Genomic DNA, 114,398 nt, shown 5'->3' on the forward strand with positions numbered 1-114,398 from the left:
CGGGAGGGGTCTCGTGGCTGTTGTTCCCTGGAGGACGCCCATGACGCCAGGCGCGCCGCCGACCTGCTGGACATCCCGTTCTACGTGTGGGACTTCTCGGAGCAGTTCCAGGAGGAGGTCATCGATGACTTCGTCGCTGAGTACCGCGCTGGCCGCACCCCGAACCCCTGCCTGAGATGCAACGAGCGGATCAAGTTCGCGGCTGTACTCGAGCGAGGAGTCGCGCTCGGTTTTGACGCTGTCGCGACGGGCCACTATGCCAGGGTGGTGGACAACGGGGCGGAACTGGAACTGCATCGTGCCGCCGACCCCGACAAGGATCAGTCCTACGTGCTCGGCGTGCTGAACCAGGAACAGCTGCGCCGTTCGCTGTTCCCACTGGCCGACACCCCCAAGCCCGAGGTGCGTGCGGAGGCCGAGGCCCTCGGGCTCAAGGTTGCCAGCAAGCCCGACTCCTACGACATCTGCTTTATTCCCGACGGCAACACCCAGGGCTATCTGCGGGCACAGCTCGGGGAGACGGCAGGTCCCATCGTCGACGACACCGGGACTGAACTCGGACGGCACCGTGGCCATCATGGTTTCACGGTGGGGCAGCGCAAGGGACTCGATCTGCGCGTGCCGGCTCCCGATGGCAAGCCTCGGTACGTGCTGCGGATCGAGCCGGCTGGCAACCGTGTCGTGGTCGGGCCGCGAGAGTCACTGCAGGTCTCTCGGCTCGGCGGGATCCGTCCCACCTGGACTCAGACCAGGGTGGCTGGTACGTGGCGGGGACAGGTGCAGTACCGGGCTCACGGATCGGCATTGCCCGCGACGATCACCACGGAGACTGGGCAGGTGGTCGTGAACCTTGACGAACCGGCGCGGGGAGTGGCGCCCGGGCAGTCGATGGTGTTCTTCGACGACACCCGGGTGGTCGGCTCTGCGACGATCAGCGAGGCCGCCTGATGTACGTCACTGCCGCAGGGTCGCTCCCCGGAGAGGACTTCCGTGGGGCCCTGAGCGCGATGGCTGATGTGCTTGGCGAGGTGCTGCCACTGCCCGAGCTGCCGGACCGGGGCCTTGCGTCCGGGATGGTCGGACGGGCGGTGGGGATCATCGATGGCCTGGGTTTCGATGTGCAGCCAGCCGGATGGCGTCTCACCAGCGCACCTGGGGCCGACCAGCTGTGCGCTCGGGCGCAGTGGCGCCGTGACCTGGATGATGCGGAGGAGCTGCTCCAGGACTTTGATGGCGTCCTGAAGGTGGGGATTGCCGGCCCATGGACTCTGGCGGCGGCCGTCGAGCGTCCCCGGGGAGACCGGCTGTTGGCGGATCATGGGGCGCGCAGGGAGGTGGCCCAGGCGCTGGCCGAGGGTTGGGCCCAGCTCCGGGCAGACCTACAACGCCGTATTCCCGGCGCAGAGGTGCTGCTGCAGGTGGATGAGCCCGCGCTGGTGGCAGTGGCAGACGGTGCCATCCCGACAGCCTCCGGTTTCGGGAAGCACCGGCGGGCCGGTGTCCCTGAGCTGGTGGAGGCGCTGAGGCCCCTGGCGGGAGGCGCCTGGCTTCACTGCTGTGCCCCGGGAGACTGGCTGCCGGTTGCCGAGCGTGCTGGATTCAGTACGGCCGCCCTCGACACCCGCCTGTTCCGTGGCGCGGGGGAAGTGGACGCTGTCGCCGACTGGGTGCACGCGGGCCGGCACCTGGCGCCGGGGATTGTCGACACATCAGCCGCGCGGTCTCAGAGCGTCGACGAGCTGGTCTCGGAGGCGCTCCGAATACTGCGGCCTCTCGAAATTCCAGCCCACGAGGCCGCCGCCCGGGTGACGCTGACCACGGCCTGCGGCTTGGCCTCCTGGCCACAGGGCATGATCTCAAGCCAGCTGGACTCGCTGCGAAGGGCGGCGGGCCTCGTCGCCGAGGCTTTGTGACTGGGGCTACCTCTTCCTCGCGGGTCTGAGATCCCGGTACCGGTTGACCGCTGCCTGGATCTCGTAGCGGCGTGGCCGGGCGAGTTGCCCCGGATGCCCACGATGCGGTGAAAGCCAGTCAAGTCCCTCCGCATCTATCCGCTGTTCCAGGGCTGTCACCGCTTCGGGAAGGCTCATCTGGTCGTCGAGGAGATCAGCCAGACGGTCCATCGCGTGTGCTATCGCCTGGGTTTGCGCTAGGTCGACGAGCTGCGGTACCGAGGCCAGGTCGATCGTGGCCTCACCGTAACGGATGCCCGCACGGCCCTGCGCCTTGGCCGGTTTCCTCTTCCCCGGCGGATGAAGGGAGCTGCGCGCCAGGATGCGAGATGACGACGCGCTGAACACGGCGCCGGGAGAGGTTTTCCTTCGTCCTGTCGCAAGATCATGGGCCTGGGCTGTTACATCGCGCGGCCTGTAGTGGTCGAGGGCGATCACGTGGTCGGCCACGTCAAAGAACGCGCCGGAGCCGCCCGCGACCAGGATGGTCGAGGCTCCCCGCTCGGCGAACAACGGGCGGATCCGGTCCACGAACGGGGTGATGGGTTCCTTGTCCGCTGGGATCAGGGCCCGCATCCGTGCGTCGCGGATCATGAAGTTCGTCGCCGAGGTGTCCTCGTCGATCAGCAGCGTGGAGGCGCCCGCCTCGAGTGCCTCCACGAGGTTTGCCGCCTGAGAGGTGGAGCCGCTGGCGTTCGTGGTGGTGAAGGACCGGGTGTCGCTGCCGGAGGGCAGGTTTGTGATGAACGGGGAGATGTCCACATCGGTTACAGCGCGGCCATCCTCGGCGCGCACGGTCACCGCCTCAGGACGAGTGATGACCCACTCGCGCCCATCACCCCCGATGTGTGGGTACACACCGCGTTCGATCGCATGCAGCAGCGTTGATTTGCCGTGATAGCCGCCGCCGACGATCACGGTTATTCCCTCTGCTATGCCCATGCCGCTGACCCTCCTGCCGCTGGGCAGGTCAAACCGGACCCGTAGCGTCTCCGGGGCCGTGAATGGCACCGCATCGCCGGTTTTCAGGGGAAGGTCTGAGTCGCCAGAGAGACGGGGCAGAATCGCCCCATCGCCGACGAAAGCCACCAGGCCACGCCCGGGCAGGGACCGCCGAAGGTGCTCTTGGTCACGCAGCAGCACCACGTGTTCGTCAAGTGCACGCTGGTCGAGGTTGGCGTGGATCAGGGACGCCTCTGCGATGCGTGGCAGCAGCTCGGTCAGGAGCCGGGCTGCCTCCCGGCCACGGATCTGGCGTCCCCGGGCGGGTAGGCCGACCTCGATCCGCGCCTCGACCCGGTCTGGGGCGATGAGCACGCTGGTGCGCTCCAGCACCTCCTGTCCCGGGTGGCCGATGCTGACCACACCGCTGTTTCCTGTGCCGCTTTGTTGGGGCACGATCCGGCGGGCGGCCTGGTGGAAGCGGCGGGTCATGAAGTCACTGACCGCGATCCGTCCCGCATCGTCGCAGGTGAGCTCCCCGGGGAAGCCAGCGGTCTCGCGGTCAAGGATGACCCGCATCCGTGAGGGTGGCGCGTAAGGATCGATCTGGATGTGGTCGATGGCAAGCCGGAATGCACCGATCCGGTGGGTGCCGGCCAGCTGCCTGTAGGAAGCGTACCCTCGTCCATCGATCTGGGCGAGGATGTGCTCCAGGTTACGATCACGCATTCGTGTCCTTCCGGGGATGATCGGCGTGGTGGGTTGAGTCAGCAGAACGAAGGAGCAGGCCAGGAAGTCCCATGCCGGTGAAGAGGGCCCGCCGCCGTGTGGTCCGGAGTCGCGCGGGCAGAGCACGAGATGGTGTTCATGCTCATGGGGATTGATTCCTTGAGATGTTGAGCATTCCCTTGACCAGACCGGCCAGGGCAGCGTCCTGCGCATCGGGTTGCGGAAGATCTTCTGGGTGGGTCACCGCGGTGATGGTGAACCCTTGCAGCAGCACCAGCACCAGGCCTGCCGTCGTGACGGGCGATGCGCAGGTGCCGGTGTGTTCCAGAACAGCGGCGATACGGTCGCGCCAGTGCCTCAGCGCGGTGTGCTTGGGAGTGCTGTCGTCTCCGGAGAGCGGGGCGACCAGCACCGTTGTGGTCGCTAGCGCACGGAACTGTCTGTCATCGCGGAGCAGGCTCACGAAATCCGCGAGCATGGCATACAGCCAGGATCCGGCGCTGGCCGGTTTTTCGCCGTGTTCGAACAGCCGGTTTCCGTACTCATTCCAGCCCCACTCCAGGGCTGCGGAAAGCAGCGCGGTCTTGGAGCTGAAGTGATGGTGGAGAGCACCGCGGGTGACGCCGGCACATTCAGCGACGTACTCGAATGTTGCTCCCCGCCACCCCTTCTCCTCGAAGGCCATCAGTGCTGCCTTCAACAGCGCCAGACGCGTCCTCGCCGCATCCTCGGCAGTCCGTCTCATGCATACATGCTAACGCGTATGAAAGTTACGTGGGTGTCTCTTATGATCAGGGTCCGCGAAGCTGAGGCGCCTGGGTGATGCCCCCATACCCCTAGAATGGGTCTCGTGCGCGTCTTCTCCGACCTCAACCTGAACGGCTCCACCCCGCTTCGTGCGCAGCCGCGCGTTGGGGAGTGGGGACCGGAACTGGTTCCCTCCACCCGCTGGAAGAAGTGGGTCCGGGTGCTCGTGCCAGTGATCACCGTCGGGCTGGCTGTCGCGGTGTTCTTTTTGGCCCGGACGTTCTACTTGATACTCACCGGTTCGCTCTGAGATCGTCTCTGACGGTTGTGCCGCATTCTTGACGAGCGGTCCGGGCGGTACGCCGTTAGGATTGGCAGGGCCCGCGTCAGCGGGAACCCAAGACCAAATAGGAGAAACCGTGGCCCTGACCCCTCAGGACGTGGCACGGCTGGCGGCACTGGCCCGGCTGGAACTGGCCGAGCCGGAATGCGCCGAACTGGCCCCCGAACTGGACGTTATCCTCAACTCCGTGGCCCGGGTGGGTGAGGTAGCGGGGGATGATGTTCCCCTCATGACGCATGCCCTTCCCATGACCAACGTGATGCGTCCTGATCAGGTGCGTGACTCCCTGCCCCAGGAGGCGGTGCTGGCCAGCGCCCCGGACGTCGAGGACGAGCGTTTCCGCGTCCCCCGGATCCTGAACGAGGACTGAGCTGATGACCGAGATAATCACCCGGCCCGCCCACGAGCAGGCAGCACTACTCGCCGCTGGTGAGATCAGCGCCGTCGAGCTGGCGCAGGCCCACCTCGACCAGATCGAGGCCATCAACCCTGCATTGAACGCGTTCCTCCACGTTGATGCCGATGGCGCCCTGGCCACGGCAGCCGAGGTCGATGCCAGGCGTGCGGCGGGGGAGCGACTCAGCCAGCTCGCCGGGGTACCCATCGCGGTGAAGGACAACTTCTGCACCTCGGGACTGCCCACCACCTGCGGTTCCCGCATGCTTGAGGGATGGATCCCGCCCTACGACGCGACAGTCGTGACGCGGCTCAAAGAGGCTGGGCTCGTCATCCTCGGCAAGACGAATATGGACGAGTTCGCGATGGGATCCTCAACCGAGACCTCCGCATTCGGACCGTCACGCAATCCGTGGGACCTGGAGCGGATTCCCGGTGGGTCCGGAGGTGGCTCATCCGCTGCCATCGCGGGCTGTCTCGCTCCACTTGCTCTGGGCTCCGACACGGGAGGCTCCATCCGCCAGCCGGGGGCGGTGACGGGCACCGTCGGTGTGAAACCCACCTACGGTGCAGTGTCGCGCTACGGGGTGGTTGCCATGGCCTCGAGCCTGGATCAGCCGGGACCCGTCACCCGAGGGGTTCTGGACGCGGCCCTGCTGCAAGAGATCATCGGTGGGCACGATCCCATGGACTCCACCTCCATCCCCCAGACTCTGCTGCCGCTGGCCGAGGCCGCCAGGCGGCAGGAGGTCGCAGGCCTGAGGATCGGCGTGGTCAGGGAGTTCGGTGGTGAGGGGTATGACGCCGGCGTGGAGGCCCGGTTCGCGGAGGCCGTGCAGTGGCTGCGTGACGGCGGGGCAGAGGTAGTCGAGGTCTCCTGCCCGCACTTCGAGTACGCGCTGGCCGCCTACTACCTGATCATGCCGGCGGAACTGTCCAGCAACCTTGCCCGCTTCGATGCAGTCCGCTATGGGCTACGGCTTGGCGATGACGGGTCGCGTGACATGGAAGCCGTCACCTCGCTGACCCGGGCGCAGGGGTTCGGTCGTGAGGCCAAACGCCGGCTCATCATCGGCACCTACGCTCTATCTAGCGGATACCACGACCAGTACTACGGCTCAGCCCAGAAGGTCCGCACCCTCGTAGCCCGCGACTTCGAGGCGGCTTTCGCCACCTGTGACGTCCTGGTCTCGCCGACCACCCCCACCGTGGCGTTCAGGCTGGGGGAGCGCACCAGCGACCCAATGGCCATGTACAAGGCCGACCTGTGCACCATCCCGTCGAACCTCGCGGGAAACGCGTCAGCGAGTTTCCCCGTCGGCCTGAGCAGTGAGGGACTGCCCGTCGGCCTGCAGGTGATCGCCCCTCCGCTCGCCGATGACCGCCTCTACCGGGTCGGTGGCTTCCTCGAAGGCATTGTGGAGGAGAAGCTGGGAGGCCCGCTGCTGAGACAGGCGAAACCTCTCGAAGGAACAAGGGCGGTGTGGTGATGACAGACCTGATGGATTTCGACTCGGTCATCGAGAACTTCGACCCTGCGCTCGGGCTGGAGGTTCACGTCGAGCTGAACACGGCATCAAAGATGTTCTGTGGCTGTTCCACCCGTTTCGGAGCGGAGCCGAACACCCAGACTTGTCCCGTGTGCCTCGGCTTGCCGGGAGCCCTGCCCGTGGTCAACGCCAAAGCGGTGGAGTCTGCCATCCGCATCGGCCTGGCACTCGGCTGCCGGATCGCACCATGGGGCAGGTTCGCCCGGAAGAACTACTTCTACCCGGATATGACCAAGAATTTCCAGACCTCGCAGTATGACGAGCCGATCGCCTTCGACGGCCGGGTCGAGGTGGAGGTCGACGGTGAGACCTTCGGGATCGACATCGAGCGAGCCCACATGGAGGAGGACGCGGGCAAGCTGACCCATGTCGGGGCGACGGGACGCATCCACGGCGCCGACCATTCTGTCATCGACTACAACCGGGCGGGCATGCCGCTGATCGAGATCGTCACCCGGCCTATCCTCGGGACCGGTGCGAAGGCGCCCCAGGTGGCTCGCGCCTACGTTGCCCATCTGCGTGACTTGATGCGGGCTCTGGGCGTCTCGGACGTGCGCATGGAACAAGGATCGCTGCGCTGTGACGCGAACGTCTCATTGGCCCCCAGGGGCGTGGTGGAACTGGGGATCCGCACCGAGACGAAGAACGTGAACTCGCTGCGCTCCATCGAACGGGCCGTCACCTTTGAGATGCGCCGCCAGGCTGCGATCCTCGCAGCAGGTGGCAGGGTGAAACAGGAAACCCGGCATTTCCACGAGGGTGATGGCTCCACCAGCCCAGGACGTTCCAAAGAGGAGGCGCAGGACTATCGATACTTCGCTGAGCCGGACCTGGTCCCTGTCGCGCCCGGCCCCGAATGGATCGAGGAGCTGCGAGCCACGCTGCCGGAACCTCCGGCGGAGCGTCGCCGACGGCTGGCCTCAGAATGGGAAATCGACGCCACGACCATGAACGCCATCGTCGCGGCCGGTGCCCTCGATCTGATCGAGGCCACCGTGGCGGCGGGGGCCTCGCCGCAGGCCGCCAGGAAATGGTGGCTGAGCGAACTGGCCCGGCGGGCCAACGAGGCCGGCTGTGAGCTGGAGTCGCTCGGAGTGACTCCGCGGGCCGTGGTCCAGGTTCAGGCGATGGTGGATGCTGGGGAGCTGACTGACAAACTGGCGCGCGCCGTGTTCGACGGCGTGATCGCCGGTGAGGGAGAGCCCACTGAGGTCGTGGCTGGGCGTGGCCTCAGGATCGTCTCCGACGACGGAGTCCTGAGCACGGTAGTTGATGACGTGATCGCCGCCAACCCAGATGTGGCCCAGAAGATTCACAATGGTCGACACCAGGCGATCGGGACCCTGATAGGCCAGGTCATGAAGGCCATGAAGGGGCAGGTGGATGCTGCCAGGGTCCGAAAATTATTGATGGATAAACTTACCTGATCATCTTCCAGGGGGCTCCAGGCGAGGTAGCATATCGGCATGCGTCAAAATATTGCCCGAAGTAGGTTTGATGCCATCTCGGATGGTGTTTTTGCTATCGCCATGACAATCATGGTACTAGAGATCAAGACGCCGAAGCTTGGAGATTCTTCGGCTGATGCTATTGAGCACTATTTGAAAACAACTCTACCCACGCTAGTGACCTTCGCGGTTAGTTTTATTTTGCTAGCTGCTATGTGGGTTAGTCATAGCAGCCTGCCATCAGGTAGAGAGCATGTTTCACGCAAAGTGGCGATGGCAAACTTTCATTTCTTGTTCTTTATCTGTATTGTCCCATTTTCTACAGCTTTGCTGAATGATGTTAATTTCCATATAATCAGCGTTCTGGTGTTTGAGGGTGCCCTGATTGCTGCGATGCTACTGCTTTCTCGTCTGCGTTACCAGATGCTTGTGCACGAGCAAGTCCCAGAAGAATACCTGCGGACTCAGCGGCGGCAGGTTGCTCTTTGGGCCGGGATCGTCTTCGTTGGAGTGCTGGTTTCTTTGGTAGGGGTTTTCTGGAATCCTGCTGTTTACAGTGGGTATGCCATCGTTAGTTTGTCGGCTATTGTTTTCCGTTCAGGCCGGGGAAACAAACTCGGGGATGTGCCCGGTCCACCAGGGCGACATGCCTGAGCTCAGAGACCGCCGATTGCCTCTCGTAGCTCTTCTACGGTGCTCGGCTCGCCCGTGATCTCGGCACCTGATTCCCTGCCGGTCAGGAAGAGGAGCAGTTCTGACGGCAGACCCGCCAGCCGCACCGGGCGGTTGCCCCGGCCATAGCGGATCACGTCGGATCCGGCCGGGGCCAGGACAAGCTGCCCACCCCAGGTGCGCTGTGCCCGGAAGGCCAACACCCGGACGGTGCGGAGCAGCTGTGCCTGGTCCCGCTCGCTGATCTGCTGGGACCGGCCGTTCGCACGCAGCACGTCCTCGTGGTGGACGAAGAACTCCACCGCGTTGACGACGCGATCGAGCGGCCGCATCACCCAGCCGGGGCTGCGCAGCTCCTTCACGAGGGCCTCGAAACCCTTCAGGTGCAGGGCCTCGATCTGGATGCGCTCGGTGCGGTCGGCGAACCGCTGCGATCCGATTCCCGGCAGCGCAGCCGGCCTGTGCTCCCGGACCCACATGTGCGCTGCCAGGTCGCCCACGTTCCAGCCCTCGCACTTGGTGGGGGCAAGGGGCCCGAGCTCGGACATCAGGTCACACAACAGCGCACGCTGGCGGGAGGCAAAACTCATGTCTTCAGCCTACGGGGTGCCGGCATGAGTCAGCCCTTGACGCACAGCAGGGTCTGAAGCCTTGCGATGACCTCAATCAGGTCGGACTGCGCCCGGATCACCTGGTCGATGTCCTTGTAGGCCGCCGGGATCTCGTCAACCACCCCGGAGTCCTTGCGGCACTCGATGCCCTCGGTCTGTGCGGCGAGGTCGTCGGTGGTGAACTGCCTGCGTGCCTGGGTCCGCGACATCCGCCGGCCTGCCCCATGTGAGGCCGACTCATACGATGCTGGGTTCCCAAGCCCCCGGACGATGTACGAGCCGGTTCCCATGGAGCCGGGGATGACACCGAGGTCGTCCCTGCCAGCCCTGATCGCACCTTTGCGGGTGACGATCAGTTCCAGGCCGTCATGGTTCTCCACTGCCACGTAGTTGTGGTGGCAGCGGACCGGCTCCTCGAAGGTGATCCCGGGGATGTTCCTGGAGAGTTCCGCGCAGATGCTGGTGAGCATCACGTCGCGGTTGAGCAGCGCATAGGACTGCGCCCACCACAGGTCATGAAGATAGGCATCCATCTGCGGGGTGTGGCTCAGGAACACTGCCAGGTCGCGGTCCGTCAGCCCCTGATTGTGGGTGAGGGATTGCGCGACCTCCATATGTTCCTGCGCCAGCCGGTTGCCGACACCCCGTGATCCCGAGTGCAGGGTCACCCAGACCCGGTCGTCATCTCCAGCACACAGCTCAATGAAATGGTTGCCGCCGCCGAGGGTCCCGACTTGCCTGATGGTCTTGGCCTCCAGCCTGTGGAAGGGGCGTGAGAGCTGGTGGACGTGCAGTGTGCCGAAATCGTCGCATATCTGGTTGAACCTGCGCCTCAGCTCGCCGTTCCGGTCGATGACCGGCGCATGGTCCGTGTGCGCACCGTTGCCGACCGGGACGCCCCGCTCGATGCCGTGCCGGAGCCTGGCGAGATCATCGGGGAGCTGGCTGGGCTTGAGGCTGGTGCGTACCGCGGTCATGCCGCAGCCTATGTCGACACCGACCGCGGCGGGAGCTACCGCCTGGTGCATCGCGATGACGGATCCGACGGTCGCCCCCTTCCCGTAGTGGACGTCGGGCATGACGCGCAGCCCGTGAGTCCACGGCAGGGTGGAGGTGTTGCGGAGCTGCTTGATGGCCGCCTCCTCGATGCCGGCCTCGTCGGCCCACATCAGGGTGTTCACGGTGCCGGTCAGTGGCACCGGGTAAATGGACATGATGGTCTCCTGTTCGGTGTGATGACAGGGGTTACCAGACACCTCTCGGCAAGGAGGCAAGCGAAGGAAGGCCGGGCGAGAGGGCCGGTACCCAGGAATTCAGCGGGAGTGCGTGAACTCTGAGCGGCGGGCTGGTGCAGGAAGGCGGAATGGCCTCGCCGCGCTGCTGCGACGCGTCCGTTTTCCTGCCATGACCCAACCTCTCGCTCGCCCGGTGGCCCGGGCGCGGCGCCGGTCTTGGCGCCGCGGACCAGCATGGCAAATCAACTGCGGAACCGCAAGCCAAGAAATAAGGACTGTTTACGGCCTTTCGGGTTGGTCAGGCCCAGATCTTGCAGGAACAATGGCTCCATGAGGTTGCAGGAGGACGTGGCCGCCAAGGTGCGGTTCAACGCCGACGGTCTCGTTCCGGCAGTCGCTCAGGACGCCGCCTCGGGGCAGGTGCTGATGCTCGCCTGGATGGACGACGAGGCGCTCGCACGCACGCTGAGCAGCGGGCGTGCCACCTACTGGTCCCGGAGCCGTCAGATCTACTGGGTCAAGGGGGAGACCTCGGGGCATGTGCAGCGCGTGGTCTCCGTGCACCTGGACTGCGATGGTGATGCCCTGCTGCTGCGTGTTGAGCAGACTGGTGCAGCCTGTCACACCGGCAACCGCACATGTTTTTTCACGGACCTCACCGGAAGCGACGTCGAATGCTGAATATCTCGCCAACCCTTGCAAAGTTCACGGAGCTGGCGAGAACCCGGCGCGTCATCAGCGTTCACACCCGCCTGCTGGCAGACCACCTGACAGCGATCGGCCTGTACGCCACCTTGTGCGGAACCCGGGAGGGGACTTTCCTCCTGGAGTCGGCATCGGAGGGGGTGTGGTCGCGGTATTCCTTCGTCGGTGTGCATTCTGCCGCCACCCTCACCGAGTGCGGTGGGAAAGCGGTCTGGCTGGGCCGGGAACTGACGGGCATCGGCGACGGTGACCCCGTCAGCGTCCTGCAGCAGACGCTGACGGAACTGGCCACGCCCGCTGCTGAAGGCCTGCCCCCATTCCATGCCGGAATGGTCGGCTACCTGGGGTACGACGTCGCGCGGCGGCTGGAGGCGCTGCCAGACACCTGCGCTGACGATCTCAGGCTTCCTGAACTGGTGATGATGCTTGCGTCCCAGGTGGCGGTCCTGGATCACAAGACGCAGGAGGTGTACCTGATCTTCAACGCCATCAACTACGACGGCACCGATGCGGGAGTCGAGCGGGCATACCACGAGGCCGTGGCCGGCATCGAGGAGATGGCCCGGCAGCTGCGCGAGCCGGTGCCCTCGCTGGTGGAGCCGGCGCAGGAGGGACTCGCCGACCTGGCGGTCAGACGCCAGCGGACCTCCGCTGACTACGGGGAAGTGGTCCAGGCCACTATCGCCGAGATCGAGGCGGGGGAGGCCTTCCAGATAGTTGTCTCGCAACGTTTCGACGTCGCCACGTCATCCGACGCGCTGCAGGTCTACCGGGCCCTGCGCCTGACCAATCCCAGCCCTTATCTGTACCTGCTGCGGCTTCCCGGATTCGCTGTCGTGGGTTCCAGCCCCGAGGCGCTCGTCACCGTTCAGGACGGGGTTGCCACCACGCGCCCCATCGCTGGGTCGCGGCCGAGGGGACGCACCGAGAGGGAGGACAGGAAACTTGCGGCCGAGCTGTTGGCCGACCCGAAAGAACGGGCTGAGCATCTGATGCTCGTGGATCTCGGGAGAAACGACCTCGGCCGTATCTGTGAGGCGGGCAGCGTCACCGTTCATGAGTTCATGAAGATCCACCGCTATAGCCACATCATGCATTTGGAGGCTGCGGTCAGCGGCCGTCTCGCAGAGGGCCGCACCGCTTTGGATGCGACGCTTTCCTGTTTCCCGGCCGGTACGTTGTCGGGAGCCCCTAAGGTGCGCGCCATGGAGATCATTGATCAGCTTGAGGTCAGCCGCCGCGGCCTCTACGGCGGTGTGGTCGGGTATTTCGATTTCGCCGGCAACTCGGACGCCGCCATCGCGATTCGCACCGCTGTACTCAAGGATGGCGTCGCCCACGTCCAGGCCGGCGCGGGCATTGTCGCCGACTCCGTTCCAGAGAGAGAGGACGCCGAGTGTTCACACAAGGCGGCCGCCGTCATCACCGCGCTTCGCCGCGCCGCAAAGTTGGGAGAAACCACATGACCGTGCTCGACGAGATCATCACCGGGGTCAGGGAGGACCTGGCTGCCCGCCAAGCCGTCCAGCCGTTCGAGGAACTGCTGGAGCTGGCCCGGGAGGCGGCTCCGGCTCGGGCTGTCGTCCCCGCGCTGCGGGCCCCCGGGCTTTCTGTGATCGCTGAGGTGAAACGCCGGTCACCATCGAAGGGTGACCTGGCCGAGATCACTGATCCCGCCGCGCTCGCCAGCGAATATGCGCAGGGCGGTGCAACGGCGGTGTCCGTGCTGACGGAGCGGCAACGATTCAACGGATCGCTGGAGGACCTCGACGCGGTTCGCGCGGCGGTGGAAACCCCGTTGCTCCGCAAGGACTTCATGGTGCATCCATATCAGTTCTACGAGGCCCGCGCGCATGGGACCGACATGGTTCTGCTCATCGCAGCTGCGCTGAGTGACGTGGAGCTACAGGCTTTCCTGGACCTGACCGACGCGCTCGGCATGACCGCGCTGGTGGAGACACACACCGAGGAGGAGGTGGACAGGGCCGTCAAAGCCGGGGTTGAGGTGATCGGCATTAACAACCGCGATCTCACAACGCTCGAGGTCGACCTGAACCAGTTCGGGAAACTCGCCTCCCTGATCCCGGATGACCGGGTCAAGGTCGCCGAGTCGGGCATCCTCAGCCTGGAGGATGCCCGTAGGCTGCGTGGCGAGGGAGCAGACGCCATCCTCATCGGTGAGGCTTTGGTCCGTCACGACGCACCCCAGGCTGCGGTCGCGGAGTTCTCAGCTGTCTCCTGAATCCGCGGCAGAGCAGATATGCCGGGAGCGGTACCCAGTAGGGTTACGCCCATGACCGCTTTTCCCGACGCCAAGGGCCACTTCGGTCGTTTTGGCGGAACATTCGTGCCGGAGGCTTTGCGTGCTGCACTGACCCAGCTGGACACCGAATTCCGTGCCGCCCAGGCAGATCCCGCATTCCTGGCGGAGCTGGCAGGGCTGCAGCGCAACTACGCCGGCCGGCCGACGCCGGTGACAGTCGCTGAGAATTTCTCCAGGCACTGCGGGAATGCGACCATCTACCTCAAGCGCGAGGATCTCAACCACACTGGCGCCCACAAGATCAACAACGTGCTCGGGCAGGCGCTGCTGACCAGGCGGATGGGCAAACGGCGGGTGATCGCGGAGACCGGTGCCGGTCAGCATGGGGTTGCGACCGCCACGGCCGCCGCCCTGCTGGGGCTTGAATGCCGCATCTATATGGGAGAGATCGACACGAGACGGCAGGCCCTCAATGTCGCCCGGATGCAGCTGCTGGGCGCTGAGGTCTACGCCGTCGCGGCCGGCTCCCGCACTTTGAAGGATGCCATGAACGAGGCCATGCGCGACTGGGTGACCACCGTGGACACCACCCACTACCTGATAGGCACCGTCGGCGGCCCCCACCCCTTCCCGCTGCTGGTGAGGGAGCTGCAGCGGGTCATCTCCACCGAGGCCCGCCAGCAGATGTTGCAGGAGCATGGTGGCCTGCCCGGCTATGTCACGGCCTGCGTCGGAGGGGGATCCAACGCCATCGGTGTCTTCTATGACTTCATCGGCGACGACTCTGTCCAGCTGTACGGCTTCGAGGCCGGTGGCGACGGGGTGGAGACGGGACGCCACGCCGCAACCATCAGCGCCGGTAGCGTCGGTGTGCTGCATGGTGCGCGCACCCAGGTGTTGCAGGACGAGGACGGGCAGACCATCGAGTCACACTCGATTTCCGCGGGCCTCGACTACCCGGGGGTGGGGCCGGAGCATGCCTGGCTGGCTGACACCGGCCGGGCTCACTACGAGCCAGTGACCGATCGGGAGGCGATGGACGCTTTCCGCCTGCTGACGCGCACCGAGGGGATCATCCCGGCGATTGAGTCTGCCCATGCCGTCGCCGGGGCGCGCCGCCTCGGACTTCGGCTGGCGGAACAGGATCCCGGGGCCCGGCCGAAGATCCTGGTGTGTCTCAGCGGCCGCGGAGACAAGGACGTCGCCACTGCCTTCGAGTACTTCGGCCTCGAGGGGCAGCCCGATCAGACTGTTGGAGGATTGTCGTGAGCACGTTTAACGACCCCAGCCGGCTCGGCATCTCCGGTAGCCGTGTCGCTGACTGCACCGGCCAGGGACGTCCCGCCCTCGTCGGGTATCTGCCCGTCGGGTACCCGACGGTAGACGGCTCCCTGGCAGCCATGAGGGCCTTGACGGAGGGAACGACGGGGCGCGGCGTCGACATCGTCGAGATCGGCATCCCGTACTCCGATCCGCTGATGGACGGGCTGGTGATCCAGCATGCAGCCCTGAGGGCCCGGGAACGCGGGGTCCGGACCCGGGACGCTTTCCGGGCCGTCGAGGCTGTTGCGGCCGCCGGCGCAACGCCAATGGTCATGACCTACTGGAACCTCATCGAGGCATACGGCCCCGACCGCTTCGCCCGCGATCTCGCGGCCGCTGGGGGAGCGGGGACGATCACTCCTGACCTGCCCCCGGATGACTGCCCGGAGTGGTTCGAGGCCACCGATCGTCACGGCTTGGACCGGGTTTTCCTCATTGCCCCATCATCGTCGCAGGAGCGCATCGGCTTGACGATGCGCTCCTGCCGCGGCTGGGTGTATGCCACCAGCGTGATGGGGGTGACGGGTGCGCGTGCCTCCACCTCCGATGCGGCTCCCGTGATCGTGGAACGGGCCCGTGGCGTCGATCCAAGCCTGCCGGTCGGTGTCGGTCTCGGGGTCTCCAATGGCGCGCAGGCCGCGGAGATCGGCGCCTTCGCGGATCTGGTGATCGTCGGCTCTGCCCTGCTGAAGTGTCTCGGCTCCGACGGCAGGGATCTTGACGGTGACTTGCGGCGGCTGCGGCTCCTGGTGGACGATCTGGCGTCGGGAGTGGACTGCGCCAGAACCTGACCAGGGAGGAAGACCACCCTTGGCGGGGTGTGTTCACCTGGTATTCGCTTGCCGGCTACCCCAGCAGCGTCAGCACAGCCTTGACCCGTCGGTGGACGCTTGGGTCTGCGTGAAGGCCCAGTTTCCCGAAGATCCGCTGCGTGTGCTTCTCGATCGCACCCTCAGTCACGAACAGGCGCTGCGCGATGCCGGTATTCGTGTGTCCCTCCGCCATCAGCTCCAGGACCTCGCGTTCCCGTGCGGTGAGCTGCTGCAGCGGGTCATTGTTCCTGCCGCGCCCGAACACCTGGCTAACCACCTCCGGGTCCAGCACGAGGCCGCCGCCAGCCACCCGGTCGGCGGCGTCAAGGAAGGTGTCGATGTCGGCCACGCGGTCCTTCAGGAGATAACCCAGGCGACTGCCACCGTCGGCGAGCAGCTCCTGGACATAGGCGGCGACCACGTACTGGCTCAGCAACAGGATCGGGGCGTCGGCCCACTTCTTCCGGATCTCGACGGCGGCCCGCAGGCCCTCGTCCGTGTTGGACGGGGGCATGCGGATGTCGGTGATGATCAGCTCGGGCCGTAACTCCAGGGCCCGTGGAACCAGCTCCGTGCCGCTCCCGACGGCGGCGATCACCTCGTGTCCGCCGTCGTCCAGGATGAAGGTCAGGCCCTCCCGCAGCAGGACGGAGTCATCGGCTATCAGGACTCGCAAGGGATCACCGCCTCGATCGTGGTTGGGCCTCCCACAGGCGAGGTCACCTTCAGTTCGCCGTCGACGCTGTGGAGGCGTTCCTCAAGTCCGGCCAGGCCGTGTCCCTTCGCGGTCGAGGCGCCGCCGGTCCCGTCGTCGGTGATGGTGACGTACAGCCAGCCGTCCTGGACGGCGGTGACCAGGTCAATCAGGGTTGCCCCGGAGTGTTTGTTGGCGTTGACCAGGGATTCCGAGATCACGAAGTAGGCGGCCTGCTCGACGTGGGACGGCAGCTGGCCGGGGAGACTGGAGTAGACCGTCACGGGGATGGAGGAACGGGCAGCGGTCTCATCGATAGCGGCCTCGAGCCCGCGGTCGACCAGCACCGGCGGCGCGATGCCCCGGGAAAGCTGCCGCAGCTCCGCGAGAGTCTCCTGCGTCTGGTCCATGGCAGCCCCAAGGATGGCGTCGGCGCGCTGCGGGTTCTGGCCCATCTGTTTGCGGGCCCGTGCCAGGTCCATGTTCAGCCGCACCAGGCGCTGCTGCGGGCCGTCATGGATGTCGCGTTCCAGGCGCCGCAGCGCCCCTGACTCGGCGCGCTGGGCCGCGGCGCGGGACTCCTGCAGCTGGCTCACCTGGAAATTGCTGCGGGCACGCTGGTTCAGCAGTAGCTCGCCTACGCTGGCCTGGAAGTTCGCCAGGCTTTGCATGACAGCCGGGGCCTTGAGGGCAGCGGGAATGCCGATCGCGATGTAGATGATGGTGTTGATGATGTCTGGGAAGGGGAGTCCCAGCAGGTGGGCGAGCCCTCCGTTATGAATTCCTAAGCGGCTCAGCACCCAGATGTTGAGGGGGCCGAGCACGGCAACCGTGGAGAGCACAAGCCAGACCAGGGACAGCGCCCAGGTCAGGATGGAGGCGAAGAAGGAAACCGCCACCCAGAGCACGTCGTACCAGGACTGCGGATCCTTCAGGATGTGCTTGACCCGGCTCACTAGGCCGGCGTCCTGGGGGGCAGGAAGATATGCGGAGGGAACAGGTTCGCGTCCCAGTAGCGTTTCCTGGGTGCGGCGTTCCAGCTGGGCGGCGGACCGGGCCATGAGCAGGCCGCCGGTCAGGATGAGTAGCCCGAAGCCCAGGATCGCTGTGCCTGCTCCCAGCGCGGTGCTGACAACGACCAGGATGAAGGTGATCAGCCGCAGTGGCCAGCCGAACAGCAGGTAGCCTACGTTGGCCCCGAAACGGGAACGGGGGGAGGTGGTTTCTGTCATGTCCTACAGCTTTCCGTCTGAGAGCCTGGCTGAGTATCCCGCTGCCTGTACAAGGTGGGGTGGGGCTGGCCCGACATTTCTCAGCCTTCTATCAGCCTTTTAGGAGAGCTCCTTGCGGAATTTCTTGAAGAACGATGTGTGTTCTGGGCCGTAGACTTTGACATCTCCCAGGATGCAGAAGCCGGTCAGGACCAGCTCCGGGCCCTCCCCGGGAACCAGGCCCTTGACCTTGGTGTCGCCGAGCACTTTGTTGATTTCGTTGCGGACTCTGACCCCTGCTGGCACGCGCAGCTTCACATCCCCCATGAGCACCATGATGCTGAGCCTGCACGACTGGGCCTCGAAGACGGCCGAGGTCATGTCGATCAGGACATCACCCAAGACACTGGTGATCTCGTCCTCGGCCCGCACCAGCACATCGGAGTCGCGCTTTATGCTGCTGAAGATGGCCGTGATGCCGTCGCTCTCCCTGCCGGCGCCGCTAGGATCGACCACCGCCCGGGAAAAGCCATCACTGGTCCGCGCCGTCCTGGGGGTCGGCTCGGGCGCGGCAGGGACCAGGTCGGTTGTCACGGTCCTCAACTCCCCGAAGGTCTTGGCCGACCAGACCTGGCTGAGACGATGGTCGTGTTCTTCCCGGGTCAGGCGCCCGTCGCTATAGGCGTCGGTCAACAGCTGCTCCACCGCGGAACGGTCCGCGTCTGAGCAGCGCAAGTGGTCTGGCTGCGGCATGGGGATCAGCATACGCGGACTCCGCCGTCATCCGGGAGTAGGGTTGGTGCCCGTTCAGGTCGGATGGAAGGAGCAGTCGTGGGGGATTCATTCGTGCACCTGCACTGCCACACGGAGTTCTCGATGCTCGATGGCGCCGCGCGCATCCATGACCTGTTCAAGGGGGCGGAGCGCATGGGCATGCCTGCGCTCGCGATCACGGACCACGGGAATCTTTTCGGCGCCTACGAGTTCTACAAGGCTTCCAAGAACTACGACGTCAAACCCATCATCGGGCTTGAGACGTACCTGACCCCGCGCACCCACCGTTCTGAACGTAAACGCGTGCAGTTCGGCGATGGCACGGGCGAGGACGTCGCGTCGAAGGGCGCCTACACCCACATGACGATGTGGGCCTCCGACAAACAGGCCATGCACAACCTGTTCAAGCTCAGCTCCCGGAGCTCCCTCGAGGGTTTCTTCTACAAGCCGCGTGCCGACCGGGAACTTCTGAGTGAATACGGCAGGGGCTTGATCGCGACCACAGGCTGCCCCTCAGGTGAGGTCCAGACCTTCCTGCGCCTCGGCCAGTACGAGAACGCCCGGGCCGCTGCCGCCGAGTTCCGCGACATCTTCGGGGAGGGCAATTTCTACGTCGAGCTTATGGACCATGGCCTGTCGATCGAGAACAAGGTCCGCCGCGACCTGCTCCGCATCGCCAAGGATCTGAACTTGCCTCTGGTGGCCACCAACGACCTCCACTACGTCCATGCCGAGGACGCCGACGCCCACGACACCTTGCTGTGTGTCTCGGCAGGCTCGCGCAAGGCCCAGGCCGATCGCTTCAAGTTCGATGGCTCCGGCTACTACCTGAAAAGCCCCGAGGAGATGCGGGCTCTGTTCACAGAGCTCCCCGAGGCATGCGACAACACCCTCGCCATCGCGGAACGCATCGAGACGGTGTTCGACGAGGGCATCGGCACCTACATGCCCCGGTTCGACTGTCCCGAGGGGGAGACCGAGGATTCCTGGTTTCACAAGGAGGTCGACAAGGGCCTGCACTACCGCTATCCCGACGGGATCCCCGACGAGGTGATCGAGCGGGCCGCGTTCGAGTCCCAGATCATCTCCACGATGGGATTCACCGGCTACTTCCTGGTGGTCGCCGACTTCATCAACTGGGCAAAGAACAACGGCATCCGCGTCGGGCCCGGCCGGGGCTCGGGCGCGGGGTCCATGTGCGCCTACGCCATGCGCATCACCGACCTGGACCCGCTCAAACACGGTCTGTTGTTCGAGCGCTTCCTCAATCCCGAACGTATCTCCATGCCGGACTTCGATATCGACTTCGATGATCGCCGCCGCGGCGAGGTGATCCAGTACGTCACCCACAAATATGGATCCGACAAGGTGGCCCAGATCATCACCTACGGCTCCATCAAGGCGAAGGCCGCGGTCAAGGACGCCTCCCGGGTCCTGGACATGCCCTTTGCCGTCGGCGAGAAAATCACCAAGGCCATGCCTGCCGACGTGATGGGCAAGGGTGTGCCGCTGCCGGACCTGTTCAACCCGGAGCACAAACGCTACGCCGAGGGCCAGGAGTTCCGTGACCTGTACGACTCGGATACGGATGTCAAGACCGTGGTCGAGGCAGCCAAGGGCATCGAGGGCCTGAAACGCCAGTGGGGCGTGCATGCCGCGGGTGTGATCATGTCGAATGCCCCGCTGCAGGACGTCATCCCCGTGATGAAACGCGAGTCCGACGGCGCCATCATCACCCAGTTCGACTACCCGGGATGCGAGTCCCTCGGGCTGATCAAGATGGACTTCCTGGGGCTGCGGAATCTCACCGTGATCGCGGACGCGGTGAACAACATCAAGATCAACCGCGACATCGACATCGATCTGGAGGAGCTGCCGCTGACGGACCCGGCCACCTACGACCTGCTGCAGCGTGGAGACACTCTCGGCGTCTTCCAGCTCGACGGCGGCCCCATGCGCCAGCTGCTCCGGTCGATGCAGCCCGACTGCTTCGACGACATCTCCGCGGTGGGCGCCCTGTACCGGCCCGGTCCGATGGGCGCGGACTCCCACAACAAGTACGCGCGGCGCAAGACCGGGCGCGAGAAGGTGGAGCCGATCCATCCGGAACTCGCCGAGGCGCTGGAGCCGATCCTCGGCGAGACCTACGGCCTGATTGTCTACCAAGAGCAGGTCATGGCCATCGCCCAGCAGCTCGCCGGGTACACGCTGGGTGCCGCCGACATGCTCCGCCGTGCCATGGGCAAGAAGAAGAAGGCAGAGCTGGACGCCCACTACGAGCGCTTCAGTAAAGGTATGAAGGAGCGCGGCTTCCACCAGGAGCCCATCGACGTGCTCTGGAACATCCTGCTGCCGTTCTCCGACTACGCCTTCAACAAGGCACACTCCGCCGCCTACGGTGTCGTGTCTTATTGGACGGCCTACCTGAAGGCCAACTATCCGACCGAGTACATGGCGGCGCTGCTGCAGTCGGTGCGCGACGACAAGGACAAGTCCGCCGGGTACCTGGCGGAGTGCCGCCGGATGGGGATCCAGGTCCTGCCGCCGGACGTCAACTCCTCCGAGTCGGCTTTCACCCCGGTGGGCAAAGACATCCGCTTCGGGCTGGGGGCTATCCGTAACGTCGGTGACAAGGTGGTCTCCGCCTGGGCGAAGGAAAGGGCGCAAGTTGGCAAGGCCCGGGACTTCCACGACTTCCTGGACAAGGCGCCGCTGCTGATGTGCAACAAGCGGGTGATCGAGTCGCTCATCAAGGCGGGCGGGTTTGATGAACTCGGCCACACCCGCCGGTCGCTGATGACCGTCTACGAGGAGGCCGTGGACTCGGTGATCGAGCTCAAAAAGAACGAGGAGCACGGCCAGTTCGACCTGTTCGGGGACTTCGGCAACACCAGCGACGGCGGTGGCCTGGAGAGACATCCCATCCCGGAACTGGACGAGTGGGACAAGCGGACCAAACTGGCCTTCGAACGGGAGATGCTTGGCCTGTACGTCTCCGACCATCCGCTCAACGGTCTCGAACACGTGCTCCTCCAGCACGGAAAGCATTCGGTCTCAAGCGTCGCAGCGGAGGGTGGTTTCCGGGGCGAGACTACCGTGTGCGGGCTCATCACGGCGGTGACGCGAAGGGTGAACAAGAAAGGGGCTTTCTACGCGGTCATCATGCTGGAGGACTTGGAGGCCAGCATCGAAGTGACGGTTTTCCCGAAGGTCTACGACGTCGTTGCCCAATACCTGGCCCCAGACACGATCGTCTCGGTCAAGGGAGTGGTCGAGGAGGCGGAAGACCGGGCACGCATGCGCGCCCAAGATGTGCACGCGCCGCAGGTCAGCTCTGATGGCGGGGTGGGACCGGTCGTGCTCACCCTGCCGACGGTGCGCTGTACCCCAGGAGTGGTCGGCAACCTCAAACAAGTGCTCTCAGGGCATCCAGGGGGAGCGGAGGTCCATCTTCAGCTCCGTAACGGCGAGAAACTCACCACCTTCCGGCTCGGGAATGACTTTCACGTGGCCCCGAGCTCGCCTCTGTTCGCAGACCTGAAGGCCCTGCTCGGTCCAAGTGCAGTCTCATTCGGGAAGGGAACGGCGCATGGCTGAGCTTCGTCCCACACGGGCCAGGCCCCGGCTGCTGTGGCGAGTCCTACGGTTCTGTGCGGTCCTGCTCGGCCTCGGGACTGTGTGCGCATTCGCCTGGGCGCACCTGTCGCATCGTCCCGGTTACATCGTGTCTCAGGAACTGGGGGCGAGCCTGTCGGAGCGAGGCCTGGCAGACGTCTTTTCAACGGATGCGCTGTTCGTGCTGCTGTCAGCCCTCAGCGGTCTCGTCATCGGCTTGGTGGCGTGGTGGTGGTTCAAGGACCGTGGCTGGTGGGTCTGCGTGGCTGCTGTCGGCGGGGCCCTGGTCGCCTCGCTGATCACCTGGCTCGGTGGGATGTGGATCCTTCCCCCAAGCTTCGACGCTCGCCTGGCGGCAGCCTCAGCCGGGGATGTCGTGCTCATTGATCTCACCCTGCATGCTTTGTCGGCGCTGATGGTCGGACCGTTTTGCGCCATCACGCCCGTGATGCTGTTCGCTGTCTTCTGGCCCGAGCAGCCGCCTGTCCAGGGACCTCCGACCGAGCCGCGCCGCATCGCGGCTGTAGACTGACCGACCGTGCTTAGAACGGTTGACCTGACCGCCATCAAGGGTGAATACCGGGCCCATATCCCCAGAGCCGCGCTGGATGTGGCCGGCGCCATGGATGCGGTGAAGGGAATGTGCGACGAGGTCCGTGACCGGGGCGCCGAGGCTCTTGCCGAGTATTCCGGGCGTTTCGACGGCGTGGTCCCCGCTTCCTTCCGGGTGCCGGAGGAGAGACTGGCCGACGCGCAGCGGCGGCTTGACCCCTTGCTCCGGAAGGCCTTCGAGGAAGCCATCAGGCGCCGGCGTCTCGTCGCCGAGACCCTGGAACACGACCCCGACCCCAGCCCCGCCATCCTGGCCGAGGGTGCCCGGGTGGGGCTGCGGAACATCCCGGTCGAGCGAGTCGGGCTCTATGTCCCAGGAGGGCTGGCGCCCCTGGCCTCGAGTGTGATCATGAACGTGGTTCCCGCCCAGGTCGCGGGGGTGAGGGAGATCGCCGTCGCCTCACCGCCCCAGGCCGAATCCGGCGGGTGGCCACACCCGAACATTCTTGCGCTCTGCCATCTGCTGGGGGTCACCGAGGTCTATGCCGTCGGTGGTGCCCAAGCCATTGCGATGTTCGCCCATGGGGTCGAGGGCCTCTGTACCCCAGTGTCGATGGTCACGGGCCCGGGAAACATCTACGTGGTGGCGGCGAAGCGCCTGTTGCGGGGAATCGTCGGCATCGACTCCGAGGCAGGCCCAACCGAAATCGCCATCATCGCAGACTCCTCCGCGAACCCCGCTTATGTCGCGGCCGACCTGATCTCTCAGGCGGAGCACGACCCGATGGCTGCCTCCGTCCTGATCACGGACTCTGTCTCCCTCGCTGAGGCTGTGGAAGGTGAACTGGAGAGCCAGGTGGCGCAGACAAGGCACCGGGAGCGTATCCGCACTGCGCTGGCAGGACAGCAGTCGGCCGTATTGTTGGTGCGTGATCTCGACCAGGCGGTGCAGGTGGCGGATGCCTACGCGGCGGAGCACCTGGAGATCCAGACACGCGACCCCGGACAGGTGGCGGCCCGGATCCGCAACGCCGGTGCCATCTTCGTCGGCGAACACTCGCCCGTCAGCCTCGGCGACTATTCAGCAGGTTCCACCCATGTCCTGCCGACCGCGGGCTGCGCATGCCACGGCTCCGGGCTGAGCGTGCGCTCCTTCATGCGGACCGTGCACGTCATCGGCTACTCCCGGGATGCCCTGGCTGAGATCGCGGACGGGATCGAGCGGTTCGCCCTGGCCGAGGATCTGCCTGGTCATGCTGCGGCAATCACGGTCAGGGCAGAACGATGAGCAGTAGCTGCAGAACGATGAGCAGTAGCTATGGTGACCTGCCGCTGCGCGCAGACCTGGTGGGGCAGGAGCCTTATGGTGCCCCGCAGCTCGACGTCCCGGTCGTGCTCAACGTCAACGAGAATCCCTACCCGCCCTCACCCGCACTGAGGCAGGCGATGGGGGCGGCCATCCAGGAGGCGGCAGGGTCGATGAACCGTTACCCGGATCGTGACGCCCTCACGCTCCGTGAGGCTCTGGCCTCCTACCTCGGGAACGGGCTCACGGCAGGCAATATCTGGGCGGCCAACGGCTCCAACGAGATCATGAGCCAGCTGCTGACCGCCTTCGGCGGCCCGGGCCGCACGATGCTCACCTTCACTCCCACCTACTCGATGTATCCCGAGTACGCCCGCAACACCTGCACCTCCTACGTGACCGAGCCACGCCGCCAGGACTTCACAGTGGATGCCGGCCTCGTGCTCTCCGCTATCGCCAGGCACAGCCCCACGGTGGTCGTGATCACCACCCCGAACAACCCCACCGGCACCTGCACCAGCCTGGAGGTGATTGACGCGGTCTGCTCGGCGACCGATGCCGTGGTGGTGGTCGACGAGGCATACCAGGAGTTCTCCCAGACCCCAGCTGCCTTGTCCCTGCTGGCCAGGCACCCACGGCTGGTTGTCACCCGGACCATGTCCAAGGCCTTCGCCATGGCGGGAGGCAGGGTTGGTTACCTGGCCGCGTCCCCAGCCGTCGTGGACGCCTGCCGGCTCGTCCGGCTGCCCTACCACCTGAGCGCACAGACCCAGGCTTTGGCGCTGGTCGCCCTCACCCATCAGGATGAGCTGCTGTCCAGGGTGAGACAGCTGGCTCAAGAGTGCCGGTCCTTCCAGGACTGGCTGCGGGACAATGGCTATGAGGTGGTTCCCTCCGAGGCGAACTTCGTGCTGTTCGGGCGTTTCACGGATCGCCATGCGGTGTGGCAGGGCCTGCTGAACCGTGGTGTGCTGATCCGTGAGACCGGCCCCCAGGGCTTCCTCAGGGCCTCTGCGGGAAAACCTGAGGAGATGGCCGCCCTCAAAGAGGCACTCGCAAAGATCAATCCGGAAGGACGCCATTGATGAGCCGTACCGCCACCAGGTCACGCTCCACCAGCGAGTCCGAAATCACCGTCAGCCTCGACCTCGATGGGACCGGGCGCAGCCGGATCTCCACAGGGGTCGGCTTCTACGACCACATGCTCACCGCCCTGTCCCGGCACTCCCTGATCGACATGGAGATCCAGGCAGCCGGTGACGTGCACATCGACGGGCATCACGTCGTCGAGGACACCGCCATCGTGCTCGGGCAGGCGCTCGGCGAGGCTCTCGGAGACAAACGCGGCATCCGGCGGTATGCCGACGCCACGGTGCCCCTGGATGAGGCTCTCGCGCACTGCGTGGTCGATGTGGCCGGGCGGCCCTACGTGGTGTGCTCCGGTGAACCCGAGGGCCAGGCCTACGCCCGGATCGGGGGATCGGGCGTGGTCTACGCGGGCTCGATGACCTATCACGTGTTCGAGTCGCTGGGGCTGAACGCCGGACTCTGCCTCCATCTGCGGCTTCTCGCGGGCCGCGACCCGCATCACATCGTCGAGGCCGAGTTCAAGGCCCTGGCGCGGGCGCTGCGGGACGCCGTGACCCTTGACCCGCGTGTGCCCGGTGTCCCTTCCACCAAGGGGTCGCTCTGAGCCGCCGGGTCGGGTTGTTCGACTACGGATCGGGCAACCTGCACTCTGCAGCCCGGGCCCTGGAGGCCGCAGGAGGGCGGGTGGCACTCACCAGGAGCACCCGCGAACTGGCCGCGTGCGACGCGCTGGTGGTGCCGGGGGTCGGGGCCTACGCCGCCTGCATGACTGGGTTGCGCGCGTCGGGGGGAACCGAGCTGCTGGCTGATTGGCTGCCTACCGGCAAGCCGCTTCTCGGGATCTGTGTCGGGCACCAGATCTTCTTCGAATCGGGGTCGGAGCACGGCGTCCAAGCCACGGGGCTGGGGATCTGGCCGGGGAGGGTCCAGCTTCTGGCAGCTCGCAGGCTGCCGCATATGGGCTGGAATCGCGTCGAGGTGCCGGACGGCAGCAGGATTTTCGCGAGTGTCGAGACAGAACGCTTCTATTTTGTCCACAGCTATGCGGCGCCAGTGCTTCCGGTGCCACCGCAACCCGGGACGCTGGTCACCACCGCCACCCACGAGACGACTTTCATCGCGGCGGTGGAGAGCGCAGGCATCTGCTCTACGCAGTTCCACCCGGAGAAGTCCGGGGCCGCCGGAGTGCGGCTGCTGCGCAACTGGCTGGAGCAGTGAGCAGTGTAGGTCTGACGGGCCCGTGATTAATGACGATTAATTACGCTGACCTGCCGGTGTCTGCCGTCAACTGGTCCACCAGCTGCGGCAGCCCGACGGCCGCGGTCGTGCGCCAGTGCAGGTTGCACGCCAGATCGGTGGGCTCTGGATTGACCTCCACGACGAAGGAGCCGGCCTGTAGCGCCAGCCCGGGGAGGGCCGCGGCCGGGTAGACGATGGAGGAGGTGCCGACCACCAGGGTCAGGTCGGCCTGCTGCGCGGCCTCGACGGAGGCGTCGATGTCGGCGGCGTTCAGCGGCTCACCGAAGAACACGATGCTCGGTCGCAGATCCCCGCCGCAGGCTGCGCACGCCGATGGTGTGACGCGCAGATCCGGTTCTCGTGAGGCAGCCGAAAGATCCGGGTCGCCCGGGCGGCCACAGTCGATGCAGTGGAAACGGTCCAGCCTTCCATGTAGATGGGCGAGAACCTCGGATCCGGCACGCTCGTGCAGGTCATCGATGTTCTGGGTGACGACATCGAGGCGCTGCAGCGGAAGTGCGCCACCGGCCAGGGCCGCCCAGCGTGCCAGGGCCGAATGTCCCGCATTTGGGGAGGTAGACCTGACGATGCCGATGCGCCACAGGTACCAGGCCCAGACCAAGCTGGGGTCGGTCCGCCAGCCCTCCTCGGTGGCCATCGCCTCGGGTGAGTAATGGGCCCATAAACCTGCCGACTCGTCACGGAAGGTCGGCACCCCGGATTCCGCCGACATGCCCGCCCCCGTGAGGATCAGGACCGTGCGGGCGGATCTTGCCTGCGTCAGGAGTTCGGGGGGCGGTGGTTCCAGTCTCCGGTGGTTCATGGCTCCACTCTTGCACAGGTCATGCACGAGGCCTTTTGGTGGTGGGGCCGGATGCGCGTGACCGTTATCCTGAGCCGGTGCATATCCTGGTAACCGGGTTCGAGCCGTTCGGCGGCGACGACGTCAACCCTTCCGCCGAGTTGGTCGCCCGCCTGCGTGGTGAGGTCGCCACCGCGGTCCTTCCGGTGGAGTTCGAAGCTCTGCGGGAGCTGGTCCCCGCACTGCTGGCCGAGCACCATCCCTCGCACGTGGTGTGCCTTGGATTGTCAGGCCGCGCTACCGGGCTGACCCTTGAGCGCGTGGCCCTCAACCTGGCCGACGCCCGCATCCCGGACAACGCAGGGCATCAGCCCATCGACCAGAGCATCGTCCCGGACGGCCCTGCGGCCCGGTTCGTCACCCTGCCTGTCAAGGCGATGTTCAAGTCCCTCCTGGAAACCAGCATTCCCGCAGAACTCTCGCTCAGCGCCGGAAGCTATGTCTGCAACGCCCTGCTCTACCTCATGCTGCACGAGGCGGATCGGATACCGGCGCAGCGGAGCCCCAGGTGTGGGTTCATTCATGTCCCGCCTGCCGGCGTCCTGGGTCTTGACTCTCAGGAGAGGGGCCTGAGAGCTGCTCTGAGGCAGGTCGGTGCACCCGAGATGCACGTCGCTGAGGGAGCCCTTGACTGATCTTTAACCCCGGCTGATGGCTGCTATCCCGCAGCCCGCCTTAGCGGTAGGGTTGCGCGTCGTGGAAGCATTGCAGTTGTTGCCCGCGGTGGATGTTCAGGGTGGTCAGGCCGTCCAGCTCGTCCAAGGAATTGCGGGAACCCAGAAGGAGTTCGGGGATCCGCTTTCCGCGGCACTCAGGTGGCAGGAGGAGGGTGCAGCCTGGATCCATCTGGTCGACCTCGATGCGGCTTTCGGGCGTGGCTCCAACGCGGACCTGCTGGCCGGCATCATCAGCAGGCTCGACGTCAATGTGGAACTCTCCGGCGGAATCAGGGATGACGAGTCCCTGAACAGGGCTCTTGCAACCCGATGCCGCCGGGTCAACATCGGGACCGCTGCTCTCGAGCGGCCAGAGTGGTGCGAGCAGATCATCGAACGCCACGGTGACCGGGTGGCCATCGGCCTGGACGTCCGCGGGGAGCGCATCGCCGCCCGCGGCTGGACAACGGAGGGCGGGCCATGGGCTGAAACCCTCGACCGCCTGGCTGCGGCAGGCTGCCAGCGTTTCGTCGTCACCGATGTCAACTCCGACGGTATGCTCACCGGCCCCAACCTGGAGCTGCTGGACGAGGTCTGCGCCCGCACCAGCGCCGCCGTGATCGCCTCAGGTGGTGTTTCCTCGCTCGACGACCTGCGCGCGCTGCGAGCTCTCGTCCGTGACGGCGTGGAGGGCGCGATCGTGGGGACCGCACTCTATCTGGGCCGGTTCACCCTCGCCGAGGCCCTGGAGGCCGCTGGGCCACAGCTGGCTGGGGGCGTGGCATGAGCCTCGTCCCCCGCACCAGCTTCGGTGCCTCCGAGTCGACACGCCTCCACACCCCCCCCGCTCCTGACCGGCCGGATTGCCGAGCTCCTCGCCGGCAAGAAAATCGCAATGACAGGTGTCACCGGTTTCATCGGTGAGCAGATGCTCTGGAAATTTCTCACCGAGTGCCCCGACACGACCACCGCGGTGCTAGTGCGGCGCAAGGGCTCCCTGTCCGCGGCAGACCGCGTGGCCTCGCTGCTGAAGAAGAAGATTTTCAAGGACATCGTCGCCAAGGCCGGATCCGTCGAGGGGCTGCTGGCCAGCCGGATAGAGGTGATCGAGGCAGACCTGCCCGACGCGCCAGAACTGCCGCGTGACATCGACGTGCTGGTGCACTGCGCCGGGGATGTCTCCTTCGACCCGCCCATCGACTCAGCCTTCAAAACCAATGTGCTCGGCACCAAGGCGTTGCTGACGCGGTTCCGTGAATCCTGCTCCGATGCCGACGGGAACCTGGTACGCATCCCGCACTACGTCCACATCTCGACCGCCTACACCGCGGGCCGGCGCAGGGGACCGATTCCCGAGACGGCGCATCCCCACGAGGTGGACTACGAGGCCGAGACCCGAGCCGCGCTCGCGATGGCCGAGAGCGTCGAGGCACGTTCCCGGACCTCCGAGCAGCTGGCTGTGCTGCGCAAGGAAGCAGAGAAACTACACCGCCGGGCCGGGTACCTGACCACCAGTGAGGACACCGAGCGGCGGCGCCTGGCATGGGTCAAGAAGGAGCTGATCGCCGCTGGCACGGAGCGGGCCCGTTCGCTCGGCTGGACTGACGTCTACACCTTCGCGAAGGCGATGGGGGAGGCCGTCGTGGTGGACCTGTGCCGTGACATGCGGGTCTCGATCGTCCGCCCGGCCATCGTGGAGTCCTCCCTGAGGGATCCGTACCCCGGCTGGATCGAGGGTTTCAAGATGGCCGACCCGATCATCCTGGCGTATGGCCGGGGCCAGTTGCCCGAGTTTCCGGCCTCCCCGGACTCCGTCATCGACATCATCCCCTGCGACTATGTCGTCAACACCATCGCCGCGGTCTGCGCGACCCAGCCGGAGGTGGGAGAGGCTGAGTTCTATCACTGCTCCTCAGGGGCCAGGAATCCCCTGACCTTTCGTGGTATCTACGAGCACATCCGCTCCTACTTCTCGGCGCACCCCTACATCGAGGGGCAAGGGTCCCACCAGCTGGCGAGCTGGGATTTTCCCGGCCCCGAGCCGGTGGAGCGGAAGCTGTGGCTCGCCGGTAAGGGCGTCGCGATCGGCAACCGGCTGCTGAGCTTCGCTCCCCGGGGCAAGAGGACCCTCGCCGCGGCCCGGGCACTCGATAAGACGGCCAAGCAACTGGAGTTCCTGAACAAATACCTGAGCCTCTATGGCGAGTACCTGCAGTCCGAGCTCCACTTCGTCGACGACTGCACCCTGGCGCTGCACAACAGCCTTCACGAGGACGACCGTGCGGCGTTCGGCTTCGACTCGGCGGACCTGGACTGGCATCACTACATAGAGGAGGTGCACGTCCCCGCCATCACCGGTCCTGTGCGACGCCTCGAGGCCGCCCGCCGTCGTCGCAAGGCTCGTTCTACGACCTATAAAGGCCTGAAGCCTACAGAGCCCGGGACCGTGCTGGCAGCCTTCGACCTCGATGGCACCGTGATGACCACGAACGTGATCGAGACCTACCTGTGGTTGCGGCTTCCAGAGCTGTCGCTGGTGCAGCGGGCAGGGGAACTGATGAGGGTGGCGGCCCAGCTGCCCAACTACCTGGGAGCCGAGCGCAAGGACCGTGGGGTGTTCCTCCGGCAGGTCTATCGCCGCTACGAGGGCGCCCGGCTGGCCGAGCTGGAACGTGTCGTCGACGAACAGCTCACGCCGTTCGTGCTGGACCGGACCTCTCCCGAAGCGGTGCGGCGCATCCGGGAGCACCGGGAGGCGGGGCACACGACGATCCTGATCACCGGTGTCATCCGTCCTCTGACCAGGCCCTTCGAGGGGCTGTTCGATCACATCATCGCGGCCGACCTGGCAACAGGCCCTGACGGGGTGTGTACGGGTTTCCTGACTGGGCCGCCCATGGTCGGTGACTCACGGGCGGCCTGGCTCACCCACTACGCGGGCCTGCACGGGATAGACCTCAAGGCGTCTTTCGCCTATGCCGACAGCCACGTCGACCTGCCCATGCTCCGCACCGTGGGGAATCCTGTGGCAGTCAGTCCCGACATCGGCCTGATGCGGGCCGCCAGGGAATCCGGCTGGTCCATCATCGACTGGCCCTCCCATGCCCTACAGCCCAGATGGAAGATGCCGTCATGACCCGTCCTGGTTTCGTCCTGAAGGTTGATGACCGCACGCCGCCGCTGCTGACTCTCTCAGGGGGCAGCTACGAGTTGCAGCGTTTCCCTATGGGAACCCAGGTGGTCTATGCGCCACAGCCCGTTCCCTCGCTGGACCCGGTGGGACTGATCGAAGGCGCCTTGGCCAATCCGGTCGGCTGCGAGCCGCTCGTCGGGTTGCTGCGCCCGGGTATGAAACTGACCATCGTCGTGGGCAATGTCGACCCGGTGCTGCCGAGAATGCGCTTCGACATCAGGCGCAGCATTCTTGAACGCCTTCTCGAGCACGCTGCCCGGACGCGGGTGGACGATGTCGCCATCGTGGTGGCCGGGGGCCTTGGTCCGCGTTGGAGCGGCCAGGACATCGTCGAGGTCCTCGGAGACCGGGTGGCCTCCTCGTTCCTACCCGACGCGATGATCACCAGCCACGATGTGATGTCGAAAGATCTGGTCACGGTGGCCACGGTGGGTGGTGAGCCGGTGCGCCTGAACGCCCGGGCCGCGGAGTCGGACCTGGTGATAGCCGTCGATGTCTGCCACGGCCCGCACGAGCAGATGCTGCTCGCCACCGGGGCGACGGACGTGGCCACCATCAATCGCATAAGTGGGTTCTCCGGCAGCGAGCCGGCGCGCCGCGAGGTGGCCGCCGCGATCCATCAGGCAGTACCCGTATTCGCGATCACCGCGGTGGCCGGTCAGCCTTATCTCGGCCGCAGCCTCCGTTTCCTGAACCACCGTGAATGGGAGTGGCGGCTTCCGGAGCAGGTGGCTTACGCCACCGCCCGCCAGCTCACCGCAGCCCTGCCGCGGCAAGTCACCCAAAAGCTCTACGCGTCGCCCCGCGCCGATTATGAGCTCTGCGACGTGGTCGGCGGCACCCCCGGGCAGGTGTCGCCACGTGCCGCGGAGGTGTGGCGTGCAGCAAATGCTGTGCCGACGCCACGAACGGACATCCTGATCACCTCGGTGTGGGGCAGCAGCTTCGATGTGGGAGACGCCATCGGCTCACCCATCAACGCCTCTCATCAGGCTCTGCTCGCCGGTTCCGGAATCGGCGAGCAGCAGCCGCTGCTTCGTGATGGCGGCATGCTGATCGCGTTCCATCCCCTGAGCCAGGTGTTCCCGAACCGCCTTCTGGCCCCTGCCGCTGACTTCTTCGCCAAGGTGCTGCCGGCGACGAGGGAGCCTGCAGAGATCCGAGAGCGATTCGAGCGGCAGGCGCTGTTCGACGACTGGTATCTCAAGCTCTATCGGGACCACAACGCCTGGCATCCGCTTGCGGTCTTCCACACCTGGTATGCGATCTGCCGGGCCATCGGGCGGCTGAGCGGGGTCATCTGGGTCGGAGCCGACCGGCAGACCGCCCATGTCCTCGGGCAGCGGGCAGCCACCACCTTGGACGATGCCCTGGAACTGGCCCGCGAGGTGGTCGGAGAGCAGGCGGAGAGCACCTATCTGCATGGGCCTGGGCGGATCTCTGGGGAGCCGCGGTGATCACCTGGTTCTCGGACATGCTGGGGTTCGCGCGCATGGGTTTCGGGCTCAGGCAGCGGCGTCCAGCCGATGCTCCCGAACCTGTCGGGCGGCGGCGCAACCGCCTGGCGCGTTCGGATCTCAGTGAGACCCCCAGCCTGCTGAATCCGCTGACCTGGCGGCTGGAGTACCAGGTGGCCGGGCTTGATTCGCTTCCCGGGCTAGAGGGGCCGGTCGTTTTTGCCGTGAATGAGCAGGGCCCCCTGGACTGGCAGGTCCTGAAGGCCGTCCTGCCCTCCCGGCTGCGCACCACCAATCGCAGTGTCAGCCGTGCCCTGCGGAAGGGGCGCAGCATCGTCGTCTTCTCCGCTCCCTCACGCGTCGACGGTGGGGTGGGGGAGTTCACCGCCCTGCCGGCGGAGCTTGCGAACGAGCACAATGTACCGATCGTACCGGTCGCGGTGGTTGGCACATTCAAACTGAACGAGGTGCTGAAACTCGCCCTGCAACGCCGTCCCCGCGTCTCGGTGCGTTTCGGCTCTCCCATCTATACACGCGGGCAGTCGGTCGCGGAGACGACCGCCATGGTGCAGGGAGCCGTGGGTGCGTTGTTCCACTGCGGAGAACTATCCTGGTGGGCAGTCCAGAGCCGCACCCCTCTGGCCAGTGGTGAGCTGATGCCCCGGTGGCGCAGGCTCTGGCAGCAGACGGCTCCGCGGCCCAGTCGGCGCCGCCGTATCTGGAAGAGCGATGGCTGAGGAGGAGCTGTGGACGTCTATATCGAGAACCATCTTGAGTGGCGCCTCCTCAGCCAGGACGATTGGGAGGAGATGTTTTCCCTGCGCACCCAGCTTGAGGCGCTGGATGACTCAGTGCTGCCGGCTATCGACCGGGTAATCGGCGGAGCCGACCAGGCGATCACGCAGGGCGATGCCGTGGGGGGCTGGGACTCCTATGGCAGCATGTCGGCCTTCGGGTGGAATATCCACGAACCGGGGACCCGTCCCGCGAAGATCTTCCTGCTCGGCGGAGTCCATCCGACCCACCGGTACCAGGGCATCGGACGTGCGCTCCTGGCCTGGCAGGAGGAGCGGGCGCTTGCCTGGCGGGATGAGCATCACCCCAGGGAACCGGTCTGGCTCGGTTCGTACGTGGAGGCGGATCAGACCTGCTTGAGACATCTGCTCGAACAACGTGGTTTCCAGGTGGAACGCTACTTCTTCGACATGCACAGGGAACTGTTCAACCTGCCCCGGCCGCATGACGTGCCCGGCGTGGTGTTCGAGAGTTTTTCCTCTGGGCGCAGCCGCCAGGTGCTGCAGCTGCACAATGCCTGCTTTAGCGCCCGGATCGACGAGACAACCTGGGATGACTCGCTCGCGGAGGAGACGTTCCGGGCCGACTGGTCATGGGTTGCTGTCAGCGACGATCAGGTCATCGGGTACTGCCTGTCGGGAACCGATGACGCGGCAGGACTGGATGGGGTCATGGAGGGCTGGTGTGACAGGCTCGGAGTGGCGAGGGGACACCGTCACAAGGGGATCGCCGAAGCGCTGCTTGCCCGGTCCCTGCACTCCATGGCGGCCTCGGGCTGTCCCGCTGCGGGAATCGGGGTTGACACCCGAAACCGGGCGGTGGCCGACTGGCTCCACCGGGTGCTGGGCTATGAGGAACGTGACGGTGTCACCCTTCTTGGCAAGAGCATCCCTGCGGCTTGAGCTAAGCTCACCCAAGCAGACAAGCAGAAATGACCTCTAACCTAAGGGCGGGATGAATGAGCGGCCACTCTAAATGGGCGACGACCAAACACAAGAAGGCGGTCATCGACGCCAAGCGCGGCAAGCTGTTCGCCAAGTTAATCAAGAACGTGGAGGTGGCTGCACGGATCGGCGGCGGGGATCCCAGCGGTAACCCGACACTCTATGACGCCATCCAGAAGGCTAAGAAGTCCAGCGTCCCCAATGACAACATCGACCGGGCCGTCAAACGTGGCTCCGGGGCGATCTCCGGTGGCGCCGACTACGAGACGATCATGTATGAGGCCTACGGTCCCTCGGGCATCGCCATCCTGATCGAGTGCCTGACCGACAATCGGAACCGTTCTGCCTCGGATGTGCGTGTCTCGGTCACCCGCAATGGCGGCACGATGGCCGATGTCGGCTCGGTGCAGCGCCTGTTCGCCCGCAAGGGGGTCGTCGTGGTCCCCAAACAGCAGGATGGCCGGGAGATCTTAGAGGACGACCTGCTGGAGGCGGCTCTCGAGGCAGGCCTGGAGGAGGTCAGCGACGAGGGCGAGTCCTGGGAGGCCATCTGTGATCCGAGTGACACCGTGGAGGTTCGCAAGGCGGTCGAGTCGGCGGGTTTCGACTATGACTCCTCGGAGGTGCAATTCGTTGCCTCCTTCGACCAGGAGGTCGACACCGTGGAGGTCGCGCAGAAGATATTCCGGATCATCGACGCCCTCGAAGACTCTGACGACGTCCAGAACGTGTTCACCAACCTCGACCTCACACCGGAGGTGGCCGCGGCCCTCGAGTCTGAGGATTGATCGTCTACAATCCGAACTGATGTTCGAGAAGAAGCGCATTCTGGGGATCGACCCTGGTCTCACCCGGTGCGGCATTGGCGTGGTCGAGGGCACGGTGGGACGTCCCCCGCTGTTCGTGGCCGTCGGGGTGGTCCGCACGAGCCCGGACCTGGACCTAGCGCATCGGCTGCTGCAGGTCGAGTCGGGGCTGGAACGGTGGTTCATGGACCATCGTCCCGATGTGGTGGCGATCGAACGTGTGTTCGCCCAGCACAACACGGCCTCTGTGATAGACACCGCCCAGGCCGCCGGTGTCGCGGCTTTGGTGGCTGCCCGGCGGGGACTCCCCGTCACCTTCCACACACCCAGTGAGGTGAAGGCTGCCATCACCGGATCAGGACGGGCTGACAAGTCACAAGTGACCTCCATGGTCACCACGGTCCTGAAACTCAGCGCACCGCCCAGGCCCGCCGACGCAGCTGACGCCTTGGCGCTGGCGGTCTGTCACGCGTGGCGTGGCGGCCATACCAACCGGTACGCGGCCCTGGTCGCGGCGGCGAGAGGAAAACGATGATCTCCCAGTTGACGGGCACCGTTGCAGCAGCGGGGGCGGCCTGGTTCGTGATCGATGTCGGGGGAGTGGGGTTCCGCGGTCATTGCACCCCGGCCACGGCGGCCGCGCTGCGGCCTGGGGAGCCAAGCACCCTCCACACGTCCCTCGTGGTGCGTGAGGATTCCCTGACCTTGTTCGGGTTCGGCAGCGATTCCGAGCGGGAGGCCTTCGAACTGGTGCAGGGGGCCTCTGGTGTGGGGCCCAAGGTGGCGCTTGCCATCTGCTCGGTGTTGTCACCATCCGACCTGAAACGAGCCATCCTGTCGGAGGATCTGCGTGCTCTGTGCCAGGTCCCTGGGATCGGCAACAAGAGCGCCCAGAAACTGGTCCTGGAGCTGAGGGACAAAGCCGGATTGCTCGCTCTGGAGGATACGGGACCGGCCCCGGTGAGCACTGCTGCCGCAGCGGACGAGCTGTGGCGCGAACAGGTCACGGAGGGCCTGCAGGGACTCGGGTGGTCGGCCAAGGAAGCTGCGGCGGCCTGCGAGGCTGTGGCCCCCCTGGCAGCCGAGGGAGCGGGTGTCGCCCAGCTGATGCGAGCGGCTCTCGGCACCCTGGCGAAGCGGTGAGGGGATCATCGTGGAGTCTTCTGAAGTGGATCCCGTCAGCCGCTCCGAGGAGAGGGACTTCGAAGCGGCGCTGCGTCCGAAGCGCCTGGCCGAGTTCGAGGGCCAGCCGCGTGTGCGTGACCAGCTTGGGCTGGTCCTGAACGCGGCCAGGCACCGGGGCGCCAGCCCAGATCACGTGCTGTTGTCCGGTCCTCCCGGGCTGGGGAAGACCACCCTGGCGATGATCATCGCGGCAGAGCTGGGCGTGAACCTGCGTATCTCCTCCGGCCCGGCGATCCAGCATGCCGGGGACCTGGCTGCGATCCTGTCCGGGCTCGACGAGGGGGACGTGCTGTTCCTGGACGAGATCCACCGGCTCGCCCGTCCCGCCGAGGAGATGCTGTATCTCGCCATGGAGGACTTCCGGGTGGATGTCGTGGTCGGCAAGGGGCCAGGTGCTACCGCGATTCCAATTGATCTGCCGCCCTTCACCCTGGTCGGTGCCACCACCCGTGCGGGACTGCTGCCGGGGCCGCTCCGGGACCGTTTCGGCTTCACCGCGCAGCTGGACTTCTACGACGCCGCCGACCTGGCGGGTATCGTCGCCGCTTCCGCCCGGAAACTGGGAGTGCAGCTGCAGGACGCGGCTGCTAGGGAGATCGCCGGGCGTTCCCGCGGCACGCCACGGATCGCCAACCGGCTGCTTCGCCGGGTGCGGGACTATGCGCAGGTGGGCGGGCATGACACAGTGAGACTTCCCCATGCCCGCGCCGCCCTGGAGCTCTACGAGGTCGACGAGCGTGGCCTGGACCGTCTTGACCGGGGAGTGCTTCGCAATCTGTGCACCTTGTTCGCTGGCGGTCCCGTCGGCCTGTCTACCTTGGCACTCAGCGTCGGGGAGGAGACCGAGACCGTCTCGGAGGTCGCCGAGCCCTTCTTGATCCGCGAGGGCCTGATGATGCGCACGCCACGCGGACGGATCGCCACCTCCGCTGGGTGGCGGCATCTTGGGCTGACGCCGCCCGCTGGTGAGCCGGCATTATTCGAGTGAGCTATCCTGACCCACGGCAAACCCGCCAATCTCCTCGTTAGGAATGAATGAACATGACACCTGAGATACAGATGCTCTTGATGTTCGTCCTGGTTGGGGCCTTTGGGTACTTTTTTATGATCCGGCCCCAGAAGAAGCGTCTCAAGGAGCAGCAAGAGATGTTCAACTCGCTGCAGCCGGGCTCCCGGGTTGTTCTCACCTCGGGTGTGTTCGCGACCATCGCGCACGTCGCTGAGACCCAGATGATCGTGGAACTTGCCCCGGGAGTCGAGGTGACCATTCTCAAGCAGGCCATCATCCGGCTCGCGAAACCCGACGAGGAGGAGTTCGAGTTCACCGATGAGACCGGTGAGGCGGAGGATCCCGCCGGCGTCCAGGAAGTCGTGGAGGGTGATGAGGCCCTTGAAGACGCGGACTCCGGCGTGACTGAAGAGAACTCTGTTTCCGAGAAGAACTGAATCGAGACCGTATGGCAACGGCATCCCGTAAACCCCGTCCTGGGCTGACACTGATCATCTTTCTGCTCGCCATTGGAGCGATGTTCGGGATCATGTCGGTTTCCGGAACCTGGTCCCCGAAGCTCGGCCTTGACCTGCAGGGCGGTACGACCGTGACCCTGACAGCGACGAACTCGACGGTCGAGAAGAAGTCACTCGAACTGGCCAAGAGCATCATCCAGAAGCGGGTTGACGGGCTTGGGATCGGTGAGGCCTCGGTGGCCACTTCTGGTGACCGGAACATCGTCGTGTCAGCCCCCAACGTCCAGCGCGATGACTTGGTGAGGCTGATCGGCAGCACCGCACAGCTGACCTTCCGGCCAGTACTGCAGGCCACGCAGGCCGGGCAGCAGACCACGGACGCGAATCTTCCCGGCCTGCCGACCCCCACCCCTGAGCCGGGTGAGACGGGCAGTCTCCTGAGTGTCTCCGATGTCCTTGCTTACCAGGCTTCGCAGCAGGACCTGCAGGCCTTCAGCGAGTTCAAATGCAAGGACAAGGTGGAGGCGCCGCTCGACAAGGCCACCTTCGCCTGCGATGCGTCAGGGCAGATGAAGTATCTGCTCGGGCCGGCGGCGATCATCGGTCAGCGTGTGGTCCGGGCGAACTCCGGGGTGCCTCAGGGGCAGGTCTCTCCCGTCGTGACCTTGGAATTCGACGAGACGGGAACCAGCATCTTCAGCCAGATGACCCAGGCACTGGTCTCCAAGCAGCAGCCGGCGAACCAGTTCGCCGTGGTGCTCGACGGGGTGGTGCAGTCCGCTCCCCGGATCCAGACAGCGATCACCAACGGCCAGGCGCAGATCTCCGGCAACTTCACCAATGAGTCTGCGGCCGAACTCGCCAATATCCTGAAATTCGGTGCCCTGCCGCTGACCTTCGCGTCCTCCCAGGTGGAGACCGTCTCGGCCACCCTGGGCGGCGAGCAGCTGCGAGTCGGCCTGATTGCCGGCGGCATCGGCCTTGGGCTCGTGATCCTGTACTGCATCGCCTACTACCGAGGCCTTGGTCTCGTCGTGATCGGTTCTCTCGGTGTGGCCGCGCTCGCTACCTACTCCTCCATGGTGGTGCTGGGTGAGGCGATGGGCTTCACCCTCAACCTACCGGCGATCGCTGGCGCCATCGTCGCGATTGGCGTGACAGCCGACTCCTTCGTCATCTACTTCGAACGCATCCGCGACGAGATACGCGACGGGCGAAGTCTCAGATCCGCCCTGACAACAGGCTGGGTCAAAGCCAGGCCCACGATCCTGGTCGCCGACATGGTCTCGATCCTGTCCGCTATCGTCTTGTACATCCTCGCTGTCGGTGCTGTGAAAGGCTTCGCCTTCGCACTCGGCCTGACCACACTGATCGACCTGGCGGTGTGTTTCTTCTTCACCAAACCCCTCGTGCAGGTGCTGGGGCGCACGAAGTTCTTCGGCGAAGGCCACAAGCTCTCGGGGCTTGACGCCAGCCACATGGGCGTCACCCGGGACTCACTGCTCGGACGCCGAACCCGCCGCACCCACCACGCCAAGGAGGCCTGATGTCCGCCAAGCATGGGCTCGCCCACCGTTTCTACACGGGCCAGGTCTCCTACGACTTCGTCGGTCACAAGAAGTTCTGGTACTCCTTCTCCGCCGTCATCCTCGCCATCTGCTGCATAGCCGTCGGCCTCAGAGGGCTGTCGCTCGGAACCGAATTCCGGGGCGGGACCGATTTCCAGGTGTCGATGCCGGTGACGGAGAGCACCATCGACGACGTGAGGTCCAAGGTTGCTGGCTTTGAGGCCAAGGACTTGGAAGCCCAGGTCTTCTCCCTGGGGGAGAACGCCGTGCGCATCCAGACCCGTCCCCTTACCGAGGAGGAGACTATCTCGGTGCGCGCCGGTATCGCGGAGCTGGCCAATGTGCAGCCTGGCGATGTCACGTACACGGCTATCGGCGCCTCATGGGGTGAGCAGATCCTCAGCCAGGCGCTGGTAGCCCTCGCTGTGTTCATCACGCTGGTCATGGTGCTGATCGGTTTTTGGTTCCGGAACTGGAAGATGTCTCTGGCGGCCGTCATAGCGCTGGGACACGACCTGGTCGTCACCATCGGCATCTACGCTTTGGCCGGGCTATCGGTCACGCCGGCGACTGTGATCGCTGTGCTCACCATCCTCGGCTATTCCTTGTACGACACCGTGGTGGTCTTCGACCGGGTGACGGAGAACACCAAGAACCTGAAGGACAGTAGGCAGACCTACGGTGAGGCTGCAAACCTGGCGATCAACCAGGTCCTGATCCGGTCCCTCAACACCACGCTGATCGGCATCCTGCCGGTGACGGCGCTGTTAATCGGCGGCTCCATGCTGCCCCACAGCCCTCTCGAGGACCTCGGCCTCGCGCTGTTCATCGGCATGATCGCCGGTGCCTACTCGTCCATCTTCATCGCTACCCCCCTGCTGGTGCAGATGAAGGAACGGGAACCAGCCCAGGTTGCGCACCGGGCCTCGCTGGCCCGCAAGGCCGAGCGGGCAGCGGCCAAGGCCTCGCGTACGTCCGGAGAAGAGGACGAGGTGACAGACTCCATGGCATCTGAAAAGGACGATGAGGCCGTCTCCGCCTCTGCCACCGCCGAGAAACGACGGCAGCGCAGCAACCTCTCCCGTGCGCAACGGAAGCTTCAGAAGCGATGAGCCTGGTCTCCTCCCTGATTGCGGACGTCCCGGACTGGCCCAAACCAGGTGTGATCTTCAAGGACATCACTCCGCTGCTGGCCTCTCCAGAGGGGTTCCGGCAGGCCGTTGACGCGATCGTCACCTCGGCACCCGAGGCCATCGATGTGGTGGTCGGGATGGAGGCCCGTGGATTCATCTTCGCAGCGCCCGTGGCTCTCGCCCTCGGAGCTGGTTTCGTCCCCGTCCGCAAACCCGGGAAGCTGCCCCGGCCTGTGCTGAGCGAGTCCTTCGATCTCGAGTACGGCACGGAGACGCTGACGATGCACGCCGACGCCCTCGTGTCAGGGGCGCGCGTACTCGTCGTGGATGACGTGCTTGCCACGGGCGGCACCATCGCGGCCACGGCGGCACTGCTGAACCGGCTCGGCGCGGAACTGGTGCACGTCAGCGTGCTACTGGAGCTCACCGCTCTCGGGGGCAGGGAACACCTGGCTGCCCAGGGAATCAGCAGTTGTTCGGCGGTTCTGACAAGCTAGGACTGTGGGCAGGCTGAGAAAACGGATTCCCTTGGGGTATGCCACCTCGATGGTGAGCATGCCCCGCCCGCGTGTGAGGCCACTACGTGAACTGGGCAAACGTGCTCTGCTGGCACTCCTGCTGCTGATGGTCAGCACGTTCATCGTGTGGCTGGACCGTGGCTCGTATGTGGACAACATCCGGCATGACGGAGTCAGTTTCATCGACGCCCTGTACTACTCGACGGTGACGATGACCACCACGGGCTACGGCGACATCACCCCGCTCGCCCCGCACGCCCGGCTCCTGAACGCCATCCTCATCACCCCGATGCGTGTCGGCTTCCTGGTCCTTCTGGTCGGCACCACCATCGCTGTGCTGGCAGACGAGGGCAGCCGCACCATCCGTGACCTGCAGTGGAGGCAGAGAATGCGCAATCATGTCGTCGTCATCGGCTACGGCACAAAGGGACGCAGTGCCATCAACACGTTGCGCCGCCATGGGGAACCCGATGACCGGATAGTGGTCATCGACAGCAGCGACGTCGCAGTCAGCGAGGCGAACCTGGATGGCCTGGCCGCGTTCCTGGGAGATGCGACGCGCCGTGACCTGCTGCGGCGGGCCGAGGTGTCCAAGGCCCGCAAGATCATCATCTGCCTGTCCCGTGACGACGCGGCGATCCTGACGACACTGACCGCAAGGCAGCTGAATCCCGGCGCGAGCATCATCGTCAGCGTGCGTGAGAAGGACAATGTCGCCTTGGTACGGCAATCGGGAGCCACATCGGTGGTGACCTCTTCAGACACCGTCGGGCGCCTGCTCGGGCTCTCCGCGGTCGGACCGGAGCTCGGAGCCATCATCCAGGACCTGCTGACTGCCGGGACCGGGCTTGAAGTGCAACAGCGGCAGGCCATGCCCAGTGAGGTTGGACAGTCCCCACATGACATCAAGTCAGAGCAGGTGATCGGCATCATCCGCAACGGCACGCTGCGGCGTTTCTATGACTCCACCGCTTCCAAGATCCAGACCGGCGATCAGCTGATAGTCGTTCGCCGTGCCGAGCAGCCTGTTCCGCAGGACACCGATGACTGAGCTGCGGTTCTCTCACCTGAGCGCATTACACTGCCCACATGGCTGATCAGGTTACGCAACAGGGGGCGTTGCAGCGCCTGACCAGTGGGCCGGAACAGCCGCGGTTGCGGATGCGTCACCGCCTGGCCCGGCTCGGAGCGGTCAGGCCCCGCTCTGCCGTGCTCGACCCGTTGTTCAAGATCGTCAGAGCCAGCCATCCCAAGGCCGATCTCGCGCTCATCGAGCATGCCTACCGTACCGCTGAGAAGCTTCACCGAGGCCAGAAACGTAAATCCGGGGATCCCTACATTACCCATCCGCTGGCAGTCGCGACCATTCTCGCTGAGCTGGGCATGACTGAGCCGGTACTGGTGGCGGCGCTGTTGCACGACACCGTCGAGGACACCGATTACACCCTCGACCAGTTGAGGGACGAGTTCACCGACGAGGTGGCCCGGATGGTCGACGGGGTCACGAAACTCGACAAAGTGACCTACGGGGAGACCGCGAAGGCTGAGACCATCCGGAAGATGATCATGGCCACCTCGGAGGAGGTGCGGGTCCTGGTGATCAAGCTCGCCGACCGCCTCCACAACATGCGCACCATCGGGTTTCTCAGGCCAGACAAGCAGGTCCGGATCGCGACCGAGACCTTGAACATCTTCGCCCCGCTGGCTCACCGGCTGGGAATGAACACGGTCAAATGGGAGCTGGAGGATCTGTCTTTCCAGGCCATCGAACCCAAGGTGTACTCGGAGATCGCGGACTTGGTGGCGCAGCAGGCCCCAGGCAGGGAGCGTTATCTGCGGGATCTGATCGCGCAGATCCGGCAACTGATGGCGGACAACAGGATTAAGGCCACCATCTACGGCCGTCCCAAGCACTTCTATTCGATCTATCAGAAGATGATGGTCCGCGGCCGTGATTTCGCCGACATCTATGACCTCATCGGGTTGCGGGTGCTGGTAGACGATGTGCGTGACTGCTACGGCGCGCTGGGGGTGGCGCACTCCAAATGGAAGCCGATCCCGGGTCGTTTCAAGGACTACATAGCCAACCCCAAGTTCAACATGTACCAGTCGCTTCACACCACGGTGCTTGGCGACCGGGGGGAGCCCGTCGAGCTGCAGATCCGCACCCACGAGATGCACCGGCGCGCCGAATACGGTGTCGCTGCTCACTGGAAATACAAGGAGAGCCTGCGCAACGGTGTGACCCCGGAGGAGGCAGGGCTGCGTGCCATGCACCAGCTTGGGGTGATGAGCAAGGAGACCGAGGATCCCACGGAGTTCCTGGATTCCGTGCTGTTCGAGATCAATTCCGATGAGATCTACGTCTTCACCCCCAAGGGAGAGGTGATCGCCCTTCCGACTGGCGCGACCCCCGTAGATTTCGCCTTCTCCGTGCACACCGAGGTCGGGTACCGGTGTATCGGGGCCCGGGTCAATGGCCGTCTCGTGGCGTTGTCGACGAAACTCGTGCAGGGCGACAAGGTGGAGGTACTCACTTCCAAGTCACCGAACGCCGGGCCGAGTCGCGACTGGCTGGGGTTCGTCGCCACTAGCCGGGCCCGGCAGAAGATCAAGCAGTACTTCTCGCGGGAACGGCGTGATGAGGCCATAGAGGATGGGAAGGAGATGCTGGCCCGGCAGCTCCGGCGGACCGGTTTCCCGATGCAACGGCTTCTCACCCTCGAGAACCTCACCGCCGTGGCCAACGAGTTGCGCCACCCGGATGTCTCCAGCCTCTACATGGCAATCGGGGAAGGGCACGTCGGGCCTCAGTCTGTGGTCACCCACCTGATCGAACTCGTCGGCGGTGAAGACGAGGCCGTCGACGCCATCACCGAGGATGAGGTGGTCCGGAATGAGCGGCAGCGCCCCCGGACAACGGCTGAACCCCGTGTGCTGGTGGACGGGGACCCATCTATGGCCGTCAAACTTGCCCGGTGCTGCCACCCGATCCCCGGAGATGACATCGTGGGTTTCGTCACTAGGACCGACGGGGTCTCGGTGCACAGGAGCGACTGCACGAACCTGCCAGCCCTGCAGGAAACCCCGGAGCGTCTCGTCGATGTGGCCTGGGACACCGCGGGAGGCGGCCAGTTCCCTGTCACGATCCAGGTCGAGGGAATCGACAGAGCTGGACTGCTCGCGGACGTCAGCCGGGTCATCTCGGATCTGCACGTGGACATCCTGGAGGCTGCGCTGACGTCAGGCCGCAACAAGAAGTTCTCGGGGAAGCTGACCTTCGAGTCGCCAGACCCCAGGCACCTGAGCCACGTCTTGAAACAGGTACGCCGGGTTCCCGGTATCTACGATGCCTTCCGGACCAACGCCTGACCATTGGGGTGTCACATCCGCTGCGGTGGAACGTATACGAGATATGAGAGCAGACCCGAAGGCCCGGTTCCAGGCCTTGTACGAGAGCACATCTCGTAACGTCTACGCCTATCTGCGACGGCACTGCGACCAGGACCTGGCTGAGACGGTCACGAGCGAGGTGTATCTGAAGGCATGGCGGCACTTCGACGAGCTTGATGCCGACCCCATCGGCTGGCTGCTTGCAGTGGCACGCACGACCCTGCTGGACCACTACCGCTCCCGCGCCCGGCGCAGCCGCCTCACCGATGACTTCTTCACCGTGACCCGCGGTCGCAGCCAGGCGGGGCCTGAGACCACGGTGCTTGAACGGCAGGCGATGCTAACCGCACTCACCCGGCTCAGTGAGGAAGACCGCGAGGCCCTGCTGCTGGTCGGCTGGGATGGATTGAGTCACAGCTCAGCTGCCAGGGTCCTGGGCTGTTCCAGCCATGCCTTCACGAAACGCCTGTCCCGTGCCTGGCAACGCTTCGAGGAGTCCCTAGATCCCAGGGACGAGATCAGCCGCCGTCCCATCGTCTCCAAGGAATTGTCATGAAAGACCTGCGATCCATCCGTCCGACACCCGCCGATGTTGATGCCGAGTTCACGCCGCCCCGCCGTGCCGCTGTCTTGCACCAGGTCCTGGCCTCAGAGATGGCACCGGTTTCCCACCGCGGATGGTGGCTGGCGGCCGCAGGCGTGGCGGCAGCCGTGACCATCACAGCGGTCCTCGTGGTTTCACCGATGGTGCGCGGTACCAGTGCCCCCATAGCCGATCCTGTCCCGCCCGCTGGCTCCCTGGCGGACTCCGAGCCTGCACCGTCCGCCAGCTCCCCGGCGGCGGAACAGTCCGCCGCATCCCCGACCCCGCAGCCTCCCAAGTCCCTGGTGAAATACGACCTCGGAACGGTGACCTCACCCAAGGTCTTGGAGAAGATCTCCACGGTCACTGGGGATGGCACGACGGCCAAGGGGAAGTATCTGCACACCGTGATCGTCAGCCAGCAGACCAAGGAAGGCACCAGAGTCCTTGACGGCTACACCGATGCGGACGGCTGGCAATGGCGCCATGACACCATGACCGCTGAGAATGGCTCCGGCAACGTGATGGAGAGCTGGAAAATCTTCGGCGGCGACTTCACAAAGGACGATGTCAGCTCCTTGCCAGCCGACCCCGATGCCCTCGATGCCGCGCTGCGGGCAAGGGGCGGTAGCAACTCGACGGACGAGCGGGTTTTCAAGGGAATCGATGAGGCCCTCCACTCGGGCCTGGCCTCGCCGGAGCTGAGGGCCGCGGCCATCAAGGTGCTGCAGAAGATCGCAGAGAACCCGCAGAAACCAGCCCCCGACAAAGAAGGCGTCCTCGCCACACCGAAACTCGAGGTGGCCGAGCTGGCCCTGCCGGATGGCAGCCCCGGGTACCGGGTGATGTTCACGGACCAGGGGAGCCGTCCCGGCGTCACCCAGTCTCTCGTCCTCGACGCGACAGGCCAGCTCCTGGAGACCAGCAGTACCTACGACGGCAGCGACCCGGAATTCCCCGACCCCAAGAACTATGCCAGCCAGGTTCAGGTCCGGGAGTATGTCGACCAGCTGCCGGCCGAGTTCGTCTCCCGGCTCGGCACCGAGCGGGTGGAAAAGGAGGGATAACACCCTGGCCACCAGACGAGGCTGGCCCCTCGCCATCGAATGGTGAGGGGCCAGCCCGGTGCCTGTCCTCAGGCGTCCCGGAACTCCTGGAGGGTCTCCTGCGCCTGGTTCAGCCAGGATGTGTAGGTCTCCAGGGATTTCCTGGCGTCCTTGGCCTTCCGGGCATCGCCCTTAGCCTCAGCGTCCTGGAGGTCCCGGGTGAGTTTATCCACCTGAGACTGGAACAGCGCGACGGTGTCCTCAGCGCGTCTGCGTGCCTCCGGATCGGTGCGGCGCCAGCGTTCAGCCTCCAGCTCACCGACATGGTCGGAGAGTTTCCTGACCCGGGAGTCGAGATCTCGCATGGCTCCCCGCGGCACGTGGCCGATCTCGGAGAACTTGGCGAGGAACTCGCGCAGGGTGGTTTTAGCGAGCTCCACATCCGTGACCCCGTCGAGATCGCGTTCTGCCTGCCCCAGGAGCGCTACCTTCTTGTTCAGGTTCTCAGCCTGCTCCCCATCCAGGGCATGCTGCGCGGCGGAACGGGCATTGAAGAACTGGTCCTGCAGCGCATGGAACTGCGACCACAGGGCCTCGTCATCAGCGCGCCGGGCGGAACCGGCTGCTTTCCAGCGGGTCATCAGCTCGCGGAACGCGCCGGCGGTGGGTCCCCAGTCGGTGGATTCAGCCAGCGGAATGGCTTCCGCGATGATCTGCTCCTTGACACGTTTCGCCTCGTCACGGCGGGCGTTCAGCTCAGCGAAATGTGCCTTGCGCCGACGCGTGTACTGCGTCCGGGCGGAGCTGAAACGGTGCCAGAGCTCGTTGTCAGTGGTGCGGTCGATGCGGGGGAGCGTCTTCCACTCTTCCAAGAGCTCCCGGAACCGGTCAACTCCATGCCGCCAGTCGTTGCCAGCGGCCAGTGTCTCTGCCTCATCCACCATGGTTTGTTTCGCGGCGATGGTGTTGGCGTTCTGCTCAGCGCGAGCGGCTTTGCGGGCCTCGATCTGGGCAGGGAGCAGTTCCTCCAGGGTGTCCAGCCGCGCCGTCAGAGCTGCAAGATCGCCCACGGCATTCGCCTCGGAGACGTTGGTGCGCGCTGTGGCGATGGCCTTCCGGGCCTCTTCGGGGGACATCGCCTGGGTCTCGACACGCGAGACGAGCAACGTCACCTCGGCAGCCAGGTTCTCGTAGCGCCGCGTGTAGAACGCCAGGGCCTCTTCGGGGGTCGAATCGGGGACCTGCCCAACACTTCTCTCTGTGTCACCGATGCGGACGTAGACGGTGCCGTCGGGATCGACGCGACCAAACTCCGCGGGCGCTTGCTGTTCGCTCATGCACACAATCTAGCGGTCAAACCCGTCAGGGGACAGACGGGTGTGAATCATCGCCTGTCCCGGCGTCACAACCGGGTTCCGCAATGACACGGCCATCCTCTGGGATTCCGCGTTCTCTGCATGACCTGGCCTGCGGGATCTCGTTCTCGGCACACCCACCGGCCACCCATGCCAGCACGCCGCCTCGAACCTCTAAGGTAGGCGAGTGCGCATTGAAACCATCCCCGTCTCCCCCTGGACCGCCAACTGCTATCTGATGGCAGCCGATCAGGGCACGGGCTGCCTTGTCGTTGACCCTGGCGTCAAGGGATCTGAAGTGGTCTCTGCCGCCCTGGACCGGCTTGGCTGGATCCCGGAGGCCATCGCGTGCACCCATGGCCATCTCGACCATTCCGGGGACGCAGCGACCCTGGCTGCGGTGTGGGGAACCCCGGTCTACTGCGCGGCCGCTGACCAGGAAATGCTCTCCAAGCCCTCTGCGGGGCTGGGGACGCGCCTGGTGCCGCTCATCAGGCAGCTCATCGGCGAGGACCGCCTGAGCGTACCGGGGGATCTGCGCGACCACGGGCCTTTCCAGATCCCGTGCGGGCTCAGGGTGGAGCCCCACGCCGCTCCTGGGCACACCCCTGGTTCCACGCTCCTCGGCGTGGGCGATGGATCCGACAGCGTGCTCCTGACCGGGGACGTCCTATTCCAGGGAACCATCGGACGGACCGATCTGCCGGGCGGCGACCTGCGACAGATGCGCTCCACCCTGCGCCGGATCATCGAGATCTTCCCGGACAACACTGTGCTCTTGCCCGGGCACGGGGAACCCACCACCATCGGGGCTGAGAAACTCACCAACCCCTACCTGCAATCCGATTTCCTGAAGGACTGAGCCATGGCACGCCCCAAACCAATCTCTGGTTTCCCCGAGTTCCTGCCCGCCGGGCGCCTGGTCGAGAACCAGGTACTCGGTGCCATCACTTCCACCTTCGAGCTTCATGGCTTCGCCCCCATCGAGACCAGGGCAGTTGAGCCTCTCGGGCAGCTGGCCCGCAAAGGAGAGATCGACAAGGAGATATACGTCGTCAGGCGCCTGCATGCTCAAGCCGGGGAGGCCGACGAGCTTGGCCTTCACTTCGATCTGACGGTGCCTTTCGCCCGTTACGTGCTGGAGAACTCCGGACACCTCAACTTTCCGTTCCGCCGCTACCAGGTGCAGAAGGTCTGGCGAGGTGAACGCCCGCAGGAGGGCCGCTACCGCGAGTTCACCCAGGCCGACATCGATATCGTCGGCCAGGATAGGCTGGCAGATCACCACGACGCTGAGATCCCCCTGGTGGCTCTCGACGTCTTCGGCAGGCTGCACCGCGATCTGGGCCTGCCCCCGGTGAGCATCCGGGTCAACAACCGGAAGCTCTCAGAGGGTTTCTACCGGGGACTGGGGATCGATGACACGGCGGCGGTGCTGCAGCGCGTCGACAAATACGACAAGGTCGGTCCTGACGTGGTCGCCGAGCTGCTGACCGAACAGGTGGGGTTGAGCACCGCCCAGGCCCGCTCCTGCGTCGCACTGGCCGGGATCAGCGCCGACGATGAGTCCTTCGCCGACCAGGTGCGCTCCCTCGGCGTCACCCATGAACTGCTCGATGAGGGGCTGGCCGACCTCGCGGCGCTCATCCGCATCGCGCGCGAGGCCGAGCCGGGCCGCGTGGTCGCGGACCTGAAGATCGCCCGCGGCCTCGACTACTACACAGGCACCGTGTACGAGACTCTGCTGCTGGGATCAGAGAAGCTCGGATCAGTGGCCTCGGGCGGCAGGTACGATTCGCTGGCCAGCGACGGAAAGGCGACTTTCCCCGGCGTCGGCTACTCCTTCGGCGTGACCCGGATACTCGCCCCCCTCATCGGGAGGGGAGCGCTGACCGCGACCCGCAGCGTCCCCTCAGCGGTCCTGGTGGCCGTGGACTCGGAGGAGACCCGCCACCGGGCGATATCCGTGGCACGGCGGCTGCGCGAGCGCGGCATCGCCTGCGAGGTGGCACCCAAGGCCGACAGGTTCGGCCGCCAGATCCGGTTTGCCGAGCGGCGAGGGATTCCCTTCGTCTGGTTCGGCGCGGGGGTTGACGACTCGGTGAAGGACATCCGGTCAGGGGAACAGCTGCCTGCGGATCCGGGCAGTTGGCGGCCTGCCGCGCAGGACGCCGTTCCGCGTGTGATCCAAGGTGGTTGAAAACTTCTGGACAGGGGTTGCTTCTGCTCCGAGGCAAAGGTTAGGCTCGCCTTCCGTTTGAAGCGCAGCGCCTAATGCAAGGAATCGGATGTTTCTGGCCTCTTTCCTCATCGGCCTCAGGGAAGGCCTTGAGGCTTCGCTGATCATCGGCATACTGATCGCCTATGTCCGCAAGCAGCAACGCGACGAGGTGGTGGGAAAGATCTGGCTGGGGGTCATCCTCGCCGTGATCATCGCCGCCGGTCTCGGAGCGCTCTTCACCTTCGGACGCTATGGCCTGACCTTCGAGGGCCAGGAGATGATCGGCGGCTTCATGTCACTGCTCGCGGTCGTGATGGTCACCTGGATGGTCTTCTGGATGCTCAAAGCGGGGCGCACCATGAAAGCCGAGCTTGAGTCGAGTGCCGCCGCTGCTCTCGGCGCCGGGTGGGGCATGTTCTGGCTGGCTCTCATCTCCGTGGGACGGGAGGGCATCGAGACCACCCTGATGCTGTGGAGCTCACTGACCAATCCGCTATCGCTGGTGGCCGCCATTGTCGGGATCCTTGCGTCCTGCGTCCTGGGCTACCTCGTCTACCGGGGAATGGTACGGATCAAATTCTCCACCTTCTTCGCCTGGACCGGCCTGTTCCTGGTTATCATGACCGCCGGCATCCTCGCCTACGGCATCCATGACCTCCAGGAGGCCAGAATCCTGCCCGGGCCGTTCTCCGGGGCGCCCATCACACCGACGGACTTCCGCACGGGAGATGTGCTGGTCGGATTCTTCACAGAACGGCCCTACTGGGGTGCGCCGTTCCCGTTCGGCTGGGCATTCGACCTGCAGAAGGTCATCGACCCCGCCAGCACCCTGGGGGCCCTCCTGAAGGGAACGGTGGGATTCACCCCCCTGATGAGCTGGCTTGAAATCGTCGCCTGGGCCATCTACCTGGCGATCGTCCTCCCGATGTTCATCCGTCGGGCTCTTCCACGAAAGGAAACCGGGAAAGATAATGAAGTCTCTGCATCTGCGTAGCCTTGCCGCTCTGGCGGCAGGAGCTCTGCTCCTGGCAGGCTGCACCGAGAACAAACCTGCACAGGAAGGTGCTGCCTCGAGCGGAGCCAGTGGGGCCAGCAACGCCCTGAACGTCACATCGACCAACGACGACTGCCAGGTGTCCGCGGCCTCCGCATCCTCCGGCAACGTCACATTCACCATCAAGAATGATGGTGCCAAGATCACCGAATTCTACCTCCTGGCCTCCGACGGGCTCCGTATCGTCTCAGAGCGTGAGAACATTGCGCCCGGTGCCACGGCGGACCTGACGGTCAGCCTGCAACCGGGTGACTACTTCACTGCCTGCAAACCGGGCATGCGTGGCACCAACGTGGGCAAGACGGCCTTCAAGGTGACGGGCGACCCCGTCGAACTCTCCGGTGACGACCAGGCTCTGTTTGACAAGGCGGTCCAGGACTATGTGGATTTCGTGAAGAACGAGGTCTCCGCACTGGTGCCGAAGACCGACGAGTTCGCGAAGGCCTACATGGCCGGAGATGACGAGAAGGCCAAGCAGATGTTCGCCTCCACCCGGGTGCACTACGAACGGATCGAGCCCATCGCCGAGGCGCTCGGGGTGCTCGACCCGCGGATCGACTACCGCGAGATCAACTATCTCGCCGAAGCCGACCAGTTCAAGGAGGACGACCCGACCTTCACCGAATGGCTGGGATTCCACCGCATTGAGAAAGACCTGTGGGCGCCCGCGGCCGATGCCGTGCAGCCTGACGGCACATCCGCCATGGAGGGCTGGAGCCCCTCAACCCCTGAGGACCGCAAGAGGATCGGTGAGGCCCTGATCGCCGACGTCAACAAACTGCAGGAGACGGTCAGCGACCCCAACTTCATCAAGGATCAGGGAGTGTCGATCTCCACGGTCTCCAATGGTGCATCCGGGTTGCTTGAGGAGATCTCCACCAACAAGGTCACCGGTGAGGAGAACTGGTGGAGCCACTACGACCTGTGGGATTTCCAGGCCAACCTGCAGGGCGCCAAGATCGCCTTCGACCTGGTCGCTCCCATCGCCGAGCGCAAGGGTGAGGAGGGCAAGGCGCTGGTGGCCCAGATCAACACCGAGTTCGGTAAGCTCCAGTCGCTTCTGGACCAGTACGGCTCCCTCGACGCGGGATACGTCCTCTACGACAAGGTCACCTCTGATCAGCAGAAGGAGCTCAGCGACCAGATCAACGCCACGCGTGAACCCCTGTCGAAGCTGACTGCCACGGTCCTCGGGATTCAGTGATGTCAGACGAGCCGGGGGTTGAGCGACCGGTCAGGGGGCTGTCGAGACGGGGCATGCTCGCCTGGGCGGGCACCGCGACCAGCCTCGCCGGCCTAGGCGCGGGAGGATTCTTCGCCTCCCGCGCCGTCGGTCCCCGTAAGGAAAGGTCCTCTGACGGGGCAGGCGAAGGCCTGGAATATCCGTTCTACGGTGAGCACCAGGCGGGAATCATCACCCCTGCCCAGGAGCAGCTTCACTTCGCCGCCTTCGACGTGGGGTCCGACCAGTCCCGGGAGGACCTGATCGAGTTGCTCAGAGACTGGACCTATGCCGCCTCCCGGCTCGTTCAAGGACTGTCTGTCAGTGCGGGCGGGGCCTTCGAGGGAAACCCGCTGGCCCCGCCAGACGACACGGGGGAGGCAGCCGACTTCGGGCCCTGTGGGCTGACGATCACGTTCGGTTTCGGCCGGTCGCTGTTCGTCGACTCCGAGGGCAGGGACCGGTTCGGCATCGCCGACAGAATGCCCAAGGAGTTCACCAAGCTGCCGAAGATGGTCAACGACTTCATCCAGCCCGCCATCTCCGAGGGCGACCTGTGCGTCCAAGCGTGCGCGAATGATCCCCAGGTAGCCGTGCATGCCATCCGCAACCTCACCCGGCTGGCTTTCGGCCGGGCGTCGCTGCGGTGGTCGCAGCTGGGATTCGGCCGGGCGTCGTCGACCTCGAAGGAGCAGCAGACCCCGCGGAATCTGTTCGGCCAGAAGGATGGCACCAACAACCTGAAGGCCGAGGAGCCCGAGAAACTCGCGGAACATGTCTGGATCTCTGAGGGTCCCGAGTGGGCGCACGGTGGCTCCTACCTGATAGCGCGCAAGATCATGATGACCATCGAGGTCTGGGATGGGGTGCGCCTGGAGGAGCAGGACCGCGTGCTCGGACGTGCCAAGGGGTCGGGGGCTCCGCTCTCGGGAGGCGATGAGTTCACCACCCCGGACTTCAAGAAGCTGGGCGACGATGGGAAGCCGCTGATTGACACCCGCTCGCATGTGGCGCGCACCCACCCGGACAACAATGGCGGGATCCACATCCTGAGGCGCGCCTACAACTTCGTGGACGGCAATGACCAGCAGGGGCGGCTTGCGGCCGGGTTGTTCTTCCTGGCGTTCGTGAAGGCCCCGGCCCGGTTCGCGAAAATCCACCGGAACATGTCGCGCGACGACATGTTCGTCGAATATCTGAAAACCCACTCGAGCGGGGTCTATCTGGTGCCTCCCGGGATCAGCGAGGGCGAGTACATCGGGCAGAGGCTGTTCGCCCAGTAAGATTCATCGCTGGTGAGCTGCACCGTCTATGCAGCCAGAACGGAGAGGAAACTTCACATGTTGCGCACACACCATGCGGGTGAGCTGAGAGCCGCAGACGTGGGGGAAGAGGTGGTGCTCACCGGCTGGGTGGCGAAGCGCCGGGACCATGGCGGTGTGGCCTTCATCGATCTGAGGGACGCCTCCGGCATCGCCCAGGTCGTGGTCCGTGATGAGGTGCTGGCTTCCTCTGGCGCGCACGATCTGCGCAATGAGTTCTGCATCAAGGTGGCTGGTGTAGTCGAGCTCCGGCCTGAGGGAAACGCCAACCCTGACTTGCCTACAGGCGAGATCGAGGTGGCGATCTCTGAACTGGAGGTGCTCAACCCCTCCGCTGCGCTGCCCTTCCAGGTCGACGAACGCGTCAGCGTCGGCGAGGAGGCACGCCTGAAGTACCGTTATCTTGACCTGCGGCGACCTGCGCCGGCAGCTGCTCTCCGCCTGCGTTCCAAGGTGAACCAGGCTGCCCGGAAGGTGCTCGGGGAGCGCGATTTCGTCGAGATCGAGACCCCGACCCTGACTCGTTCCACCCCGGAGGGGGCCCGTGACTTCCTGGTACCTGCCCGGCTCAGTCCTGGCTCCTGGTACGCGCTTCCGCAGAGTCCACAACTGTTCAAGCAGCTCCTCATGGCGGCGGGCATGGAACGCTACTACCAGATCGCCCGCTGCTACCGCGACGAGGACTTCCGCGCGGACCGGCAGCCGGAGTTCACCCAGCTCGACATCGAGATGAGCTTCGTCGATCAGGAGGACGTGATCGAACTTGGGGAGGCCATCATCAAGGAGGTGTGGGCGCTCAAAGGGATCGAACTTCACACGCCCTTCCCCCGGCTGACCTTCGCCGAGGCGATGAACCGCTACGGTTCCGATAAACCGGACCTGCGTTTCGACGTGGAGCTGACCGAGCTGACCGAGGTGTTCGCCGCTACCCAGTTCCGGGTGTTCAAAGCCCCCTATGTCGGTGCTGTGGTCATGCCGGGCGGCGCCTCGCAGCCGCGCCGTCAGTTCGATGCCTGGCAGGAGTGGGCGAAGCAGCGTGGTGCCAGGGGCCTGGCGTATGTCACAGTCTCAGACTCCGGGGAGCTGGGTGGGCCCGTCGCCAAGAACCTCTCCGCGATGGAGCTGGCCGCCCTGTCCGAGCGCACCGGTGCGAAGCCGGGGGACTGTATCTTCTTCGCAGCCGGGGAGCGCACCGCCTCTCAGAACCTGCTGGGCGCTGCACGCGCGGAGATCGCCCGCCGCTGCGGCCTGATTGACGAGAATGAGTGGAGCTTCCTGTGGGTGGTTGACGCGCCCCTGTTCAAACCGGCCTCAGAGGCCAAGGCCGAGGGCGATGTCGCTGTCGGTGAGGGTGCCTGGACCGCCGTTCACCATGCCTTCACATCACCCAAGCCAGAGTGGCTTGCTACTTTCGATGAGCATCCGGGGCAGGCGACGGCCTATGCCTACGACATGGTCTGCAACGGCAACGAGCTGGGTGGTGGGTCCATCCGTATCCATCGCCGTGACGTGCAGGAGCGGGTGTTCAAGGTGATGGGGATCACGCAGGAACAGGCGCAGGAGAAGTTCGGATTCCTGTTGGAGGCCTTTGCCTTCGGTGCACCGCCGCACGGCGGTATAGCGTTCGGCTGGGATCGGGTCGTTACCCTGCTCAGCGGCTCCGAGTCGATTCGTGAGGTCATCGCCTTCCCGAAGTCGGGAGGTGGCTATGACCCCTTAACTGCCGCGCCGGCACCGATCACTGCTCAGCAGCGCAAGGAGGCGGGAGTGGACTCGGTCCCGAAGGACAAGCTCCAGGCGTGAATCCTGGGGCTGGGCAGCACCCAGAAACGGCAGTAGAGGAGGCTTCCCAGGGGCCTCTCTACTGTCAGGCCTTGCCTGCTGCTTCCTGCCGCGCTGAGCTGAGGATGGACCCGGCGCTGGCCAGGATGACCAATGCCATGGCGAGTAGCTCCAGGACACCCAGCTGTTCGCCCAGCAGCAGGAAGGCGACGAGTGCCGCCGCCGCCGGCTCAAGGCTCATCAGGATCCCGAAGGTAGCCTGCGACATTCGTTGCAGGGCCCGCATCTCCAAGGTGAATGGGATGGCAGAGCTCAGCAGTCCGAGCACCAGCCCCATGCCCCAGATGCCGGGGTCCAGAGCCCAGGAGTACTCACCGAAAACTATCGTCGTAAAGGCCATGGGCAGCAGCAGGAGGAGGGCGGCTATCCAGAATCCGACCGTCAAGCCGGAGAAACCCTCCCAGCGTGCACCGAGCATGGGTGTGAGCAGAATATAGACACCCCAGCAGGTGCCGGCCAGGAGCGCCAGCAGCACACCGACCGGGTCCAGCGGGGCGGGGCTGAAACCCAGGAGGGCCACGCCCACGCCGGCCAGTACCACCCAGAGCAGGTCGCGCCTGTTCTTGGAAGTGATTGTTGCCACCGCCAACGGTCCCAGGAACTCGAATGTCACCGCCATGCCCACGGGGATGCGCTGGATCGCCAGGTAGAAGATCGCGCTCATGCCTGTGAGCGACAGCCCATAGCCCAAGGCTGAGAGCCAATGCCCGCGGCTGCGGCCACGCAGGCGGGGACGGAAGACGATGCTCAGCAGGATCGCCGCGGACAGGATACGCAGCCAGGCGGCCACGTGGGGCGGCGTTGCGATGAACAGCCCCTTGGCCAGAGATGAACCGATCTGTACTGATGTGCTGGCAGTCAGCACTAGCAGGACAGGGGAGAGAGCCCGTTTCATAGCGCGAACTCTATGTGCTTCGGACGTGCGATTAGCCACAGGCAGAGCGTCGAAGCTGTGGCACAGGCCAGCATCGAGATCGCCATGGGCGCAGCGGAGGCCAGCTCGAACTGGCCGATGACAGGGCCAACCACGGCCGCCAGGGTCATGTTCAGGGCGCCCATCAGGGAGGCGGCGACACCGGAGTCGGTGCGGTGGTTTTGCAACGCCAGCACCTGGCCTGCCGGCATGCACGATCCGAAGGTGAGGGTGTAGGCGAACATGGCTGGGATGAGGGGGATATGACCAACTCGCAAGGCGTCGAGTCCCAGCAGGGCCAGGGATGCGGCGATCATTCCCGCGGTACCTGCTACAAGGACCCATTGCGGCCCGAAGCGGGTGGCCAGGCGGCTTCCGGACTGGACCCCTGCGAAGACCCCCACGGAGCAGATGGCGAACACCAGGCCGAACTCGGTTTCGCGCAGTCCGAAGGTCTCCTGCAGGAGCAGCGACGAGGTGGAGATGTAGGAGAACAGGCCGGCGAAGGCAAAGGAGGAGGTGAGCCAGACACCGACGAACATCCGGTCACCCAGCACACGGCGGTAGGCGGCCAGCAGCGGGGCGAGACCACCTGCGGTGCGCTCGCTGAGTGGGCGGGTCTCGATGATCAGCAGCCAAATCAGCAACAGTAGGACCGTCCCGTATGAGGCGAGCGCCCAGAAGACCCCGCGCCAGTTCATGACCGTCACCATCCAGGAGCCGACCAGCGGGGCGATGATGGGCGCCAGGCCGTTGATGAGTGCCAGCCGGGAGAGCATCACGACCAGTCGTCGCCCTGAGAAGAGGTCCCGGGCCATGGCCATCGATACCACGGCGCCGCCAGCGGCCCCGATGCCCTGTAGCGCGCGCATCACGGTGAGGAAGGTGACGTCGGGTGCGACCGCCACGAGTACCGAAGAGACCACGTGCAGGGTGGCAGCCACGACCAGCGGGATCCGACGTCCCACGCGATCACTCAAGGGGCCGACGACAAGCTGTCCCAGGGCAAAACCGATGGTGGTGGCGGACAGGGTCACCTGCACCTGGGAGTCGGTGATTCCCAGGTCGGATTTGAGGGCCGGGAAGGTGGGCAGGTACAGGTCTATGGTGAAGGGGCCAAGACCGGTCAGCAGGCCGAGCGTGACGATGGTCGCCACTCTTCGGCGCACGCTGAACTGGTCTCCGAGTGGTTGTGGCATGCGAACTCCGCTGAATGCAGGGTGTCAAGAGCAAGCAAATGATACGGCAGGACTCCTGCGTCTGAGGCTAGGCTGAAACAGTGAGTCCTGACCTGTTCGGCAATCCCGACCCCGTCCCTGCCAGAGGGGGCGGTTCGCTGGGGGATGCGCGTGGTGACAGCGCCCCACTGGCGGTGAGGATGCGTCCTGCGAACCTGGACGAACTCGTCGGGCAGCAGCATCTGCTCGGGCCAGGCGCGCCGCTGCGGCGGCTGGTCGCTGGACAGCCCATGAGCGTTTTCCTGTGGGGGCCGCCTGGGGTGGGCAAGACCACCCTTGCATCCATAGTCTCCCGTGCTTCGGGTGCCCGTTTTGTCGAGTTGTCGGCGGTCACCGCGGGGGTCAAGGAACTACGCGGTGAACTCGATGCGGCCCGGCGAGAGCTGGAGCGGGGCAGGTCGACGGTGTTGTTCATCGACGAGGTGCACCGTTTCTCCAAGACCCAGCAGGACGCCCTGCTACCTGCGGTCGAGAACCGGATCGTCACCCTGATAGCTGCGACCACGGAGAATCCCAGCTTCTCCGTCATCTCCCCGCTGCTCTCGCGTTCTCTGCTCCTCAGGCTCCAGCCGCTGACTGACGCCGACATCACAGGCCTGATCTCCCGCGCCCTGGGCGATGAGAGGGGCCTGGCGGGAGCCGTGAGCCTCGATGATGCCGCCCGGGACGACGTGGTGCGTCTCGCCGGCGGTGACGCCCGGCGCGCGCTGACCTACCTGGAGGAGGCGGCAGCCTCCGCCGCCGCCCTCGGCGAGACACGGATAACCACAGAGGTGCTCTCCCACGCGGTGGACCGGGCCACAGTCCGCTATGACCGAGATGGCGACCAGCATTACGACGTGATCTCGGCCTTCATCAAATCCATACGGGGCTCAGATGTCGATGCCGCTCTGCACTACCTGGCTCGGATGCTGGAGGCGGGGGAGGATCCTCGATTCATCGCCCGGCGCCTGATGATCTCGGCCAGCGAGGACGTCGGTATGGCCGCATCGGGGGTTCTGAGCACCTGCGTCGCCGCGGCTCAGGCGGTGCAGCTGCTCGGGATGCCCGAGGCCCGCATCACGCTCGCACACGCGACGGTGGCCGCCGCCTCGGCCCCGAAGTCCAATGCCGCCTACATGGCTTTGGAACGGGCCCTGACAGATGTCCGCAACGGCCGGGGAGGAGCCGTCCCGGCGCACCTGCGTGACTCCCACTACTCGGGCGCCAAGGCGCTCGGGCACGGCGAGGGGTATGTCTACCCCCATGATCTGCCCTCTGGGGTGGCTCCGCAGCAGTATCTTCCCGATGACCTGGCACAGGCCAGCTACTACCAGCCGACCGGCCATGGGGCGGAAGCAGCCATTTCCGAGCGCCTGGCATCGGTGAGGAAGTTGCTGGGTCGCTGAGAGGTCAGGTCGGCTAGAGTTACGGCGATACTTCGATGAAGGAGGCGACCTCAAATGTCCGTCGGTGAGTTGGCAGGTCTGCTTGCAGCCATCGCCCTCTGCGTTCTCGTGGCCCTGGCGGCTGTCCCTTTGATCAAGGCCGGCCGGGCTCTCGACGAGGTGCGCATCGCGGTGCGGGACCTGGGACACCACTCGGTGCCTGTCCTGCTGGAGTTGAAAGGCACTGTCGAGAACACCAACGAAGAGCTGGCGAAGCTTTCGGCCGTGACCGAGGACGTCGCCCGGGTCTCCGGACATGCCACTGTTGTCAGCGAACACGCCGCTAACCTGTCGCAGTTGTTTGCGGCGACGCTGGGCGGCCCCCTGGTGCGTGGCGCCGCGATCGCCCACGGTCTGCGGACAGCTTTGAAAGGGCGTAAGAAGTGAGGCGCTTGTTCTGGATCCTTGTCGGCGCTGGAATAGCCGTCGCACTGGTGCTGCGCGGCCGGGTATGGCTGCACCGCCTCACACCCAAGGGGGTCGCTGAGCAGGTCGAGGCGTCAGGGCAGAAAGCCGCCAACCGTCTCAGCGAGTTCTACGCCACCTTCACCACAGCCATGCGGGAGAAGGAAACCGAGCTGCGTGAGGAACTTGACATGCCCAGGAACGCTTGAATAAGCCTGAGATCAAGGAACACGATTGATGAAAACCTCCGAGATCCGGAGCCGGTTCATAGAGTACTTCGCCCGTCACGGACACACTCCCGTGCCGAGTGCATCGCTCCTCTACAACGACCCCACCCTGCTGTTCGTCAATGCCGGGATGGTGCCATTCAAGCCCTATTTCATGGGAGAGGAGCCCACTCCCTACCGCCGAGCGGCCTCCGTCCAGAAGTGCGTTCGCACCCTGGACATCGAGGATGTCGGCAAGACTACGCGGCACGGCACGTTCTTCCAGATGATGGGGAACTTCTCGTTCGGCGACTATTTCAAAGAAGGGGCCATCAACTACGCCTGGGAGCTGGTAACCGGCGATGTCCACAGCGGTGGCCTTGGCTTCAGCCCTGACCGGGTATGGGTGACTGCCTTGCACGGCGATGAGGAGACCATCGCGTTGTGGCGTAAGACGGGGATCTCCCGTGATCACATCCAGCAGCGCGGCCTCAAGGACAACTACTGGCACATGGGGATTCCCGGGCCGGGGGGGCCTTGTTCCGAGATCTACATCGACCGTGGACCCGAGTTCGGGCCTGATGGCGGTCCAGAGGCCGATGAAGACCGTTTCCTCGAGATCTGGAACCTGGTGTTCCAGCAGGAGGAGATCACCAATGTCACCGCCAAGGACCGGTTCGATGTCGTGAGGCCACTGGCCACCCGGAACATCGACACCGGCAGCGGGCTGGAACGCATCGCCTACCTGCTTCAGGGCGTCGCGAACATGTATGAAACCGACGAGGTTTACCCCGTGATCGCCAAGGTGGCGGAGCTCTCAGGACGCAACTATGGCGCCAGCCCCGATGACGACGTGCGTTTCAGGGTGGTGGCGGATCACATCCGCTCCTCGCTGATGCTGATGACCGACGGTGTCACCCCCGGCAACGAGGCCCGGGGTTATGTTCTGCGCCGCCTACTGAGGCGCTCCATCCGCGCCATGCGGCTGCTGGGGGTCGATGCTCCAGTGCTGGGTGAGCTACTGCCGGTCAGCCGTGATGTGATGAGCGTCTCCTACCCTGAGATCAATGAATCCTGGGCGAGGATCGCCGAGGTCAGCGAACACGAGGAGAGCACGTTCCGGCGCACACTTTCCGCCGGGACGCAGATCTTCGACCTGGCCGTGAGCCGGGCACGGGAATCAGGGGCCAGGGAACTGCCCGGTGACGAGGCATTCCAGCTGCACGACACCTACGGTTTCCCCATCGACCTGACCCTCGAGATGGCCTCCGAGGCTGGGCTGGGGGTGGATCGTGCCCGCTTCACCGAGTTGATGCTGCAGCAGAGGGAACGAGCCCGCGCCGACGCCAGGGCGAAGAAGGGCGGTGCCACGAGTCTCGAGGCCTACAAGGGACTTCGGGAAAAACACGAGACCCCCTTCGTCGGCTACCAGGAGCTTGAGCATGACACGGCGGTCGCCGGCATCATCGCCGATGGCCAGCTGGTCACCTCCGCCACCGATGGTCAGGAGGTGGAGCTGGTGCTGGCCGAGACCCCTTTCTACGCCGAGGCCGGCGGCCAGGACGCTGATCACGGCAGGATCACCGGAGACGGCTGGTCCGCGGAAGTGCTGGACGTCCAGCGTCCCGTGCCGGGCCTGATCGTGCACCGGGTCCAGCTGCTGGGCGAGGTCGGTGACGGAGCCGCTGCCCGGGCTGCTGTGGATCCGGCAGCACGGCATGCCGCCTCGCAGGCGCACACCGCCACTCACATTGTTCACGCCGCGCTGCGTGAGCTCGTGGGACCGACAGCAACTCAGGCTGGCTCGTACAACAAGCCTGGTTACCTGCGGTTCGACTACTCGGCGACTCAGGGCATGAGTGAGGCGCTGCGACTGGAGATCGAGCAGCGGGCGAATCAGGCCATCCGCGACGCATTCGATGTGACCGCAAGCCAGATGCCGCTGGAGGACGCCAAGGCCCTGGGGGCTATGGCCATGTTCGGTGAGAAGTATCCGCCGGTGGTGCGCATGGTGGAGCTCGCGGGGCCCTGGTCGCGGGAGCTGTGTGGTGGCACGCACGTCGCGAACACGGCCCAGATTGGGGTGCTGAACCTTCTCAGTGAGTCCTCCATCGGCTCTGGGGTGCGTCGTGTGGAGGCTCTGGTAGCCCAAGACGCCTTCGAGCGTTTCGCCGCGGAACGGGCGCTCGTAGCGGCATTGAGCGACAGCCTCCGGGTGCAGCCAGAGCAGCTGGCGGAGCGAGTGGACAAGCTGCTGGCCCAGCTGAAGGCGGCGGAGAAACAGATCGCGGCGCTCCAGGCGGAGAAGCTGCTGGCCCGCTCCGATGAGCTGGCCGCCACCGCTCGCCCGGTGGGGGACGTGAGACTGGTTGCCGTCTCCCTACCAGGCATTGCCGGCGGGGATCTCCGCACCCTGGCCCTCGACATCAGGGAACGTCTCGGTACCGGAGCCGCTGTCGTGGCGCTGTTCGGTGGCTCTGGCGGCAAAGCCGCAGGCGTGGTCGCCACCAATGCCGCGGCTCGTGAGCTTGGTGTCAGAGCGGGACAACTGATATCGGTCGCCTGCCAGGCCATGGGTGGCAAGGGTGGCGGCAAAGACGACCTGGCGCAGGGCGGCGGCTCCGACCCGGACGCGGCTCCGAAGGCCATTGCCGCGGTCGAGGAGGCGCTGGCAGGCCGTGGCTGAACTGGGACGTCTTGGGATCGACTGGGGCAAGGCGAGGATAGGTGTCGCGGCAAGCAATCCGGGTACCTGTCTGGCCTATCCCGTCGAGACCGTCGCTGTGAACGGGTCCGAGCTGAGGCGCCTGAAAGAGCTGATAGCTGAGCATGAGCCGGAGCTGGTCTATGTGGGACTGCCCCTGACCCTGTCAGGCGAGCGCTCCTTCGCCACCCAGTTCGTGATCGAGAGGGCATCTGCGCTTGCGGCTGCAGTGCCGGATGTGGCGTTCCGGCTGGTAGATGAGAGAATGAGCACCGCGAGGGCCTCGCGTAGTCTGGGGGGAGCAGGCCGTAATTCCCGGCAGCAGCGGCGGATCATAGATCAGGCAGCTGCCGTCGAAATCCTGCAGCGCGCGCTGGATCTTGAGACAGCATCCGGCCTGGCTGCTGGAGAACAACTGCAACAGGAGGACCTTTGAGCCCCACCTTCGTCGACAACGACGGCCAGCCGGACTGGCGCAAGATCGGCTATCACGCTCGCAGCGGATTCGCTGTTCTGCTGTCGCTGATCGTGCTTGTGGGTGGCGGCTGGTTTGTCGTGGACAAAGCGCATGATGCTTGGATTGAGTGGCGCACCGAGGCTGACTACATGGGCGATGGGAAAGACGAGGTCATCGTTGTTATCCCGCAGGACGCCAGCGTCAAGCAGATCGGTGACCTCCTGGTGCAGAAGGGCGTCATCAAAGCCGCTCGCACCTTCCGCTCGGTTGCGGCACGCCAGCCGGAATCCGCGGCAAAACTCCAGGCGGGACGTTTCCGCCTGCGTGCTGAGTTGCCGGCGGAGACTGCCCTGAGAATGCTGCTGGATCCCGCTAACAAGGTCGCGTTGAAGGTGACGATCCCCGAGGGCCGGGTCAAGACGCAGCAATGGGAGATCCTCACCAAGGAACTGGGACTCACCGAAGAACAGCTCGCCGAGGCGGCGAAATCCTCGGAGCTGGGGTTGCCCAGCTGGGCAAACGGCAATGTCGAGGGCTTCCTGTTCCCGGAGACCTACGAGGTCGCCGAACCGGTGACCGCGCTCGGGGTGCTGAAGCAACAGGTGGAGCAATTCAACAAGGTCGCAGGTGCTGTCAGCCTGGAGGCGCGTGCGAAACAGGCGGGACGCAACCCCTACGATGTGCTGATCGTCGCATCCATCGTGGAGAAGGAGGCCGCGCGCCCGGAGGACCGCCCCATGGTCGCGCAGGTCATCTACAACCGCCTTGCCAAGAAGGACATGAAGCTGGAACTCGACTCCACGGTGCACTATGCGATCAATCAGTTCGACCGCGTCACCACGACGGAGGAGGACCGGGCCGTGGATTCGCCCTACAACACCTACGCCAAGCTGGGGCTGCCACCCACCCCGATCTCGAATCCCGGTCAGTCCGCCATCGAGGCCGCGCTAGCTCCAAGTGCGCACGAATACCTGTACTTCACCGCCGTCGACCTCGACACCGGGGAGACCCGCTACTCAGTGGATTCGGCTGGTCATCTGGAGAATGTGAAACTCTTCCAGGAGTGGTGCCAGTCTCATCAGGGACGCTGCTGAATGATGCGTTGCGCCGTCGTCGGGGATCCCGTGGAGCATTCCCTCTCTCCTGCGATCCACCGTGCGGGCTATCGCGCCCACGGCCTGGAATGGGACTACGAGGCGATCCAGGTGCGGGGCGGGAAACTTCCCGAGTTCATCTCGTCGCTGGGGGAGTCCGGAGAGTGGTCGGGCCTCAGCGTGACGGCCCCTCACAAACAGGACCTCCTCAGGCTTGGAGAACCCGACTCCATCTCCCGTATGGTGCAGGGCGGCAATACCATCGTCTTCGACAGTCCGGCGCGGGTGTACAACACCGATGTGCCAGGCTTCGTCAGGGTGTGGCGCAACCGGGGGCTGGACACGTTGTCCACCGCCGTCATCGTCGGAAACGGGGCCACGGCCAGGTCCCTGCTCGTGGCGCTTTCCGGGCTCTCGGTACGACAGGTGATGGTCCTCGCGCGCGAACCGGCCCGGGCCGTGAAGCTCTGTGAGCTGGGAGTCGCCCTGAGCATAGACGTTACTGCCCAGCCTCTTGATGTGTCTGTCCCGGATGTCGATCTGCTCGCCAGCACGGTGCCGGTCTCTGCCACGACCACCCGGGCTGAGGCTTGGGCTGAGAGAGCCGGGGTCCTGTTCGATGCCGTCTATGACCCATGGCCGACTCCCATCGCGAAAGCCGCCAGTCCAGGACAGCCGGTGATCACCGGGCTGGAGCTGCTCGCAGGACAGGCCGTTGATCAGTTCCGGCTCCTGACGGGATGTGAGCTTGGTTTCCAAGAAGCCCTGTCTGCTGCCGTGGCAGAACTCGAAGCCCGCCGTAACAGCTGACACAATTGCCCTCATGTTGCGTTACCTCACGGCTGGGGAATCCCACGGCCAGGCCCTGACAGCCACAATGGAGGGCATCCCGGCCCACGTGCGGGTGGGAGAGCCCGAGATCTCGGCGGCCCTCGCACGGCGGCGTCTCGGGATCGGGCGTGGGGCGCGCATGAAATTCGAGGCAGACGCGGTGACCCTGCTCGGCGGTTTCCGTCACGGCGAGACCCTGGGCTCGCCAATCGCCATCATGATCGGCAACACCGAGTGGGCCAAGTGGGAGACCGTCATGGCCCCTGGCGAGGTTGATCCCGCCACGCTCGCCCAGCAGGCCCGCAACGCCCCCCTGACCCGGCCGCGGCCTGGCCACGCCGACCTGGCCGGGATGCAGAAGTACGGATTTGCAGAATCCCGCCCCATCCTGGAACGCGCGTCGGCCCGGGAGACAGCGGCGCGCGTCGCACTCGGCACTGTTGCCGCCGCTTTCCTCCACCAGGCCCTCGGCACCAGCATCGTCAGCCACGTGGTTGAGCTTGGTGGGGTGCGGGCGACTCGCGCGGATCTCCCACATGCGCAGGACCTGGCTGCGATCGATGCCGAGCCCACCCGCTGTTTCGACGCGGAGGCGGCGGCTGCCATGGCGGCAGAGGTGGAGGCCTGTCGTAAGGAAGGCGACACCTTGGGTGGAGTCGTGGAGGTTGTCGTGTGGGGGCTGCCGCCAGGCCTGGGATCCCACATCCAGGGAGACCGCCGCCTCGACGGGAGGCTGGCGGGTGCGCTGATGGGTATCCAGGCCATCAAGGGAGTCGAGTTCGGTGCTGGTTTCGAGCTGGCGCGGCGGCGAGGCTCGGCTGCTCACGATGAGATCCTGCCAACCACTGAGGGGATCTCGCGCGCGACCCACAACGCGGGAGGCGTGGAGGGCGGTATGTCGACCGGTGAGGTTCTTCGGGTCCGTGCCGCCATGAAACCGATTTCGACCGTGCCCCGGGCGCTCCGCACCCTGGATGTCTCGACGGGCCAGCCCGCCGCGGCCCATCACCAGCGCTCCGACGTTTGCGCGGTACCGGCTGCCGGGGTGGTTGCTGAGGCCGTGACCGCGCTGGTACTGGCGGAGTTGGCGCTTGAGAAGTTCGGCGGCGACTCCGTCGCAGAGACCCGTCGCAATCGTGACGCCTACCTCGCCGACCTCGTGACACGGGGCTTGGAGGTGCGTCAGTGACCATTGTGCTCATCGGGGCTCCAGGAGCGGGGAAGACCACGGTCGGCGCTGAGCTGGCCAGGCTGCTCGGACGAGCATTTGTCGATGTGGATGCCAGGATTGAGGAAGTGGTGGGGAAATCCGTCAGCGAGATTTTTGCCGACGAGGGAGAGGCTCATTTCCGCTCGCTTGAGGAGTCGACCACCCTCGAGTTGCTTGCGGATGGCGAGGTGGTGAGCCTGGGCGGGGGAGCGGTCATGAACCCCCGCATCCGCCAGGCCCTGGCGGGACATGATGTCATCTGGTTGGAGGTCTCGATCAAGCAGGCCTCTCGCCGTGTCGGGCTCAACACTGCGCGGCCACTCCTGCTGGGCAACGTCCGGGGCAGGCTGGTGGAGCTGCTGAGGGAACGCACACCCGTCTACGAGGCGCTCGCCACCACCCGGATCGACACCGACCGGCGTGAGCCGCGGGAGATCGCGGTAGAGCTTGCCGACGCCAGGAGACAGCCGTGATCATTCCCGTTGACAGTCAGCTCGCCCCCTATGAGGTGCACATCGCTCCTGGCGCTCTGAGCAGGCTGGAGGAGGCACTCGGCGAGGCCACGCGGGTGGCAATCATCGTTCCCGGACCGTTGACGGCACTGGCGGATCGGGTGAGGGAGCGCTGCCCAGGGCGGCAGGTCACGCTAGTCACCGTCGCCGAGGCCGAGAACGCCAAAACACCGGCTGTGCTGGCTGACTGCTGGGACGCGCTGGCAGCCGCCGGTCTCACCCGCAGCGACCTGGTGATCGGGCTGGGCGGCGGCACCACCACCGACCTGGCGGGTTTCGTGGCTGCCAGCTGGCTACGGGGCGTCGGGTTCATCAGCATCCCCACCACAGTCCTCGGCATGGTCGATGCGGCGGTCGGTGGCAAGACCGGCATCAACCTGACGGCAGGCAAGAACCTCGTCGGGGCATTTCACGAGCCCAGGGCCGTCATCTGCGACCTGGAGCTGCTTGGGGGACTGCCCCGCCTGGAGATTGCATCCGGACTGGCGGAAGTCGTCAAATGCGGGTTCATCTCAGATCCTGGGATCCTGGAGTTGATTGACTCCGATCTCGCAGGATCCCAGGACACCACGTCTGAGACCTTTGCGGAACTCGTCGGCCGTGCCGTCACTGTGAAGGCGGCGGTCGTGGCCGCCGATCTGACAGAGCGCACCTCCGAGGGCGAATCCGTTGGCAGGGAGGCCCTGAACTATGGGCACACCCTGGGGCATGCCATTGAGGCCCATGAGGGGTTCCGGCTGCGTCATGGCCAGGCAATTTCCATCGGTATGGCCTGGATAGCAGAGGTGAGCCGGCGTCTCCTCGGCCTGGGTGCGGGAATCGCCGCCGATCACTCCCGGCTGCTCAGGTCCCTCGGCCTGCCCGTCGCCTACGATCCGGCAGCCTGGCCTGCGCTGCGCCAGCTCATGAGCCTGGACAAGAAGACCCGCGGCCTCACCCTGCGCTTGGTGGGGCTTGCGGCCCAGGGACGGCCGGTCATGCTGGAAGGGGCGGCGGAGGACGAACTCGCCGGAGCCTACGCTGCGGTTTCCGGGCAGGCGTAGGGCTCGGGTAAGATTCCGCGACGGCCCTTGCAAGCAGAGTCGGAAAGGCGGCAGGCGTGGTATCCACCAATGACTTGAAGAACGGAATGGTGCTCGACCTGAACGGTGAGCTGTGGCAGGTGCAGTGGTTCCAGCACCACAAACCGGGCAAGGGCAACACCGTTGTACGCTCGAAGCTGAAGAATGTGCTGTCGGGCAAGATCATCGACAAGACATTCAACTCCGACACGAAGGTGGACACCGCCACCATCGACCGCCGGGACATGCAGTACCTCTATCTCGACGGCGAGGACTACGTGTTCATGGACAACGCCACATACGACCAGATCCAGATCCCAGCCGGTGTGGTGGGAGAGGCCCGCTTCTATCTGCTGGACAACCAGACCGCAACCGTCGCCCTGCACGAGGGCACGCCTTTGTTCATCGAGTTGCCCGCCAGCGTGGAGCTCGAGGTCACCTACACCGAGCCCGGTCTGCAGGGAGACCGCTCCACCGGCGGCACCAAGCCTGCCACTGTGCAGACCGGCAAGGAGATCCAGGTTCCCCTGTTCATCACCACTGGTGAGAAGATCAAAGTCGACACCCGCGACGGGTCCTATATCTCCCGGGTGAATGGCTGAGGCTGCCCGCTACGGCACCCAGACGAAGGCTCGGCGAGTTGCCCTCGACATCCTGTACGCAGCCGAGCTGAGGGGCCGGGGCATCGTCGAGACCTTCATCGAGGCCAGGGACTTGGCCTCGATCACCGTGCGCGAGCTGACCACTAGGATTGTTCACGGCATCGCTGAGCACCAAGAGCAGATCGATGCGCGAATCGCAGCCTGCCTCGACAGCTCCTGGACGCTGGAGCGCATGCCGGCCGTCGATCGCAACCTGGCGCGCATCGCGGTTTTCGAACTCGACTACACAGACACACCGGCGCCGGTGATCATCGCGGAGGCGGTGCGACTGGCGGGGGAGCTCTCGACCGATGGCTCACCCGGCTTCCTCAACGGGCTGCTGAGCAAGGCGCTGTCAACTAAAGAATCACACTCCTGACCCCTGAATTTGGAGCGATCATGAATCCCCTTCCCGCACTGCTGGTTCTCGAGGATGGGCGTTCATTCGTTGGAAGATCATTCGGGGCCGAGGGGGAGACCTTCGGGGAGCTAGTCTTCTCCACCGGGATGTCGGGTTACCAGGAGACCCTGACCGATCCGTCCTACCGTGGCCAGGTGGTGCTGGCCACTGCTCCGCACATCGGCAACACGGGATGGAACGATGAGGACGACGAATCGGGGCAGATCCAGGTCGCGGGATATGTCGTCCGGGATCCTGCGCCCCGGCCATCGAACTGGCGCAGCCGCCGCAGCCTGGACGCGGAACTCGCAGCCCAGGGGGTCGTCGGCATCTGTGACATCGACACCCGTGCCCTGACTCGTCACATCCGGTCTCTGGGAGCCATGCGGGCCGGCATCTCCACCCGTGAACTGGACCCGCAGAAGCTGCGAGCGAGGGTCCTGCAACAGCCGGTGATGGTAGGGGCTGCCCTGTTCGGCGACGTCTCCACCCCCCAGGTCCAGGTGATTCCGGCGCGGGGACAGCGGCAATTCAGGGTGGCAGCCGTCGATCTTGGCATCAAGACCATGACCCCAGCCCAGATGGCCAGCCGGGGTATGGAGGTACATGTGCTTCCCGCCGCCACAAGTTTTGAGGAGATCGCCGCGCTGGAACCCGACGGGGTCTTTTTCTCCAACGGACCGGGCGACCCAGGCGCTGCCGATGATCCCGTCGCCTTGCTCAGGCGGGTGCTGCGCGCGGGCATCCCATATTTCGGGATCTGCTTCGGCAACCAGTTGTTCGGGCGCGCCCTCGGGTTCGGCACCTACAAACTGAAGTTCGGTCACCGGGGAATCAACCAGCCCGTGCTGGACCGCACCACCGGAAGGGTCGAGGTCACCGCCCACAACCATGGCTTCGCCGTGGATGCCCCCCTGGATCGGAGCGTCGACACCGAGTTCGGCCAGGCCAGCGTTTCGCATATCGGTCTCAATGACGATGTCGTGGAGGGTCTTGAACTGCGACGAGATGGGGACCTGGTGGCATTCTCCGTTCAATACCATCCGGAGGCCGCCGCCGGCCCGCACGATGCCAGCTATCTCTTCGACCGCTTCGCCGAGCTCATGAGAGCCAGGCAGAGGATCCGCCAGAGCCACCAAGCACCGGGACCTGCTAGTCCCGCCACATCATCCCAGGAGAGTCATGCCTCGTCGAACTGACATCTCATCGATCCTCGTCATCGGTTCCGGTCCCATCGTCATAGGGCAGGCCTGTGAGTTCGACTACTCCGGCACCCAGGCATGCCGTGTCCTCAAAGCCGAGGGGTTCCGGGTGGTCCTGGTCAATTCGAATCCAGCCACGATCATGACCGACCCCGACTTCGCCGACGCCACCTATGTGGAGCCCATCACGCCGGAATTCGTGGAACGTGTCATCGCGCGGGAACGCCCGGACGCGCTGCTGGCCACCCTGGGCGGCCAGACCGCTCTCAACACCGCTGTCGCGTTGCACGAGAACGGTGTCCTGGACAGGTACGGCTGCGAGCTGATCGGCGCATCCTTCGAGGCCATCCAGCGCGGTGAGGACCGGGAACAGTTCAAAGCCATCGTCGAGTCCCTCACAGGCATCCCGGGCGGCGCCCCGGAGGTTGCGAGGTCCCGCATCTGCCACACGATGGACGAGGTGATGGCTGCGGCCGATGAGCTCGGCTTCCCCGTCGTGGTGCGTCCTTCCTTCACCATGGGAGGGGTCGGCTCCGGATTCGCCCACGATATTGACGAACTGAGGCAGATCGCGGGCGCGGGCCTGGCGGCCAGCCCGGTCACCGAGGTGCTGATCGAGGAGTCGATCCTGGGGTGGAAGGAATACGAGCTGGAGGTGATGAGGGACAAGGCCGACAACGTCGTCATCATCTGCTCCATCGAGAACTTCGACCCGATGGGCGTCCACACCGGAGATTCCGTCACGGTGGCTCCGGCGATGACGCTGACGGACCGGGAATATCAGCGGATGCGTGATGTCGGCATCGCCATCATCCGCGCGGTCGGGGTCGACACGGGCGGCTGTAATATTCAGTTCGCCATCAACCCCGAGGATGGCCGCATGATCGTGATCGAGATGAATCCGCGCGTCTCACGAAGCTCGGCGCTCGCATCGAAGGCCACTGGTTTCCCGATTGCGAAGATCGCCGCCAAGGTCGCCATCGGATACACACTCGACGAGATTCCCAACGACATCACCCGCGTCACCCCAGCCTCCTTCGAGCCGGCCCTCGACTATGTGGTGGTCAAGATCCCTCGCTTCGCCTTCGAGAAGTTCCCCTCCGCCGACGCCACACTGACCACACACATGAAGTCGGTGGGGGAGGTGATGTCCATCGGGCGCAACTTCACCGAGGCCTTGGGTAAGGCGATGCGCTCCACCGAGACCGGCACCGGGTTCTGGCTCGGACAGGCCGATGGAAGAGACCTCGCCACCCTGCTGGCCGAGCTGCGCCGCCCCCATGACGGCAGGATCCTCAAGCTGATGCTCGCCCTGGACGCGGGTGCCACCGTCGAGCAGCTCTTCGAGGCCACCCGGATCGATCCCTGGTTCCTGGACCAGATCGCCCTGATTCATGAGGTGGGCACCGAGGTGCGCACCGCCGACCACTTGTCCCCGGAGCTGCTGCGCCGGGCGAAACGCAACGGCCTGTCAGACATCCAGATCAGCCGGCTCAGAGGCCTGGACGAGGGGGTTGTCCGCCAGCTCCGGTGGGCTCTCGACATCCGGCCCGTCTACAAGGCCGTCGACACCTGCGCCGCCGAGTTCGAGGCTCTCACTCCGTACCTTTACTCCACCTATGACGAGGAGTCGGAGGTTCCGCCACGCTCCAAGCAGGCCGTTCTGATCCTGGGATCGGGGCCCAACCGGATCGGGCAGGGTATTGAGTTTGACTACTCCTGTGTGCACGCCACCATGGCATTGCGTGATGCCGGCTACGAGGCGATCATGGTCAACTGCAACCCGGAGACCGTCTCCACCGACTACGACACCTCCGACCGGCTCTACTTCGAGCCGCTCACAGCGGAGGATGTCCTCGAGATCTACCACGCGGAGAGCCTCGCCGGTCCTGTTGCGGGAGTCATCTGCCAGCTCGGAGGCCAGACTCCTCTGAAGCTGGCGCAGATCCTCAAGGACGCTGGGGTACCAATCGTCGGCACCTCGCCGGAGGCCATCAACCTGGCCGAGGATCGGGGAGCGTTCGGAAGGGTGCTGAGCGATGCCGGGCTTCCGGCACCGAAACATGGGATGGCCGCTTCGGCTGCGGAGGCCAAACGGGTCGCCACCGAGATCGGTTATCCGGTGCTGGTGAGGCCCAGTTTCGTGCTGGGTGGGCGTGGCATGGAGATCGTCTATGACGACGCCGCACTGGACCGGTACATAGCGGGGGCCACGGAGGTCAGCGACGGCGCCCCAGTGCTGGTGGACCGTTTCCTTGACGACGCCGTCGAGATCGATGTCGATGCGCTCTACGACGGGGCCGAGCTGTATCTCGGCGGTGTCATGGAACACATCGAGGAGGCAGGGATCCACTCGGGGGACTCCGCCTGTTCATTGCCGCCGATCACGCTGGGCGACGAGATGATCGAACGTATCCGGCACTCCACGCACCTGATTGCGAAGGGTGTCGGTGTGCGTGGTCTGCTGAACATCCAGTACGCCCTCCAATCCGACATTCTCTACGTGCTGGAGGCCAATCCGCGGGCATCACGCACAGTCCCCTTCGTGTCCAAGGCGACCAACACCCCGCTGGCCAAGGCCGCGGCACGGATCATGATGGGGACCCCGATCCGGGAGCTCCGGTCTGAGGGGATGCTGCGCGCGGCCGGTGACGGGACTGAGGTGCTTCCTGGTGCTCCCGTGGCCGTCAAGGAGGCTGTGATGCCGTTCAACCGTTTCCGCACTGTCTCCGGGGGCTTCGTCGACACGCTCCTGGGACCCGAGATGCGTTCAACGGGTGAGGTGATGGGGCTGGACGTCAGCTTCGGCACCGCCTACGCGAAAGCCCAGAATGCCGGCGGCTTCCCGTTGCCCACCGAGGGCACAGTTTTCGTCTCCATCGCGAACCGGGATAAACGTCATGCCATCTGGCCCGTCAAGCGCCTGGCCGACCTGGGGTTCCGGATCCTCGCCACCTCGGGAACCGCGTCAGTCCTGCGCCGCAACGGAGTTGCCGTGCAGGAGGTGGCCAAACTCAGCCAGCGTTCCAGGGACAGTTCCGAGCCCTCCATCGTCGATCTGATCAAGGACGGCGAAATCGACCTGATCTTCAACACACCCCAGGGAGCCGGCATCGACACCAGCCCACGCCAGGACGGCTACCTAATCCGTACCGCCTCGGTGCTAGCTGACATTCCCTGCGTTACCACGGTTCCCACTATGGCCGCGGCTGTGCAGAGCATCGAGTCCCAGCGGGCCGGGCACCTCGAGGTCCGTTCCCTTCAGGACTGGGCGGCCGCCTCGTGACGAGCCTACTGACGCGAGCAGAGCTGGGGGTCTATCAGAGGCTGCTGCGCCCGGTTCTGTTCCGCTGGGGCGGCGGTGACCCCGAGAGAATCCACGAGGCCATGATCTCCTGGCTGGGACATGTGCCCGCCACTCGCTCGGCCGAGGTCGCTGCCCCCGTCACGGTCGCGGGCATCGAGTTCCCGAACCGGGTGGGGGTGGCAGCCGGGCTGGACAAGGACGGGGTGGCTGCTGCTGCCTGGGCGCGTTTCGGTTTCGGCTTCGCCGAGCTGGGGACTGTCACAGGCCAAGCGCAGCCGGGCAATCCTGCGCCGCGGATGTTCAGGGCGAGGGCCTCACGCGGCATCGTCAATCGGATGGGGTTTAACAACCACGGCGCTGAAGCCCTGGCCGACCGGCTCCTGAAGCTCGGTGTGCAGCGGGGGAATCGTAGGCTCGGCATCCCGCTCGGCATCTCGATAGGCAAGACCAAGGCTGTTGCGCTGCTGGATGCCGCATCGGACTATCTGGCATCCGTGGACGCTCTGCGAGACTACGCCGACTACCTGGCCGTCAACATCTCCAGCCCGAACACGCCAGGCTTGAGGACACTGCAACACGCCAGCCAGCTGGAGCAGCTTCTTGCCTGCATCATCGAGTCGGCGTCGCAGGGTCCAGACCCGCTCCCGGTCTTTGTGAAGCTTGCCCCAGACCTGGAGCCGGGGACCTGGGCGGAGACCCTGGCCGTGATCCGCGATTCGGGAGCCGCCGGGATCATCGCCACGAATACGACCTTGAGCCGGGAGGGGCTGGCTGCGGGCGATCAGCACCTTGCTGCCGAGGCAGGGGGGCTGAGCGGTGCTCCCCTGACCGGCAGGGCCCTGGCCTTCGTGGAGCAGACCGCGGCGGCGACTCAGCTACCGGTCATCGGGGTGGGCGGCATCATGTCCCCGCGTGACGGGAGGCGGATGATCGACGCCGGTGCCGCCCTACTCCAGCTCTACACCGGCTTCATCTACGCCGGGCCCGCCCTGGTACGGGGACTGAACGAGATCCTGAGGTGACGATGACCTACGCGAAGAGACTTGCCGGCAACACCGCAGAACGTGGGAACCTCTGCGTGGGCATCGATCCCATGCCCTCCGTGCTGGCGGCCTGGGGACTGGAGCCCGGCGTGAGAGGTCTCGAGAAGTGCTCCCGCGGCATCGTGGAGGAGCTGGGGGAGCGTATCGCGGTGTTCAAACCCCAGTCGGCCTTCTTCGAGGCCCATGGGTCGAGGGGCATCGCTGTGCTGGAGCGGGTGCTCGCCGATATCCGTGACGCCGGGGCGCTCAGCCTGCTGGACGTGAAACGAGGCGATATAGGCTCCTCCATGGCCGGTTACGCGGATGCCTATCTCCACGATGAATCTGCCCTAGCAGCAGACGCGATCACGCTCAGCCCCTACCTTGGTGTCGGCGCCCTGCTGCCTGCCATCGACCAGGCTGTGAACAGCGGGCGGGGAGTCTACGTGCTCGCCCGCACCTCCAATCCGGAGGGAACCGAACTCCAAGAGCACACAGCTCAGCTCGTGATCGACGAGATCATCAGGCTCAACCCGGGCCGGGACCACGCCATCGGTCTTGTCGTGGGTGCCACCCACAGCGACCTCGGCTGCGACCTCTCGGGATTCAACTCCTCGATCCTGGCCCCAGGCATTGGCGCCCAAGGGGGAAGCATCCAGGGACTCTCAGCAACCTTCGGGCGGGCAGCGGAGCACGTCCTGCCGACCGCCAGCCGTGAGGTGATCGGTGCGGGACATGAGGAGCTCGGCCCCAGGGCCACCCGGCTCCTTGAGCAGATGAACGCGGTCTCGGGCTTGTAGGAGACGCCGCCGGTAGCTTCGCCACGCCGGTGGTGGAATCTCTTGGGCCCTTTAAATCTCGATTCCTCTGCATCCGATGCATGGTAAGGGTAGATTGTCAAGCAGGGATATCAAACCCCTGCGAGGCCGGTCGCTTACCACGAAGGAGGACCGATGGCTATTCCGCAACTGAGCACCGAACAGCTCGAATCAGCACGTGCCGCTGCAACGGAGGCAAGGCGCGCCCGAGCCCAGCTCAAGGATCAGGTCAAGTCTGGCGCCCTCACGCTTTCCCAGGCCCTTGACAAAGCGCTGGAGGATGACGTTCTTTCCAGGGTGAAGGTGGTGGACCTACTGCGCGCCCTACCTCGCGTCGGTGTGACGCGTTCCCAAGAGATTATGGAGAGCCTCGAGATCGCCCCGAACCGGCGGATCCGTGGTTTAGGACGACATCAGGTAGACCGTCTGAAGGAGCTCTTCACCTAGTGCGTTCCGTTTCAGGGCCTTTCACGGGAGACTCCTTAGTAGGCAGGGTGACCCGCACAGACCCACTGGTCCAGCACAGATGCGAACCAGCAGGTAACTGAGCCGCTGCCTCCTAGCAAGGAGCCGGCGCTTATGTTTGCTTTGTGCCTGTCCACAAGCCCTTCGAAACCAGTGGGTGAGCGTCCTCACGCTCACCCACTGGTTTTCATAGTCCTGAAAACTCTCGCCGGTAGGGGTGTTTGCTAGGGCCAGCCGGATTCCCAGCGGGATCTGTTACATCGCAGGGGAACACCAACGGGCATCCACGCGCCAGCCCTTGCCGTTGACCCTCTAAAATCATCTGGTGCGCTCAACCAGGCAGCCCTCCGTATGGATCATCTCCGGTCCCAGTGGTGTGGGGAAGGGAACTGTTTGCGCAAGATTGCGCGAGCTGCGTCCTGACATCCACATACCCGTCTCGCTCACCACCCGGCAGCCACGCCAGGGAGAGGCCGACGGAGTCAGCTACCACTTCGTCTCCACGCGGAGATTCCAGGAGATGGTGGATGCCGGTGAGCTCTTGGAGCATGCGGTTGTTCACGGAACCCACAGCTACGGTACGCCCCGGGAAGACGTGGCCTCGGCGATCGCGTCGGGGCAGGACGTGATCCTGGAGATCGATTTGCAGGGTGCCCGTCAGGTGAAAAGCAATCTTCCCGAGGCGAAGCTGGTGTTCCTGGCCCCGCCGTCATGGAGTGAACTGGTTAGGCGCCTTGAGGGCCGGGGAACCGAGGACGCCGCGCAGGTGGAGCGAAGACTGAGGACCGCCCGGCTGGAGTTGGAGGCCCAGGCCGAGGCTGATTTCGTGGTCGTCAATGATCATATCGAGGACACTGTGCAGGCTTTGATAGTCTTGATGGGCTTGTGACCGCAAGCCCATCGTTCAACCCCTTGCAGAGGTAGATCTTGAGCACCAATCCTGAAGGCATCACCAACCCTCCGATCGACGATCTGCTGGAGAAGGTGGACTCCAAATACCGGCTGGTGATTTTCGCAGCCAAGCGGGCACGGCAGATCAACGCCTACTATTCCCAGCTCGGCGAGGGACTCCTGGAGAATGTGGGTCCGCTCGTCGGGGTCGCCCCCCAGGAGAAACCACTGTCCGTTGCCCTGCGCGAGCTGCAGGACGACATGCTGCAGTACACCCAGATCGATCCAGAGGCTGAGGCAGCCGAAAGGGCTGCAGCTGAGGCCGATCCGGCCTTCACCTTCGTGGACCCCTTCGCTGAGCTCGACGCCAACAACTCCCAATCCTGATCCACTCGAACACCTCTCGGGAAGGAGCTCAGCTTTGAGTCGCCTGTTCACATCCGAATCAGTCACCGAAGGGCATCCTGACAAGATCGCCGACTCCATCTCCGACGCCGTGCTGGATGCGCTTCTCACCGAGGACCCGGCAGCACGTGTCGCGGTCGAGACCCTCATAACCACCGGTCTGGTGGTTGTGGCCGGTGAGGTCTCCACCACTGCCTGGGCCGACGTGGCGACCCTGGTGCGGCAGCGCATCCTGGAGATCGGCTACAACAGCTCCCGGGTCGGATTCGATGGGGCGTCATGCGGCGTCACAGTGGCGATCGGCGCCCAGTCGCCTGATATCGCCGGGGGCGTGAATGACTCCCTTGAAGTGCGTAGCCGCGAGGATGGCGAGGTGGCCAGCCGCCAGGGCGCAGGTGATCAGGGACTGATGTTCGGGTATGCCTGCAATGAGACTGAGCAGCTGATGCCCTTGCCGATCCACGTGGCGCACAGGCTCGCTGCCCGCCTGACGGAGGTGAGAAAGCAGGGAGTGCTCGGCTATCTCCGGCCCGACGGCAAGACCCAGGTCACCGTCAGCTATGAGGATGGACGACCCACGGGAATCGACACCGTTGTGGTCTCTACGCAGCATGATGACGGCGTCTCTCTCAGAGACGTGATGCTACCGGAGATCACCCGCGAGGTGATCCGGCCTGTGCTGGCGGAACACGGATACGACAACGCTGATCCCCGGATCTTCGTCAATCCCTCCGGCAAGTTCGTGGTCGGCGGGCCCATGGGGGATGCAGGGGTCACTGGACGCAAAATCATCGTCGACACCTACGGAGGAATGGCTCGTCACGGAGGCGGCGCCTTCTCCGGCAAGGATCCGTCGAAGGTGGACCGCTCGGCTTCCTACGCCACCCGTTGGGTGGCGAAGAATGTCGTGGCGGCGGGCTTGGCGGACCGCTGCGAGGTGCAGGTCGCCTACGCCATCGGCCGGGCTCACCCCGTGGGCTTCTACCTCGACACCTTCGGGACAGCGAAGGTGCCGGAACAGCAGATAACCGATGCGGTGAACAGCACCTTCGACCTGCGTCCGGCCAGCATCATCGCCGATCTCGATCTGCTGCGCCCCATCTACCGGCAGTTCTCCACACTCGGGCATTTCGGGCGCACCGAACCAGATGCCACCTGGGAAACCACCGGCCGTGCACAGGAGCTGGCGAGGGCAGTCAAGGGCTGAGCATGAGTTCGGCCACGCTGTTCGACGCCCCGGCCGCCGAACAGGTGGCCAAGGTGGCGGTCGATATCCCGCTGGCACATCTGGATCGTCTCTTCGACTACCGCATTCCTGAGAAGCTGGCTCAGGAAACACGTCCCGGGATCAGGGTGACGGTCCCCTTCGCCGGCCAGGTTGTGGATGGCTGGGTGGTTGCCATCGGGGAGCCGAAAACCAGCGGGAGGCTGGCTGTGCTGCGTTCAGTGACGTCGCCGGAACCGATCCTGACACCGGAGCTTTTCGAGCTGATCCGGGGAGTCGCTGACCACTATGCCGGAACCTGGTGGGACGTGGCCCGGCTTGCGATCCCGCCGCGTCAGGCCGCTGTAGAGAAGCAGCCCCAGCGTCCATGGCCGTCACCACAGGTGCCGGAGGAGATGGTTATCTTGCCGGGATTTCCTGGCGGTGCCGAGTTGCTCGGGGCGCTTGAGGATGGGGGGGCGCCGCGTGCTTTCTGGCAGGTTCCCTGCGTCGCCAGTACCCCGGGGGATCTCGTCGGTGGCGTCATCGAGGCGGTCGCCGCAACTGTGAGGGCAGGGCGTGGCGCACTGGTGCTGTTCCCGACCAGCCGGGGCATGGAGACAGCGGCCACCCGGTTGGAGCAGTGTCTAGGACAGGGCAGCGTAGCCCGTCTGAATTCGGACCTTAGCCGGGCTGTGCGCTACGAAAACTACCTTGCCTGCTCGCGCGGGCAGGCAAGGGTGGCCGTCGGAACCCAGTCAGCTGCCTTCGCACCCTTGCGGGACCTGGGGCTGATAGTGGTGGCCGACGATGGCAACGAGGGCCACTGTTTTGAGCGCTTCCCGCGGCCCAACGCTCGTTCGGTTGCGATGATCCGGGCAGTTCAGGAGGGCTGTGGGCTGTTGTTCGCCTCCCATGCACGCTCCTGTGAGGCCCAGAGCCTGATCGAGCGCCGCTGGCTGCGGGGGCTTGCCCTGCCGCCACGCGAGATGCGGCTCATCGGCCCAGTGCTCAAGGCGGTACCTGAAGTCCAGGGACGCAATCCCGGCGGAGGACGGCTCCGGTTGCCCCATCAGGCCTTTGACCATGTGCGGGCAGCTCTCGCAACCGGCCCGGTGCTGGTCTCCGTTGCGCGGGCGGGCCACTCCTCGGGCCTTCGCTGCGACCGCTGCCGGGAAAGGGCGATATGCCCTCGCTGTGGTGGCCCACTGGTGCAGCCCCACCGGGACCGGCTTCAATGCCGGCTGTGCGGGCACACCCCGGTGCGTTTCGAATGCCTGCGCTGTCACTCCAACCGGCTGCGTGCCCCGATAGCCGGTTCGGACCGGACCGCGGAGGAGCTGGGCAGGGCTTTCCCCGGGACACGGGTGATCAACTCGTCTGCCGAGCGAATCCGCTCCGGGATCCTATGCGATGGCAGCGCCATAGTCGTTGCCACCCCAGGGGGGGAGCCAGCTGTTCCGGGAGGATACGCGGGAGCCCTGATCCTCGACGTGGAACTGGCTTTGTCCCGTGCCGATCTGCGGGTTGCGGAGGAGTCGCTGCGCCGGTGGTCTCAGGTGACGAGCCTGGTGCGCCCGGCAGCGGACGGGGGAGGGGTCCTGGTCATCGGGTCACCCGAGGAGCCTGCGGTGCAGGCGCTGCTCCGGCAAGACCCTGGGGGATTTGCCGCCAGGGAACTCGCCGACCGCGCCGCCGCTGGCCTACCGCCGGCGGTCAAAGCGGTTCAGGTCGGAGGGGATCCCAGCGCTGTGGCATCCTTCCTAGACAACGACCCATTCGCCGGGGCCGAGATCCTCGGACCGACCCTGGTCCGGGAGGAGCCCGAACCTGAGGCGATGTCGCTGCTGCGCTGCCCTCTGGAGACAGGGCGTGAACTGGCCAGGGCAGTCAAGAGTGCCGCCGCGATCCGGTCAGCCCGCAAGGAGGGTGGCAGGCTGTTTTTGCAGGTCGACCCGATGACACTTGAATGAGGGACACCATGAAACTGGTATTCGCTGGTACTCCAGAGGTCGCGCTGCCGAGCCTTGATGCGCTGGCAGCATCGGAACATGAGGTGATTGCAGTTGTCACCCGGCCGGATGCCCCCGCAGGCCGTGGCCGGCGTCTCACGCCGTCGCCGGTCGCACTCCGGGCAGCAGAACTCGGAATGGAGGTGCTGAAGCCTGCGCACACCCGTGAACCGGACTTCCAGTCCCGGATGACGTCCCTGGCGCCAGACGTCTGCGCGGTAGTCGCCTACGGTGCCCTGCTTCCCTCACCGGTTCTCGCTATACCGCCACACGGTTGGATCAATCTGCATTTCTCCCTACTACCCAGATGGCGTGGTGCAGCCCCGGTGCAGCGGGCTGTGATGGCGGGTGATCCGAAGATCGGCACCTCCTGTTTCCGGATCGTCCGGGAGCTCGACGCCGGTGATCTCTACCGGGTGTCTTCGCGGCCCATGCCGGAGGCGACGGCGGGGGAGCTGCTGATGCTGCTTGCTGAGTCGGGGGCCAGGCAGCTTGCCGAGACCATCGACGCCATCGCCGCCGGGGAGCAGCCCGTGCCGCAGGAGACGGCGGGTGTGACGCTGGCCCCGAAGATCACGGTGGAGGAGGCGCGGGTGGATTTCACCCGGCCGGCGGCCGAGGTCCGCAACCACATCCTCGGATGCTCCCCGGATCCGGGGGCTTGGTGCGAGCTGAACGGAAAACGGCTCAAGCTGTACCGGGCGCGGCTCGCCGATGCCCAGTTCACCCCGGCACCCGGTGAACTGCACGTGACCAAACGCCAGGTCTTCGTCGGAGCGGGTGAGGGTGTTCTCGAGCTGCTGGAGGTCCAGGCCCCGGGCAAACGGCGAATGGCGGCCATCGACTGGGCCCGTTCCGGTGCCGCATCGGGGAGGCTCGTGTGAGTGGGGGCCTGTCTCCCCGGAGGGTCGCGTTCGATGTGCTGAGACGGGTGAGCGGTGAGGATGCCTACGCGAACCTGGCGCTTGCCAAACGGCTGGCCTCGGCGGATCTGGAAACCAGGGACGCGGCCTTCGTGACGGAACTCGTGGCCGGTACCTGCCGCCTGCGGGGCACCTATGACGCGATCATCGAGTCCGCCTCGGGACGAGGCCTGAAAACCATGCAACCTGCGGTGGTGGACCTGCTGCGGCTGCTCGCGCATCAGGCGCTGAGCATGACCGTGCCCGCGCGGGCAGCCGTCGCCGCCACCGTGGGACTGGCCCGCGACACCGTCGGGCAGCGGGTCACCGGCCTGGTCAACGCCGTCGGGCGCCGGATCGCCGCGCACGACTTCCAGGAATGGGTGGAACTGCTGAGCGAGGGCCTCGACGAGACAGACAGGCTGGCGATCAGGACCCACCATCCTCGCTGGATTGTGGAGGCCCTCGAACGGGTGCTGCCGGAAAACGAGGTCTCCTGGGCGTTGGAGGCTGACAACCTGGCACCGAGACCAACCCTCGTGGTACGTCCCGGTCTCGCGGAGGTCAAGGAACTCGCCCCCGCCGTCCCCACCGTGCACTCGCCCTTCGGGGCGGTTCTCGACGGGGCTCCGGGCGATCTGGCGGCGGTCAGGGAAGGCCGGGCCGGTGTGCAGGACGAGGGTTCGCAACTGGTGTGCCTGGCCCTGAACCGAGTCAAGGCCCCGAACGGGCCGTGGCTGGATCTGTGCGCTGGCCCCGGTGGGAAATCCGCTCTCCTGGCGGGACTGGCCAGACAACGGGGGGAGCACCTCGTCGCCAACGAGGTGGCTGCGCATCGCGCGGAACTCGTCGAACAGGCCCTGGCGGTCTACCCGCCTGGAACGGCGAGCGTCATCTGCTCCGACGGGCGTGACCCGGAACCGGTCAGGCAGCACGGCCCCTTCGCCAGGATCATGGTGGACGCTCCCTGCAGCGGCCTGGGGGCGCTGCGTCGCCGCCCCGAGGCCCGGTGGCGCCGCACACCGGCCGACCTGGTAGAACTCGTCTCGCTGCAACGTACTCTGCTGGAAACCGCCACGGGTCTGCTGGCTCCCGGGGGAGTGGTCGCCTACGTGACCTGCTCACCCCACGCGGACGAGACCGTCGCCATCGTCGAGGCGGCCCTGAGGAGCAACCCACATCTGGAACTTCTGGATGCAGCAGCCCTGCTTCCCGAGGTGCCCGGCGCCGCTCGGGGCGGGCACGTGCAGCTGTGGCCCCACCGTCACGGAACCGACGCCATGTTCCTGGCTTTGCTTCGTGACATATCCTGAACATCGCTAGGCTTCGGGCATGCGTATCACCCCGAGCATCCTGAACGCCGACTTCGCCAATCTCCGTCACGAGATCGGACGGATACCGGGGGCGGACGGGGTGCACGTGGATGTCATGGACAACCATTTCGTGCCGAACCTGACGATCGGGCTTCCCGTGGTCGAATGCCTGCGCAAGGTGACCGATCAACTCTTGGACATTCACTTGATGATCGAGGACCCGGATCGTTGGGCCCCGGCCTACGCTGAGGCAGGAGCGGAGTCGGTGACCTTCCACGTCGAGGCGGCCCACGCCCCGATCCGGTTGGCCCGGGAGCTGCGGTCCCGGGGGGCGAGGGCGTCGATGGCTCTCAAACCCGCCACCCCGATCGAGCCCTACGCCGAGATGCTCGACGAACTGGACATGGTTCTGCTCATGACCGTCGAACCCGGTTTCGGCGGACAGAAATTCCTTGACCTCGTGCTTCCGAAGATCCGCCGGACCCGGGAACTGATCGGGGATCGCCCGATCTGGTTGCAGGTCGACGGCGGAGTCTCGGTGGAAACGATCGGGCGCTGCGCCGAGGCGGGTGCCGACACCTTCGTGGCCGGCTCCGCGGTCTACAACGCCCCCGATCCGGACGCCATGGTGCGGGAACTACGTGAACTGGCCGGCTCCGCGTGGCGCTGCTGAATCAGCCCGCTTCGCCGCCCCGGTTGCGGAGGTAGCGTTCGAACTCCGCGGCGATGGAGTCGCCAGTGGCGCCCTCCACGTCGGAGGCATCGCGGGCCTCCTCCAGTTGTTCGATGTACTCAGCCACGTCGGGATCCTCCGCGCTCAGCTCATCCACGGCCTGCACCCACTTGCCGGCCTCACTGAGCAGATCACCGGCTCCGAGGCTGGCGTCCAGGACCTGCTCCATGCGGCTGAGCAGGGCGTGCTGGCCTTTCGGGTTCGGGGGAGTGGCGACGTAGTGGGGAATGGAGACCCACATGGATGCGCTGGGGAATCCCTCAGCGATCAGCATCTGGTTGACCACGCCCGTGATGCCGGTCGGCCCCTCGTAGGTGAGTTCCTCGATGGCGAGGCTGCCCCTCAGCTGCGAGTCGTAGGTGTACATGGCGACGGGAAGGGGACGCGAATGCGGGGTGTCGCTGAGCATGGCTCCCAGCAGCAACACCATCGACGGCTCGTAGCGTTTCAGCCTCTGGACCAGCTCGCGTGAGAAGCTGCGCCACAACTGGTTGGGCTCGGGACCGACCACGATGATCAGATCGCGTTCCGGGAGGCGCACCCGTTGGAGGGTGATGCGGGGCCATTGGATCCAGGGCCCGTCAGGGGAACGGCGCAAGATCGGACGGGTCACTTGGAAGTCGAAGTAGTGTTCGTCGTCGATGGTCTCGAGCTCAGACGAGGGGTAGTGCTCCATCAGGTGTAGCAACGCGTCGCTGGCCGCGTTGGCCGCGTCGTTCCAGCCACTGAAGGCGATCACGACGGCCGGGTTTGTGAGGTCCTCGGGCCGGGGGTGCTGCATCCCTCCAGTCTATTGGCCCTGCCGGTGACCTCAAACCGAGCGGGTCGGCAACGATTGACAGGGGTGTTGACCGGGATTTATGCTCGCCAAGGAGTTTGGGGGGATCAACTCTGTTGCATGGGGTATTCCGTCCATTTCCGAACAATGTTCGACGCCGAGCCGGAAAGGCGCCCATGAAATTGCTGAAACGCATCGTGTTCGGCATGCTCGCCACCCTTGTTGCGGCCGTCGGTGGCATTGTTCTCATCCCGCGGCCGGCGCAGGCCGACTACGCCACAGGCGGCCGGGGTTATTTCGTCAAGTCCGTGGTTTGGGCCGAGTGGGGGAACAAAGGCGACATCATTCCCACCTCAGGGCTCACGAAAACTCAGTACACGCAGGTCGGCAGTACGACAATCGCCCTCGAATGCACTTTGTCACAACCGGATTCCGGCAGTGGGTACGGACACGATCAGAAAACCACGCTGGATGTCTGGACCGCGGGAAGCTGGCGGAAGGACGGTTTGGACGACCTCTACAACCGTGGCGGCACGGGCACCAACAACCGGATGACCAGTGCCATTCACACCAAATATTTCAGGACCACGGTCAGTTTCAAGGTTTCCTGCTCGGCTATCGTTTCCGGCCCGGGTTTCCCAGCGGGAGGGCAGCGTGTTCCGGTGGACGGAATGGTTGTGGCCGATGCCGAGTCCAGCGATCCGAATCCCGACGAATACATCAAGGTGGAAACCAGCAGCAATGCCCAGTGGCGGGTCCTGGACCGGATTCGCGACACCAGTTGCACATCGACGACGCTGGCCCAGCAAAGCACATCGGGAGGATCACGAACCCTGACGCTTCTCCCGGGCGGCGTGACCTGTCCCAACACCGGCCCCACCGTCGCCATGGTTGCCAGCAATGTCTCCGAGGCAACCATCACGATGTTCGGTCAGGGACAAGCGGCAGCAGCTGTGGGCGCCGTCATCAACCTCGACTACGGCGATGCTCCCATCAGCTACGGAGCCGCAGCCGCGCAATACCTGACGGGCTGGAACGGTTCATCACTTTCCGACGGCACCACCGATGCCTTCAGCACCAGACTGGCATGGCCACCCAGGAACCCCGACGTGATGCTGGGCAGACGCATAGACCCCGAACCGGTCAACCCCGTGAACGGTGACGGCACTCAGGACGACAAGAACCCCGCCAGCCCGAATGATGAGGACGCCATATCGGGAACACCGCTCTACCACGTGATACAGGGCGGGGGAACCGCCACCCAGGAGATCATCTGCACGGGCCAAGGCCACAACCGCGGCTGGGTGGACTGGAATCGCAACGGGGTCTTCGACGAGGCGGAGGCATCCGACACGGTGCAATGCTCCGGGGGCAAAGCCACCCTCACCTGGTCCATCCCGGGGGATGCGGTCACCGGGAACAGCTACCTGCGACTGCGTGCTGCCGCCACTGCGGATTCCCTGACGAGCCCCACGGGATTGACCGTCACCGGGGAGGTCGAGGACCACAAGGTTCAGATCAGCACCTACGAACTCGAGATCTCCAAAACCTCTGACGCCCTGGCCGGGAAAAAGTTCGCGGGCGACGAGGTGGCCTATACCGTCACCGCGAAGAACCCGAGCAGAACCCCTTTCACCGACACCAGCCCGGCCTACGTCTTCGACGACCTGAGCGGGGTGGTCGACGACGCCACCGTGATCACGAACTCCCTGCAGGCCACCGTCGGGAGCAGCAGACGCGGTGATGTGGTCTTCGACTCGAACACGAGCAGGATTGCCTGGCAAGGCACGTTGGCCCCCAACGAGACACTCACCCTGACCTATCGGGTGCGTCTCAAGGTCGGGGGAGACCGTGACCTGCGTAACGTCGCCTGGGGACAGGCGGGTGTTGCCACCCCTGCGACGAACGTGACCTGCGAGGACCGCACAGCGGAGGGACGTGACAGGGTGACGAACCACCCCTGCGCCGCCGAACGGTACCAGCTGATGTCGCTGCTGAAGACCTTCCAGAACAGCTACGACCCGGCCCCGAACGCCGCGGACTGGACACTGACCGCTACCGGAAACTTCGGTGGCGAAACCGGCGACACCGAACGTGTCGTCCCGGGGAACACCGCCGTCACCAACACGAACACCTTTGTGGTGCCAGTAGGGGAGTCCTTCCAGTTCGAGGAAAAGGCGGCTCCGGAGGTCATGAAGGGGTACGAGTTCCTGAACTCCGGGCTGACCGCCGTGGGCGGGAGTCAGGTGGAGCTCGTCAACAGGGACAAACCCGCCTCCGCCAAGTGGACCAAGACCGACAGCGAAACCGGCGAGCTGATCGGGGAATCCGAGTGGACACTGAAAGGTCCCACCGCCCCCGGCGGACTGGTGATCACCGACTGCATCGCCGCCGACCGCAGCCTGTGCACGGGACCGGACAAGGATCCCGGGGCGGGTTCCTTCCTGCTGGAGGAACTGAAATGGGGGGAGCACACACTGACCGAGGTCGCGCCACCACCCGGGTACGTGCTGTCGAACTTCTCCGAGCAGATCGTCCGGCTCAGCAGCACCGACACCGGCTCCGAACCTTTCGAGATCGGCGCGATCCCCAACGATCGCCTGCCGGGATCCATCTCCTGGCGGAAGACGGAATCGGGAACGACGAACCCACTGGCCGGTTCCGTCTGGAAACTGACGAACGCCTCTAGGGTGACCATCACCGACATCACGGACTGCGTCGCTCCGGGCAGCTGCTCGGGACCCGACAAGGATCCCGCCCCCGGGTCGTTCCGGGTCGAGAGGTTGCCGTGGGGCACCTGGACACTCACGGAGACCGGTGCGCCGCTGGGCTACCTGCTGACCACACGGGAGGAAACCCTCCAGATCGGCTCGCAGGCCGTGCACCAGACGGTGAAGGAACCGTTCGAGAACACCCGTGCCCCGGTCCCGGTGCTGCCACTGACCGGAGGCACCCCGAGCGATATCTACTACTACTCGGGTGGCGGCCTCCTGGTGGTTGCGGTGGCACTGGTCTTCCTTGGGCGTAATCGGAGAAACAAGCACCCGTGAGCCTGCGGCCTCAGCGGGATCACAGGCGAAACCGTCGATCGACGTCGGCGGAGAAAAGATGGAGGGAATCAGATGACCACTCGAGAGAGACCTGGCAGACGGCTGCTGGCGCTCGCCGCTGCCCTGGCCGTCGGCCTGCTGGGGGTTGCGGCTCCGGCACGGGCCGACTCCGCCAACATCGACCCAGCCCGCAGGGCGAACCTGACGCTGCACAAATGTGTGCAACCCGATACCCCAGGTGAGGCGGCGGACGGCAAGGAGCAGCCTGGCGCCAACTGTACCCCGATCGACGGGGTGGAGTTCACGCTCTACAAGGTCGACGACATCGACCTGACCACCCCTCAGGGGTGGGAGACCGCGAAAAACCTGACGGCTCCAGAATCCGGCACGATGGTCGGCGGCCATACCTCCAGCCAGATCTCTGCAGTCACGACGACCTCTGGGGGAATCGCCGGCTGGCAGGGCCTCGACCTTGGCCTCTACCTGGTAGCCGAGACCAGTACCGGCGCGCCGGATACCAAGGTCGTGCTCGGCAGCCGGCCGTTTCTGGTCACCCTGCCCTACTACACCACCGACAACACCTGGAACTATGACGTGCACGTGTATCCGAAAAATTCGGTCGCAGGCATCGAGAAGACCGTAGACGACACGATCGCCCAGGCGGGGTACGGCGGCAACGACGTGAGATGGACCGTAACCACCGACATCCCGCACAGTGGCCAGGGGACCGAGATCAACAGCTACGTGATCACCGACAGCTTGCCTGCAGGCCTGACCCTCGACAACACCCAGCTCAGGCTTGCCCTAGACACTGGCGAGGGGCTCACCGAGGGTTCTGACTACACATGCAGCGGCGCACTGACTTGCAGTTTCCTCGGGGACGGGATAACGAAACTGAGGGCCAATGGTGGCAGGAAGGTGGTCATGACGCTGATCACTGACGTCTCCGACATCGGCCAGGCGGATCAGGGTGTCTTCACCAACACCGCCACGGTGGAGATCAACGGGACAGCGTCGGCCGAGAAGACCGCCAGCACCACCTGGGGGCAGCTCACTGTCTATAAGTATGACGGCGCGAATGAAGGTTTCCTGGCGGGAGCAAAGTTCAAGCTCTGCACCAGCGAGGATTGCCCTGCGCAGGACGTCGCCCTGGACGAGATGGCCACCGGGGCCGACGGCAAAATCCTCTTCCCTATCGTGCGTCCCGGCACCTATTACCTGGTCGAAACCGAGGCGCCGGCTGGATACATCGCAGCCGCTCCCCAGCAGGTCACGGTCACCGCTGGGCTCACGGAAGTCCCGGCAGCAGTCACCAGCACCGGTAAGAACTACATCCCCGTCGCCAACACCAAGCAGACTGTCCCACAACTGCCGCTGACGGGCGGTACCGGTCAGGTGGCTCTGGCGGCTGGTGGCATCGGCCTGCTAGCGATCGGCGCTGTGGTGATGCTCCTGGGCCGGGCGGCCGCACGCCGCAAGCAGGTCTGACGGGACTGTTTGAGGATGAGGACACATCCCCGCCGGCGTTCACGGCGCTGGAGGCCCAGCCTCGTCACATGGCTGGCTGCGTTGTGTGCCCTGGCGGGGATCGTGCTTCTCACCTACACTCCGGCAGCCTCATGGTTCTCTCAGTACCAGCAGTCACAGCTGGTCGATACCTACAACGAATCGCTGCGCAAAAGGGCACAGACCTTCGGGGAGGACCAGGCTGCTCTCAGTGAGGCCCTGGTAGCGGCCCGTGCCTATAACGACAGACTCAGGTCCGGGGCAGTCGTCGCACCTGACACCAATATCCCCCAGAGCGCCGGAGATGTCTCGGGCAATGAGTACCACCAGCTGTTGCAGGGCCCTGCCGAGATCATGGCTCGCATCAGGATCCCAAGCATCGACGTGGATCTTCCCGTGTACCACGGCACCTCCGACCTCACCCTGCTGCGCGGAGCAGGACATCTCCAGGGAACCTCGCTGCCGGTGGGAGGCGAGTCCACCCACTCTGTGATCACCGCTCATCGCGGCCTTGCCGAGGCCACGATGTTCACCAACCTCGACAAGATGCATGCCGGGGACACATTCACCATAGAGGTGATGGGGGAGGTGCTGGTCTATGTGGTGCGCCAGACCCAGGTGGTGGCCCCCGAGGAGCAGGAGGCCTTATACCCGCAGGAGGGGCGCGACCTGGTAACGCTGGTCACCTGTACCCCGCTTGGGATCAACACCCACCGCATCCTGGTGACAGCTGAGCGCGTGATACCAACCCCGCAAGAGGAGATAGACAAGGCACTCCAGGACTCCGGGCTGCCGCATTTCCCATGGTGGGCGGTCTCCTCCGGAGGCGCCGTGGTGTCCGTAACCCTCTGTCTCTGGCGCGCTGGCTGGCGTGATGCCCGGCTCCGTGAGTCCCAGAACCCCGCTAGGCCAGCTGCCTCTTCAGGAGCCGAGGACCTGCCGGATGCCGCTGGGGACAGCAGCCTCACGGATGAGCTTTGCGGGTGATGTGGATAGTCTCGAAGAGTGAACCACTGGAATGCACCGGCAATCCTGGACCGGCTCGAGGAGGTACGTGGCCGGGCCCGGGAACTCGATGTCCTGGCCCGGGACCTAACTTCTCGGTGCCTACGGCTTGGCCCGGGACTGGAGTTCCCCGTGGAGGATGGGCATCTTGTGACAGAGCCCTTCGACGGCACCATGCTGCCGGGCGACCTGCTCCTCGGACGCATGGACGGCACCATCTGGTGGGCGCGCGACGATGGCGTGGGGGGAGCCGATCTGCGTTCCCTCGACCTCTCCCCGGGGCACACGCAGGTCGCGATGATGGCGACAGCCCTGTTCGAATGGCACCGGAGCAGGCCGGCCTGCCTCACGTGCGGGGGCGCCACCGCACCTGACCGAGCCGGGACGGCACGCCGGTGCCTAGAATGTGGCCACCAGCTCTTCCCCCGGACAGATCCTGCCATCATTCTCGCCATCACGGATCCCCAGGACCGTCTGCTCCTGACGCACTCCCGGCACTGGCCCGGCAACCGTGTCTCCGTGCAGGCCGGGTTCATCGAGGCCGGGGAGTCCGCAGAGCAGGCCTGTCACCGGGAAGTACGCGAGGAGACCGGCCTGTCCATCCGGGACCTGCGTTTTGTCGGAACCCAGCCCTGGCCTTTCCCGCGCTCCCTGATGCTGGGATTCGAGGCCAGGAGCGACGGTACAGAGCCCCAGCTGGATGAGGAGGAACTCGCCTGGGGCTCCTTTCACAGCCGGGACGAGCTGAACCGTGCCCTGGAGAGAAAGGAGGTCACCCTTCCAGGGCACATCTCCCTGGCGCGCCAGCTGATCGAGGACTGGCGTGGACGCGGCAGGTAGTATGACCCGCCGTGACCACTCTTCGTGACCTGCTGAACTCTCGTGTCCTGGTGGCCGACGGGGCCATGGGAACCATGCTGCAGGCTCAGGGCGACCTCGACCTTGAACGTGACTTCCAGGGTCTTGAGGGTTGCAACGAGGTCTTGAACGTGACCCGCCCCGACGTCGTCGCGGCAGTCCACCGCGCCTATCTGGAGGCGGGATCTGACTGCATCGAGACCAATACCTTCGGCACCAACCTGGCTGCGCTGGCCGAGTATGACATCGTGGACCGCCTGGCGGAGCTGGCTGAGGCCGGGGCCCGGATCGCTCGGGCGGCAGCGGACGAGTTCACCGACAAACCGCGTTTCGTACTCGGGTCGGTGGGGCCAGGCACGAAGCTGCCGAGCCTGGGGCACGTCACCTTCGCCAGTATCCGCGATGCCTACCAGAGCCAGGTGGAGGCGATGATCGTGGGCGGAGTCAACGCCGTGCAGATTGAGACCTGCCAGGATCTCCTCCAAGCCAAGGCCGCTGTGATAGCGGCGAAACGTGCCCGGGAAAAACTCGGGGTGGACCTGCCAATCCTCGTCAACGTCACCGTCGAGACCACCGGCACCATGCTGCTCGGCTCCGAGATCGGGGCTGCGCGCTCCACGCTTGAGGCGCTGGGCGTTGATGTGATCGGCCTGAACTGCGCCACGGGACCCGCCGAGATGAGCGAGCACCTGCGGTACCTTTCCCGCCACGCCGGCTGCGGGGTCGGGGCCATGCCCAACGCGGGCCTGCCGGAGCTGACCCCAGAGGGAGCCGTCTATCCGCTGGGTCCCGAGGCCCTGGCCGAGGCTCTGGCGACTTTCCTGGATGAGTACGGGCTGTGCATGATCGGTGGTTGCTGTGGCACCACGCCAGCTCACATCCGGCTGCTCTCGGAGCAATTCAGCGGCCGTCCGGTACGGCCCCGTGACGTAACGGTGGAGCGGACCTGCTCATCGCTGTACGTGGAGGTCCCGTTCCACCAAGACCTCAGTTACCTCAGCATCGGGGAGCGCACCAATGCGAACGGTTCCAAGGCATTCCGTGAGGCGATGCTGGCCGGGAACACCGATGACTGTGTCGAGATCGCCAAGGGCCAGGCCCGGGATGGTGCGCACGTGCTGGACCTGTGCGTCGACTATGTCGGCCGGGACGGCAGCAGCGACATGCAGGAGCTTGCCGGGCGCCTGTCGACCGCGGTCACGCTGCCGGTGGTCCTGGACTCCACCGAGCCGCAGGTTCTTCAGGCGGGCCTCGAGAAACTCGCCGGCCGCTGCATCATCAACTCTGTCAACTACGAGGACGGGGATGGTCCCACGTCCCGGTTCGGGAGAGTGATGCCGCTGGTCGCGGAGCACGGTGCCGCCGTGGTGGCCTTGACTATAGACGAGGAGGGCCAGGCCCGGACCGCCGAGTGGAAACTGCGGGTGGCCTCGCGCCTGATCGATGAGCTGACCGGCGCCTGGGGGATGGACATCGGCGATATCCTCGTCGACTGCCTGACCTTCCCCATCGCCACTGGGCAGGAGGAGACACGGCGTGACGGCATCGAGACCATTGAGGCAATCCGGGAACTGAAGCGCCGCTACCCCGGGGTGCGGACCACCCTGGGTGTTTCGAACGTTTCCTTCGGCCTGAACCCGGCGGCCCGCATGGTGCTGAACTCCGTGTTCCTGCATGAGTGTGTCGCGGCCGGGCTCGATTCAGCAATCGTTCACTCGGCGAAGATCATCCCGATGGACCGGATTCCCGAGGAGCAGCGGGAGGTCGCCCTGGACCTGGTCTGGGACCGCCGCCGTGACGGCTACGACCCGCTGACCCGCTTCCTCGAGCTGTTCGAGGGCGTCACAGCAGCCTCAGTCCGTGCATCCCGGGCTGCTGAGCTGGCTGCCTTACCCTTGGAGGAACGTCTACGACGCCGCATCATCGACGGCGAGGCCAAGGGGCTTGAGCCTGACCTCGACGAGGCCCTGGCGGGGAAGGCGGCTCTCGACATCATCAACGAGGACTTGCTGGCGGGCATGAAGGTGGTCGGCGAGCTCTTCGGCTCCGGCCAGATGCAGCTGCCGTTCGTCCTACAGTCCGCCGAGGTGATGAAGGCCGCGGTGGCACACCTGGAACCTCACATCGACAAGGTGGAGGGCGGCAGCGGCAAGGGCACCCTCGTGCTCGCTACTGTCCGGGGTGATGTCCATGACATCGGTAAGAACCTCGTCGACATCATCGTCAGCAACAATGGTTACACCGTCATCAACATCGGGATCAAGCAGCCGATCCAAGCCATCATCGACGCCGCTGAGACGAACGGGGCTGACGCCATCGGCATGTCTGGGCTGCTGGTGAAGTCCACGCTTGTGATGAAGGACAACCTCGCCGAGCTGAACCGTCTGGGGCTGGCGGAGAAATACCCGGTGATGCTGGGGGGAGCCGCCCTGACCCGGGCCTTCGTGGAGCATGACCTGAACGACATGTTCGAGGGCGAGGTGCGCTACGCCAAGGACGCCTTCGAAGGGCTGGCCCTGATGGATGCAGTCATGGCGGTCAAGCAGGGCATCCCGGGGGCGAAACTCCCCGAACCCAAGAAACGCCGCTACAAGAAGACCGAGGTGGCCGAGAGGCGTGAGATCGACACCCGGCGTTCTGAGAATGTGGAACGCCGCGTTGACGTACCCACGCCACCGTTCTGGGGAACCCGGGTCGTCAAGGGCCTGCCCGTAGCGGACGTCGCACAGTGGCTCGATTATCGCGCCACCTTCCTGGGGCGGTGGGGGCTCAAACCCGTCAAAGGCGGTCCCAGCTATGAAGAGCTCGTCGCCACAGAGGGCCTGCCACGCCTTCGAATGTGGCTGGAACGCATCACGACGGAGAAACTGGCGAATTTCTCCGCGGTCTACGGTTATTTCCCGGTTCACAGTGAGAACAACACCCTGATCGTCGGTGACCCCGCTGATCCGGCCAGGGAGATAACCCGGTTCGACTTCCCCAGACAGCGGCGGGACTCGCGTCTGTGCCTGGCGGATTTCTTCCGCGATGCAGACGAGGTCCGGGAACTCGGCCCTGATGTACTGGAGATGCAGCTTGTCACGATGGGGTCGGAGGTGGTGCAGGGCACCAAAAGACTGTTCGAGGCCAACCGCTACCGCGAATACCTCGAATTGCACGGCCTGTCCGTGCAACTGACCGAGGCGCTTGCTGAGTTCTGGCATCACCGGGTACGCACTGAGCTGGGCTTTGCCGCCGAGGAGTCGACCACCGAGGAGGCTATCCGCGACCAGGCCTACCGGGGATCTCGCTACTCATTTGGCTACCCGGCCTGTCCCAAGATAGAAGACCGGGCGAAACTCGTCGCGTTGCTGCGGCCCGAACGTATCGGGGTGGAGCTCTCGGAGGAGCTACAGCTGCACCCGGAGCAGTCAACCGACGCGATGGTGGTGCATCACCCCCAGGCGAAATACTTCAATGCCAACTGAGCAACGATGAGAGAACGACGACTGCGCGCGGTGCTGTGGGATTTTGACGGCACCCTGGTCAACTCAGAACCGATGTGGATCGAGCATGAGAAACAGCTGCTCGCCCGCTATGGGGTCTCGTGGCCCGAGGAGCAGTTCAAGGACCAGATCGGCGAGCCTGCCGCCACCACCGCACAGCGGATCTCGGAATCCTGCCGGGGACTCATTACCGCAGCCCAGGCCTACGAGGAGCTGCACGCGCGTATCTGCGAGCGGTTCGCTTTCGGTGAGATCCCGTTCCTTCCCGGAGCCCGGGAACTGCTGACCGATATCCGGGCCAACTGGATTCCATGTGGAATGTACACGGCCAGCAACAAACGCATCATGACGGTGGTCGCCACAGCGATGCCCGAGTTCGAGTGCATTGTCGACGGCGATGACGTCCAGCGTCCCAAGCCGGATCCAGAGGGATATCTTCAGGCGATGCGCAGGATGGGCGTCACCGCGGAGGAGGTCATTATCATCGAGGACTCTGTGCCTGGGGCCGATGCTGCCTCCGCCACAGGGGCTGTGGTCCTGGCGGTGCCGCTTCTGGGCAGTCCGCGGCCGGCCCCGCGAAGAGTGCTTCGTGAGGGCGGGCTGACAGGACTGGATTTCGCGGGGCTGGAGAAGATCTGGAGGGGTCAATGGTGAATCTGTCGGGCGTCCGGACGGGCCCGCTTGAGGTGGGGGAGCGGGTGACACTGATCGATCCCAAGGGACGTAGGAAGTCTGTGGTGCTGAGGGAAGGCGCGGTCTGGCACACGACCAAGGGCGCGGTCAGCCACGACGAGCTCATCGGTGGCCCCGAGGGAGTGACGGTGCGCTCTGTGGGTGGCACCGAATACCTGGTGCTGCGTCCCCTCATGAGTGAGTACATGGTCGGCATGCCACGCGAGGCGGCGGTCATCTATCCCAAGGACGCCGCGCAGATCATCATGTGGGCCGACATCTTCCCCGGCGCCCGGGTCCTGGAGGCCGGCGTCGGATCCGGAGCCCTTTCACTAGCGCTGCTACGCGTCATCGGTCCCGAAGGCAGGTTGTACTCCTACGAACGCCGGCAGCAGTTCGCTGACGTCGCCCGCAGGAACGTCGAGAACTTCCTCAGCGGGGAACACCCCGCCTGGGATCTGACGGTGGGTGACCTGGCCGAGGTGATCGCTGACGAGCCGGTCGATCGCGCCATCCTGGACATGCTGGCGCCTTGGGAGTGCATCAACACGGTGGGGGAACAACTCATCCCAGGTGGGGTGATCTGTTGCTATGTCGCCACCACGACACAGCTCGGCCGGGTGATGGACACCTTCCGTGCTCACGGTGGTTTCACCGAACCCACCGCCACCGAGACAACGGTACGTGACTGGCACGCCGAGGGTCTTGCCATTCGCCCTGGACACGGGACCTCCGCGCACACCGGTTTCCTGGTTTTCTCGCGGCGCCTGGCCCCTGGGGTCAGCGCTCCGGTCCGTAAACGACGTCCGGCCCCTGGGGCTTATGGCCCTGACTACCAGGGGCCGAGGCCATTGAACATGCCGGAGTCTCGCTGATGAGAGTGAGGATCGTCGGGGCTGGCCTGGTGGGGTCATCTCTGGGAATGGCACTGGTCCGTGCTGGAGCGGACGTCCTGCTAGAAGACCTGAACCCATCGCATGCCCGAGTGGCGGCTGGGCTGGGAGCAGGACGGGTTGCTTCAGATGATGAACCTGTGGATATCGTGGTGGTGGCCTCACCGCCAGCCACGATCGCAGAAGCCATCATCCGGATGCTGGAACGCCATCCGGAGGCGGTCGTGACGGACGTTGGGTCGGTGAAGTCCTCTGTGATCCAGGCGGTGGTGACCAGCAGCGAGTGTCCTGACCGCTACGTGCCGGGTCACCCGATGGCGGGTTCCCAATTCAGCGGCCCCTTGACCGCTTCTCCTGATCTGTTCATGGACCGGACCTGGGTGGTCACTCCGCAGAGTGGGAATGCCCCCAAGGACGTGGAGTCGGTTCGCGGATTGGCGCGTTCGGTCGGCGCCCGCGTGGTGGAAATGGACGCGGAACTCCACGATGAGGCGGTGGCACAGGTCAGTCATGTGCCGCACCTGATGAGTATTCTCACCGCCTCGCATCTGCGCGGCGTGCCGGGGGAGCACCTGGCATTGGCGGGGCAGGGCATCCGGGACGTGACGCGTATCGCCGGTTCCGACCCAGGCCTGTGGCGGCAGATCATAACGACCAACTCACCAGCCATCCGCAAGGAACTGATCGAGGTGGCGGCCGACCTCGACTACTTGATCGGGGTGCTCGACCGTGACGAACCTCTGGAGGCCTTCCTGGCGCTCGGCCAGCATGGTTCCCTGGCGCTCCTCGGCAAGCACGGGCAAGAGCCGAAGGAGCTGGCGGCAGTGACCGTCGAGATCCCCGACGAGCCGCGCGCACTGACCCGGCTGTTCGCCGATGTCGGGGATTTCGGCTTCAACGTCGAGGACTTCGAATTGAATCATGACGCCGTGCGTGAGGTGGGATACCTGTCCATCTCCGTTGAGCGCCCGCAGGCCGAGCAGCTCCGGAATAACCTGGATTCCCGCGGCTGGCGGGCTTGGCTGGACAGGAGGGCGTCCGATGGATGAACTGGTGATCGCGATAGATGGACCGAGCGGAGTCGGCAAGTCATCGACGGCAAGGCGGGTGGCAACAAAGCTTAGGCTTGGTTATCTCGACACGGGCGCGATGTACCGGGCGGTGGCGTATGAGTGTCTTCGGCAGAGGATTTCCCGCGACGACGAGAACGGGATCCGAGCGCTTGTGAGGAACGCTGATCTCCGGATCACAACAGATCCCAGCGCACCCAGGGTGAGCATCAACGGCAGGGACGTGACCCAGGAGATCCGGCAGCCGGAGATCTCCGCGGTGGTTTCGGCGGTTGCTGCGGTCCAGGAGGTGCGCCGGATACTGACCGCCCACATGCGCCAGATCATCACGGAGCAGGAACGGCGCATCGTCGTCGAGGGCCGGGACATCACCACCGTGGTTGCTCCAGATGCCGAGGTCCGGGTGCTGCTGACCGCTGACGCCAAGGCACGTATCGGCCGCCGCACAGCTGAGCTCGGGGAGCGGGCAGATGAAGCAACGATCACTGACTCCATCATCCGGAGGGATCACGACGACTCCGCCGTCTCCAACTTCACCGAGGCCGCGTCCGGGGTGGTCGTCATCGACTCCACGCATCTGAGTCTCGACGAGGTCGTCGAGGCCGTCATCGCATTGGTGCCTGCTCATGGCTGACCCTCTCGATGTCCTGGTGTTCTACGTTCCCATCCCGCAGACAGAACAGGTGCTGGAGGCCTTGTTCGCCGCCGGGGCGGGACGCATCGGCAACTATGACTCCTGTGCTTTCGTGGCGTCTGGAGTGGGTCAGTTCCGTGCTTTGGTAGGGGCCAACCCCACCATCGGAGAGGTGGGTGAGCTTGAACTGGTGGCGGAGAACCGGGTGGAGCTTACCTTTGCCCGGCCGCTGCAAGGGAAGGTCATTGAGGCATTGAGGAAGGCGCACCCCTACGAGGAGCCCGCGTTCCACGTCGTGGAGAACGCAGCCCACGATCACTGAGCTCCAAAGGTCAGCAGGGAACGCGGCCGGGACACCAGATCGCCCTCCAGCCCATGTGAAAAGGCTCAGGTACGATGAGGCGCTGACTCGCTGATAGGAGGCACGACATGAGTGAGGAGTCCACGATCAAGCCAGTGGTGGCGGTGGTGGGCCGGCCCAATGTCGGCAAGTCAACACTGGTGAACCGCATCATCGGTCGCAGAGAGGCCGTGGTGCAGGATGTCCCCGGCGTGACGCGTGACCGTGTCTCCTACGACGCGAACTGGAATGGTCGCGAGTTCGTGCTGGTGGACACCGGTGGCTGGATCTCGGATGCCCGGGGCATGGCGCAGCAGATCGCAGAACAAGCTGAGCTGGCCATCTCGATGGCCGACGCTGTGGTGTTCGTGGTCGATGCCACGGTGGGCACCCTCGACGAGGATGATGCGGTGGTCAGAGTGCTGCGACGCTCGGGGAAGCCCGTAATTCTGGCGGCCAACAAGGTGGACGACCAGCGCCACGAGGCCATGGCCGCGACCATGTGGAACCTCGGCTTAGGGGAACCCTACCCCGTCTCCGCCATGCACGGCCGCGGGTCCGGCGATCTTCTGGATGCACTGCTGGCCGCTCTCCCGGAGGCACCCCCAGAGCGCTTCGAGGAACTGGGCGGGCCACGGCGGGTGGCGATCGTCGGAAAACCCAATGTCGGCAAGTCGTCGCTGCTCAACAAACTGGCCCAGCAGCAGCGTGCGGTGGTGTCAGATGTCTCCGGGACCACTGTGGATCCGGTCGATGAGATTGTTGAGGTTGGTGGTACAACCTACCGTCTCATCGATACTGCGGGCATCCGTAAGCGGGTCAAGGAGGCATCGGGGCACGAGTTCTATGCCAGCCTACGCACCCAGAGCGCCATCGAAAGGGCGGAGGTCTGCGTGGTGGTGGTTGACGCCTCGGTGCCGGTCACGGATCAAGACCTACGTATCCTCACGAACGTGGAGGAGACGGGCCGGGCTCTGGTGATCGCCTTCAACAAGTGGGACCTCACGGACGACGAGCGCCGCCGCTACCTGAACCGTGAGATCGAGCGTGATCTCGTTGCCTTCCAGTGGGCCCCGGTCGTCAACATCTCGGCGCTGACGGGGCGCAACGTCGACAAACTGAGCAAGGCCATCGAAGCTGCGGCAGAAGGTTGGGAGACACGCGTCTCCACTGGGAAGCTCAACGCCTTCCTGGGACGCCTGGCCGCTGCTCAGCCGCATCCCGTGCGTGGTGGCAAGCAGCCTCGTATTCTTTTCGGTACCCAGGCGCAGAACTGTCCGCCGACGTTCGTGCTCTTCACCAGCGGCCAGTTCGACGCTACCTATGTGCGTTTCATCGAGCGTCGGCTCCGTGAGGAGTTCGGTTTCACCGGCTCACCGGTCCACATCGAGATTCGCTCCAGGGAGAAGCACAAGAACCGATCCTAAACCGGGTTCCAGCATGTCTTCTCGGGGCCTGACTCATCCTCGGTGTAGAAGCTCGGTGAGGCTCAGGGGCGGCCTGCCGGTCAGAGACTGGACGCTGTCGGAGACCACATCCAGTTCTCCCAAGGCGATCGCGGTGTAGGTGGAGACCCAGGCGTCGACCTCCCAGCCAGGAGCGCCGTAGTGGGCGCGTGAAGCATACGCCTCCTCCAAGCTCTCGTCCTGATAGGTGACCGGTTTTCCCCATACCTCGCCGATGATGCGGGCGATGTCGTTCAGGGAGAGAGCCTGCGGCCCTGTCATGTCGTAGGCGCATCCCTCATGCGGGGCGGGGTTGCGCAGGACCGCGGTTGCCGACCGCGCCACGTCTTCCCGGGACACCGCGCCGACCCTACCGTTTCCGGCAGGGCCCCGGATCACGCCGTTCTCGCCCACCACCTCGGGGAAGAAGTCCAGGTAGAAGGAATCACGGAGAAATGTCCAGACGATGCCCGACTCGCGGATGTGCTGCTCGGTGTACCAGTGATCGCGGGCCAGGGTGAATGTCGCATCCGGCTTGGCCCCCAGGAAGGAGGTGTAGACGATGTGCTTGACCCCGGCAGCGGCTGCTGCGTCGACGAAAACCTCGTGTTGCTGTACCCGCTCCGGGCTTTCCCCGGCTGAGACCATGAACAGCACATCGACGCCGGCGAGTGCCTCCCTGGAGGCTGCGGCATCGGAATAGTCCGCCACTGCCAGCTGCCCCTCAAGCCGGGGCGCCCGGCTGGGATTGCGTACCAGCAGCCTCAGCCGGGGGGGTGAGATCCTGCAGCTCGGTGGCCACGGCACCCCCGATTCTTCCCGTTACCCCTGTGACGGCGATCGTTGGCTGGTGCGTCATTGAAGATCTCCTCTCTCGACTACACGATTGTGTCAAATGCCTTCAAGAGACAAGCGGAACATCGCCCGGTGGCCGGTTGCCCTGGAAAGCCTCGACAAGCGGAGCTGGGGGGCGGTGAGCTTGTCCTCAACCAATTACGGTATATTCGCTTACTGTAATTTCCGACGGCGACGTCGAACCGGCGTTGTCGCCAGATGACCTAGCAATCAGCCCCGAGGAATGAGGTCTTCATGGTAAAGCGCCAGTTTCCGAAGCCCAGCGAGATATTCGACCTGCTGCACTTCAAGAAACCAACCCTGAATGCCAAGAAGCGGCGTCTCCAGGACTCCCTGACGATCTGGGATCTGAGGAAGATCGCCAAGCGTCGCACCCCTAAGGCGGCCTTCGACTACACCGATGGTGCAGCGGAAGGCGAGCTGTCCCTGGCCAGAGCCCGCCACGCCTTCGAGGACATCGAGCTACATCCCGACATCCTGCACCCGGCGGAGGATGTCGACACCTCCTGTGAGATCCTCGGTGGGCCGTCGTCCATGCCGTTCGGGATCGCACCCACCGGATTCACGCGCCTCATGCAGACCGAGGGTGAGATTGCGGGTGCAAGCGCCGCAGGTGCCGCAGGTATCCCTTTCACCCTCTCCACCCTCGGAACAACCTCGATTGAGGAGGTCAAAGCCGCCAATCCACTGGGCCGGAACTGGTTCCAGCTTTACGTGATGCGTCGGAGGGAGATCTCCTACGGCCTGGTGGAGCGGGCCAAGCAGGCAGGTTTCGACACCCTGATGTTCACCGTCGATACCCCCGTCGCGGGGGCCCGCCTCCGCGACAAACGCAATGGCTTCTCCATCCCGCCACAGATCTCCCTCGGCACTGTCATCGACGCCCTACCGCGGCCCTGGTGGTGGTTTGACTTCCTCACGACCCCCAAGCTTGAGTTCGCTTCCCTCAACTCGACGGGCGGCACGGTCGGTGAACTCCTCGACGCCGCCATGGACCCCACGATCAGCCACCAAGATCTCGACGTCATCCGCGGCATGTGGGACGGGAAGATCGTCATCAAGGGTGTGCAGACCGTAACGGACGCAAAACGTCTGGCAGACGCTGGGGTCGATGGCATCCTGCTGTCCAACCATGGCGGCCGCCAGCTCGACCGGGCTCCCGTCCCATTCCATCTCCTGCCCCACGTGGTCAAGGAGATCGGCAAGTACACCACGGTCATGTTGGACACGGGAATCATGAACGGTGCCGATATCGTGGCCTCTATTGCGCTGGGCGCGAACTTCACCCTTATTGGGCGCGCCTATCTGTACGGCCTCATGGCTGGCGGGCGCTCGGGTGTCGATCGCACCATCGCCATCCTCCGCGAGGAACTGGTCCGCACCATGAAATTGCTCGGTGTCTCCAGCTTGGCTGAGCTTGAGCCACGGCACATCACTCAGCTGACCCGCTACGTCCCGGTGCCCAAGGTAGCCCAGGACATCGCAGAGGCAATCAGCTGACCTCGGGAATCCTGGTTTCTGGACTGGCCTGAGCCCGGCGTAACCATGTGAAGAAGACTCGCGCATGAGTGTTTTTCATGGCACGCCGGGCCTGGTCGGCATGGTGCCAGGACTGGCCTATTGAGGTTAAGCACAAGCTATGGGTCCTCGAGCTTTTCACCGTAGGCCCGCGCTTGCCCTGTCCTGTGCAGTCTCACAGCGGTCTCTGTCTCCCGCCTGGCCTGAGTGAGAAGATCCCAGTGCCCCCGGGCGAGGGCTAAGACGGCGTTGATCAGGCCAAATGGCATAGAGTGACGGTCACCATGAGCAGTAAGATGGATCGTCCCTCAAACACCAGCCCCGCCACGGGAATCGTGACCACAGGTTTGATGCTCTTCGCCCTCTTCTTCGGGGCGGGCAACCTGATATTTCCTCCCCTTCTCGGCGCCACATCAGGACCTTCGCTTCCCATGGTGATGCTTGGGTTCCTGACTACCGGTGTGCTGCTTCCCCTGGCCACGATTATTGCGGTTTCCACGTCGGGCGAGGGCATCCTTGGCCTGGCCCGACGGGTCGGCTCGAGGTTCGGGCTCTTCATGCCCTTGGCGGTGTACCTGTCGATCGGTCCGCTCTACGCTGTGCCGCGGGTGGTGACGGTCGCCTATGAGCTGGCGACCCGCCCGGTCCTGGAGCTCCTGGGGATCCCCGACTCACACTGGGCGCTGGCAATACACGTGACGATCTTCCTGGCTGTGTCTATCCTCATCTCGCTGCGTCCCAGCCGGTTGGCCGACCGGATCGGCCGGTGGCTTACCCCCGCCCTTCTCATCCTGCTGGTGGTTCTGTGCGGAGCCACCCTCCTGATCGTGCAAGGGATCGACCGTCCCGCTATAGAGCCCTATGCCAGTGCCCCGTTCACCACCGGTCTCACCCAGGGCTATCTCACCATGGATGTTCTGTCTGCGAGCGTCTTCGGGATCGTGGTCATTAGCTCTTTGCGCGAGCGTGGGTTCAGTACACCCGGCAGGCTGGTGCGTGGTACGGCCGTTGCGGGTGGAATCGCCGCGGTGCTTCTGGGCGCGGTGTACATCGGCCTGGCCCTCATAGGGACCCGAACCCCGGGAGCTGTCACCACCGAGACCACGGATGGCACTGAGCTGCTGCGTACAGCTGCGTCGCTGACGTTGGGCAGGGGAGGTGTGATGGTCTTCGCTGGCATCGTGGTGCTGGCCTGCCTGACCACGGCAGTTGGCCTGCTGGCCTCTTGGGCTGGCTATGCCCACACGGCATGGCCAGCCGTCTCCTTCAACCGCCAGCTTGTGGCCGGGACCGTTGTGTCCCTCGTGCTGGCTAACCTGGGGCTGAGCGCAATCCTGACGGTCACGGCCCCGCTCACCCTGCTGCTCTACCCACTGGCGATCTGCTTGGTTGTGGTCACGCTTGTCGATGCCGTGGCACCTGGCCATCTGCGATCTGCTTATCTCTGGCCCGTGACCGTGGCCGGTGCGCTCGGCCTGGTGTCTGCCCTCAACCATGCTGGCTGGACGGCTCCCAGCGACCTGTTGTCGCGCACCGGCCTGTGGGACAACTCCACGGGATGGATCGTCCCCGCGCTGATCGCGCTGGGCATAGGACTGGTTCTGGATGTGAGAGCCGGTAGATGGTCCGCCCCTGCCAAGGATCCCCATGACACCGCGCCTGAAGTGCGGCAGGCAAAGACTGTCTCGAGTATCGACCAGGTGCTCGAACGCTACCGGGAAGAAGACAAAGACAGTGGCACCTGACGTGAGCAATCTGATTCGAGCGGGGGCACCCTGGATGTAACAAAAACCTTGGTGATGGACCGTACCCTCTCACCAAGGTTTTTACGTCGGGCTGACAGGATTTGAACCTGCGACCCCTTGACCCCCAGTCAAGTGCGCTACCAAACTGCGCCACAGCCCGATGTCGCCTCATGCGACAGCGTCGGTAGCTTAGCGGGTCAGTGACCGGATACGCGAATCGGGCCCTCAGGCAGGCACGGGATCTCACTTTGACGGGTCTCAGTCGTAGGCTTATCACCATGAACGTGCGCCTCCGCTCTCTATTCATCACCCTGGTGAGCTCGACGCTCCTGCTGTCCGCCTGTTCTCCCGGCAGCACCACCTCTGGTGAGACGTCCCAGAGCTCGACAGCCGCGGCCACCGGAGCGAATATCCCTGAAGCTGAGCCGTCGCCCACGTCCACGATGAAGGCGGGTGCTCTCAGCATCACGTCCTCGACGGATGCGGCCCTGCCTGGTGATCCGGTGAAGCTCAGCCTTGAGAATGGGACCATCACTGGTGCCACCGTGACGGGGCCGAACGGTTCGGTCGAGGGAACTTTTGACAAGGATGCCTGGATCCCTGCCAAGGCGCTCGAACTAAACACCGAATACAAGATCTCCGTGACGGCCAGCGACGGGACAACCAAGGAGGCAAGCTTCCACACCGCTAATCCCGGATCTGGCGAGACCGGCTTCCAGATGCTCTACCTATTCGAGGGCATGGGGGTGGGGATGCCCGCATACGTGAAGTTCAACCGCCCCATTCCGAAGGAATACCGGGCAGCCATCGAGCAGCACGCCAACGTCACCACCACGCCAGAGCAGGAGGGGGCGTGGGGATGGTTGAGCGACACTGAGCTGCTGTACCGCCCGAAGGAGTATTGGAAACCTGGCACGAAGATCTCCCTCGATCTGAAGTTGACCGGCGTGCAGGCCACCGACAACACCTGGTTCAAGAAGGACGTCACCGGCAGCTTCTCCATCGGGGATGTCTCGCGTGTCATCAAGGTGGACATCGCGAACTACACCACCACAGTCGTCGAGAACGGGCAGGTGGTCAACACCCTGCCGTCCACCACCGGGAAGGCGGGATTCACCACACGTTCTGGCACGAAGCTGGTGTTGGAGAAATTCGACAGCCTGAAGATGAACTCCGAGACCATCGCCATCCCCTCTGGCAGCTCTGAGTCCTACGACCTGAATGTTCGCTATGCCATGAGAGTCACCTGGACGGGCGAGTTCATCCACGCCGCCCCCTGGTCAGTGCAGAATCAGGGTAAATCGAACGTTAGCCATGGCTGTGTCGGCCTGAGTACAGACAACGCAGGATGGCTCTTCTCACGTACGAATATCGGCGATGTCGTCGAGTTCACCGGATCCGATCGCAAGATGGAACCTGGCGAGGGCATGGGAGTCTGGCTCTACTCCTGGGATGAGTGGAAGGCACTCTCGGCAGTCAGCTCATGAGCTTGGCCGAAGGCGCTGCCAAGGCCGGTTGCTAGGATAACCACGCTCATGCCTGTGTTGATTTCACTGATCCTGCTCCTGCTGGCTTTCATAGCCACGCCGGTGTTCACTCGTCTCCTCGGTAGGAACGCCGGCTGGATCCTGGCCGCGTTTTATATCGCCGCTGCTGCTGCCCAGGCCCCAGCGGCCGGAGCAGTGGTGGCGGGGGAGCGGACAGCGTGGTCCCTGGACTGGCTGCCGGCCCTGGGGATACGGCTGGCATTCGCTGCTGACGGACTAGGGCTTGTCTTCAGTTTCCTGACGTTGCTCATTGGCGCTGCCGTCTTCATCTACTCAACGCGTTACCTGCCGATCGGCAGGAACCATGCTTTCTATCAGATGATGACCGCGTTCACCCTATCAATGCAGGCTCTGGTGCTTGCCGACGACCTGGTGGTGCTTTTCATCTGCTGGGAGCTGACCTCGCTAGCCTCCTTCCTGCTGATCGCCTGCGCAGGAAAATCCGGTGAGGGCGCGTCCATGCGCACCTTGCTCATCACATTCGCCGGTGGCGTCCTGCTGCTGCTTGCGGTGGCCGCCATCTGGTGGCGCACGGGCACCACCTCCTTGTCGCTGGTCTTCGGCCACGAGGTCTGGGCCTCAGACCCCGGTTTCACGACGCTGATAGCTGTGCTGATCGCACTGGCTGGATTCACGAAGGCTGCCCAGTTCCCGTTCCACGTGTGGCTGCCGGATGCCATGGCCGCCATCACTCCGGTCAGCGCCTATCTGCATGCTGCGGCAGTGGTCAAGGCAGGCATATTCCTTCTGCTGCGTTTCAGTCCCGTCTTCCACGACACCCCGGCCTGGAACGGCCTGTTGGTGGCGAGCGGCCTGATAACGACCTGCATAGGCGGTTATTTCGCCCTCGAGCAGACCGATGTGAAGAGGCTGATGGCCTATTCCACGGTAAGCCAGCTGGGTTTGCTGACCGCGAGCATCGGATTGGGAACAGAAGCTGGCATCGTAGCGGCGGTGCTTCACACCATCGCGCATGCGCTGTTCAAGTCGGGACTCTTCATGATGGTGGGTGTCGTTGACCACGCCACCGACACTCGTGACCTTCGCCGTTTTCCTCCCAAGCTGTATCGCCGGATGCCCTTCAGTTTCGCCGTGATGGCGCTGGGGTGCGCCTCGATGGCTGGTATCCCTCCCATGCTGGGGTTCGTATCGAAGGAGGCGATCTTCGCCGCACTACTCGGAGGGCCTGAGGCCTCGTGGACCGGCTGGGTTGCTTTCCTGGTTGCCACGGTGGGTTCTGTGCTGACCTTCGCCTACTGCGCACGAGCCTTGCTCGGAATCTTCTTCGACGGGATGGATGAGGAACGCCCCGTTCACATGCACGATCCTCTCCTGGTGGGAAGCGCAGCGCTTCCAATCCTGGTTTCAGTACCTCTGGCCGCATGGCTAGCAGGAGTCGCCGGTTCGGTACGGCTGGCGGCTGAGGCCGCCACAGGCCGGCCAGCCCACATTCATCTGGCCTTGTGGCATGGCCTAGGGCCAGAACTGTATGCGACAGCGGCCATCGTGTTTCTCGGGATCCTGGTGGTGTTGCAGCGTAAGCGCCTCATCGGGTGGATTCTGCAGCACCGTTTCCCGTTGGATGGTGCGAAAGTGATGTGGCACCTCACGGACTGGACACGACGTTTCGGCTCGCTGCAGGCACGTGCTGTTGGCTCAGACACTCCCACCAGGCATGTCATACCGATCCTGGGGGCGCTGGGGGTGCTCGGGGTCTTGGGGAGCTGGGCAGTCAGCGTGGCTGGGCTACCGGAACAGAGACCTGGACTTACCAAGACAATCGACATCGTTGTGTTCGTCCTGATCACTGCGGCCACCATAGGTGTATGCATCTCCCGGGTGCGGATCGCGTCAGTGCTTTCGTTGTCAGCGGTGGGAATCCTGGCGACAGTGCAGATCCTGGCGCTTGGTGCCCCCGATGTGGCCATGACTCAGCTGCTGGTAGAGAGCCTGAACATCATCGTGATCATGCTGGTGCTGCAGCGTCTCCCCAGTAGGTTCCCGATACGCCGCCGTGGCCGCAACATCCTCACATTCGGTGCTTCCGCTGTGGTGGGAGCCGGGGTCGCAGGGCTCACCTGGGCGCTGACAGCCCGGCGGGATAAGTCCGACCTGGCTGACTACTTCCTGCAGAACACAAAAGAGCTGGCCTCGGGCGACAACGTCGTCAATGTCATTCTCGTCGAGTTCCGTGGCTTCGACACCCTGGGCGAGCTGAGCGTTCTGGCAATGACCGCTGTGGCAATTCTTGCGCTTCTGTCGACCGTGAAGGACAGGTACATAGACCCCCCAGGACAGGATCCCGACCTGGTGCCTGTAACAGCCCTGGGGATCAACCAGGACCCGGGGTCACGGGCGCATCGGGCCATCATGGAAGCCTGGCCCAACGCGGTCAGCCTCCAGGTGATGCTGAGGTTCATGGCGCCGTTGCTGATCGCGATATCTGCGGTGCTGTTCTGGCGGGGGCACAACAGTCCTGGTGGCGGTTTCAATGCCGCATTGGTTGCCGCCGCCCTGGTCGGCCTGGTCTATCTCTCAACCTCCAAGGACCGGCAGGTGGGACCACCTCGAGTGCCATTGTTCCTGGTCGGTGGGGGAGTGATGCTGGCTGTTGCCACTGGCCTGTTCGACCTGCTCGCCGCAGGTTCTTTCCTGCAGCCGATCCATTTCCACCTATTTGGAATCCATCTGACGACGTCGATGTTCTTCGACGCTGGGGTCTACCTGGCAGTTCTCGGACTGATGTTCGTCTCGTTCAACGTTCTCGGTGCCACGCGAGGAACCGCAGCTGGCGGTGAGGGAACCCGGGAGCGTATCGACGAACTGCTTGAGGGCGAGCTGCCGGGCCCGCTTGAGACCGTGCGGGGAGAACGTCCCCGCCGTCCAGCGATCCGGACCCAGTTCATCACCAAGGGCACTCACCCTGAAGAGGTCAAGAGATGATCCTCATAGCCACGATCTTTGTTCTGGTGACGGGCGGGGTATACCTGCTGCTACAGCGGTCCATGGTGCGTGCTGTATTCGGTCTCGGGCTTCTCAGCCACGCCGTCAATTTCGTCCTCCTTACCACCGGTGTCCCAGGCTGGCGGGTGGAGCCGATCACCGACGGCACGAGCACCGGGACGGTGGCTGATCCGTTACCACAGGCATTCGTGCTGACCGCGATCGTGATCACGCTCGCAACGAGCATCTTGATGCTTGCCATGGCTGTGATCGGACGCAATGACAACATGCTGCGTCATCCCGAGACAGGGGAGACCCACCGCGTATGAACTCCGCCATCCTGCCCTTATTCGTGGCTGTGCCGCTGTTGTTCGCGGGAGGCACTGCTCTGTTGCGTGGCCCGCTCGTGCAGCGGACCGCCCTGCTGCTGGCGTCGTTTCTGACCCTCGCGGGAGGCGTGGCGCTCTTGGTGTTTCACCAAGGCACACCGGCTTTAGCGCATTCCATCGGGTCCTATCTTCCCGGGGTCGGCATCGTTTTCGTCTCTGACTCCCTGAGCGCGCTCTTGCTGGTAGTCGTCGCCTTCCTCACTATGGTTTCAGGCATCTTCTTGATGCTCACCGGTGAGGATCGCTACCGGTTCGTGGTACCTCTCATCTTGATGCTCAGCACAGGAGTCAATGGGGCTCTTCTAACCGGGGACCTGTTCAACATGTTCGTGTGGGTTGAGGTGATGCTCCTGCCGTCATACGCCCTGGTCGCGGTCACAGGTTCCTGGCGGCGTCTGGGGGTCGGCCGCATGTTCGTAATCGTGAACATCATCACCTCCACCATCCTCGTCATGGGCGTCGGCCTGCTTTACGGCGCATATGGGTCGGTGAACCTGGCTGCTCTGGCCGGGACGGGCAGCAACCCCCAAGTCTCACTGGCGACCTCGCTCATTCTTTTCGCGCTGCTCGTCAAGGGGGGCGTGGTGCCTGTCCACGGCTGGCTGCCACGCGCCTACCCGGCTACCTCGGCGGGAATCATGTCCCTGTTCGCCGGTATCCACACGAAGATCGGCATCTACGCTGCCTACCGTGTCTACACCACCATCTTCGACGGTCCCGCGCCATGGCTCCCGGTGCTGACTGTTGTGGTGATCATCACGATCATTGTCGGCTCCTTCTCCACCTTCGGTGAGTCCCGTATCCGCGGCGCGCTGGCATTCCAGATGGTCGCCGGAGTCGGTCAGATCCTCATCGGTCTGGTGGTCCTGACTGAGTTCTCTCTGGCTGCTGGGCTGTTCTACATGGTCCACCACATGATCACCATGGCTGGCCTGGTACTGGCCTCGGGCGCCATCGAGAACACCTATGGCTCCGGACGTTTTGACCGTCTGTCCGGGCTCATGCGCCGCGATCCCTGGACAGCGGCTATTTTCGCTTTCGGTTTAGCGTCGCTGGTGGGCCTGCCCCCCACCTCAGGCATCTGGGGGAAGATCGGTCTCATGGGCGCTGCTGCCCAGGGCCCCAGCCCGGAGAGCTGGTGGCTGATCGGTTCTGTGGCCCTGGCGTCAATAGTCTCGCTGATGGCGTTGCAGCGGCTGTGGCGAGAGGCTTTCTGGGGTGCCCCCATGAAGCAATACCTGCCGGACGACCCGACCACCACTTCGCGTGGTGTACTCACCCCGATCGCTGATGACGCCAGGGTGTCGTGGCGGTTGCAGTGGCCAGCATTCATGCTGATCGGGATCTCTGTGCTGTTGTTCATCGTCATCGGATGGGTATGGCCGTTGTTCGAGTCAGCCGCTCATGGACTGATTGATGTTTCCGCCTATGTGAAGGCGGTGCTTGGCTGATGCCGGTATTGAGAATGCTGTCATGGTGGTGGTACCTCACCTCCCAGATCGTCATCGGCTCATGGCACGTTGCGGTGGCCGCCTGGCGTCCCAGGCCCATGGCCGCTTCCGCCATCGTTGAGTACCCGATGCGTGCCACCACTGATTTCGAGATCGCCATGTTTGCCTCTGCCATCACGATCACGCCGGGAACTCTCGTGCTCGGAGTCTGCGCCGGTGATGACGTCGAAGGGCCGTCGGTTTTTGTTCATTCGCTTTTCGACTCCGACCGCAACTCCATACTCGAGGGCCTGGCAGACCTAGAATGGCACCTGCTTCATGCACTGCGGCGTCACGGCATGCCGAAGGGGGAATGATGAGCTTTGCCCTGTGGATCGCGATCGGGTTGCTCGCCATGTCTGTTCTGCTGGGACTGGTGCGCGTCGTGACCGCGCCGGACTCGGCGACACGGGCTGTGGTGGGGGATCTGGTGTTTTTCTCCTGCATCGGGATTCTCGCCTTGTTCGGAATGCTGCACCGATCCAGTGTCTCGGTGGATGCGGCGTTGCTTGCAGCGATCCTTGGGATACTTTCCACGATCGCGCTGGCTCGGATCATAACGAGGGGGAGACGTTGATGATGCTGGAGTTCTTGGTTTCTTTGCTGGCTCTGCTGGGTGCCGCACTGGTCCTTTCTGTTGCTGTTGCACAGTTCCGGGCGCGCGATGCTGTCTCGCGCATCAACGCCCTTGGACCTGCGACTGCCCTCGGACTGCCATTGATTCTGGTTGCTGCGGCCCTAGGGTGGACGGCAACCCAGGGGTTCGATCTGATGCTGTGGATCAAGACTGCGGTGGCGGTGATTGCCCTGATGATTGTGAGCTCAGTAGCCTCGAATGTGTTGGCCCGGGCCACCTGTCGCACCGATGCCAAGCTCGATCCAGAAACTGTCCCAAATGATCTGAAGGGCGAGATATGAATCATGTAGAGGCTCTCGCCAACTAATGTGTCCCAACCCGTTCTTGAACGTGACCGAGACCCTGAATGCTGTTTCCGCCACCGTGCGGCTCTTCACTTCTGAGGATCCGTTGACTCTCGCCAGCGGCGCTGAACTCGCTCCAGTCGATGTTGCTTACGAGACCTATGGATGTCTCAACTCACAGGGGTCGAACGCCATTTTCGTGTGCCATGCCCTGACGGGCGATGCTCACGCGGCTGGGCTCCGTCCGGGCGATCGTAAACCGGGGTGGTGGGACAATCTCATCGGTCCCGAAAAGGCCGTCGACACGGACAGCTGGTTCGTGGTGTGCGCCAACATTCTCGGCGGCTGTCGCGGCACCACCGGTCCATCATCAATCAATCCTGCGACGGGGGAGCCGTACGGGCTGGATTTCCCGCTGCTTGCGATGTCGGATTTCGTTAAGGTGCACCGTCGCCTTGGCCAGCATCTTGGCATCAGCCGATGGGCTGTCCTCCTGGGAGGTTCCCTGGGCGGGATGCAGGTTCTTCAATGGACCCTGTCCCACCCAGAGGATTCTGACAACGCGATTATCATTGCCGCCTCCTCCCGGCTCACTGCCCAGAACATCGCCTTCTCCGCGGTGGGGCGGCAGGCCATCATGCGGGACTCAGCCTTCCGGGGTGGCCGGTTTCTCAGCGAGGGAACGCTGCCAGCCAAAGGCCTATCAGTTGCTCGGATGCTGGCGCACATCACGTATCTCTCTGAAGAGGCCTTCAGCGCAAAGTTCGGACGGTCCGCGCAGTCAGGGAAACTGGATCCTGGTTTCGGTATCGACTTCGCCGTTGAAAGTTACCTGGAACACCAGGGGGAGGCTTTCCTGGAACGTTTCGATGCGCTCAGCTACCTGTATCTGACCAGGGTGATGGATTATTTCGACCCATTCGCCCCAGCCGATGCACTGGACAGACTCGTGGCAGACCCCGTGAAATTCCTCCTGGTGAGCTTCGATAGTGACTGGCGCTTCGACACCGGGCATTCCCGCCGGATCGTCCAGCATCTGGAAGGAGCGGGACTGCCCACCTCATTCCGTGAGATCCACTCCCCGTGGGGACACGATTCATTCCTTCTGGATCTGCCGGACTATCACGCTGTGATCAGGGCTTTCCTGGAGCGCGCCGCCAGGCAGGAGAGCTGATGACGCGTGCTGACCTGAGACTGATTGCCAGCCTCATCCCGGAATGCTCCCGGGTGCTTGACCTCGGCTGTGGGAACGGGGAGCTTCTGCGTCTGCTGGAAGGGCGAGGCTGCCATGGGACCGGCGTGGAAATCGAGCCAGAGCTTTTTCTGGCTGCGCTGCGTCATGGGGTGAACGTCATCGACCTGGACATCAACAGCCAGCTGGATCAGTTCGCTGATGGGGCCTACGACGTTGTGGTCTTGTCCCGCACCCTCCAGAACCTCAGGCAGCCAGCTGAGGTACTGCGGGAAATGACGAGGATAGCCAGTCACGGCATAGTCTCGATGCCCAACTTCGTGCATTGGCGTAACCGGCTACGGCTACTGACAGGCCGGATGCCCGTCACCAAGGACCTGCCCTACAGCTGGTACGACAGTCCGAATCTCCATTTCACATCGCTGAAAGACCTGGCACCGCTGTTCACAGGACTCGGCCTGGAGGTGGAGCGCTGCATCCCCATCGACGACAGTGGCAGGCCACTACGGACAGGGGAGTGGGGAGCCAACCTGTTCGCCAGCTCCGCCGTCTACCTCCTCCAGGCGAGGCGGTGACGCACGTGCTGCCGCTGGAACGTCTTCAGGTTCATTGGGCGATGATCGTCTTTCTCGCCCTTTTGGCCGGGCTGGGTCTCGCCCTCGGATTCGCTCCATGGGGCCTGTGGCCACTGACCATCCTGGGCGCAGGGCTCTTCACATGGCTGGTGGCAGGTCGCGGGCCGTGGACGGGATTCGGCATCGGGATGCTCTCCGGCTGCATCCTCTATGGATGCACCATCTGGTGGGTCGGAGCGCAGGCAGGACCGGTGGTGTGGGTGCTCGTCGTCGTGATGGCTGTCTGGGTGGGGCTTATCGGGATAGCCTCTTCACTCATCACGAGGCTGTCCGGATGGTGCCTGCTGGTTCCTCTGGCCTGGAGCGCTGTCGAGTATGGCGCGGAGCGAATTCCATTCGGGGGGTTTCCCTGGCTGAGACTCGGATACACGACAATCGACCAGCCCCTGGCCGGGTGGCTGCCCTGGATCGGAGTCTCAGGGGCCACCTGGCTGGTGGCCATGGTGGGCTGTTGCTGTTTGGCCGTGGTTGTCCAGCGGCGGCGATTGATTCCGCTTCTTGCCACTGTCAGCGCTTTTATCATCGGTGGTGGGTCGCTCTTGGTACCAGTGGACGGAGGTGGCCAGAGGATTGCGGTTGGCATGGTGCAGGGCAATGCCCAGCTGGGGCTGAGCAGCGGCTACATCGCGGCCACCGGAGCGGCTCCTCATCATCTAAGCGAGACCATCTTCCTGCTGGCCGATGCGCGTGCCCACGGCCAGCAGCTGGATCTGATCGTCTGGGCAGAGAACTCCACCGACACCGACCCGATGCTCAACCCGACCACGAAGGCACAGGTGAGCGCTGCCGCTGAACTGGCCCAGGTGCCGATCGACCTGGGAGCGGTCACCGCGGGTCCTGAACCCAGAACCCGGCGCACCACCACACTGGTGTGGGTCCCGGGACAGGGACCAACGGATCATTACCACAAGCGAAATCTCGCCCCCTTCGGCGAGTTTGTGCCGTACCGGGATGTCCTGGAGCCAATGTTCCCAGATGTGAAGCGGGCAGGTTACCAGTCGATACCGGGCACCGAGCCAGGAGTCGTGACCGTCCCAACCGTCACCGACCCCGGCCTGAAGGTGGGGACCGTCATCTGCTACGAGCTGGCCTATGACCAGACTGTCTACGACACCGTCGCCCATGGAGCCCAGATCCAGGTGGCGCAGAGCACCACCCACAACTTCTCAGGCACCACCGAGCCGCTGCAGCAGATGAATATCAACCGGGTTCGCGCAGCAGAACTCAGGCGGGAGTTTATCGCCAGTACCCTCAACGGATATTCGGGCTTCATTGATGCCAGAGGACGGCTCTACGAGCCCACCCGGGAATACACGGCTGCGCACCGTATCTACATTGTCCCAGAGCGGGACAACATCACACCTGCGGTTTACCTGGCGCCATTGCTGGGCCTTGCTCAGCTTCTGGGTTGTCTGGCAGCAGGAGGAATCAGTTTTTACGTGGGCCGCCGCGCCCGCTTGACCGGTAGTCTTGATCGGAGGCACATTGTCAGCAAAGAGCAGGAGACGCAATGACCGAAGCCCCGCGCACTGGTGAGGTGCTTGTCATCATTCCGACTTTTAACGAGGCCCAGAACATTGAGAGCATCGTCTCCCGGCTGCGGCACAGTGTTCCACATGCTCACGTACTCGTTGTTGATGACAACTCCCCAGATGGCACCGGCAAACTTGCGGATGCGATGGCTGACAGGGACGAACATGTGCATGTCCTGCACAGACAGGGCAAGGAGGGGCTGGGAGCGGCGTATCTGGCGGGTTTTCGCTGGGGGCTCGAACGGGGATATGGCATCTTGGTCGAGCACGATGCCGACGGATCCCATCAGCCTGAGCAGTTACCCAGCCTGCTGGCTGCCCTGGAGCATGCTGACATGGTGAAGGGCTCCCGGTGGGTCAAGGGCGGTTCGGTTGTGAACTGGCCATGGCGGCGTGAGTTCCTCTCCCGTGGTGGCTCGCTCTACATCAGGCTCCTGCTGGGAATGCCTTACCGCGATATCACAGGTGGTTTCAATGCCTTCCGGGCTGATGTCCTGGCAAAGATCATCGACCTGCCCATTGACCGTCGCGGCTATGGGATCCAGCGCGACCTGACCTGGCATGCCCATCAGGCAGGGTTCCGCATCACGGAAGTCCCTATTGAATTCGTGGAACGTGAGTTCGGAGATTCAAAGATGGGCGGAAGCGTAGTCAAGGAAGCCATCATTTCCACCACCAAAATGGGTGTTCAGCACCGGTGGCAACAGCTCAAGAAATTCTTCGGGAGGCGCCATGGCTAACGGACGTATCCGATTCCGTGGAACCCTTGGACTACTCTTGGTCCTGGTCCCATTCCTGGTGTATCTCGCAGCTGAAGTCAGTGTGATGCTCATGGTGATCGATACTTTGGGCTGGTGGACGGTGCCCGTCCTGATACTCACCACCTTGTTTGGATGTTGGATGCTTCAGCGGGAAGGCCGCCGCACTTGGAGCGCGCTCATTGAGTCCCTCAGCAGGGGAGCGCTGCCGCCCGGGCGCACTGCGGATGCGGTGCTGGTGATGATAGGCGGCTTCCTGCTCATCATGCCGGGCTTCGTCTCTGACGTCATCGGTCTGATGCTTCTGATCCCACCGAGCCGCCGCCTGATCCGGAGCACACTGGGAAAGCTATTCGGGAGGGCCATTGGGGATTCATCCGAGCGACCCATCGTCATTGAGGGCGAGGTGGTCCAGGATTCTCCGGCATCACCAGAGACCATGATCCCAGAGATCAGCCCGCCGAGCCCCTGAGCTTGTCCAGCTGTTCAGCTAGGATATCCTCCAGCTCGGGGATGCTGCGCCGCTCGCGTAACATGTCCCAGTGGGTACGCGGAGGCTTCGTCTCCTTGGCCTCCCCGGTGGCACCATCAGAGCGTTTGGCAAGCTGGCCGCATTTCTTGCATTCCCACTCGAAAGGCAGCTCTGCCTCGATGGCAAAGGTAACCTCGAAGTGGTGGCCATTAGGACAGTCAAAACCCACCTGGCTGCGTTCAGCAAACTCGATGCCCTGTTCATCCTCGAAACTTTTAGCGCCTAGCCCGACGCCACGTAGTGCCCGATCTGCCATGTTTCTACCTCCCTACCTGGAGTTGAACGTCTCGAATACGTTTCAGGTTCCCAGGCTACTGGTCCACATGCCGTGGGCCTGCAGCACTTCGCGTAGAAGATCCGGACGGTCTGTGACTATGCCGTCCACTCCCCAATCAATGAGTG

General features: G+C 64.6%; 105 protein-coding genes, 1 tRNA gene and 1 pseudogene (2 of these 107 cut by a window edge). 90 read left to right on the forward strand and 17 right to left on the reverse strand.

Translation table 11 applies throughout. The features are described 5' to 3' along the window. Together mnmA and SK1NUM_RS06940 are read left to right on the forward strand one after the other, a co-directional pair. A protein-coding gene (mnmA, locus tag SK1NUM_RS06935) for a tRNA 2-thiouridine(34) synthase MnmA (RefSeq protein WP_244980213.1) crosses the window boundary here: on the forward strand, positions 1-948 show its 3' portion. The gene continues 105 nt to the left of window position 1, outside the view; only the last 948 of its 1,053 coding nucleotides appear in the window; its start codon lies off the left edge, out of view; the stop codon is at positions 946-948. Continuing rightward, positions 948-1,913 (forward strand): uroporphyrinogen decarboxylase/cobalamine-independent methonine synthase family protein, encoded by a 966-nt coding sequence (locus SK1NUM_RS06940; RefSeq protein ID WP_212327071.1) that lies wholly within the window; start codon positions 948-950, stop codon positions 1,911-1,913. Before mnmA ends, SK1NUM_RS06940 begins: the two co-directional genes overlap by 1 nt. 6 nt (positions 1,914-1,919) lie before the next feature. Here SK1NUM_RS06940 and SK1NUM_RS06945 read toward each other — a convergent pair whose 3' ends face one another. Together SK1NUM_RS06945 and SK1NUM_RS06950 are read right to left on the reverse strand one after the other, a co-directional pair. Continuing rightward, positions 1,920-3,623, reverse strand: a complete 1,704-nt coding sequence (locus SK1NUM_RS06945; protein WP_212327073.1) for an ABC-ATPase domain-containing protein — start codon at positions 3,621-3,623, stop codon at positions 1,920-1,922. A 142-nt stretch (positions 3,624-3,765) separates the two neighbouring features. Continuing rightward, positions 3,766-4,368 (reverse strand): TetR/AcrR family transcriptional regulator, encoded by a 603-nt coding sequence (locus SK1NUM_RS06950; RefSeq protein WP_212327075.1) that lies wholly within the window; start codon positions 4,366-4,368, stop codon positions 3,766-3,768. Positions 4,369-4,464: 96 nt separating this feature from the next. Here SK1NUM_RS06950 and SK1NUM_RS06955 point away from each other — a divergent pair, with 96 nt between their 5' ends. The 5 genes from SK1NUM_RS06955 (at position 4,465) to SK1NUM_RS06975 (ending at position 8,761) form a co-directional block, all read left to right on the forward strand. Further along, positions 4,465-4,680 (forward strand): hypothetical protein, encoded by a 216-nt coding sequence (locus SK1NUM_RS06955; protein ID WP_223927883.1) that lies wholly within the window; start codon positions 4,465-4,467, stop codon positions 4,678-4,680. Between the two features lie 109 nt (positions 4,681-4,789). Then, positions 4,790-5,083 carry an Asp-tRNA(Asn)/Glu-tRNA(Gln) amidotransferase subunit GatC gene (gene gatC, locus SK1NUM_RS06960; RefSeq protein WP_212327079.1) on the forward strand — a complete coding sequence of 98 codons (294 nt, stop codon included), beginning with the start codon at positions 4,790-4,792 and terminating at the stop codon, positions 5,081-5,083. Between the two features lie 4 nt (positions 5,084-5,087). Continuing rightward, the gene (gene gatA / locus SK1NUM_RS06965) at positions 5,088-6,599 is read left to right on the forward strand and encodes an Asp-tRNA(Asn)/Glu-tRNA(Gln) amidotransferase subunit GatA (protein WP_212327087.1); all 1,512 of its coding nucleotides are present in this window, start codon (positions 5,088-5,090) and stop codon (positions 6,597-6,599) included. Continuing rightward, positions 6,599-8,086, forward strand: a complete 1,488-nt coding sequence (gatB, locus tag SK1NUM_RS06970) for an Asp-tRNA(Asn)/Glu-tRNA(Gln) amidotransferase subunit GatB (protein ID WP_212327089.1) — start codon at positions 6,599-6,601, stop codon at positions 8,084-8,086. Before gatA ends, gatB begins: the two co-directional genes overlap by 1 nt. Before the next feature lie 39 nt (positions 8,087-8,125). Next, positions 8,126-8,761, forward strand: coding sequence for a TMEM175 family protein (locus SK1NUM_RS06975; protein WP_212327092.1), 636 nt, complete (start codon positions 8,126-8,128; stop codon positions 8,759-8,761). A 2-nt stretch (positions 8,762-8,763) separates the two neighbouring features. Here the strand turns inward: SK1NUM_RS06975 and SK1NUM_RS06980 are convergent, their stop codons facing one another. Both SK1NUM_RS06980 and SK1NUM_RS06985 read right to left on the reverse strand, forming a co-directional pair. Next, the gene (locus SK1NUM_RS06980) at positions 8,764-9,369 is read right to left on the reverse strand and encodes a TIGR03085 family metal-binding protein (RefSeq protein ID WP_212327094.1); all 606 of its coding nucleotides are present in this window, start codon (positions 9,367-9,369) and stop codon (positions 8,764-8,766) included. A gap of 29 nt (positions 9,370-9,398) precedes the next feature. After that, the gene (locus tag SK1NUM_RS06985; RefSeq protein ID WP_212327096.1) at positions 9,399-10,604 is read right to left on the reverse strand and encodes an RtcB family protein; all 1,206 of its coding nucleotides are present in this window, start codon (positions 10,602-10,604) and stop codon (positions 9,399-9,401) included. Positions 10,605-10,955: 351 nt separating this feature from the next. On the opposite strand from SK1NUM_RS06985, the gene hisI reads away from it, so the two are divergent. The 5 genes from hisI to trpA are packed head-to-tail and all read left to right on the forward strand — an operon-like array spanning position 10,956 to position 15,707. Further along, positions 10,956-11,306, forward strand: coding sequence for a phosphoribosyl-AMP cyclohydrolase (gene hisI, locus SK1NUM_RS06990; protein WP_212327098.1), 351 nt, complete (start codon positions 10,956-10,958; stop codon positions 11,304-11,306). Further along, positions 11,300-12,796 carry an anthranilate synthase component I gene (locus tag SK1NUM_RS06995; RefSeq protein WP_212327100.1) on the forward strand — a complete coding sequence of 499 codons (1,497 nt, stop codon included), beginning with the start codon at positions 11,300-11,302 and terminating at the stop codon, positions 12,794-12,796. The genes hisI and SK1NUM_RS06995 overlap by 7 nt, the downstream gene beginning before the upstream one ends. After that, positions 12,793-13,572 carry an indole-3-glycerol phosphate synthase TrpC gene (trpC, locus tag SK1NUM_RS07000; RefSeq protein WP_212327102.1) on the forward strand — a complete coding sequence of 260 codons (780 nt, stop codon included), beginning with the start codon at positions 12,793-12,795 and terminating at the stop codon, positions 13,570-13,572. Before SK1NUM_RS06995 ends, trpC begins: the two co-directional genes overlap by 4 nt. A gap of 51 nt (positions 13,573-13,623) precedes the next feature. After that, the gene (gene trpB, locus SK1NUM_RS07005) at positions 13,624-14,862 is read left to right on the forward strand and encodes a tryptophan synthase subunit beta (RefSeq protein WP_212327104.1); all 1,239 of its coding nucleotides are present in this window, start codon (positions 13,624-13,626) and stop codon (positions 14,860-14,862) included. Positions 14,863-14,891: 29 nt separating this feature from the next. Beyond that, positions 14,892-15,707: a tryptophan synthase subunit alpha gene (trpA, locus tag SK1NUM_RS07010; RefSeq protein ID WP_223927956.1), complete on the forward strand. Its 816-nt coding sequence runs from the start codon at positions 14,892-14,894 to the stop codon at positions 15,705-15,707. Between the two features lie 55 nt (positions 15,708-15,762). On the opposite strand, the gene SK1NUM_RS07015 is transcribed toward trpA, so the two are convergent. The 3 genes from SK1NUM_RS07015 to SK1NUM_RS07025 form a co-directional block, all read right to left on the reverse strand. Then, a complete protein-coding gene (locus SK1NUM_RS07015; RefSeq protein ID WP_212327108.1) occupies positions 15,763-16,404 on the reverse strand; it encodes a response regulator transcription factor in 642 nt (213 codons plus the stop codon). Beyond that, a complete protein-coding gene (locus tag SK1NUM_RS07020; protein WP_212327110.1) occupies positions 16,392-17,654 on the reverse strand; it encodes a sensor histidine kinase in 1,263 nt (420 codons plus the stop codon). Before SK1NUM_RS07020 ends, SK1NUM_RS07015 begins: the two co-directional genes overlap by 13 nt. A 99-nt stretch (positions 17,655-17,753) precedes the next feature. Continuing rightward, positions 17,754-18,386 (reverse strand): DUF1707 SHOCT-like domain-containing protein, encoded by a 633-nt coding sequence (locus tag SK1NUM_RS07025; RefSeq protein WP_212327118.1) that lies wholly within the window; start codon positions 18,384-18,386, stop codon positions 17,754-17,756. Positions 18,387-18,449: 63 nt separating this feature from the next. On the opposite strand from SK1NUM_RS07025, the gene dnaE reads away from it, so the two are divergent. Genes dnaE through hisH form a run of 6 tightly spaced genes read left to right on the forward strand, consistent with a single transcriptional unit; the run spans position 18,450 to position 26,187 of the window. After that, positions 18,450-22,004, forward strand: a complete 3,555-nt coding sequence (gene dnaE, locus SK1NUM_RS07030) for a DNA polymerase III subunit alpha (protein WP_212327120.1) — start codon at positions 18,450-18,452, stop codon at positions 22,002-22,004. After that, entirely contained in the window at positions 21,997-22,554 is a 558-nt protein-coding gene (locus SK1NUM_RS07035; RefSeq protein WP_212327122.1) for a hypothetical protein, read from the forward strand. Before dnaE ends, SK1NUM_RS07035 begins: the two co-directional genes overlap by 8 nt. Positions 22,555-22,560: 6 nt before the next feature. Beyond that, positions 22,561-23,862 carry a histidinol dehydrogenase gene (gene hisD, locus SK1NUM_RS07040; RefSeq protein ID WP_212327124.1) on the forward strand — a complete coding sequence of 434 codons (1,302 nt, stop codon included), beginning with the start codon at positions 22,561-22,563 and terminating at the stop codon, positions 23,860-23,862. A gap of 17 nt (positions 23,863-23,879) precedes the next feature. Then, on the forward strand, positions 23,880-24,965 hold the full coding sequence (locus SK1NUM_RS07045) for a histidinol-phosphate transaminase (protein ID WP_212327126.1): 1,086 nt from the start codon (positions 23,880-23,882) through the stop codon (positions 24,963-24,965). Then, positions 24,965-25,573: an imidazoleglycerol-phosphate dehydratase HisB gene (gene hisB / locus SK1NUM_RS07050; RefSeq protein ID WP_212327135.1), complete on the forward strand. Its 609-nt coding sequence runs from the start codon at positions 24,965-24,967 to the stop codon at positions 25,571-25,573. Before SK1NUM_RS07045 ends, hisB begins: the two co-directional genes overlap by 1 nt. Next, a complete protein-coding gene (hisH, locus tag SK1NUM_RS07055) occupies positions 25,570-26,187 on the forward strand; it encodes an imidazole glycerol phosphate synthase subunit HisH (RefSeq protein WP_212327572.1) in 618 nt (205 codons plus the stop codon). Before hisB ends, hisH begins: the two co-directional genes overlap by 4 nt. A 40-nt stretch (positions 26,188-26,227) precedes the next feature. Here hisH and SK1NUM_RS07060 read toward each other — a convergent pair whose 3' ends face one another. Then, a complete protein-coding gene (locus SK1NUM_RS07060) occupies positions 26,228-27,031 on the reverse strand; it encodes an SIR2 family NAD-dependent protein deacylase (protein WP_212327137.1) in 804 nt (267 codons plus the stop codon). Positions 27,032-27,108: 77 nt separating this feature from the next. On the opposite strand from SK1NUM_RS07060, the gene SK1NUM_RS07065 reads away from it, so the two are divergent. The 18 genes from SK1NUM_RS07065 to SK1NUM_RS07150 all read left to right on the forward strand — a co-directional run bounded on the left by SK1NUM_RS07065 (position 27,109) and on the right by SK1NUM_RS07150 (position 45,835). Continuing rightward, entirely contained in the window at positions 27,109-27,705 is a 597-nt protein-coding gene (locus SK1NUM_RS07065) for a pyroglutamyl-peptidase I family protein (RefSeq protein ID WP_212327144.1), read from the forward strand. A gap of 16 nt (positions 27,706-27,721) precedes the next feature. Continuing rightward, positions 27,722-28,513: a bifunctional 1-(5-phosphoribosyl)-5-((5-phosphoribosylamino)methylideneamino)imidazole-4-carboxamide isomerase/phosphoribosylanthranilate isomerase PriA gene (gene priA, locus SK1NUM_RS07070; protein WP_212327146.1), complete on the forward strand. Its 792-nt coding sequence runs from the start codon at positions 27,722-27,724 to the stop codon at positions 28,511-28,513. A gap of 108 nt (positions 28,514-28,621) precedes the next feature. Next, positions 28,622-30,862 (forward strand): HAD-IB family hydrolase, encoded by a 2,241-nt coding sequence (locus tag SK1NUM_RS07075; protein WP_223927885.1) that lies wholly within the window; start codon positions 28,622-28,624, stop codon positions 30,860-30,862. Beyond that, the gene (locus tag SK1NUM_RS07080; RefSeq protein WP_212327150.1) at positions 30,859-32,376 is read left to right on the forward strand and encodes a lactate racemase domain-containing protein; all 1,518 of its coding nucleotides are present in this window, start codon (positions 30,859-30,861) and stop codon (positions 32,374-32,376) included. The genes SK1NUM_RS07075 and SK1NUM_RS07080 overlap by 4 nt, the downstream gene beginning before the upstream one ends. Then, on the forward strand, positions 32,373-33,113 hold the full coding sequence (locus SK1NUM_RS07085) for a lysophospholipid acyltransferase family protein (protein WP_212327152.1): 741 nt from the start codon (positions 32,373-32,375) through the stop codon (positions 33,111-33,113). Before SK1NUM_RS07080 ends, SK1NUM_RS07085 begins: the two co-directional genes overlap by 4 nt. A 9-nt stretch (positions 33,114-33,122) precedes the next feature. After that, on the forward strand, positions 33,123-34,073 hold the full coding sequence (locus SK1NUM_RS07090; RefSeq protein WP_212327154.1) for a GNAT family N-acetyltransferase: 951 nt from the start codon (positions 33,123-33,125) through the stop codon (positions 34,071-34,073). A 56-nt stretch (positions 34,074-34,129) separates the two neighbouring features. After that, positions 34,130-34,903 (forward strand): YebC/PmpR family DNA-binding transcriptional regulator, encoded by a 774-nt coding sequence (locus tag SK1NUM_RS07095; RefSeq protein WP_212327156.1) that lies wholly within the window; start codon positions 34,130-34,132, stop codon positions 34,901-34,903. A gap of 40 nt (positions 34,904-34,943) precedes the next feature. Continuing rightward, a complete protein-coding gene (gene ruvC, locus SK1NUM_RS07100) occupies positions 34,944-35,456 on the forward strand; it encodes a crossover junction endodeoxyribonuclease RuvC (protein WP_212327574.1) in 513 nt (170 codons plus the stop codon). Further along, positions 35,453-36,064, forward strand: coding sequence for a Holliday junction branch migration protein RuvA (gene ruvA, locus SK1NUM_RS07105; RefSeq protein ID WP_212327164.1), 612 nt, complete (start codon positions 35,453-35,455; stop codon positions 36,062-36,064). The genes ruvC and ruvA overlap by 4 nt, the downstream gene beginning before the upstream one ends. Positions 36,065-36,074: 10 nt before the next feature. Beyond that, positions 36,075-37,094, forward strand: coding sequence for a Holliday junction branch migration DNA helicase RuvB (ruvB, locus tag SK1NUM_RS07110; RefSeq protein ID WP_396020921.1), 1,020 nt, complete (start codon positions 36,075-36,077; stop codon positions 37,092-37,094). Between the two features lie 53 nt (positions 37,095-37,147). Beyond that, complete coding sequence (gene yajC, locus SK1NUM_RS07115) at positions 37,148-37,552, forward strand: preprotein translocase subunit YajC (protein ID WP_212327166.1); 405 nt, start codon at positions 37,148-37,150, stop codon at positions 37,550-37,552. An 80-nt stretch (positions 37,553-37,632) separates the two neighbouring features. Beyond that, positions 37,633-39,120, forward strand: a complete 1,488-nt coding sequence (gene secD / locus SK1NUM_RS07120) for a protein translocase subunit SecD (RefSeq protein WP_396020931.1) — start codon at positions 37,633-37,635, stop codon at positions 39,118-39,120. Beyond that, positions 39,120-40,253, forward strand: coding sequence for a protein translocase subunit SecF (gene secF / locus SK1NUM_RS07125; protein ID WP_212327168.1), 1,134 nt, complete (start codon positions 39,120-39,122; stop codon positions 40,251-40,253). The genes secD and secF overlap by 1 nt, the downstream gene beginning before the upstream one ends. Then, on the forward strand, positions 40,250-40,771 hold the full coding sequence (locus SK1NUM_RS07130; RefSeq protein WP_212327170.1) for an adenine phosphoribosyltransferase: 522 nt from the start codon (positions 40,250-40,252) through the stop codon (positions 40,769-40,771). The genes secF and SK1NUM_RS07130 overlap by 4 nt, the downstream gene beginning before the upstream one ends. A gap of 49 nt (positions 40,772-40,820) precedes the next feature. Beyond that, on the forward strand, positions 40,821-41,843 hold the full coding sequence (locus SK1NUM_RS07135; RefSeq protein ID WP_212327172.1) for a potassium channel family protein: 1,023 nt from the start codon (positions 40,821-40,823) through the stop codon (positions 41,841-41,843). A 38-nt stretch (positions 41,844-41,881) separates the two neighbouring features. After that, on the forward strand, positions 41,882-44,164 hold the full coding sequence (locus SK1NUM_RS07140) for a RelA/SpoT family protein (protein ID WP_212327174.1): 2,283 nt from the start codon (positions 41,882-41,884) through the stop codon (positions 44,162-44,164). Between the two features lie 43 nt (positions 44,165-44,207). Beyond that, complete coding sequence (locus SK1NUM_RS07145) at positions 44,208-44,741, forward strand: RNA polymerase sigma factor (RefSeq protein WP_212327175.1); 534 nt, start codon at positions 44,208-44,210, stop codon at positions 44,739-44,741. Further along, positions 44,738-45,835: a hypothetical protein gene (locus SK1NUM_RS07150; protein WP_212327177.1), complete on the forward strand. Its 1,098-nt coding sequence runs from the start codon at positions 44,738-44,740 to the stop codon at positions 45,833-45,835. The genes SK1NUM_RS07145 and SK1NUM_RS07150 overlap by 4 nt, the downstream gene beginning before the upstream one ends. 68 nt (positions 45,836-45,903) lie before the next feature. On the opposite strand, the gene SK1NUM_RS07155 is transcribed toward SK1NUM_RS07150, so the two are convergent. Continuing rightward, positions 45,904-47,151, reverse strand: a complete 1,248-nt coding sequence (locus SK1NUM_RS07155; RefSeq protein ID WP_212327179.1) for a DUF349 domain-containing protein — start codon at positions 47,149-47,151, stop codon at positions 45,904-45,906. A gap of 205 nt (positions 47,152-47,356) precedes the next feature. On the opposite strand from SK1NUM_RS07155, the gene SK1NUM_RS07160 reads away from it, so the two are divergent. The 6 genes from SK1NUM_RS07160 (at position 47,357) to aspS (ending at position 54,791) form a co-directional block, all read left to right on the forward strand. Then, the gene (locus tag SK1NUM_RS07160; RefSeq protein ID WP_212327187.1) at positions 47,357-48,031 is read left to right on the forward strand and encodes an MBL fold metallo-hydrolase; all 675 of its coding nucleotides are present in this window, start codon (positions 47,357-47,359) and stop codon (positions 48,029-48,031) included. A 3-nt stretch (positions 48,032-48,034) separates the two neighbouring features. Next, entirely contained in the window at positions 48,035-49,369 is a 1,335-nt protein-coding gene (hisS, locus tag SK1NUM_RS07165; protein WP_212327189.1) for a histidine--tRNA ligase, read from the forward strand. A gap of 88 nt (positions 49,370-49,457) precedes the next feature. Further along, positions 49,458-50,384: an iron uptake transporter permease EfeU gene (gene efeU, locus SK1NUM_RS07170; protein ID WP_212327197.1), complete on the forward strand. Its 927-nt coding sequence runs from the start codon at positions 49,458-49,460 to the stop codon at positions 50,382-50,384. Then, positions 50,362-51,648: an iron uptake system protein EfeO gene (gene efeO, locus SK1NUM_RS07175; protein WP_212327199.1), complete on the forward strand. Its 1,287-nt coding sequence runs from the start codon at positions 50,362-50,364 to the stop codon at positions 51,646-51,648. Before efeU ends, efeO begins: the two co-directional genes overlap by 23 nt. Continuing rightward, complete coding sequence (gene efeB / locus SK1NUM_RS07180) at positions 51,648-52,949, forward strand: iron uptake transporter deferrochelatase/peroxidase subunit (protein WP_212327201.1); 1,302 nt, start codon at positions 51,648-51,650, stop codon at positions 52,947-52,949. Before efeO ends, efeB begins: the two co-directional genes overlap by 1 nt. A 57-nt stretch (positions 52,950-53,006) precedes the next feature. Next, entirely contained in the window at positions 53,007-54,791 is a 1,785-nt protein-coding gene (gene aspS / locus SK1NUM_RS07185; RefSeq protein WP_212327203.1) for an aspartate--tRNA ligase, read from the forward strand. Positions 54,792-54,855: 64 nt separating this feature from the next. Here the strand turns inward: aspS and SK1NUM_RS07190 are convergent, their stop codons facing one another. Together SK1NUM_RS07190 and SK1NUM_RS07195 are read right to left on the reverse strand one after the other, a co-directional pair. Further along, on the reverse strand, positions 54,856-55,725 hold the full coding sequence (locus SK1NUM_RS07190) for an EamA family transporter (RefSeq protein ID WP_212327205.1): 870 nt from the start codon (positions 55,723-55,725) through the stop codon (positions 54,856-54,858). Beyond that, positions 55,722-56,942, reverse strand: a complete 1,221-nt coding sequence (locus SK1NUM_RS07195) for a multidrug effflux MFS transporter (protein ID WP_212327207.1) — start codon at positions 56,940-56,942, stop codon at positions 55,722-55,724. The genes SK1NUM_RS07190 and SK1NUM_RS07195 overlap by 4 nt, the downstream gene beginning before the upstream one ends. A gap of 80 nt (positions 56,943-57,022) precedes the next feature. Here SK1NUM_RS07195 and SK1NUM_RS07200 point away from each other — a divergent pair, with 80 nt between their 5' ends. The 24 genes from SK1NUM_RS07200 to rpe all read left to right on the forward strand — a co-directional run bounded on the left by SK1NUM_RS07200 (position 57,023) and on the right by rpe (position 82,143). Then, positions 57,023-58,369 carry a replication-associated recombination protein A gene (locus SK1NUM_RS07200; protein ID WP_212327209.1) on the forward strand — a complete coding sequence of 449 codons (1,347 nt, stop codon included), beginning with the start codon at positions 57,023-57,025 and terminating at the stop codon, positions 58,367-58,369. 54 nt (positions 58,370-58,423) lie between these two features. Next, positions 58,424-58,795 (forward strand): DUF948 domain-containing protein, encoded by a 372-nt coding sequence (locus SK1NUM_RS07205; protein ID WP_212327216.1) that lies wholly within the window; start codon positions 58,424-58,426, stop codon positions 58,793-58,795. A gap of 5 nt (positions 58,796-58,800) precedes the next feature. Continuing rightward, positions 58,801-59,022 carry a hypothetical protein gene (locus SK1NUM_RS07210; RefSeq protein WP_223927887.1) on the forward strand — a complete coding sequence of 74 codons (222 nt, stop codon included), beginning with the start codon at positions 58,801-58,803 and terminating at the stop codon, positions 59,020-59,022. A gap of 28 nt (positions 59,023-59,050) precedes the next feature. Next, on the forward strand, positions 59,051-61,705 hold the full coding sequence (gene alaS, locus SK1NUM_RS07215) for an alanine--tRNA ligase (protein WP_212327220.1): 2,655 nt from the start codon (positions 59,051-59,053) through the stop codon (positions 61,703-61,705). Next, positions 61,698-62,159: a Holliday junction resolvase RuvX gene (gene ruvX / locus SK1NUM_RS07220; RefSeq protein ID WP_212327222.1), complete on the forward strand. Its 462-nt coding sequence runs from the start codon at positions 61,698-61,700 to the stop codon at positions 62,157-62,159. The genes alaS and ruvX overlap by 8 nt, the downstream gene beginning before the upstream one ends. Then, positions 62,156-63,274: an endolytic transglycosylase MltG gene (gene mltG / locus SK1NUM_RS07225; protein ID WP_212327224.1), complete on the forward strand. Its 1,119-nt coding sequence runs from the start codon at positions 62,156-62,158 to the stop codon at positions 63,272-63,274. The genes ruvX and mltG overlap by 4 nt, the downstream gene beginning before the upstream one ends. After that, positions 63,275-64,084: a shikimate dehydrogenase family protein gene (locus SK1NUM_RS07230; protein ID WP_212327226.1), complete on the forward strand. Its 810-nt coding sequence runs from the start codon at positions 63,275-63,277 to the stop codon at positions 64,082-64,084. It abuts the gene before it with no gap. A 13-nt stretch (positions 64,085-64,097) separates the two neighbouring features. Next, a complete protein-coding gene (aroC, locus tag SK1NUM_RS07235) occupies positions 64,098-65,294 on the forward strand; it encodes a chorismate synthase (protein WP_212327228.1) in 1,197 nt (398 codons plus the stop codon). Next, a complete protein-coding gene (locus SK1NUM_RS07240; RefSeq protein ID WP_212327230.1) occupies positions 65,291-65,788 on the forward strand; it encodes a shikimate kinase in 498 nt (165 codons plus the stop codon). The genes aroC and SK1NUM_RS07240 overlap by 4 nt, the downstream gene beginning before the upstream one ends. Further along, a complete protein-coding gene (gene aroB / locus SK1NUM_RS07245) occupies positions 65,785-66,870 on the forward strand; it encodes a 3-dehydroquinate synthase (RefSeq protein ID WP_212327232.1) in 1,086 nt (361 codons plus the stop codon). Before SK1NUM_RS07240 ends, aroB begins: the two co-directional genes overlap by 4 nt. 56 nt (positions 66,871-66,926) lie before the next feature. Further along, positions 66,927-67,490 (forward strand): elongation factor P, encoded by a 564-nt coding sequence (gene efp, locus SK1NUM_RS07250; RefSeq protein ID WP_212327234.1) that lies wholly within the window; start codon positions 66,927-66,929, stop codon positions 67,488-67,490. Further along, a complete protein-coding gene (nusB, locus tag SK1NUM_RS07255) occupies positions 67,483-67,908 on the forward strand; it encodes a transcription antitermination factor NusB (RefSeq protein WP_212327236.1) in 426 nt (141 codons plus the stop codon). Before efp ends, nusB begins: the two co-directional genes overlap by 8 nt. A 20-nt stretch (positions 67,909-67,928) precedes the next feature. Then, entirely contained in the window at positions 67,929-69,128 is a 1,200-nt protein-coding gene (gene carA / locus SK1NUM_RS07260; protein ID WP_212327237.1) for a glutamine-hydrolyzing carbamoyl-phosphate synthase small subunit, read from the forward strand. After that, complete coding sequence (gene carB, locus SK1NUM_RS07265; RefSeq protein WP_212327238.1) at positions 69,112-72,417, forward strand: carbamoyl-phosphate synthase large subunit; 3,306 nt, start codon at positions 69,112-69,114, stop codon at positions 72,415-72,417. The genes carA and carB overlap by 17 nt, the downstream gene beginning before the upstream one ends. Then, entirely contained in the window at positions 72,414-73,460 is a 1,047-nt protein-coding gene (locus tag SK1NUM_RS07270; RefSeq protein ID WP_212327239.1) for a quinone-dependent dihydroorotate dehydrogenase, read from the forward strand. Before carB ends, SK1NUM_RS07270 begins: the two co-directional genes overlap by 4 nt. A gap of 2 nt (positions 73,461-73,462) precedes the next feature. After that, complete coding sequence (gene pyrF / locus SK1NUM_RS07275; RefSeq protein ID WP_212327240.1) at positions 73,463-74,260, forward strand: orotidine-5'-phosphate decarboxylase; 798 nt, start codon at positions 73,463-73,465, stop codon at positions 74,258-74,260. 153 nt (positions 74,261-74,413) lie between these two features. Further along, on the forward strand, positions 74,414-74,725 hold the full coding sequence (gene mihF, locus SK1NUM_RS07280; RefSeq protein ID WP_212327241.1) for an integration host factor, actinobacterial type: 312 nt from the start codon (positions 74,414-74,416) through the stop codon (positions 74,723-74,725). Between the two features lie 343 nt (positions 74,726-75,068). Continuing rightward, positions 75,069-75,632 carry a guanylate kinase gene (gmk, locus tag SK1NUM_RS07285; RefSeq protein WP_212327242.1) on the forward strand — a complete coding sequence of 188 codons (564 nt, stop codon included), beginning with the start codon at positions 75,069-75,071 and terminating at the stop codon, positions 75,630-75,632. A 35-nt stretch (positions 75,633-75,667) separates the two neighbouring features. Then, entirely contained in the window at positions 75,668-76,021 is a 354-nt protein-coding gene (gene rpoZ, locus SK1NUM_RS07290) for a DNA-directed RNA polymerase subunit omega (protein ID WP_212327580.1), read from the forward strand. Between the two features lie 34 nt (positions 76,022-76,055). Beyond that, positions 76,056-77,246 (forward strand): methionine adenosyltransferase, encoded by a 1,191-nt coding sequence (metK, locus tag SK1NUM_RS07295; protein ID WP_212327243.1) that lies wholly within the window; start codon positions 76,056-76,058, stop codon positions 77,244-77,246. A gap of 2 nt (positions 77,247-77,248) precedes the next feature. Further along, a complete protein-coding gene (locus SK1NUM_RS07300) occupies positions 77,249-79,216 on the forward strand; it encodes a primosomal protein N' family DNA-binding protein (protein ID WP_212327244.1) in 1,968 nt (655 codons plus the stop codon). 8 nt (positions 79,217-79,224) lie between these two features. Beyond that, on the forward strand, positions 79,225-80,139 hold the full coding sequence (fmt, locus tag SK1NUM_RS07305; RefSeq protein ID WP_212327246.1) for a methionyl-tRNA formyltransferase: 915 nt from the start codon (positions 79,225-79,227) through the stop codon (positions 80,137-80,139). Next, the gene (locus tag SK1NUM_RS07310) at positions 80,136-81,470 is read left to right on the forward strand and encodes an RsmB/NOP family class I SAM-dependent RNA methyltransferase (RefSeq protein WP_212327248.1); all 1,335 of its coding nucleotides are present in this window, start codon (positions 80,136-80,138) and stop codon (positions 81,468-81,470) included. The genes fmt and SK1NUM_RS07310 overlap by 4 nt, the downstream gene beginning before the upstream one ends. A 19-nt stretch (positions 81,471-81,489) precedes the next feature. Beyond that, positions 81,490-82,143, forward strand: a complete 654-nt coding sequence (gene rpe / locus SK1NUM_RS07315) for a ribulose-phosphate 3-epimerase (protein WP_212327250.1) — start codon at positions 81,490-81,492, stop codon at positions 82,141-82,143. A gap of 1 nt (position 82,144) precedes the next feature. Here rpe and SK1NUM_RS07320 read toward each other — a convergent pair whose 3' ends face one another. Beyond that, the gene (locus SK1NUM_RS07320; protein ID WP_212327252.1) at positions 82,145-82,984 is read right to left on the reverse strand and encodes a PAC2 family protein; all 840 of its coding nucleotides are present in this window, start codon (positions 82,982-82,984) and stop codon (positions 82,145-82,147) included. 173 nt (positions 82,985-83,157) lie between these two features. Between SK1NUM_RS07320 and SK1NUM_RS07325 the strand changes: the two genes are divergently transcribed. The 10 genes and pseudogenes from SK1NUM_RS07325 to der all read left to right on the forward strand — a co-directional run bounded on the left by SK1NUM_RS07325 (position 83,158) and on the right by der (position 97,921). Then, positions 83,158-86,031 carry a CshA/CshB family fibrillar adhesin-related protein gene (locus SK1NUM_RS07325; protein ID WP_212327259.1) on the forward strand — a complete coding sequence of 958 codons (2,874 nt, stop codon included), beginning with the start codon at positions 83,158-83,160 and terminating at the stop codon, positions 86,029-86,031. A 72-nt stretch (positions 86,032-86,103) separates the two neighbouring features. Beyond that, on the forward strand, positions 86,104-87,519 hold the full coding sequence (locus SK1NUM_RS07330) for a SpaH/EbpB family LPXTG-anchored major pilin (protein ID WP_212327261.1): 1,416 nt from the start codon (positions 86,104-86,106) through the stop codon (positions 87,517-87,519). A 15-nt stretch (positions 87,520-87,534) separates the two neighbouring features. Continuing rightward, positions 87,535-88,524: a class C sortase gene (locus tag SK1NUM_RS07335; protein WP_212327263.1), complete on the forward strand. Its 990-nt coding sequence runs from the start codon at positions 87,535-87,537 to the stop codon at positions 88,522-88,524. Positions 88,525-88,542: 18 nt separating this feature from the next. Next, positions 88,543-89,382 (forward strand): NAD(+) diphosphatase, encoded by an 840-nt coding sequence (gene nudC / locus SK1NUM_RS07340; protein WP_212327265.1) that lies wholly within the window; start codon positions 88,543-88,545, stop codon positions 89,380-89,382. Positions 89,383-89,447: 65 nt separating this feature from the next. After that, positions 89,448-92,867 (forward strand): methionine synthase, encoded by a 3,420-nt coding sequence (gene metH, locus SK1NUM_RS07345; RefSeq protein WP_244980216.1) that lies wholly within the window; start codon positions 89,448-89,450, stop codon positions 92,865-92,867. Between the two features lie 6 nt (positions 92,868-92,873). Continuing rightward, positions 92,874-94,432: pseudogene (locus tag SK1NUM_RS15560) on the forward strand (HAD-IA family hydrolase). Then, positions 94,432-95,499 (forward strand): prephenate dehydrogenase, encoded by a 1,068-nt coding sequence (locus tag SK1NUM_RS07360; protein WP_212327273.1) that lies wholly within the window; start codon positions 94,432-94,434, stop codon positions 95,497-95,499. Before SK1NUM_RS15560 ends, SK1NUM_RS07360 begins: the two are co-directional and overlap by 1 nt. Beyond that, positions 95,492-96,154, forward strand: coding sequence for a (d)CMP kinase (gene cmk / locus SK1NUM_RS07365; RefSeq protein WP_212327275.1), 663 nt, complete (start codon positions 95,492-95,494; stop codon positions 96,152-96,154). Before SK1NUM_RS07360 ends, cmk begins: the two co-directional genes overlap by 8 nt. After that, positions 96,147-96,476, forward strand: a complete 330-nt coding sequence (locus SK1NUM_RS07370) for a hypothetical protein (RefSeq protein ID WP_212327278.1) — start codon at positions 96,147-96,149, stop codon at positions 96,474-96,476. The genes cmk and SK1NUM_RS07370 overlap by 8 nt, the downstream gene beginning before the upstream one ends. A 107-nt stretch (positions 96,477-96,583) precedes the next feature. Then, on the forward strand, positions 96,584-97,921 hold the full coding sequence (gene der / locus SK1NUM_RS07375; protein WP_212327280.1) for a ribosome biogenesis GTPase Der: 1,338 nt from the start codon (positions 96,584-96,586) through the stop codon (positions 97,919-97,921). A 33-nt stretch (positions 97,922-97,954) separates the two neighbouring features. On the opposite strand, the gene SK1NUM_RS07380 is transcribed toward der, so the two are convergent. Together SK1NUM_RS07380 and SK1NUM_RS15220 are read right to left on the reverse strand one after the other, a co-directional pair. Continuing rightward, positions 97,955-98,650 carry an SDR family oxidoreductase gene (locus SK1NUM_RS07380; RefSeq protein WP_244980193.1) on the reverse strand — a complete coding sequence of 232 codons (696 nt, stop codon included), beginning with the start codon at positions 98,648-98,650 and terminating at the stop codon, positions 97,955-97,957. A 13-nt stretch (positions 98,651-98,663) separates the two neighbouring features. After that, entirely contained in the window at positions 98,664-98,798 is a 135-nt protein-coding gene (locus tag SK1NUM_RS15220; RefSeq protein ID WP_263407070.1) for a hypothetical protein, read from the reverse strand. 230 nt (positions 98,799-99,028) lie between these two features. On the opposite strand from SK1NUM_RS15220, the gene SK1NUM_RS07385 reads away from it, so the two are divergent. Together SK1NUM_RS07385 and brnQ are read left to right on the forward strand one after the other, a co-directional pair. After that, positions 99,029-100,294 (forward strand): alpha-hydroxy acid oxidase, encoded by a 1,266-nt coding sequence (locus SK1NUM_RS07385; RefSeq protein ID WP_212327282.1) that lies wholly within the window; start codon positions 99,029-99,031, stop codon positions 100,292-100,294. A gap of 302 nt (positions 100,295-100,596) precedes the next feature. Further along, complete coding sequence (brnQ, locus tag SK1NUM_RS07390) at positions 100,597-102,057, forward strand: branched-chain amino acid transport system II carrier protein (protein ID WP_212327284.1); 1,461 nt, start codon at positions 100,597-100,599, stop codon at positions 102,055-102,057. Positions 102,058-102,143: 86 nt separating this feature from the next. Here brnQ and SK1NUM_RS07395 read toward each other — a convergent pair. After that, positions 102,144-102,217, reverse strand: a tRNA-Pro gene (locus SK1NUM_RS07395). A 118-nt stretch (positions 102,218-102,335) separates the two neighbouring features. On the opposite strand from SK1NUM_RS07395, the gene SK1NUM_RS07400 reads away from it, so the two are divergent. From SK1NUM_RS07400 to SK1NUM_RS07455, 12 genes are read left to right on the forward strand one after another with little or no spacing between them, the layout of a single operon-like run. Further along, on the forward strand, positions 102,336-103,544 hold the full coding sequence (locus tag SK1NUM_RS07400) for a L,D-transpeptidase (protein ID WP_212327286.1): 1,209 nt from the start codon (positions 102,336-102,338) through the stop codon (positions 103,542-103,544). Between the two features lie 48 nt (positions 103,545-103,592). After that, on the forward strand, positions 103,593-106,547 hold the full coding sequence (locus SK1NUM_RS07405; RefSeq protein WP_212327288.1) for a DUF4040 family protein: 2,955 nt from the start codon (positions 103,593-103,595) through the stop codon (positions 106,545-106,547). Next, complete coding sequence (locus SK1NUM_RS07410; protein ID WP_212320824.1) at positions 106,544-106,876, forward strand: sodium:proton antiporter; 333 nt, start codon at positions 106,544-106,546, stop codon at positions 106,874-106,876. The genes SK1NUM_RS07405 and SK1NUM_RS07410 overlap by 4 nt, the downstream gene beginning before the upstream one ends. Beyond that, on the forward strand, positions 106,873-108,387 hold the full coding sequence (locus SK1NUM_RS07415; protein WP_212320825.1) for a monovalent cation/H+ antiporter subunit D family protein: 1,515 nt from the start codon (positions 106,873-106,875) through the stop codon (positions 108,385-108,387). Before SK1NUM_RS07410 ends, SK1NUM_RS07415 begins: the two co-directional genes overlap by 4 nt. Next, the gene (locus tag SK1NUM_RS07420; RefSeq protein ID WP_212320826.1) at positions 108,387-108,743 is read left to right on the forward strand and encodes a Na+/H+ antiporter subunit E; all 357 of its coding nucleotides are present in this window, start codon (positions 108,387-108,389) and stop codon (positions 108,741-108,743) included. Before SK1NUM_RS07415 ends, SK1NUM_RS07420 begins: the two co-directional genes overlap by 1 nt. Then, positions 108,743-109,003 (forward strand): monovalent cation/H+ antiporter complex subunit F, encoded by a 261-nt coding sequence (locus tag SK1NUM_RS07425; RefSeq protein ID WP_212327583.1) that lies wholly within the window; start codon positions 108,743-108,745, stop codon positions 109,001-109,003. Before SK1NUM_RS07420 ends, SK1NUM_RS07425 begins: the two co-directional genes overlap by 1 nt. Beyond that, positions 109,003-109,344: a cation:proton antiporter gene (locus SK1NUM_RS07430; RefSeq protein ID WP_223927889.1), complete on the forward strand. Its 342-nt coding sequence runs from the start codon at positions 109,003-109,005 to the stop codon at positions 109,342-109,344. The genes SK1NUM_RS07425 and SK1NUM_RS07430 overlap by 1 nt, the downstream gene beginning before the upstream one ends. 25 nt (positions 109,345-109,369) lie before the next feature. Next, positions 109,370-110,521, forward strand: a complete 1,152-nt coding sequence (gene metX / locus SK1NUM_RS07435) for a homoserine O-acetyltransferase MetX (RefSeq protein WP_212320828.1) — start codon at positions 109,370-109,372, stop codon at positions 110,519-110,521. Further along, entirely contained in the window at positions 110,521-111,114 is a 594-nt protein-coding gene (metW, locus tag SK1NUM_RS07440; RefSeq protein ID WP_212320830.1) for a methionine biosynthesis protein MetW, read from the forward strand. Before metX ends, metW begins: the two co-directional genes overlap by 1 nt. Then, on the forward strand, positions 111,111-112,688 hold the full coding sequence (gene lnt, locus SK1NUM_RS07445) for an apolipoprotein N-acyltransferase (protein WP_212320832.1): 1,578 nt from the start codon (positions 111,111-111,113) through the stop codon (positions 112,686-112,688). The genes metW and lnt overlap by 4 nt, the downstream gene beginning before the upstream one ends. Continuing rightward, a complete protein-coding gene (locus SK1NUM_RS07450) occupies positions 112,685-113,446 on the forward strand; it encodes a polyprenol monophosphomannose synthase (RefSeq protein WP_212320834.1) in 762 nt (253 codons plus the stop codon). The genes lnt and SK1NUM_RS07450 overlap by 4 nt, the downstream gene beginning before the upstream one ends. Continuing rightward, positions 113,439-113,936, forward strand: coding sequence for an FxsA family protein (locus tag SK1NUM_RS07455; protein WP_212320836.1), 498 nt, complete (start codon positions 113,439-113,441; stop codon positions 113,934-113,936). The genes SK1NUM_RS07450 and SK1NUM_RS07455 overlap by 8 nt, the downstream gene beginning before the upstream one ends. On the opposite strand, the gene SK1NUM_RS07460 is transcribed toward SK1NUM_RS07455, so the two are convergent. After that, positions 113,917-114,252 carry an RNA polymerase-binding protein RbpA gene (locus SK1NUM_RS07460; protein ID WP_212320838.1) on the reverse strand — a complete coding sequence of 112 codons (336 nt, stop codon included), beginning with the start codon at positions 114,250-114,252 and terminating at the stop codon, positions 113,917-113,919. The genes SK1NUM_RS07455 and SK1NUM_RS07460 overlap by 20 nt on opposite strands. A gap of 42 nt (positions 114,253-114,294) precedes the next feature. Next, positions 114,295-114,398, reverse strand: partial view of a glycerophosphodiester phosphodiesterase gene (locus SK1NUM_RS07465; RefSeq protein WP_223927891.1) — the 3' end only. Its footprint extends 679 nt past the window's final position; the window shows 104 of its 783 coding nt (coding positions 680-783); its start codon lies beyond the right edge, outside the window; its stop codon occupies positions 114,295-114,297.

This window comes from Arachnia rubra (genome assembly GCF_019973735.1).
Classification (GTDB): Bacteria; Actinomycetota; Actinomycetes; order Propionibacteriales; family Propionibacteriaceae; genus Arachnia; species Arachnia rubra.

Excerpts from the sequence above, each read along its gene's own strand:
- hisS (WP_212327189.1), top strand. The coding sequence starts at position 48,035 with ATGGCACGCCCCAAACCAATCTCTGGTTTCCCCGAGTTCCTGCCCGCC.
- SK1NUM_RS06980 (WP_212327094.1), bottom strand. The coding sequence starts at position 9,369 with ATGAGTTTTGCCTCCCGCCAGCGTGCGCTGTTGTGTGACCTGATGTCC.
- carA (WP_212327237.1), top strand. The coding sequence starts at position 67,929 with ATGAATCCCCTTCCCGCACTGCTGGTTCTCGAGGATGGGCGTTCATTC.
- metW (WP_212320830.1), top strand. The coding sequence starts at position 110,521 with ATGACGCGTGCTGACCTGAGACTGATTGCCAGCCTCATCCCGGAATGC.
- mihF (WP_212327241.1), top strand. The coding sequence starts at position 74,414 with ATGGCTATTCCGCAACTGAGCACCGAACAGCTCGAATCAGCACGTGCC.
- SK1NUM_RS07205 (WP_212327216.1), top strand. The coding sequence starts at position 58,424 with ATGTCCGTCGGTGAGTTGGCAGGTCTGCTTGCAGCCATCGCCCTCTGC.
- SK1NUM_RS07135 (WP_212327172.1), top strand. The coding sequence starts at position 40,821 with ATGGTGAGCATGCCCCGCCCGCGTGTGAGGCCACTACGTGAACTGGGC.
- SK1NUM_RS07450 (WP_212320834.1), top strand. The coding sequence starts at position 112,685 with ATGACCGAAGCCCCGCGCACTGGTGAGGTGCTTGTCATCATTCCGACT.
- SK1NUM_RS06955 (WP_223927883.1), top strand. The coding sequence starts at position 4,465 with ATGGGTCTCGTGCGCGTCTTCTCCGACCTCAACCTGAACGGCTCCACC.
- pyrF (WP_212327240.1), top strand. The coding sequence starts at position 73,463 with ATGACCTACGCGAAGAGACTTGCCGGCAACACCGCAGAACGTGGGAAC.
- SK1NUM_RS07325 (WP_212327259.1), top strand. The coding sequence starts at position 83,158 with ATGAAATTGCTGAAACGCATCGTGTTCGGCATGCTCGCCACCCTTGTT.
- rpe (WP_212327250.1), top strand. The coding sequence starts at position 81,490 with ATGCGTATCACCCCGAGCATCCTGAACGCCGACTTCGCCAATCTCCGT.
- hisB (WP_212327135.1), top strand. The coding sequence starts at position 24,965 with ATGAGCCGTACCGCCACCAGGTCACGCTCCACCAGCGAGTCCGAAATC.
- SK1NUM_RS07150 (WP_212327177.1), top strand. The coding sequence starts at position 44,738 with ATGAAAGACCTGCGATCCATCCGTCCGACACCCGCCGATGTTGATGCC.
- metX (WP_212320828.1), top strand. The coding sequence starts at position 109,370 with ATGTGTCCCAACCCGTTCTTGAACGTGACCGAGACCCTGAATGCTGTT.
- SK1NUM_RS07080 (WP_212327150.1), top strand. The coding sequence starts at position 30,859 with ATGACCCGTCCTGGTTTCGTCCTGAAGGTTGATGACCGCACGCCGCCG.
- brnQ (WP_212327284.1), top strand. The coding sequence starts at position 100,597 with ATGAGCAGTAAGATGGATCGTCCCTCAAACACCAGCCCCGCCACGGGA.
- dnaE (WP_212327120.1), top strand. The coding sequence starts at position 18,450 with ATGGAAGGAGCAGTCGTGGGGGATTCATTCGTGCACCTGCACTGCCAC.
- SK1NUM_RS07020 (WP_212327110.1), bottom strand. The coding sequence starts at position 17,654 with ATGACAGAAACCACCTCCCCCCGTTCCCGTTTCGGGGCCAACGTAGGC.
- SK1NUM_RS06950 (WP_212327075.1), bottom strand. The coding sequence starts at position 4,368 with ATGAGACGGACTGCCGAGGATGCGGCGAGGACGCGTCTGGCGCTGTTG.
- SK1NUM_RS06985 (WP_212327096.1), bottom strand. The coding sequence starts at position 10,604 with ATGTCCATTTACCCGGTGCCACTGACCGGCACCGTGAACACCCTGATG.
- efeU (WP_212327197.1), top strand. The coding sequence starts at position 49,458 with ATGTTTCTGGCCTCTTTCCTCATCGGCCTCAGGGAAGGCCTTGAGGCT.
- trpB (WP_212327104.1), top strand. The coding sequence starts at position 13,624 with ATGACCGCTTTTCCCGACGCCAAGGGCCACTTCGGTCGTTTTGGCGGA.
- SK1NUM_RS07405 (WP_212327288.1), top strand. The coding sequence starts at position 103,593 with ATGCCTGTGTTGATTTCACTGATCCTGCTCCTGCTGGCTTTCATAGCC.
- secF (WP_212327168.1), top strand. The coding sequence starts at position 39,120 with ATGTCCGCCAAGCATGGGCTCGCCCACCGTTTCTACACGGGCCAGGTC.
- carB (WP_212327238.1), top strand. The coding sequence starts at position 69,112 with ATGCCTCGTCGAACTGACATCTCATCGATCCTCGTCATCGGTTCCGGT.
- SK1NUM_RS07335 (WP_212327263.1), top strand. The coding sequence starts at position 87,535 with ATGAGGACACATCCCCGCCGGCGTTCACGGCGCTGGAGGCCCAGCCTC.
- der (WP_212327280.1), top strand. The coding sequence starts at position 96,584 with ATGAGTGAGGAGTCCACGATCAAGCCAGTGGTGGCGGTGGTGGGCCGG.
- SK1NUM_RS07025 (WP_212327118.1), bottom strand. The coding sequence starts at position 18,386 with ATGCCGCAGCCAGACCACTTGCGCTGCTCAGACGCGGACCGTTCCGCG.
- SK1NUM_RS07425 (WP_212327583.1), top strand. The coding sequence starts at position 108,743 with ATGAGCTTTGCCCTGTGGATCGCGATCGGGTTGCTCGCCATGTCTGTT.
- priA (WP_212327146.1), top strand. The coding sequence starts at position 27,722 with ATGGCTGCTATCCCGCAGCCCGCCTTAGCGGTAGGGTTGCGCGTCGTG.
- SK1NUM_RS07455 (WP_212320836.1), top strand. The coding sequence starts at position 113,439 with ATGGCTAACGGACGTATCCGATTCCGTGGAACCCTTGGACTACTCTTG.
- SK1NUM_RS07430 (WP_223927889.1), top strand. The coding sequence starts at position 109,003 with ATGATGCTGGAGTTCTTGGTTTCTTTGCTGGCTCTGCTGGGTGCCGCA.
- nusB (WP_212327236.1), top strand. The coding sequence starts at position 67,483 with ATGGCTGAGGCTGCCCGCTACGGCACCCAGACGAAGGCTCGGCGAGTT.
- cmk (WP_212327275.1), top strand. The coding sequence starts at position 95,492 with ATGGATGAACTGGTGATCGCGATAGATGGACCGAGCGGAGTCGGCAAG.
- SK1NUM_RS06995 (WP_212327100.1), top strand. The coding sequence starts at position 11,300 with ATGCTGAATATCTCGCCAACCCTTGCAAAGTTCACGGAGCTGGCGAGA.
- alaS (WP_212327220.1), top strand. The coding sequence starts at position 59,051 with ATGAAAACCTCCGAGATCCGGAGCCGGTTCATAGAGTACTTCGCCCGT.
- SK1NUM_RS07140 (WP_212327174.1), top strand. The coding sequence starts at position 41,882 with ATGGCTGATCAGGTTACGCAACAGGGGGCGTTGCAGCGCCTGACCAGT.
- secD (WP_396020931.1), top strand. The coding sequence starts at position 37,633 with ATGTTCGGGATCATGTCGGTTTCCGGAACCTGGTCCCCGAAGCTCGGC.
- gatB (WP_212327089.1), top strand. The coding sequence starts at position 6,599 with ATGACAGACCTGATGGATTTCGACTCGGTCATCGAGAACTTCGACCCT.
- efeO (WP_212327199.1), top strand. The coding sequence starts at position 50,362 with ATGAAGTCTCTGCATCTGCGTAGCCTTGCCGCTCTGGCGGCAGGAGCT.
- SK1NUM_RS07460 (WP_212320838.1), bottom strand. The coding sequence starts at position 114,252 with ATGGCAGATCGGGCACTACGTGGCGTCGGGCTAGGCGCTAAAAGTTTC.
- metH (WP_244980216.1), top strand. The coding sequence starts at position 89,448 with ATGGGAACCATGCTGCAGGCTCAGGGCGACCTCGACCTTGAACGTGAC.
- SK1NUM_RS07410 (WP_212320824.1), top strand. The coding sequence starts at position 106,544 with ATGATCCTCATAGCCACGATCTTTGTTCTGGTGACGGGCGGGGTATAC.
- SK1NUM_RS07060 (WP_212327137.1), bottom strand. The coding sequence starts at position 27,031 with ATGAACCACCGGAGACTGGAACCACCGCCCCCCGAACTCCTGACGCAG.
- SK1NUM_RS07190 (WP_212327205.1), bottom strand. The coding sequence starts at position 55,725 with ATGAAACGGGCTCTCTCCCCTGTCCTGCTAGTGCTGACTGCCAGCACA.
- SK1NUM_RS06945 (WP_212327073.1), bottom strand. The coding sequence starts at position 3,623 with ATGCGTGATCGTAACCTGGAGCACATCCTCGCCCAGATCGATGGACGA.
- SK1NUM_RS15220 (WP_263407070.1), bottom strand. The coding sequence starts at position 98,798 with ATGACGCACCAGCCAACGATCGCCGTCACAGGGGTAACGGGAAGAATC.
- SK1NUM_RS07420 (WP_212320826.1), top strand. The coding sequence starts at position 108,387 with ATGCCGGTATTGAGAATGCTGTCATGGTGGTGGTACCTCACCTCCCAG.
- aroC (WP_212327228.1), top strand. The coding sequence starts at position 64,098 with ATGTTGCGTTACCTCACGGCTGGGGAATCCCACGGCCAGGCCCTGACA.
- SK1NUM_RS07415 (WP_212320825.1), top strand. The coding sequence starts at position 106,873 with ATGAACTCCGCCATCCTGCCCTTATTCGTGGCTGTGCCGCTGTTGTTC.
- SK1NUM_RS06940 (WP_212327071.1), top strand. The coding sequence starts at position 948 with ATGTACGTCACTGCCGCAGGGTCGCTCCCCGGAGAGGACTTCCGTGGG.
- SK1NUM_RS07330 (WP_212327261.1), top strand. The coding sequence starts at position 86,104 with ATGACCACTCGAGAGAGACCTGGCAGACGGCTGCTGGCGCTCGCCGCT.
- aspS (WP_212327203.1), top strand. The coding sequence starts at position 53,007 with ATGTTGCGCACACACCATGCGGGTGAGCTGAGAGCCGCAGACGTGGGG.
- SK1NUM_RS07300 (WP_212327244.1), top strand. The coding sequence starts at position 77,249 with ATGAGTTCGGCCACGCTGTTCGACGCCCCGGCCGCCGAACAGGTGGCC.
- SK1NUM_RS07130 (WP_212327170.1), top strand. The coding sequence starts at position 40,250 with ATGAGCCTGGTCTCCTCCCTGATTGCGGACGTCCCGGACTGGCCCAAA.
- SK1NUM_RS07045 (WP_212327126.1), top strand. The coding sequence starts at position 23,880 with ATGAGCAGTAGCTATGGTGACCTGCCGCTGCGCGCAGACCTGGTGGGG.
- fmt (WP_212327246.1), top strand. The coding sequence starts at position 79,225 with ATGAAACTGGTATTCGCTGGTACTCCAGAGGTCGCGCTGCCGAGCCTT.
- SK1NUM_RS07230 (WP_212327226.1), top strand. The coding sequence starts at position 63,275 with ATGATGCGTTGCGCCGTCGTCGGGGATCCCGTGGAGCATTCCCTCTCT.
- yajC (WP_212327166.1), top strand. The coding sequence starts at position 37,148 with ATGACACCTGAGATACAGATGCTCTTGATGTTCGTCCTGGTTGGGGCC.
- SK1NUM_RS07155 (WP_212327179.1), bottom strand. The coding sequence starts at position 47,151 with ATGAGCGAACAGCAAGCGCCCGCGGAGTTTGGTCGCGTCGATCCCGAC.
- SK1NUM_RS07145 (WP_212327175.1), top strand. The coding sequence starts at position 44,208 with ATGAGAGCAGACCCGAAGGCCCGGTTCCAGGCCTTGTACGAGAGCACA.
- SK1NUM_RS07400 (WP_212327286.1), top strand. The coding sequence starts at position 102,336 with ATGAACGTGCGCCTCCGCTCTCTATTCATCACCCTGGTGAGCTCGACG.
- gatA (WP_212327087.1), top strand. The coding sequence starts at position 5,088 with ATGACCGAGATAATCACCCGGCCCGCCCACGAGCAGGCAGCACTACTC.
- SK1NUM_RS07195 (WP_212327207.1), bottom strand. The coding sequence starts at position 56,942 with ATGCCACAACCACTCGGAGACCAGTTCAGCGTGCGCCGAAGAGTGGCG.
- SK1NUM_RS07385 (WP_212327282.1), top strand. The coding sequence starts at position 99,029 with ATGGTAAAGCGCCAGTTTCCGAAGCCCAGCGAGATATTCGACCTGCTG.
- hisI (WP_212327098.1), top strand. The coding sequence starts at position 10,956 with ATGAGGTTGCAGGAGGACGTGGCCGCCAAGGTGCGGTTCAACGCCGAC.
- efeB (WP_212327201.1), top strand. The coding sequence starts at position 51,648 with ATGTCAGACGAGCCGGGGGTTGAGCGACCGGTCAGGGGGCTGTCGAGA.
- SK1NUM_RS07370 (WP_212327278.1), top strand. The coding sequence starts at position 96,147 with ATGGCTGACCCTCTCGATGTCCTGGTGTTCTACGTTCCCATCCCGCAG.
- SK1NUM_RS07095 (WP_212327156.1), top strand. The coding sequence starts at position 34,130 with ATGAGCGGCCACTCTAAATGGGCGACGACCAAACACAAGAAGGCGGTC.
- ruvA (WP_212327164.1), top strand. The coding sequence starts at position 35,453 with ATGATCTCCCAGTTGACGGGCACCGTTGCAGCAGCGGGGGCGGCCTGG.
- SK1NUM_RS07035 (WP_212327122.1), top strand. The coding sequence starts at position 21,997 with ATGGCTGAGCTTCGTCCCACACGGGCCAGGCCCCGGCTGCTGTGGCGA.
- trpC (WP_212327102.1), top strand. The coding sequence starts at position 12,793 with ATGACCGTGCTCGACGAGATCATCACCGGGGTCAGGGAGGACCTGGCT.
- SK1NUM_RS07360 (WP_212327273.1), top strand. The coding sequence starts at position 94,432 with ATGAGAGTGAGGATCGTCGGGGCTGGCCTGGTGGGGTCATCTCTGGGA.
- SK1NUM_RS06975 (WP_212327092.1), top strand. The coding sequence starts at position 8,126 with ATGCGTCAAAATATTGCCCGAAGTAGGTTTGATGCCATCTCGGATGGT.
- SK1NUM_RS07075 (WP_223927885.1), top strand. The coding sequence starts at position 28,622 with ATGACAGGTGTCACCGGTTTCATCGGTGAGCAGATGCTCTGGAAATTT.
- SK1NUM_RS07320 (WP_212327252.1), bottom strand. The coding sequence starts at position 82,984 with ATGCAGCACCCCCGGCCCGAGGACCTCACAAACCCGGCCGTCGTGATC.